This is a genomic window from Methylobacterium sp. 174MFSha1.1, assembly GCF_900116815.1.
Lineage (GTDB): Bacteria > Pseudomonadota > Alphaproteobacteria > Rhizobiales > Beijerinckiaceae > Methylobacterium.
The window spans coordinates 1-113,739 of record NZ_FPCB01000018.1 but is presented as its reverse complement, the minus strand read 5'-3'; the positions used below and the strand labels follow the sequence as shown (position 1 = coordinate 113,739).

Genomic DNA, 113,739 nt, shown 5'->3' with positions numbered 1-113,739 from the left:
GGCGCGCCAGATCGAGCAGGGCGCGCCCGCCGACCTCTTCGCCTCGGCCGACCTCGAATGGATGGATTACCTCGCCGCCCGCAAGCTGATCCGGCCCGAGACGAAGGTGAACCTGCTCGCCAACCGCCTGGTCGTAGTGGCGCCCAAGGACGCGACCGTGTCCGAGGCGGCGTTCACGGCGGAGTGGTTCACCCGGGCGCTCGGGCCGGACGGCCGGCTCGCCACCGGCGAGGTCAGTTCGGTTCCGATCGGCAAATACGCCAAGGCGGCGTTCGAGAAGCTCGGCCTGTGGGCGCAGGTGCAGTCGCGGCTGGCGCAAGCCGACAACGTGCGGGCGGCGCTCGCCCTGGTCTCCCGCGGCGAGGCGCCCCTCGGCGTGGTCTACGAGAGCGACGCCAAGTCGGATCCGGGCGTGAAGGTGGTGGGGGTGTTTCCGGCGGACAGCCATCCGCCGGTGGTCTACCCCTTCGCGGTGACGGCGGACGCCAAGGGCGAAGGCGGCGCGCGCTTCCTCGCCTATCTCCGGAGCAAGGCCGCCCGGCGCTTCTTCGAGGCGCAGGGCTTCACGATGATCGGGGAGGGGGCGTCGCAGTAGCACGCCCCGCCAGTCTTCACGCCAGCTGGAAGCCGCGGCAGGGCGTCCCGCCCGTCTCAGGCCAATTGAAAGCCGAAGGCGAGGGGGTCGCGCTCGTCGACCAGGATGGTGTTGTGCCCGATCACCCGGGCCCAGCCGCCGATGCTCGGGCGGATGGCGGGGCGCCCGCCCACCTCCGCGTCGCTCTCGACCCGGCCGTGGAACAGCGTGCCGATGATGCTCTCGTGCACGAAGTCGTCGCCGACGCGCAGCAGGCCCTTGGCGACCCGCTGCGCCATGCGGGCCGAGGTGCCGGTGCCGCAGGGCGACCGGTCGATGCCTTTGTCGCCGTAGAACACGGCGTTGCGGGCATGGGCCTCCGGGTGTTTCGGGCGGTCGGCCCACATCACGTGGCTCAGGCCCTGGATGCGCGGATCCTCCGGATGGACCGGGGCGACCGTCCGCTGCACCGCCTCGCGCACGCGCGGGCTCCAGGTCAGGATGTCAGCGGAGCTCATGCCGTCGAGGCCGGCCCAGCCGGGTTGCGGCTCGACGATGGCGTAGAAGTTGCCGCCGTAGGATACGTCGACGACGAGGGAGCCGAGGCCCGGCACCTCGACCCGGACGTCCGCGGCGTGCAGGTAGCTCGGGATGTTGTAGAGCCGGACCTCGTCGACGAAGCGGCCGTTGCGGCGATATTCGACCTCGACCTTGCCGGCCGGGACCTCAAGGGACAGGCGCCCCTCGACGCGCGGCACCACGAAGCCCTGCTCCAGCGCCACCGTGACGGTGCCGATCGTGCCGTGGCCGCACATCGGCAGGCAGCCCGACACCTCGATGAACAGCACCCCGAGCTCGCAATCCTCCCGCGACGGCGGATAGAGGATCGAGCCCGACATCGCGTCGTGGCCGCGCGGCTCGAACATCAGGGCCCGGCGCACCCAATCGTGCTCGGCGACGAAGATCTGCCGCTTCTCGCCCATCGGGACGTTGGGCAGGACCGGCGCCCCGCCGGCGACTACCCGCACCGGGTTGCCGCAGGTATGGGCGTCGACGCAGAGGAAGGTATGCGGGTGCATGGCGGGCAGGGTCTCCGGGAGATCGGGTCCGGGACTGAGGCTCCGCGCCCGGACGGCCCTTCGTCGCAGAAATCGCCGCGTCGTCATAGCGCGTGCCGCCTTCCGCGCAGTTCGCGAGTCGGTGGAGTGAGCCCGGCGCGCCGGCCACGCACGAGGACCGAAGTCTCATCCCGCACCCTCGCCGGGCCAGATGACGCACAGGGAGAAGCGTGACCCAGGGCAACCCGCGGGCCTTTCGCGACGTTCTCGGCATCATGGCGCGGCCCTTGAGCGGGCCCGCGCGGTTGCGGCCGAGAGAGAGGAGGTTGCCGATGATGGACAACATCGTCCAGGGGTTCACCCAGTTCCGCGAGCAGGTGTTTCCGAGCCAGCGCTCGGTCTATCAGCGCCTCGTCCATGACGGCCAGAAGCCGAAGGCGCTGGTGATCTCCTGCGCCGATTCCCGCGTCGTGCCGGAGCTGATCACCCAGGCGGGCCCCGGCGAGCTGTTCGTCACCCGCAACGTCGGCAACATCGTGCCGCCCTTCGCCACCATGATGGGCGGCGTGACCGCGGCGGTCGAGTACGCCGTGATGGCGCTCGGCGTGCGCGACATCGTGGTCTGCGGCCACTCGGATTGCGGCGCGATGAAGGGCCTGCTCACCCCGGGGCTGGCCGAGAAGATGCCGAGCGTCGCGGCGTGGCTGCGCCACGGCGAGGCGGCCCGCAAGATCGTCTGCGACGCCTATCCGGACGACATCGACGACAAGCGCCGCCTCCACGCCCTGGCGATGGAGAACGTTCTCGCCCAGCTCAACCACCTGCGCACCCATCCGGCGGTCGCGAGCGCGCTCGCCTCGGGTCAGCTCACCCTGCACGGCTGGCTGTTCGAGATCGAGACCGGGCACCTGCTGGTCTATGACGGCGAGGCCGGGCGCTTCGTGGTCCTGGCCGAGGAGGACGCGCTGCCGGTGGCCGAGGCCGCGAACGCGCCCCGGCTCGCCGCGGCGGGCGTCGCCAGCCCGGAGGTCCGGGCGGCCGAGTAGGGATGCAGATGGCGGATTGACAGGCGAGGGGCGGCGGGTGAGGACCCCCGGCATGGCCGAGACCCGACCCGACCGCTCCCGCGACGCCGCCTTCGCGTGGATCGCCGCCATCGCCACCCTGGCGACGATCCTCGTCGCGAATTTCGCGCCGGCCCGGGGGCCGGCGCCTTCAGCCGTCATCACCTCGCCGGCCGAGGATCCCGGCTGCCGCGAATGGACCGATTCCTGCCGCGTCTGCACCCGCGGCGCCGACGGAGTCCATTGCTCGACGCCGGGCTTCGCCTGCCAGCGCGAGGCCCTGCGCTGCACCGCCCGCTGAGCCGGCGGAGGGCGGGCCGCGCTTGACGCCGCCGCCGCGTCCTCTGTGAGAGCGTAGCGGGTCCGGCCGTGCCCCGCCCGCCCCTGCGGGGTGCCGCCGCATCGCTGCCATGCCCCGGCCCGCCTTGCGGGTGGCGGCCGCCTTCGGCACTGCTCGCGCTCGGCCGGCCTCCCTTCCCGCGTGCCGGCCTTTCGGGATGATCATGGCGAGCAGCGCGAGCGACGGGGCGAGACCCGTCGAGACAGGCCGGGCCGAAGCGGGCTGGGCCGGGCCCGGCTTCGTCGAGTTCGTGGCCCTGATGGCGCTGATGATGGGCCTGACCGCGGTCACCATCGACAGCTTCCTGCCGGCCTTCCCGGCGATCCAGCGCGACTTCGCGGTCCAGGATCCCAACCGCCTGCAATTGCTGGTCTACGTCTACATGCTGGGCTTCGGCACCGCCCAGCTCCTCTACGGCCCGGTCTCGGACGGGATCGGGCGGCGCCCGGCCCTGATCGTCGGCATCGGCATCTATCTCGCCGGCAGCGTGCTCGCGATGCTGGCGCCGAGCTTCGAGGTGCTGCTGCTGGCCCGCGCCATCCAGGGCGTCGGAGGCGCAGGGGGCCGCGTGCTCGCGGTGGCGATCGTGCGCGACCGCTACGAGGGCCGCGACATGGCCCGGGTGATGTCGTTCTGCATGATGGTCTTCCTCATCGTGCCGATCCTCGCCCCCTCGATGGGCGGCGCCGTGCTCGTTTTCGGCCACTGGCGCCTGATCTTCGGCATGATGCTGGCGCTCGCCCTCGTCACGCTCGCGTGGTTCGCCACGCGCCTGCCCGAGACCCTGCACCCGGCCTTCCGCCGCCCGGTCTCGGCCCGGGCGATCGGGTCGGGCATCGGCGTCACGGTGCGGACCCGCGCGTCGTTCGGATACGCGACCGCGCTCGGCCTCACCACCGGCTGCATCATGGGCTATGTCGGCTCGGCGCAGGCCGTCTTCGACACCGGCCTCTACCATCTCGGGCCGCTGTTCCCGGTCGCCTTCGCGCTGATCGCCGGCGCGATGGGCGTCGCGACGCTGATCAACGCGCGGCTGGTGCGTCGGCTCGGCATGCGGCGGCTGGCGCATGCGGGCACGCTCGGGCTGTTCCTCGCCGCCGGCCTCCAGCTCGCGCTGGTCCTCGCCTTCGCGGGCACGCCGCCGCTCTGGCTCCTGATCGTCACCCTGGCGGCCTGCCAGTTCCTGATGAGCTTCGCGATGCCGAACTTCAACGCCCTGGCGATGGAGCCGCTCGCGGCGATCGCCGGGACGGCGTCGTCGTTCATCGGCTTCTACACCACGCTGCTCGCGGCCTTCTGCGGCCTCCTCGTCGGCCAGTCCTTCGACGGCACCGTCACCCCGCTCGCCATCGGTTACTGCGCCTTAAGCGGCCTCGCCCTCGCGATGGTGCTGTGGACCGAGCGCGGCCGGCTGTTCGGGAGCGGAGCCCGGTAGAGCCGCCTTAACCGGTCCCGCGCCACCGTCCCGGCATCACTCAGCAGCGTTGCACGAGGCAACGCTGCTTCGTTTCCTGTTCTTGCATCATTTTCGCCGCCGAACCGGCGACCACTTCGGCACCGGCCGTTCCGGGCGGCGGAATGATGCATAGGAGGTGGTTCGGGATGGCTGCGCGCAACGACGGAATCCTGCTCGCCGGGCGGCTGCTCCTGGCCTCGTCGCTGCTGCCCGCGGCGATCGGGCGGGCGCTCAACCCATCGGGCTTCGCGCTGACGCTCGCCGGCACCGGCATGCCCTACCCGAACGCGGTCGCGACCGCCTCGGTGGTGATCGGCCTCTTCGGGCCGCTGCTCCTCGCGCTCGGCCTCGTGCCGCGCCTCGTCGGCCTCGGCCTCGCCCTCCACGCGGTGGTGGCGGGGCTGCTGCTGCACCGGTTCTGGGAGTTCTCCGGCGCCGTCGCCCGGGTCGAGCAGGAGTTGTTCCTGGCCCAGCTCGGTCTAGCCGCCGGCTTCGTGCTCTACGCCGTCACCGGTCCGGGCCGCTGGAGCTGGCAGGGCTGGTGGCACGGGGCCGAGCGCGGCGCGATGCCGGACGGCAAGGCGGCCAGGGAGAAGGCCGCGAAGGAGCCTGCCAGGGAGTCCGCGGCGAAGCCCGCCCGCAAGCGCGCCGCCGCTCCCCGCGGACCCCGCCCGGCGAAAGCCGCGGCCTGAGCCTTCGGCCCGGAGGTCGGCCGCGTCAGGCCGACATCCGCTGCTCGCCGGCGCGGCGCGCATTGACGTAGCGGCTGGAGACATCGCAGGCGACCCCGATCAGCCGGGCGCGCCCGTCGGGCGCCGTCACCAGGCTGCCGCGGGCGGAGATCCAGCGCACGTGGCCCTCGGAATCGGCGATGCGGTACTGCGCGTCGTAGGTGCCCTCGCCGCGCAGGGCCGGTTCGAGGCTGGCGAGGACGGCCGGCAGGTCCTCCGGCAGGACCATCGCCAGGAACTCGTCGAGCGGTCCGCTCGTCTGGCCCATCAGGTTCTCGCCGAATTCCGAGCAGGTGACCTCCCGGGTCGCCGGATCGACGTCCCAGGTCATCATCTCGGCCGCCGCGACGGCGAGGCGCAGCCGCTCCTCGCTGGTGCGCAGGGCCTCGGCGGCGCGGACCTGCTCGTCGATGTCGGCCATGGTGCCGACCCACTCGCGGATCGCCCCCTCGGTGCTCTCGAGCGGCACGGCGCGGCCGAGCATCCAGCGATACTGGCCGTTGCGGTGGCGCAACCGGTAGGTCGCGTCGAGGGGGGTCCCGCTCTGGCAGCAGGCCCGCCACAGGGCCTCGACGCCGGCCCGGTCGGCCGGATGCAGGGTGGAGAGCCAGCCGAAGCCCTGGAGCTCGGTGTCGCACAGGCCGGTCCGTGCGCTCAGGCCGAAGGTCTGGATCAGCTGGCCGTCGGGGCTCGAGCGCCATTCCACCGCCGCGCTCGCCTCGACGAGGGCGCGGTAGCGCTGCTCGCTCTCGTGCGCGCCCCCCACGGCCGGGCTCGTCGCCGGGCCGGCGGGCGCGGGCGATCCCGCGGCCGGCAGGATCTGCCGGAAGCTCGGCTCGTAGCGGCCCAGCGGCAGGTCGATGCGCACTTCGAGCGGGCAGGCGGGATCGGCGTAGATCTGCTGCAGGACCTGCCGCAGGCGCCGGGCCTCGACTCGCACGATGGCGTCCGTCGCCGGGTCGAAGCTGGTCGAGCGGCCGAGGGCGTCGGTCGCGATGGTGTAGGATTTCAGCAGGCTGCCGCGCCCGGCCAGGCTCTCGCGCACCACGTAGGCGAGGAAGGCCGAGAGCTGCGGCGATTTCCTGAGCGGCGGCAGGTTCAGCAGGGCGTCCAGGGCAGCGTGGATGTTCTCGGTCCCGATCGCTTCCCGATCCATCGCTCGTACCCACCGTGCCCCGCCCCGCGGCCGATCGGGATTCTCCCGCGATGCGCCCGCGCTCCGTTGCGCCACGATCGATGGTCAATCGATGATGCGAGCGCTTCCCGCCGGCCGATCCGCCACACCATAAGCTGATAAAGCAGCCAATCCCAGTGTCAAGACGTGAACGGTTCCAAGGTCATGACCTAGGGTCAGCATCAGTCAGCAAACTGCCCACCCTCGGCCCGGCGATGACAGGCGGCCGGGTTGGATTCGTTTACCACGCCGCATTGTACGCAGGGGAACGAGGAGAGCGGTACGGTGGAAGTATTGCACGATATTTCCGTCGCGGGGTTTCCGTCGCGATTGCCGAGCGACGCGGCCGCGCGCCGTTCGCCCGGCCGGAAGCCTCAATCGGCCAGAAGCCGCGCGCCCACCACTGCCGCCGCAGCCCGGTTCTGCACTCCGAGGCTGCGCAGGAGCGCCGCCATGTGGACCTTGACGGTGCCCTCGCCGAGCTGGAGGCGCCGGGCGATCTCCTTGTTCGAGCGTCCCTCGACCAGGAGCGCCAGCACGTCGCGCTGGCGCGGCGTCAGGTCGGGGATGCGCGGCTGGCGCCCGTCCTGGCGCCCGTCGGGACGCCAGTCCGGCCGGCCGTCGAAGGCGGGGCCGCGCGATTCGAGCGCCGGGCGCGGGCCGGCGCCGTCCAGCACCGCCAGGGAGGCCGGCACGAAGATCTGCCCGTCGAGGATCATGCCCACCGCCCGGGTCAGCTCGGCCGAGCCGATGCCCTTCGGCACGTAGCCGTGGACGCCGACCTCGAGGGCCGTGAGGATCTTGTTGCGTTCGGTCGAGGCCGAGACCACCGCCACCTTCACCGCCGGGAAGCACTCGCGCACCGCGCTCAGGCTCCCGGGCCCCTCCATGCCGGGCATCGCGAGATCGAACAGCGCCAGGGTCACGGCCCCCCGGCGCGTCGAGAGCTGGTCGAGGGCGGCATCGAGGGACCCGGTCTCGACGACCTCGGCGAAGCCGAAGCTGCGGGTGAGGATCGCCACCACGGCGAGGCGGAAGAAATCGTCGTCATCCGCGATCAAGGCGACTGGCGGAGTCGGTTGGGTCATACCGTGGCGTCTCTGGAAACGGTCCGTGCGGACATCATCCTAGAGCAAGTCGGGGGCGCGTGGGTACCCTCCCGGCACGGAACAACTGGCAATATCAACGACCTATCGCATCGTTCGGCCCGAACCGGGAGTTGCCGCAAGACCATGCCGGATATCCGGCGGCCGGTTTCCCGCGCGGCAGGGCAGGGAAGAGCACGACAGGATCCGGGTTGCGGCCTGCGGCGCGTCACCGCATCGTCGTCGGGGGATTCTACGCCAAGGGATGCATGGCCGAGGGATGCATGCGTCGAGGCGAGGACCGGGGCAAGGATCCAGGCACGGGACCGTTCGGGGAGAGGGAGCGCGATGCGCAGGCTGGCATCGTCGGGCGGCAGACGAGGGCGCGGGAGCGGAGGATGGGGCGCGGCGGCCGGCGGCGTCCCCTCCCTCGTCGCCGGCTTCATGGCAGCGGTCATGGCGTTCTCGGCGCCCGCTGCCGCGGCGGAGCGCACCCGGCTCGTCACCTACACCGCCCTCGAGCCCGAGCAGCTCGACCCGATCCGCCGGGCGATCGAGGTGGCGGTGCCGGAGGTCGAGATCGTCTGGCAGCGCGCCTCGACCGGGATCATCACCGACCGCGTGCTCGCCGAGCGCGCGGCGCCGCAAGCCGACCTCCTCCTCGGCATCGCGGCCACCAGCCTGCTGCAATTCGAGGCCGCCGGCCTGCTCGATCCGTACCGGCCCGCCGGCGTCGAGGCGCTGCGGCCGTTCTTCCGCGATCCGAACCCGCCCTACAGCTGGACCGGCATGGACGCCTATCTGGGCGTCGTCTGCTTCAACACCGAGGTGGCGGGCCGGGACCGGATCACGCGCCCGAGCTTCTGGCGCGACCTGCTCGGCCCCGCCCTGAAGGGGCGGGTCGTGATGCCGGACCCGGCGGCCTCCGGCACCGGCTACCTCCTGGTCGCCGGCTGGCTCCAGACCCTCGGGGAGGAGGCGGGCTGGGCCTACATGGACGCGCTGAACGAGAACGTCGCCGCCTACCTGCCGACCGGCTCGGGCCCGTGCGAGGAGGCCGCCGCGGGCCGCGCCGCCGCCGGCCTCTCCCTCGACATGCGGGCCGCCGCCGAGAAGGCGGCGGGCGCCCCCCTCGACATCGTGGTGCCGGTCGACGGCACCGGCTGGGAGGCGGAGGGCTTCGCGGTCGTGGCCGGCCGGCCGAACCGGGCGCTCGCCCGGCGGGTGGCGGACTGGGCCGCGAGCCGCGAGGCCAACGCGCTTTACGCCCGCAGCTTCGCCATCGTGGCCTATCCGGGCGTCTCCAGCCCGGGCCCGCTCTACCCGCCCCACGCCGAGGCGCGGATGATCCGCAACGACCTCGAGTGGATGGCGCGCAACCGGTCCCGCATCCTGGCCGAGTGGCACCGCCGTTACGGCGCCAAGGTCCGCCGGCCCTGATCCACCGACGCCGATCCGCGAGGGCGGATCCGGCGTCCGATCGCCTTTCTTTTTCCGCTCCGCCGTAGCAGACCCCCTCGGGTGGCGGATCTCCCCTCGCGGGGCCGCGAGCAGGGAAGCGGATGTATCACGCGGGCAAGGACGGCTGGCTCTTCCTCACCGGGGGCACCAACGAGGTCGCGGACCAGTACCGCCGGATCCGCCCGATGGACCGGGTGCTGCGCCTGTGGCGCCGGCAGATCCACCGGCGCATCCGCCGCTGCGAGAGCCTCGGCAGCCGCTACCTGCACCTGGTGGTGCCCGAGAAGCTCAGCATCTACGAGGACCGCTTCGACGGCCTGACCCTCGACCCGCGTCTCGGGCCGGCCCGCCGCCTCGGCACCCTGATGCGCTGGTCCTGGCCGGGGCGCCGGGCCTGGATCGACCTCGTCGGACCGATGCGGGCCCGGCGGGACGAGAATCTGCACTACCGGACCGACACGCACTGGAACATCCACGGCTGCCTGCTCGCCTACCGGCTGTTCTGCCGGGCCTGCGGCGCCACCGCGCGCACGGACTTCCTGGCGCGGCCGTTCGACGAGTTCGACGCCGTGCTCGACATCGGCAACAAGCTCGACGCGCCGCCCCTCGAGACCGTGCGCAACTACCGGCTCTTCCGCGATGCCGAGCGGGTCGGCGGCGGCCGCCTCATCGACGCCCACGCCGCCGCCGGCCGCCTCGGCGAGCTGCATAGCGGCGCCCACGCGGTCTACCGCAACGCCTCCCCGGAGGCCGATCCCCGCACCCTGGTGCTGTTCGGCGATTCCTGCGCCAACTTCTCCGAGAACGGTCTGACGGCCATGCTGGCGGAGACCTTTCGCGAGGTCCACTTCATCTGGTCGTCGAACCTCGACTGGGGCTACGTCGAGCGGATCCTGCCCGACCTCGTGCTCTGCGAGCAGGTCGAGCGCTTCCTGCCGCGGGTGCCGGAGGACGATTTCGACCTCGCCTCCGCCGAGGCGGAGCGGCTGGCGGCTCTGGGGGTGGTGGCGTAGCGGCGCGGGGAACCGCAGAAACCTGGCGCGACCCCGTCTCCGCCGCCTGTACGCGCCCGGCGCGGCACACCAATATGGATCGTGCCTGAAGCGTCCCCGGATACGAGGGGCCGAGCACCCTTCGATCGGAAGCGAGGAGACGGAACAGGATCCTGGATGCCAGGGATGCTATCGCAAACGGGAAACGCTGGATCCCGCAGAGGCCGCTTGATTGTCTCGACAGTCTTGACACCCTCCGGGTCATTCCGGGGCCGCGAAGCGGAGCCCGGAATCCAGAGCCGCGGAGAGTTCAGGATCAAGCTGAGGATGTTCTGCTTCAGTCTGCACCACCTGAGTGTCTGGATTCCGGGCTCCGCTTCGCGGCCCCGGAATGACCCGCAGCATGATGAATCGGTAGAGGCCAAACGAAAGAGCGGGGAGTCCCCGCCCCCTGCCGAGATCGCTGTGGCGAAGCGAGAGGAGATCCGGAAAAGAACGGGCTTGCACGAGGCGCCGGATCGGCCGAGCACGCCCGCGAGCCATCGTCCCTTACCGTATCCAGGCGCGAGCCGCCTGCCACCTTCCGGCTTGACGAGAAACTTGCATATGCCACTAATCACGCAGCGCCGGATCCGCCGGCCGCACTGACTTGAACGAGGAGTGCCGCCCGATGGACGCGCGCACCCACCGCCTGCTCCACGCCCCGATCGGGCCGACGCTCCTGCGCCTCGCCGCACCGAACGTCGTCGTGATGCTGGTCCAGGCCCTGGTCGGGCTGATCGAGACCGCCTTCGTCGCCGGGCTCGGTACCGACGCGCTCGCCGGCATGGCGCTGGTCTTCCCGGTCCTGATGCTGGTGCAGATGATCTCCGCCGGCGCGATGGGCGGCGGCATCCTGTCGGCGGTGGCCCGCGCGCTCGGGGCCGGGCGGCGGGCGGAGGCCGACCGGCTGCCGTGGTACGCCGCCGCCATCGCCCTCGTCCTCGGTCTCCTCACGACGATTCTCGACCTCGCCTTCGGGCCGGCGCTCTACCGGGCGATGGGTGGGGAGGGCGCCTCGCTCCAGGCGGCCACGACCTATGGCGGCGTGGTCTTCTGCGGCGCGGTGCTGGTCTGGCTGTTCAACGCGCTCGCGGCGGTGATCCGCGGCACCGGCAACATGGCGCTGCCGGCGATCGTCATCAGCGTCGGCGCCGCCGTGCTGGTGCCGCTCTCTCCCGCCCTGATCTACGGGGTCGGACCGATCCCCGGCCTCGGCATCGTCGGCGGCGGCGTCGCGGTGCTGGCCTACTACGCCGCCGGCTCGGTGGTGTTCGCCCACCACCTCTGGGCCGGGCGCGGCCTGCTGCGACCGAGCTCCCGCCCGCCGCGCCTCGCCTGGGCGCCGCTGCGCGACATCCTGCGGATCGGCGCCGTCTCGTCGATCGTCAGCGCCACCACCAACGTCACCATCGCCGCCGCCACCGCCTTCGCGGGTGCCGCCGGCCCGGCGGCGGTGGCGGGGTACGGCACGGGCGCGCGGCTCGAATACCTGCTGGTGCCCCTAGTCTTCGGCCTCGGCGCCCCGATTGGCGCGATGGTCGGCACCTGCATCGGCGCCGGCGATCGGGCCCGCGCCCTCAAGGTGGCCTGGACCGGGGCGGCGATCGCCGGGGGCCTGACGGAAGCCATCGGCCTTGCCGCCGCCTTCTGGCCGCTGCCGTTCCTGAGCCTGTTCGGCCACGACCCGCAGATGCTCGCCACCGGCAGCCGCTACCTCCACCTCGTCGGGCCGTTCTACGGCTTCGCCGGGATCGGGCTCGCCCTCTACTTCGCCTCGCAAGGGGCCGGCCGGGTCGGCTGGCCGCTCGTGGCGGGGCTCGCCCGCATGGCTGTGTCGATCGGCGGCGGCGTCCTGGCTCTGCGCCTCGGCCTCGGGCTCGACGGGGTCTTCCTCGCGCTCGGCCTCGGCCTCGCCGCCCTCGGGCTCATCAATGCCGGCGCGGTCGCGGCCGGGGCATGGTTTCGCGGGGAGCGGGCGCCGACGCCCGCCCTCGTCGCAGCGGGAGGGGAGTAGGATGACGCGGGAGCTGTTCCTCGACGACCTGATGCCGGGCCAGGTCTACGGCTCGGGCGAGACGACCGTGACCGAGGCCGACATCGTCCGCTTCGCCGGGGACTTCGACCCGCAGCCCTTCCACCTCGACGCCGAGCGGGCCAAGGCGACGTTCTTCGGCGGCCTCGCGGCGAGCGGCTGGCACACCGCGGCGCTCACCATGCGACTCCTCGTCGACAGCGAGATGCGGCTCGCCGGCGGCATCATCGGTGCCGGCATGGACGAGTTGCGTTGGCCCAGGCCCCTGCGCCCGGGCGACACGATCCGGCTCGAGAGCGAGGTGATCGAGGTGCGCCCCTCCCGCTCGCGGCCGAGCCAGGGGCTGGCGAAGGTGCGCACCACGACGTTGAACCAGCACGGCGAGGCGGTGCAGGTGCTGGTGGCGAATTTGCTGGTGGTGCGGCGGCCGGAGGGGTGAGGAGCTGACCGGCAGTGTTACGCATCATCCCACCCACGACCTCATCCTGAGGTGCCGGCCGATCGAAGATCGGTTGGCCTCGAAGGAGGCCTCCAGGGATCGCGGAGAGTTCTGGAAGCCTCCTTCGAGGCTCACTTCGTTCGCACCTCAGAGCCTGTTTGAGTTGGCCGACCGCATTGAAACCCTCGATGTCATCCCGGGGCCGCGGAGCGGAACCCGGGATCCATAACCGCTGACGATGCAGAAGACGTCGGAACGCGTTCCGCTTCACCCTGCACCGTCAGCGGCTATGGATCCCGGGTTCTCGTCTTCGACGGGCCCCGAGATGACGTCGAGAGATGTCGGCCTGTATGCAGATCGTTCGGCGCAACGGCTCGAACAGGCTCTCAGGACGAGGTAGTGAATGGGATAAACCTTGATCTGTCGCGCAGGTTTCGGCGCGACCTCTGCTAGCCCGCCGCCCGCACCCGCGCCGGATTGCCGACCGCGACGCCCCCCGCCGGCACGTCGCGGGTGACCACGCTGCCGGCCCCGATGATCGCGTCGTCGCCGATCGTCACGCCGGGCAGGATCATCGCGCCGCCGCCGATCCAGACATTCGCCCCGATCATGACCGGCCGGCCGAATTCGAGCATCTGCTTGCGCTCAGCCGGATCGCGCGGGTGGTCGGCGGTGAGGATCTGCACGCCCGGCCCGATCTGCGTCATGTCGCCGATCGTCACCTGCACCACGTCGAGGATGCAGCAGTTGAAGTTGAGAAAGACGCCGCGGCCGAGGCTGATGTTGTAGCCGTAGTCGCAGAAGAAGGGCGGGCGGATGTTGCAGCCCTCGCCGACCCGGGCGAAAGCCTCCGCCATCAGCGCCTGCCGCTCGGGCTGGCTCAACGTGTTGCTGGCGTTGTAGCGGTCCATCCACGCCGAGATGCGCCGGTTGTCGGCCGCGAGCTCCGGATCGTCGGCGATGTAGAGCTCGCCGGCGAGCATCTTCTGCTTCTGGCTCGTCATGGTCCCTCGCTGTCGGTTGGCATTCGGCCGCGATGCGTACATATGTACATATCGCGGCCGAATGCCAACCCGCTCGTGAGACCCGCTTGCCCGCCCCGACCCGTCGCTACGATCCCGACCGCCGCGCCCGCATCCTGCGGGCGGCCCTCGACACGATCGCCGCGCACGGCGTCGCCGGCACGACCCACCGGCGGATCGCCGCGGCGGCCGACGTGCCGCTCGGCTCGATGACCTATCATTTCGCGAGCCTCGACGACCTGCTGACCGAGGCCTTCACGCTCCTCGCCGACGACGTGTCGGCCCGGTTCACCGAGCGGCTGGCGGCAGCCGGAACCCGCACGGAAGCCTGCGAGGCGGTGGTCGACCTCGTCGTCGACGACGGCTGGGCCACGCCCCGCAACCTGCTCCTGAGCTACGAGCTCTACGCCTACGCCGCCCGGGTTCCGACCCTCAGGCGTGTGATGCAGGGCTGGATGGGCAAGAGCCGCGCGGCTCTGGAGCAGCACTTCTCGCCCGCGACCGCGCGGGCCCTCGACGCGATGATCGAGGGCCTGTCGATCCACCGCTCGGTCGATCTCGCGCCGGCCGGCCGCGACGAGGTCCGGGCGATCGTCGCCCGCCTGACCGCGCCCCCGCTTCCTTGAAAAGCGGCGCGGCGCCCCGCATATCCGCCCGCGACGATTTGTTCCCAACGGAGAACCGACACGTGAGCGAGACTGTGGAGCGGCATTCCTTCGGCGCCGAGGTCGGGCGCCTCCTGGACCTCGTGGTCCACGCCCTCTACTCCGAGCGCGAGATCTTCCTCCGCGAGCTCGTCGCCAACGCCGCCGACGCGGTCGACCGGCGCCGGTTCGGGGCGCTGACCGATTCCGCCCTGGCGCTGCCGGCGGACGCCAAGGTGCGGATCAACCCCGACAAGGCGGCCCGGACCCTGACCATCTCGGATCCCGGGATCGGTATGGGCAAGGACGAGCTGGCGCAGAACCTCGGCACCATCGCGCGCTCGGGCACCCGGGCCTTCAGCCAGTCGCTCGCCGACGCCAAGCCCGAGGAGCGCCCGAGCCTGATCGGCCAGTTCGGCGTCGGCTTCTACTCGGCCTTCATGGTGGCGGACCGGGTCGAGGTCACCTCGCGCAAGGCCGGCTCGGACGAGGCCTGGACCTGGGCCTCGGAGGGGCAGGGCGAGTACACCCTGGCGCCCGCGACCAAGCCCGAGCCCGGCACCGACATCGTGCTCCACATGAAGGCCGATGCCGAGGAGTACCTGGAGCCGCTGCGCCTCGAGACCATCGTGCGCAAGTGGGCCGACCACATCACCGTGCCGGTGACGCTCCTGCGCGACGGCGAGGAGGTGCCGGGCACCAAGGGCACGGCGCTCTGGCGCAAGCCGAAGTCCGAGGTGACCGAGGAGGAGTACACCGAGTTCTACCGCCAGGTCGCGCACGCCTTCGACAAGCCCTGGGCGACCCTGCACTGGCGGGCGGAAGGCCAGCTCGAATTCACCGCGCTCCTGTTCGTGCCGGGCATGAAGCCCTTCATGGCGGTCGAGGAGGAGCGCGAGAGCAAGGTGCGCCTGCACGTGCGCCGGATGTTCATCACCGACGAGGCCGGGCTGCTGCCGTCCTGGCTGCGCTTCGTCAAGGGCGTGGTCGACACCGAGGACCTGCCGCTCAACGTCTCGCGCGAGATGCTGCAGGCCACGCCGGTGCTGGCCCGCATCCGCCGCGCGGTGACCGGCAAGGTGCTGTCCGAGCTGAAGACCCGCGCGAAGGACGCGGAGAGCTACGCCACCTTCTGGCAGGCCTTCGGGCCGGTGCTGAAGGAGGGGCTGTGGGAGGATGCCGAGCACCGCCAGGACATCGCCAGCCTGCTGCGCTTCCGCTCCTCGACCGTCGAGGGCTGGACCTCGCTCGCCGACTACGTCTCGCGGATGAAGCCGAACCAGGAGGCGATCTACATCCTGGTCGGCGACGACACCGAGGCGCTGAAGCGCTCGGCCCAGATCGAAGGCTTCTCCGCCCGCGGCCTCGAAGTGCTGCTGCTCTCCGACCACGTCGACGCGTTCTGGCCCGAGCGGATGGACACGTTCGAGGGCAAGCCGATCCGCAGCATCACGCAGGGCGGCGACGACCTCTCGGCCTTCGAGCCGGAGGTCTCCGAGGGCGACGCCCCGGCCGACCTCGCCGACCTGCTGCCGAAGCTGAAGGAGGCGCTCAAGGACGACGTCTCCGACGTCAAGGCGAGCCAGCGCCTCGTCGACAGCGCGGTCCTGCTCTCGGCCCCGGCCTTCGGGCCCGACCTTCAGATGCAGCGCCTCCTGCGCCGCGCCGGCCGCGGTGCCGGCGGCGGCATGGGCGGCCAGCCGGTGCTGGAGCTGAACCCGCGCCACCCACTGATCCGCCGCATCGCAGAACGTGCGGCGGCGGGCGAGGATGTGGGGGAGGCGGCCCAGACGCTGGTCGACCTCGCCCATGTCCAGGGCGGCGATCCGCCGCGCGATCCGGTCGCCTTCGCCCGGCGCGTGGCGTCGGCTCTGGCGCAGGGGTGAGACCGGCCAATTGCGAAGTGGGAGGGGGCGGGGAGCCTCCTCTCTCGGAATTCAGGTGATTGAGACTCTGAAGGAATCCAAACCAACAGGGTCATTCCGGGGCCGCGCAGCGGAGCCCGGAGTGCCAGAGGCACGCCCAGAACCGCGGATGGTTCAGAATAAATCTTGGACCGCCCCGCCTTCTTCTGAGCCACTTGAGTTTCTGGATTCCGGGCTCCGCTGCGCGGCCCCGGAATGACCCTGTGTGTTTCAATAGCGTTGAAATAGAATGAAGGAGTTGCTGATCTAAACCCAGGCAACGGCTTCTCCTCTCGCACGACACACGGCCGTGGCGTGAGACTCGCCGAATCGTCTCTCCTACCTGCGACCTCCTCCCACCCCGACCCGAGCGCCCTGGCCTATTGGGGCATTCCGGCACCCGGGCGAAGCGGTTATCCTTCGCTTGCAAGTACTGCCTGGACACCAGTCCCACCAGGATGGCCCCGTCACCATGACCGGACGCATCCCGGACGGCAGGAGATGCACCCGCACCAGCATTGTCCCCGACTAACCCGTCGACGAGCGGGACGAGGGGAGCCCCCAACCTTCTGGTATGGTGTCTTCCGCAAAGGAATTCCGAACAATCGCCAGGGAGGAACCCCGATGAGCTTCACTCTCGTCCAGCAAGCCACGCCGCGCCTGCATCGCTCCGAGCTGGCGGTGCCGGGCTCGAACCCGACCTTCATGGAAAAATCGGCGAAATCCACCGCCGACGTGATCTTTCTCGACCTCGAGGATGCGGTGGCGCCCGACGACAAGGAGCAGGCGCGCAAGAACATCGTCCAGGCCCTCAACGACATCGATTGGGGGAAAAAGACGATGATGATCCGCATCAATGGCCTCGACACCCACTACATGTACCGCGACGTGATCGACATCGTGGAGGCCTGCCCGCGCCTCGACATGATCCTGATCCCGAAGGTCGGCGTCCCACAGGACGTCTACGCCATCGACGTGCTGGTGACGCAGATCGAGCAGGCCAAACGGCGCGACAAGAAGATCGGCTTCGAGGTGCTGATCGAGACGGCGCTCGGCATGGCCAATGTCGAGGCGATCGCCCAGTCCTCGAAGCGCCTGGAGGCGATGTCCTTCGGCGTCGCCGACTACGCCGCCTCCCTGCGCGCCCGCTCGACCGTGATCGGCGGCGTCAACCCGGACTACTCGGTGCTCACCGACAAGGACGAGGCCGGCGGGCGCCAGACCCACTGGCAGGATCCGTGGCTGTTCGCCCAGAACCGGATGCTGGTCGCCTGCCGCGCCTACGGCCTGCGGCCGATCGACGGGCCGTTCGGCGATTTCTCCGATCCAGACGGCTACCGCTCGGCGGCCCGGCGCTGCGCGGCCCTCGGCTTCGAGGGCAAGTGGGCGATCCACCCCTCGCAGATCGATCTCGCCAATGAGGTCTTCACCCCGAGCGAGGCCGAGGTGACCAAGGCGCGACGGATCCTGGCGGCGATGGAGGAGGCGGCCAAGGCCGGCCGAGGCGCCGTCTCCCTCGACGGCCGGCTCATCGACATCGCGTCGATCCGCATGGCCGAGGCGCTGATCGGCAAGGCGGACGCCATGGCCCGCGCTTGAGAGCCTTCTCCGGCGGCATCGATCGCATAAAGCCGGCCGACATCTCTCAACGTCATCCCGGGGCTCGCCAAAGGCGAGAACCCGGGATCCATAAACGCTGGGGCTGCCAGACCGAGCGGGACCGCTTCCGCCTCTTCCTGACGTATCGGCGTTTATGGATCCCGGGTTCCGCTGCGCGGCCCCGGGATGACGGGGAGGGGATGATTACCCGCGCTGGCGGGAGGGCAGGCCTGCCCGCCGCGCAGAAACGACGCACGGTCCTCGCATACTGCAGAAACAGTCGAATGTCATACGCCTGAAGCATGCTGGTCCGCGCAACCGCTTCGGCGGGTCGGACATTTGTCTTCGGGCCGGCTCCGGACTTGTGGAAGCGCGCGACCGATGAGATCAGAACAGGGCGCTGGACGACAAAAGCGCCGGCGCGGTGGATGGCTGCTGGCCCTCGTGATCGTGGCGGGGGCGGGCGGCGCCTATGCGTGGCAGACCCGCCATCAGCCTGAGAGCGCGAAGCCCGCTGTGCGGGCGCCGGCCCCGGTGCCGGTGACCTTCGCCCAGGTCGAGCAAGGCCCGTTCGCGGTGGTGCTCGGCAGCCTCGGCACGGTCCAGGCCTACAACACCGTGCAGGTGCGCAGCCGGGTCGACGGCGAAATCCTGAAGATCGGCTTTCGCGAGGGCCAGGTGGTGAAGAAGGGCGACCTGCTGGCCCAGGTCGATCCGCGCCAGTACCAGGCCGCCCTCGACCAGGCCAAGGCGAAGAAGGCCCAGGATGAGGCCAACGTGAAGAACGCCAAGGCCGATCTCGAGCGCTACACCAAGCTCGGCGACTACGCCTCGCGCCAGCAGACCGACACCCAGGCCGCCACGGTGAACCAGCTCACCGCCCAGATCGCCGCCGACCAGGCGGCGATCGACAACGCGGCGACACAACTCTCCTACGCGACGATCCAGGCGCCGATCGACGGCGTCACCGGCTTCCGCCAGATCGACGTCGGCAACATCGTAAACGCCGCGCAACAGACCGCGATCGTCACCATCACCCAGGTCGAGCCGATCTTCGTCGTCTACACCGCGCCCGAGGAGCAATTGCGCGAGGTGACGAAGGCGCTCGCCGCCGGTCCGGTGCCGGTCGAGGCCTGGAGCACCGACGGGTTGACCCGGCTGTCGGAGGGCCGCCTCGACCTCGTCAACAACCAGGTCGACACCGCGACCGGCACGGTGCGGCTCAAGGCCTCCTTCGCCAACAAGGACCATGCCCTGTGGCCGGGCCTGTCGGTCTCGACGAAGATGCGCACCGGCACGATCCCCGACGCCGTCACGGTGCCGGACGACGCGGTGCAGCACGGGCCGAAGGGGCTCTACGCCTTCGTGGTCGACAACCAGAGACACGCTCACATGCAGGCGATCGGCGTCGGCCGCTCCACCGACGGGCGCACCCAGGTGACGAAGGGGCTGACTCCCGGCCAGACTGTGATCTGGCGCGGCCAGTCGCGGGTGCAGGAGGGAGCATTGGTCGCCGAGGCCAAGCCGGCGGCAGCCGAGGGCAAGCCGGCAGCCCAGGAAGCGCGCCAAGCGGACAACGCCGCCCTGGCTTCGAGCGAGGCGCGCTGACATGCAGTTCGGATCCGGACAGGAGAATGCCGCGCGGACCGGCATCTCCGGCTACTTCATCCGCTTTCCCGTCGCGACCTCGCTCATCATGGCGGGGATCCTCTTCATCGGCATCGTCGCCTACCCGCTGCTCGGCGTGGCGCCGCTGCCGCAGGTCGACTTCCCGACGATCCAGGTGACGGCGCAGCTGCCCGGCGGCAGCCCGGAGACGATGGCCTCCTCGGTGGCCCAGCCGCTGGAGCGCCAGTTCGCACAGATCCCGGGCGTGAGCCAGATGACCTCGACGAGCGCCCTCGGCATCTCGTCGATCACGGTGCAGTTCGACCTCAACCGCAACATCGACGCGGCCTCGAACGACATCCAGGCGGCGATCAACGCCGCCGGCGGGCAATTGCCCAAAACCCTGCCGAGCCCGCCGACCTACCGCAAGGTGAACCCGGCCGATTCGCCGATCCTGCTGCTCTCGGTCACCTCCGACACCCTGCCGCTGATCGAGGTCGACGACGCCGCCGACGTGCAATTGGCGCAGCGCATCAGCCAGGTCTCGGGCGTCGGCCAGGTGCTGATCGGCGGCCAGCAGAAGCCGGCGGTGCGGGTGCAGATCGACCCGGCGAAGCTCGTCGCCAAGGACCTGTCGCTCGAGGACGTGCGCACCCAGCTCTCGATCACCACGGTCAACAGCCCGAAGGGCAGCTTCGACGGCGCGACCCGCAGCTACACCGTCTACGCCAACGACCAGCTGACGCTCGCCAAGGACTGGAACGACGTCATCATCGCCTACCGCAACGGCGCCCCCTTGCGGGTGCGCGACATCGGCACGGCGGTGGCTGGGCCGGAAGACACCAAGCAGGCGGCCTGGGCCAACGGCCAGCGCGGCGTGTTCCTGGTGATCTTCAAGCAGCCCGGCGCCAACGTCATCGAGACGGTGGACCGGATCAAGGCCGAATTGCCGCGCATCACCGCCTCGCTGCCGGCGGGCGTGAAGGTCCAGACGCTCAGCGACCGCACCCAGACCATCCGCGCCTCGGTCGAGGACGTGCAGTTCACGCTGCTGATCACCATCGCGCTCGTCGTCGCGGTGATCTTCGTGTTCCTGCGGTCGGTCTGGGCGACCATCATCCCGAGCGTGACGGTGCCGCTGGCCTTGCTCGGCGCCTGCGCGCTGATGTGGATGGCCGGCTACACCCTCGACAACCTGTCCTTGATGGCGCTCACCATCGCGGTCGGCTTCGTCGTCGACGACGCGATCGTGGTGCTGGAGAACATCGCCCGCTACGTCGAGGAGGGGATGAAACCGATGCAGGCGGCGCTCAAGGGCGCCGGCGAGATCGGCTTCACCATCGTGTCGATCTCGGTCTCGCTGATCGCGGTGCTGATCCCGCTGCTGTTGATGGGCGGCATCATCGGCCGGCTGTTCCGCGAGTTCGCGGTCGTGCTGTCGATGACGATCGGCGTCTCGGCTTTCGTGTCGCTGTCGCTGACCCCGATGATGGCGTCGCGCTTCCTCAAGGAGCACAACGCCGAGCATCACGGAAAACTCTACCGCTGGAGCGAGCGCGTCTTCGACGGCATGCTGCACGCCTACGAGTCGGCGCTCGACGTGGCGCTCCGCCACCACGTCGTCACCTTCCTGACCTTCCTCGGCACGGTGGCGCTCACCGGCTACCTGTTCGTGATCATCCCGAAGGGCTTCTTCCCGCAGCAGGATACCGGCCTGATTCAGGGCATCACCGAGGGCGGGCAGGACATCTCGTTCTCCGCCATGGAGGACCGCCAGCGCGCGGTCGGCGCGGTGATCCAGGCCGATCCGGACGTGGCGAGCGTCGCGATGTCGATCGGCGGCAGCGGCCAGGCGCTCAATTCCGGCCGGATGTTCATCACGCTGAAACCGCGGGACGATCGCGAGGCGAACGCCTTCCAGATCATCGACCGGCTGCGGCCGAAGCTCGCGCAACTGGAAGGCGTGAAGGTCTTCCTCCAGGCCGCGCAGGACGTGCGGACGGGGGGACGCTCCTCGCGCACCCAGTTCGAGTACACGCTCCAGGACCCGAACCTCGACGAATTGAACACCTGGTCGCCCCGCCTCCTCGACAAGCTCAAGACCCTGCCGGAATTGCGCGACGTCGCCACCGACCAGCAGACCAGCGGCACGACGCTGACCCTGTCGATCAACCGCGACGCCGCCTCGCGCTTCGGCATCACGCCGCAACTGATCGACGACACGCTCTACGACGCGATCGGCCAGCGCCAGGTGGCGCAGTACTTCACCCAGCTCAACAGCTACCACGTGGTGATGGAGATCCTGCCGGCGCTCCAGGGCAACCCGGATTCGTTGCGCAACATCTACGTGAAGTCGCCGACCACCGGCGGGCAGGTGCCGCTCGCCGCCTTCGCCACCTGGACCACCGAGCCGGTGCGCCCGCTCTCGATCAGCCACCAGGGCCAGTTCCCCTCGGTGACGATCAGCTTCAACCTCGCCCCCAACGTCGCCCTCGGCCAGGCGACGAATGCGATCGACAAAGCCGCCAAGGAGATCGGCGTGCCGGCGACGCTCGCCACCGGCTTCCAGGGCACCGCGCAGGCGTTCCAGCAATCGCTCTCGACGGTGCCGCTCCTGATCGCCGCCGCGCTCGTGGTGGTCTACCTGATCCTCGGCATCCTCTACGAGAGCTACATCCACCCGCTGACGATCCTCTCGACCCTGCCCTCGGCCGGCGTCGGCGCGCTCGCGATGCTCTTGTGGTTCGGCTACGATTTCAGCCTGATCGCGCTGATCGGCATCATCCTGCTGATCGGCATCGTGAAGAAGAACGGCATCATGCTGGTCGACTTCGCGATCGTCGCCGAGCGCCACGAGGGCATCGGGCCGGAGGAGGCGATCCGCAAGGCGGCCCTGCTGCGCTTCCGCCCGATCCTGATGACCACGATGGCGGCGCTGCTCGGCGGCATCCCGCTGATGTTCGGCACCGGCACCGGCTCGGAGATCCGCCAGCCGCTCGGCTACGCCATGGTCGGCGGCCTCGCGGTGAGCCAGGTGCTGACGCTGTTCACCACGCCGGTGATCTACATCTACCTCGACAAGCTCGCGACCTTCCTGTCCGGCGGCTCGCACGGGCCGCACGGCGAGGAGGACGCGCCGGAGGAGGAGGCGCCGCCGCGCTTACGCGAGGCGGCGGAGTAGGGGCGCAAGTCCCTCATCCGGGCGGCGCCATCGGAGGTTCGCCGCCCGCGGCCCGATGCGTCGAGACCGGCAGCGCCATGGTGCAGTGGACGCCGTCCGCCCGCAGCGCGTAGGTCGTCTCGGCGCCGAGCTGGTAGGGGAGCACCCGCTCGATCAGCTCGCGGCCGGATCCGTTTTCCCGCGGGGTGGCCGGCATCGCGACGTGGCGCTCGCGCCAGTCGACGTGGAGCCAGGGCTCGGGGCGGCGCGCCACGCGCCAGCGGATCTCGAGCCGCCCGCCTGCTTGTGAGAACGCCCCGTACTTGATCGCGTTGGTGGCGAGCTCGTGCAGGGCGAGCGCGAAGGTCTGCACCGTGGAGGAGCGCAAGGCGACGCCCGTCGGCCCGTCCAGGGTGACGCGGCCGGCATCGCCGTTCAGAGCCGCCAGCTCGATGCGCAGCAATTCGTCGAAGGTGACGCGCTCCCCCTCAGCCAGGCGCGACAGCAGGTCCTGGACGCGGGCGAGGGCGGCCAGGCGGTCGCTGAAGCGGGTGCTGAAATCGGCGAGGTCGGTCGAGCGCGCCATGATCTTGTCGGCGAGGGCGCGGAGCACGCCGAGGAGGTTGCGGGTCCGGTGCTGCAGCTCGGCGACCAGGGCCTGCTGGCGCTCCTGAAGGACGCACAGGTCCTGGATGTCGATGGCCGCGCCGAACCAGTGCGTGATGGCTCCGTCCAGGCCACGGATCGGCACGTGCCGCACCAGGTGCCAGCGATAGGCGCCGTCGGTCCGGCGGATGCGCTGCTGGCGCTCGACCGGCGTGCCTGTCGCGTAGGCGTGGGCAAAGGCCGCCCGGGTCGCCTCGACGTCGTCGGGATGGATCGCGTCGAGCCAGCCGTCATCCTGGATATCGGAGCGGTCCTGACCGGTATAGGACCGCCAGCGGTGGTTGATGGCGGTGTTGTTGCCGTCCGCATCGCACCACCACAGCATGGCCGGGACGAGCTCGACCGTCAGCCGCAGGCGCTCCTCGCTGTCGCGCAGAGCCCGCTCGGCCTCCTCGCGCCGCCGGTCGGTGAGGATGCGCCCGGTCGTTTCGGTGGCGATGTTGAGGATGCCGCCAACCGACCCGTCCGCCAGCAGGATCGGATCGAAGCTGAAGCTGAACCAGGCATCCTCGATCCGGCCGGCGCGGTCGAGCGGGAGGCGGCGGTCCCGGACCTGGGCGGCACCTTGGCCGGCGAGAACGCCCGCGAGCATCGGCCCGATCTCGGCCCAGATTTCCGGAAACACCTCGCGCGCCGGCCGGCCGAGGGCGATTTCGTGCTTCGCGCCGACGAGCCGGCGCCACGCGTCGTTGAAGACGAGGGCGAAATCGGGGCCCCAGTAGAGGCCGATCGGGGTCGCCGCCGGGAGAATGAGGTCGATGGCGGCGCGCAGAGGCGGCGGCCAAGCCTCGACCGGCCCGAGCGGCGTCGCGGACCAGTGGTGGTCCCGGATGCGCCGGGCCATCTCGCTGTCGCCGGACGGCCAGGTCATGACGGCATCACCGCGACGGTCCGATCATGACGACACGTCCTTCCGCCCCGCTCACTCCGCCGGACAATGGGTCCTCTCGTCGACCGTGGTACGACGGTCGTCGGGCGACGCTTACGATCCCCGGCCGGGCAACCCGCGTCCAGGCCGCGATATCGGGATTCCGTGTCAGGCTTCCACCGGAGCGAGCCCACTCCGGGGCAGGGACCTGCTCCACAGGACCTGGCTCTCACATGAGGCCCGACGCGATGCGCGGCGTCAGGCCACCGCCGCCCGCTTCTGCAGGCTCAGCAGCATGTTGGCGATCTGGCGCACCTGCAATTCGCTGTCCTGCAGTTCCTTCTTGCGGGCGCCGCCATAGGCGAACTCGTCGTGATCGATGCCCGGGACCGGCAGGCCGGTCTCCTCGAAATGTTGCTCGAGGCGGGTGAGGAGCTGCCCCCAGACGCCGAGGCGCGACCAGCGGATGAAGGTCTGGGCTGCCATCCACCACGGGCCGTAATGGTCGGGAACGGCGCGCCAGTTGGTATCGTGCCAGTGGCGCCAGAGTATCGCTTCGATGGTCCGTTTGAGATCGTGAGGCTGCGTCTTGCCGCGAGGCCGGCAGCCTTCGAGCAAGGGCACGAGTACCGCCCACTGCGCCTCCGTCAGCATAAACATCCCCTCGCTCCTGGTTCCGCCAGGAATCATATTACCAAGGGTAATCTGCCACTTCAATCGGGCCGCCGACCTTCGGTCGAGTTTTGTCGACTCTCGGCAACATGGGAAGCGGCAAGGATCGTTTGTGTTCGAACATGCCCGCGGAGGGCCGTTGCATCATATTACTTTATAGAATAGATATTTCGGTATGTAACTACTTGTAAATCAACAAAGGGTTGGCCCAAGCATAGCGCGGATGGATATGCCTGCCGAGGAAGCCGATCGCGCCGCAAAGCTACCGCTGATGACGCCCTATCAGCGGTCGGCGCCGCTCCTGCGGGGCGGGTTTATTTTTTCAAAGCCGGCGAACGACGAAAGTTGCCGGCTCGTGGGGTTATGTTCTTACAGACAACTCTCGCCGCATCGCAGCATGCCGAACGCTTCGCAGCGTTTGTTAGATCTTGAAAGAGGCCGCGGCACAAACCATGCGACGTCTGACGATGCCTCGGGATCGCTGCAACGCGACATTCATCGCACGGTCGAGAGGCAGGAATGCAACGCAATCGCGAGGGAGCACACCGGCTCGACCCCGGCAGAGCGGTGCGGCCGAGCCAGAGAAGAACAGTGCCACTTGCGTCGCGCCCGGCCGATTGCTTCGGGTTGCCACGGCCTGATCGCTGTCGCGCCTCTGAAGTACGGTCCGACCAGACGGGCACCGCGTCGCCCAAGGAAACACCGCAACGATCAACCATCGGCGGCACCATTCGATCGCAGCGCGATCGGGGGGATCGCGTAGGGCGCGAATCACCCGTGTGCGGACCCGGCGCGATGCGGGTCGGCGCGGCGACGCGACGACCGCCGGCGCCCCGCTCAGAATCCGAAACGGCTGAGCCCGGGATGGTCGTCCGGCCGACCGCCCAGGGGCCGGTGGGAGCGGCTGTCGGCCTCCGCGACGGGCTGCTCGTCGAGCCTGGAATGGCGGATGCCCATCACGTCCTCTGCGAGGCGGACCTTGAGAGCAGCGCGCTCCTCGTCGAAGGGCGGCTGCGGCGGGCGGGACGCCGGCGTTTTCCTCGCTCGGAGGCTGCGGAGGGACGGAAGCGGCGCCGACAGGCGCCCCACGTCGATGCCGCGCGCGCTACTCCTTGTGCGCGAACAGGTAGGTGCCGCTCGCCAGCTCCATGTTCTTCTGATCTCCGAGCTGCGTCACGTAGGGCTCCTGGAGGAGCGAGAGCGGGTCGGCGGTGAAGTCGGAGAGGCGGCGCGACAGGAAGCGCTTGCGCACGTCCGGCGGCAGGCCGGCGGCCCAGGACTGGATGATCCAGGTCAGGCTCCAGATCGGCAATAGCGAGGCCGGGACGTATTGGTGGTCGATGGCGAGCTTGTCGGAGAACAGGTTGCGCAGGCCCTCGCCTGTCATGTTGTAGTAATGGTGCGGGTAGCCGTGCAGCGGCTGCAGGAACGGCACCGCGCAGACCAGCCGCCCGCCGGGCTTGAGCACCCGGGCGATCTCGCGGGCGCAGGCGAAGGGATCGCGGACGTGCTCCAGTACCGCGATCGAGATCACCCCGTCGAAGCTGGCATCGCGGAACGGCAGCACCTCGCCGATGCCGAGCACGTCGGTCGTGTCGTAATCGGCGATCTCGAGGTTGACGACGTTGGCGTAGTAGCGGTCGCGCCGGCCGGCGCCGCAATCGAGGATCAGGCCGTCGGGGTGAGCCGCGATCAGCTCCTGGACGTGGCCGTCATAGGCGTTCTGCGAGACGTTCGGGCTGTCCTCGGCGCCCGACAGGGCGCGCAGCTCGTCGCTCAGGTAGTCGTACTTCTCGCCGACGCGGCGATGGGACAGGTCGTCCCGCATCAGCGGCGCCAGCCGCGCGAGCTTGTCCGCCCGCATCGCGTCCAGCCCCTCGGGCAGGCGGCTCTGGCGCCGGCCCTGGCGAAGACCGTGACGCTCGAAATGCGCCCGGCCGCTGGCGAGCCGCCCCTCGCGCACGGCAAGGTGGAGGTCCGGGTTGGCCGCGAGGTAGTCGGCCTCGCGGAAGGTCGCCGCCGTCACCGGCTCGACCATGTCGAGATAGGATGCCACGGGCGGCTCTACAGGCCGCGCAGGAAGCCGGCGAAGCGCATCAGCCCCTCCGGCCAGGGCCCGTGCCCGCTCTCGGAATTCAGGTGTCCCGACTCGCCCGCATCGACGAGCTCGGCCCCCCAGGCGGCGGCGAAGTCTTCGGCGCGGTCGTACGCCGTGTAGGGGTCGGTGCGGCTCGTCACCAGGACCGACCGGAAGGGCAGGCGCGCGCGGGGGATCGGCGCGAAGGCGCGCAAACCCGCCGGCGTGTCCGGCCGCTCGACGTCCGGCAGCGCGACCAGGAAGGCGCCGGCGACGCTGCCCGGGGGCAGGTAGGGCGCCGCCTGCACGCAGGAGATCACGCCCAGGCTGTGGGCGACCAGCACCGCCGGCCGGCTCGCGGCCTGCACCGCCGCGATCACCGCGTCGCGCCAGGCCTCCGGCTCGGGGTGGTCCCAGCTCTCCTGGTGCACCCGGCGGGCGGTCGAGAGCCGCTCCTGCCAGCGGCTCTGCCAGTGGTCGGGCCCGGAATTGGTGTAGCCCGGGACGACGAGGATGTCGCAATCGGCCGATCTCATGCCGCACCGTTACAGCCGGGAGGCGAGGGCGTCGAGACCCCTTACTCCGCCGCGACCGCGGCCGGCGCCATGCCGAGGAGGCCGGGGCCGACATGCAGCGCCAGCCCGGTCGAGGCGAGGTTCTTGAGCTTGGCCTCGACCTCGATGTCGCACCAGGCGAGGTGGCGGGCGACCAGGTCGTTGAGCGCCCGGTTCCACATCATGTCGGAATGCGCGGCGAGGTCGCGGCCGTTGAGGCCCGCCCCGGTGAGCGCGGCGAAGTCCGGCAGGGCGTCGGCGTCGTGGCCGGGCAGCACGTCCTCGCGCGAGACGCTGACATGGCCGACCGGGCGCACCCCGCGCCAGGATTCGATCACCCGGGCGATGCGTGGATCGTCCGGCTCGATGTAGTCGCCGCGGCTCTGGATCCAGTGGTGGTGCAGGTCGAGCACCACCGGCACCCGGTCGGCGAGGCGCAGGACCTCGTCGAGGCCGAAGGCCGATTCGTCGTTCTCGACCGTGACGAGGTCGCGGGCGACCTGCGAGACGCGCGACAGGTTCTCGCGGAACGCGTCGACCCCGGGGTCGCGGGCGCCGACATGGATGTTGACGTGGGCGCCGTGCGGGTGCCAGCCGCCGCCATAGCCCATCATCGCCATCACCTCGGCGTGGTAGTCGAGCTCGGCGATGCCGTTTTCGAGCGCCGCCGGGTTGCGGCTCGCCAGGATGCAGAACGGGCCCGGATGCATGCTGAGCCGGACCCCGCCCGCCCGCGCCGCCTCGCCGACCGCCGCGAGCCCCGCCTCGATGGCGCGGCGGAAGTCCGGGTCGGCGTAGAGGTCGCGCACCTCCGGGTGGGTGTAGCCCGGCAGGATCGAGCTCGCGAGGCGGAGCAGCCGCTCCAGCGGCGGCCGCGCCGCCACCCAGGCGACCTGGCGCCCCATCGCCGCGAGGTTGTGCGTCACCACCGCGACGAGCTTCTCGCGCGCCGCGGAAGGATCGAGCTTGCGCAGATGCGCGATCGTCACCGTGGTGACGTTCATCACCATCGCGGCGTCCTTCGCCGCCTTCAGGGTCTTGTGCCGGCCGGGCGGCTCGTCCGGAATGAACTTGCAGCAGAAGCCGAGGCGGGGGGAGGAAGCGGCGGAGATCATGGCCGACAACGCGGCGCGAGCCGGCGCGGGTCCACGCGATACCGATGGGACGTAGGGGACCACCCAAGAAAAAGGCCGGCCCCGAGGGGCCGGCCCGTCGCGTCCGGTCGTGCCGGGATCAGTGCGTCTGCCGGCCCGGCTCGCCGGTCCCGGTCGGGTTCTGGCCCGGCTGGTTCTTGCGCAGCTCGTCCGAGGCGGCGTTGGCGGCCGCGACCGCGGCGTCCTGGGCCTGGTCGAGGGCGGTCTCGACGAACTGGCGGCCGCGCTCGGTCGCCTCGCGGGCGTAGCGCAGGCCCTGGTCGCGGACCTCGTCGGCGTAGGGGCCGACCGTCCGGTCCTCCTGGCGGGTGCGCGGCAGCAGCGCGCCCAGCAGCATGCCGGCGGCGAGGCCGACGACGCCGACCAGCACCGGGTTCTCGGTGACGAAGCGCTCGACGGCGTTCTGGCCCTGCGCCAGCCGCTCGCTGCCGCGGTCGCGCAGGTCGGCGTAGCGCTGCGAGCCGGTCTCGATCCGGTCGCTGGCCCAGTCGCGGGCGCGGTCCAGGGTCTCCGCGCTGCGGCCGCCGACGGCGCCGTAGGCCTGGCTCGCCTGGGCGTAGGCGCGGTCGACCGCCTCGTTGGCGCCCTGCCGCAGCCGGTCGGCCGCAGCGTCGGCCTTGGCGCGCAGCTGGTCGGCGGTCTGGCTGATCCGCTCGCCGATAACCGAGGCGGTGTCGCTCACGCGCTCGGAGGCCCCGGCGGCAGCGTCCTTCAGGGTGTCCTTCACCGTGTGGCCGGCGTCGTGCGCCGCGGATTGCGCGGCGTCGAGGTTCTGGCGGACGGTGTCGTGGTCCTGGTGCAGGTTGCGCTCGGGCCCGGTGGCGGGGGTGTGGGCCGAGGGCGCGCCCGGATTGGCCGGGTTGATGGTGTGCTCTGCCATGACTCGGATACTCCCTGGCAGGCCTGGCGACGGCGGGGCTTGAGCCGTCGGAGCCTGCGACCAATCGAAGGTTCGAGAGGGGCGCCGGCCCCTGGGACCGGCGCCGCCTTACATCCGCATGCCGCTGGCGACGCGGTCTGCGGCCGGGTGGGCGGTCGGCCGGTCGGGGTCGTAGACCCGGGCGGTCCCGGTGTTCAGCACCGGCACGGCCTCCGCCCCGTTCATCGTGGCGTCGAGGTGCTGACGGCGCTGCGTATCCCGGGCGACGCGGTGGATCAGCCAGCCCACCCCGGCGACGATCAGCATGACCGGGACGGGGTTGCGCCGCACCGCCGCCAGCGCCCCGTCGTAGAGGCCGCTCATCGACGGGTTCTGGCGCACCGTGCCGAGCATCTCGTCGACGATGCTGGCCGGCGAGAGCCGGCCCTGGATCTGGTCGATGGTCCGGTCGAGCCGGGCCCGGGTCTCCTCGATGTCGTGCTCGAGCTCGTTGATCGACTGGGTCATCCCGACACCCTCTCGGACAGGACCCTCGCATCCTGGCGCACCTGGCGCGTCGTGCGGGTCGGCGTCAGCGTGGACAGGGACATGGCGCTGCGACCCCACAGGGCGAGCCCGATGCCGATGGCCAGGAACACCGCCCCGACGATCAGGGCGGCGAGCGCCTCGGACTGCACCACCGTGGCGAGCCATTTCACCAGGGCGTCGGTGAGCACCAGGAGGGCGACGACGGCGAAGACCGCCGCCCCCACCATCATGCCGAGCCCGAGGAACAGCGACCTCAGGTTGTTCGACATCTCGGTGCGGAAGAGGGCGATCTCCTTGCGGGCGAGGTCGGTGGTCTCGCGCAGGGCATCGCCGAGGAGCCCCTGGATGCTCCCGGGGGCTCCGGTGCCGCCGATCGGGCGGCCGTCAGTGGAATCGGCCATCGCGGCTCCTCCCGTCAGGCGGAGTAGCGCGGGCCGGACGCGCCGGTCCGGTAGGGATCGGGCCGGGCGGTCTCCGGCTCGCTGTGGGCGCCCGGCACGTCCCGGTGGCGCGCGGCGTAGGGATCGTAGGAGGTGCCGCGCGCCCGGTCCGCTCCGATTTCGGGTCCGCGCGCGAAGGCCTCGCGGCCGTCGAGGACGTGGGCCGGGTGGGCCGAGGCGCGGATGAATCGGGCGGCGAGGAAGCCGGTCAGGAAGGTCGCCACCGCGACGGCCGCCGGCCGGCGCCGGGCGACCGACTCGATCTCGCCGTAGAAATCCTCGAAGCTGCGCTCGCGGATCGAGCCGGAGAGCTGCTCCAGGCCGTCGGCGGCGCTGTCGAAGAACGCCTTCACGTTCGGCTGCTGGTCGAGCTTGCCGCCGGAATCGCGTAGGGCCTGGGCGAGGTCGGAGACCGACTGGGCGGCGTCGCCCTTGCGCCGGTCGACGTAGCCGTGGACCTGCTCGCGCGCCGACTCGACCAGGCTGAAGCCGCGCTCCATCGCGACGTCGCCGAGCTGGCGCACGTCCGACCGCAGGTTGTTCCAATCCGCCGGGCGCTCCTCACCGGTCCGGTGCTGTCCGTTCTCGTAACCCGCGCTCATCAGGCAACTCCGTTCTCGGTGGCGCGGCCGGCAGGCCGGACCGGCCACCGCGCCGACCACATGCGACGATATTGCGGGTAACAGCAGCCAAGGCGCCCGGTTCCGGCCTCATCCAAGGAGGAATCGCGGCGGGATTCCTGTGGAGCGCCGGGCACAGCCCGGACGGGTACGAACCCCGCCCGATTCGCCGAAAGGGTTGACCATTTCGTGCGGATCGCGCTTGCTGCCGGTGCGTTTCGTCTCCCGGGGGCGGATGGACGAAGGCGACGTTCCCGCCCCACCGGGCCTCCCTCCGACCGGCACGCGGTCGGAAAGGGGGTCAGGGTCTACAATTTTGCCGCATTTCCTCGACGAACAAGGTGCCCACGTCGTCGGAAAATGCTCTAGGTCCGTGCAGCCGGAGTCCATGCCCGCCGTGTCACGCCTCATCATCGTGTCGAATCGCGTCGCCGTCCCGGAATCGGGCTCCAAGGCGGTCGCGGCCGGCGGGCTCGCCGTCGCCCTCAAGGAGGCGTTCACCGCCTACAAGGGGCTGTGGTTCGGCTGGAGCGGCAAGATCACCGACAACCCGTCCTCCGAGCCGGTCATCGCCGACCGGGGGAGGGTGCAGTATGCGGTGATGGATCTCTCGCCCCAGGACCACCGCGAGTATTACAGCGGCTTCGCCAACCGGGCGCTCTGGCCGATCATGCATTACCGCCTCGGCCTGGCGGCGTTCTCCCGGGCCGACTATGCCGGCTACCAGCGCGTCAACCGGATCTTCGCCCAGGCGCTCGCCGGGCTGATCGAGCCCGGCGACCTGATCTGGGTCCACGACTACCACCTGATCCCGCTCGCCTCCGAGCTCCGGGGCCTCGGGGTCTCGAACCCGATCGGCTATTTCCACCACATCCCGTGGCCGTCGGGCGAGGTGTTCAACACCCTGCCGGCCTCGACCGAGCTCCTGCGCGCGGTCTCCGACTACGACCTGATCGGCCTCCAGACCGACAGCGACGTCCACAACCTGTCGCGCAACCTCGTCGACGAGCTGCGGGCGATCCCCCTCGGCGGCGGCTCGCTGATGGTCGACGGGCGCCGCACCCGCATCCGCAGCTTCCCGATCGGCATCGACGTCGACGGCTTCCGCCAGGCGGCCGAGCGCGCCGGCATGAACCGCACCGTGCGCGACACGGTGGCGGGCCTGCGCACCCGCAAGCTCCTCATCGGCGTCGACCGGCTCGACTACTCGAAGGGCGTGCCCGAGCGCATGGAGGCGGTCGAGCGCTTCTTCGCCTCGAATCCCGACCAGCGCGGCAACGTCGTCTTCTTGCAGATCGCCCCGAAGTCGCGCACCGAGGTGCCGGAATACGAGCAGCTCAGTCGCGACGTGAACGAGGTGCTCGGCAACATCAACGGGTCGCTGGGCGAGCCGTCCTGGACGCCGATCCAGTACGTCACCAAGGCCTATCCCCGCGCCGTGCTGGCCGGGCTCTACCGCGCGGCGCGGGTCGGCGTCGTCACGCCGATGCGCGACGGCATGAACCTCGTCGCCAAGGAATACGTCGCCGCCCAGAGCGAGGACGATCCGGGCGTGCTGGTCCTGTCGAAATTCGCCGGCGCGGCCCGGCAGCTGCCCGAGGCTTTGCTGGTCAATCCCTACGACCGGTTCGAGGTGGCGGAAGCGATCCGCGCCGCCCTCTACATGCCCAAGGCCGAGCGCGTCGAGCGCTGGAAGCCGATGTTCGAGCGCATGGCGCGCGAGGACGTGGATTGGTGGGCGAGGAGCTATCTCGGCGAGCTGGAGGGTTTCCGCACGGTCGAGCGCGAGCCGCCGGCGGCGGCGGAGGCGCGGTAGAGAATTCGGCTCATGGGGGTCGTGCGCGTGAACCCGCACCCTCTACGCAGGTCTGTCCGGGGAAGTCAGGAGGCATGCCCGTGTCTCCTGCGACGCTTGGTCGATGGGTGTCCTGGATCGAGCAAGGCGCGGACCTCGGCCCTTGTCTGCGGCTCGAACAAGCCCTGTCGCAGCAGGTCGACCAGGCGCTGGATCGGAACGCGGTCAGTGGCGGCGCAGCTGCGAGAAGGTGATCATCGCCGCGACCAGTTGCCGGCGCACAGCCTCCACGCTGCTGCCCAGGAAGCGACGGATCGCCAGGTGCCGCTTGACTCGGCGAAGATCAGCGCCAGCGGGTGATCCCAGGGGAAGAAGCACTTGGCGTCGGCGTCGGCGCCAGGGCGGGCGGCCCTCCGGGCATCTGCTGGCGATCGAGCCCTTCCAGCACCTGGGCGAAGCGGGTATCGCTGGGGTACATGTCCTGCCTGGATGTTCGTGTCTCGACAACCGGACGCTTCCCGGATCACCTCCGGCGTGGCAGGGCATGCACCCACAGCAGATTGTTCCCCGGACGGCCCTGCGCCCGTGGAGAGAGGAACACCCGCGCCTTCTCTCGATATTCTTGGGCCTGTGCGGGGATCCCGGCGCTGCCCTACACCACTCGCAACAGCACGTGCTTCTTGCGCCCGAAGGACAGCTTCACCACGCCCTCCGGGGTGACGTCGCCGGCGCCGATCACCGCGCGCTCGTCGGTGACGGGCGCGTCGTTGACCTTGAGCCCGCCGCTCTTCACCTGCCGCCGGGCCTCGCTGGTCGAGGGCACCAGCGCCGCGTGATCCGGCCCGAAGGCCGAGAGCACGCCGAGCCCCGCCTCGATCGCCGCGCGCGACACCTCGACGGTGGGCAGGCTCTGCGCCAGCGCCCCCTCCTCGAAGGTGCGCCGCGCCGTCTCGGCGGCTCCTTCCGCCGCCTCGCGGCCGTGCAGCAGGGCGCAGGCCTCGGTGGCGAGCACCTTCTTGGCCTCGTTGATCTCCTGGCCGCCGAGGCCCTCGAGCCGCGCCACCTCGTCGAGGGGCATCAGGGTGAACAGGCGCAGGAAGCGGCCGACATCCGCGTCCTCGGTGTTGCGCCAGAACTGCCAGTAATCGTACGGGCTCAGCATGTCCGGGTTGAGCCAGACCGCGCCGGACGCCGTCTTGCCCATCTTGGCGCCGGACGCCGTGGTCATCAGCGGGCAGGTCAGGGCGTGGAGCTGGGGCGTGCCGAGGCGCCGGCCGAGGTCGATGCCGGTGACGATGTTGCCCCACTGGTCCGAGCCGCCCATCTGCAGCGTCACGCCGTAGCGGCGGTTCAGCTCGACGAAGTCGTAGGCCTGCAGGATCATGTAGTTGAATTCCAGGAACGACAGCTCCTGGTCGCGCTCCAGCCGCAGCCGCACGCTGTCCATCGACAGCATCCGATTGACCGAGAAGTGCCGGCCGATCTCGCGCAGCATCTCGATGTAGTTGAGCGTCGTCAGCCACTCGGCGTTGTCGGCCATGAGCGCGGCGTTGGACGCGGCCTTGAAATCGAGGAAGCGCGAGAAGGTCTTGCCGATCTCGGTCTTGTTGGCCTCGATCTGGTCGAGGGTCAGGATCTTGCGGCTCTCGTCGCGGCCCGACGGATCGCCGACCCGCGTGGTGCCGCCGCCCATCAGCGCCACCGGCTTGCCGCCGGTCGCCTGGAGCCAGTGCAGCATCATGATCGAGAGCAGGTGGCCGATATGCAGCGACGGCGCCGTGCAATCGTAGCCGACATAGGCCGTCAGCCGGCCCTCGCGGGCGGCCTCGTCCACGCCCGCGAAATCGGAGCATTGGTGGACGTAGCCGCGCTCCAGGAGGACGCGGAGGAAGTCGGAACGCGGCGCGAAGTCGGTGGGCGCGGCCATGGAACTCTCGATCGGTCTCGTGATGGCAATCTGCCTGGGGCGGCGGCGCGACAGCGCGGCGCCGCCATGCTAGCTCCGTCGGATTCGGAACGGGTCGGTCCATAGCAAAGCCGGCCCCGAAAGGCACGGGGGCTAATCGGAATGGCGATGCGGCGCGCGATCGGGCTGATGAGCGGCACCTCCCTCGACGGCGTCGACGTCGCGCTGATCGAGACCGACGGCGAGACGATCCGGGTCGAGCGCAGCCACAACGGCTACCTCGAACCGCTGGGGCCGACGGGCTACCGCGCCTATTCCGACGACGACCGGGCGCTGCTGCGCCAGGCGCTCATCGACGCCGAGGCCGTGACCGAGCGCAGCGAGCGCCCGGGCTGCCTGGGACAGGCCGAGGACCTGGTGACGCGCCTCCACGCCGAGGCAGTCGAGAACTTCTTGGCCGAGAACGGCTTGAGCGCCGCCGACATCGACGTGATCGGCTTCCACGGCCAGACCGTGGTGCACCGGCCCGACCAGAAGATGAGCGTGCAGATCGGCGACGGCCAGGCGCTGAGCCGCCGCCTCGGCATCAAGGTCGTGTCGGACCTGCGCAACGCCGACATCGAGGCGGGCGGGCAGGGGGCGCCGCTGGTGCCGGTCTTCCACCGTGCGCTCGCCCAGGCCTCGGGCTTCGCCGACAGCCTCGGCATCCTCAATATCGGAGGGGTCGCCAACGCCACCCTGATCGCCCGCGACGGGAAAATCCTCGCCTTCGATACCGGCCCCGGCAACGCGCTCATCGACGACTGGATGCGCGAGCGCACCGGCCACGCGCTGGACGACAACGGCCGCACGGCGGCTCGCGGCCGGCCCGACGAGCCGCTGCTGGCCTGGCTCTTGATCCACCCGTTCTTCTCGCGCCGGCCGCCGAAGTCGCTCGACCGGAACTGGTTCTCGCACAAGCTCGCCGGCCAGCTCTCGACCGAGGACGGCGCCGCGACGCTCACCGCCTTCACCGCCCGGGCGGTCGCCCGCGCCCTCGACCACGCCTCCGACCCGCCGACCCGCTGGATCGTCGCCGGCGGCGGGGCCCGCAACGGCGAGTTGCTGCGCCAGCTCAACTATTACCTGCGTGCCGAGATCACGACGGCGGACGCGATCGGCTGGTCTTCCGCCTTCCTGGAAGCCCAGGCCTTCGCCTACCTCGCGGTGCGCTCGGTGGAGGGTCTGCCGATCACCTTCCCGTCGACGACCGGCGTGAGCCAGGCGATCACCGGCGGGGTGCTGGCGCGGCCGGAGGGGTAGGGGAGCCCGCCCTCAACGCGACGGCACCCATTGCCGCGACAGCGCGTAGAGCCGGTGCCCGAACGACCACGTGCGCAGGAAGCGACGGGCGTAGCGCAGAGGATCGTCGGCGAGGCGGCAATGGCGCCGTAAGGTGTCGCGCGCGGCGTCCGCATCGCCGCTGTCGAGGAGCTGGCGGGCGTATTCGAGCATCAGGAAGTTGCGGTAGCGCCCGGCGGAGCGCACGAGGTGGCGCGGCACCGTGCCGTGGCGCAGGAGCGCGGTGAGCGTCCGGTCGAAGGGCGGCGGCAGCGGGCGGCGGCGCATCTGCCCGGCGAGCGCGCTGGTCGGATGGCCGTCGCGGTACACCGCCGTCGGCTCGGCGACGTAGCGGAACGGGCCCTCGAAGGCGAGGCGGCACCAGGTGTCGGTGTCCTCGCCCATCACGGCGCCGACTGGAAACAGGCCGGCCCGGATCAGCGCGGCCCGCTCCACCAGGAGGCTGCTCGGATGCACCGCGTAGGGGTAGGTCGCGAGCACGAAGGCGAAGGGATCGTCGACGCGCTGGTCGGGCACATCGGCCTTCATCACCGGCGCGGAGCGGCTGGCCAGCAGGTGGTTGGCGAAGACCGCCACCGCATCCCCCCGGGAGGCCGCCGCCATCAGGTTCTCGAGGTGCCGGCCGGCCCAGAGGTCGTCGGCGTCGAGGAAGGCGATCCAGTCGCCCCGGGCCGCGGCGACGCCCCGGTTGCGCGCCGCCGACGCGCCGCCATTGGCCTGGCGGATCAGGCGGATCCGGCTGTCCGTGAACGCCGCGACGACGTCGCCGCCGCCATCGGTCGAGCCGTCGTCGACGACGATCAGCTCGAATAGCGGGTAGGTCTGCCGGAGCACCGCCTCGATCGTCTGGCCGATCACGTCCGCCTTCTGGAACAGCGGGATCACCACGGAGACGGCGGGAAGAGGGTAGGAGGCCATGGGCGGGAGTCCCGGCTGGGGCGCGGGAGGCCGCGCCGTGTCCGGCTCCTGATTAGCAGGCGGGCTCCCGCCAGAGAGCCGCGCCTTCCGGCCACCGGCCACCGGCCGTCAGGGGAAGAGGAGCTACGGCGAAGGGTGGAGGCGGCACCGGCCGCGACTCGCCCGGCGAGTCCCATCACGGAGGGCGGCCTATCGACGTCGGACCGCCGCGCCGGCCTTCAAGATCGACGCCCGCGCGTTGGGATTCTGGGACAAGAGATTGGGACGCAGCGGCGTTTCCCGGGTCCGGCATCCATGTTTGAACTAACGCCGTCGCCCACCCTGCAACGGCACACGGACTATGTCGAAGAGAAGCGTCTCCCCGATCCCGGCTTGGCTGCGCCGTCGCGGCTATTCCCCGCGCGCGAAGCTGGCGATCGCCTCCGCGGTCGAGCGCTCGGCCCGCCGGCGCGACGCCGCCGCGGAGCCGGAGAGCCGCTGCCAGATCATTCCCTTCCCCATCCGCACGCGGCCGCCGGTCCGGCGCGACGCGCTCGGCGCTGCGTGAGGCGGACAGGTCGGGGTTTTTCGCGCCCGGGATCCGTCGCGATGCCGTCCGGCTCTTGAAGCCCTCGGCGTCCGTCCGGGCTCCGCTGCGCGGCCCCGGACGGACGCTGTGGGTTTAAAATCGGTCGAGAATGATCAGGCCGGCTTCGGAAACTCGGCGGTCCGGATTCCAGGCTCCGTCTCCAAAGACCCGGACCAACGCCGCGGACGGGAAAACCCCGTCCAAGCGGCCACCCGCCGCGCCCGCCCTACACAGCGTCCGGACGCTCGATCGGGGCGACGAAGCGCCCGAGCGACAGGCCGAGCCGCTTCGTGACGACCGGGCGCACAGCCTGCCAGGCGCGCGGGCCCATCGCCAGCTTGGCGGCCTGCAGCCACCACAGCCGGGTGCGGCGGACCGCCGGGCTGAGGCCGGCGGCATGTGCCATCATGTGGCGGGCGCCCGCGGCGTCGCCCCGGTCAAAGGGCTGGCTGGCGTGCCGCACCGCCGCCATGGCGAGCCCGAGGCGCATCGGCGCCTCCATGTCGGCGACCCGCGCGGCCTCGGGATAGCCGAAGACGGTGTCGAACATCAGCTTGCGCTGGTCGATGTCGCGCAGCATCTGCTCGTAGTAGAACGACGACATGTTGCTGCCGTGCTGGCGCCAGACGCCCTGCGGCCGGTCGATCCGGGCGACCGAACCGTGCAGGGCGAGCCGCAGCCACATCTCCTGGTCGCCCGAATGGGTCAGCTCCGCCTTGTAGCCGCCGACCCGGTGCTGGATCGCGGTGCGCACCACGGCGGTCGAGGTGTGGATCGGGTTGATGAAGCGGTTGAGCGCGAAGAACTGCCGCGTGTCGTAGACCGTGTGGGCGGCCTCGCGATCGGCCGGCGGCATCTCCGGGCGGGGCTTGTCCTCCTCGACGCTGAGATAGGGGCCGTAGACCAGGCTCAGCTCCGGCCGCGCCTGCATCAGGTGCGCGGCCCGCGACAAGGCCCCGGGCGTGACGAAATCGTCCGCCGAGAGCAGGAGCAGACACTCCGCCCGCGCCCAGGCCAGGCCCTCGTTGTAGGTCGCGATGTGGCCGTGGTTGGTCGCGTGCCGGACGTATTCCACCCGGGAATCGGCCCGGCACAGGGCGCTCGCCACCTCGGGCGTGTGGTCGGGCGAGGCGTCGTCGAGGATCAGGACGCGGACGTCGCAATCCTCGGTGGCGAGGACGCTGCCGACGCTCTCGGCGAGGAAATCCGCGTAGCGATAGCAGGGAATGATGACGTCGACGCTCGGCATGTCCGACCCTTCGGCATGGCCGACCCTGGCTGGCCGGTCCCGGTTGCACGTCTCGGCTGCGCGCGTGTCGCGGGAGGTCAGCCGGCGCGGGGCGACCGCACCCTGCGGTCCTCCACGCTGCAGTGTCTCTCGCGAGACTCCCGGTCGCCGGCGTCGCGCGCTGTGGCGGCGTCGGTGCGGCGGGAGTCTCGTGAGGTGCACTCAGCCGTCATCAGACCATGGGTCGGGGGCGGAGCAACCTTGTCGAGTCGGAGGAGCCCGACCGCATTTCGGGGGCGGCGCTTACGCCGATCGGCGGGTCCGGTCGGATGGTCCGCCCTCGTCCCCTCACCGGCCCGGATGCACGAATAGGTCGTCGAACTCGCCGGGCTCGTAGTGGCGGCCGGTGATGTCGGTGATCACGATCCACTCGTGGCCGTCCGCCGCGAGTTCGTCCGCCTTCTCCAAGGCCGCCTCCGGTGAGGAGCGCTGGTACGAAAGGTGCCCGTCCGGGGTGTGGGCCGTCACGACGAGATGCATGGCTCTCCTTGCTTGCGCGAACACCCATACTACAGGAACATGCCTCGCGGGGCGAGTCGGGCCGTCCGCGCGCGCGAGGCGGGTCGGGTGGGCCCGCGTGAGGCCGCCGTGTCGCCCGTGGCGACCGGATCGCGGCCGAGCGTCCTGCCCCACCGTCACGGAGCGGCCTCACTCCGGCGCTAGCACGGCCGGACCGTCGCCGCTCCCCTGGAGGCCCGAAGATGCCCGTCCTGTTCGCCGCAGCCTCGTGCCTCGCCCTCGGGATCGCCCTGGTGGTGCTCCTCGGGCTCAGCGCCTGAGCGAAGTCATACGAAATCCGATTGATTGCTTCAGGCGATCCCGTCGGATCGCTTTCGCAATGCGGATTTCGGCTTCGCTCAGTCGCCGCGCGGGCTGGTGATACGAATTCCGGAAGGGATCTTCCGGAATTCGTATCAGAGCAGCGCCCGCGCCGCCTGGGACACCTTGCGGATCGAGCCGTCGACCTCGTCGGCCGAACCCGTGATCCGCTCCATGTTCCGCCGCACCGAGGCGATGCTGTGGGCGGCGTTCTGCATGTTGGCCGACATGTCGCGGGTCACCGCGGCCTGCTGGGTGATGGCGGTCGAGACCCCGACCGAGATCTCGCTGACGGTGCCGATCGCCGTGACGATCGCCGCGATCGCCGTGACCGCCTCGGAGGTCGCGCCCTGCACGGCGTCGATCTGCGTGCCGATCTCCTGCGTCGCCCGGGCCGACTGGCCGGCCAGCGCCTTGACCTCGGCGGCGACCACCGCGAAGCCGCGCCCGGCCTGACCGGCCCGGGCCGCCTCGATGGTGGCGTTGAGCGCGAGGAGGTTGGTCTGGTCGGCGATGGAGCGGATCAGCGACACCGCCTCGCCGATCCGGTCGGCGGCCTGGGTCAGGCTCGCCACGATGCCGCCCGCATCCTGCGCCTTCCGCACCGCCGCGTCGGAGGCGGCGCGGGCATCCTCGGCGTGGCGGCTGAGCTCGGCGATCGAGGCGGCGAATTCCTCGGTGCCGGCGGCCACCGCCTCGACGTTGCCGGAGGTCTGGGCCGTCTGCTCGCTGGTGGCGCGGGCCTGGGCCGAGACCTCCGAGACCGCGACCGTGATCGCCGCGATGTCCGCCTCGATCGTCCGCTGGCCGACGCTCCGGCGCTGGCGGTCGAGCACCTGCTGGGTGATGTCGGTGGCGAACTTCACCACCGCGCAGGGCTTGCCGTCGAGGCCGAGCACCGGGTGGTAGGCGCCGAAGATCCACACGTCGCGGCCGCCCTTGGCGACGCGGTGGAACTCGCCGGCCTGATGGCGGCCGGCGGCCAGCCCCCGCCAGAACGCCGCGTAAGCAGCGCTCGTCCGCTCGGCCTCGGCGACGAACAGGCCGTGATGGCGCCCCACCACCTCGTCCTGGGCATATCCCATCGCGTCGAGGAAGATGGCGTTGGCCTCGGTGATGATCCCGTCGGGCGTGAAGTGGATCACCGCCTGCGAGCGGTCGAGGGCCTCGATCTGTCCGAGCAGGTAGGCGTCGCGCTCCTTGCGGGCGGTGATGTCGGAGGCGAGCTTCACGATCCGCACCACGCGGCCGCGCCGGTCGAGCACCGGATTGTAGGAGGCCTGGATCCAGATCGAGCGCCCGTCCTTGGCGATCCGGCGGAATTCCCTTGTCTCGAACCGGCCCTCCCGCAGGCCTTGCCAGAACGCCGCGTAGTCCGGGCCGTCGCGCTCGCCCGGCGGCATCAGCAGGCTGTGATGCCGGCCCTGGAGCTCGGCCAGGGTGTAGCCGGTCAGTTCCAGGAAGCAGGCATTCGCGTCCAGGATCATCCCGGCCGGGTCGAACTCGATCCGGCCCTGCGACCGGTCGACGGCCGCGAGCAGGGCGGCATGGCTCGATTGGAGGAAGGACAAGGGGTCGGTCTCTCGCAGCACGTACCGGAGACCGTGCTCCCGAATTCTTATTCAATAATGAAGAAAAACGGCATTTTTCTTAAAGATATGATGTGAAAATAAGCCTACTTCCTAGCGGAATTTTTGATCGATGCAAAGACTAACGAAGCAAGACCATCTGTCGTTTCGGGGTATTGTCACAGGGTCCGGCGGGCGGCGCGCCATGCTCGAGAGCGGATATCGCGTGCTGGCGGAGATGGAGCAGCGGCGGCACCGGCCAAGCGTGGCATGAAGGCCCTGTCGCGATTTGCCGCGTCACCCGCGGACGCGCCGCCGCGGCAAGCGAAAATCATGGATCGAGCTAATAAGTTGGGCACGATATTATGGAAGGCGGTTGATCGGCCTCGGACCGTGTGTCCGGGGCTCCGCTCGGTCGGCGCGGGGACGGGCCGCCCTCCCGTGAGGGAGGGCCCGCCGGTCGTCAGCCCTTGCGCTGCGCCTTCATGTAGCTGCTGATCGCGGCTTGGCAGTCCGGCGACAGCTTGGACTTGTTGTGGCGGAAGCAGGCCTGCACCTCGGGCCCGTCCGGCGAGAGGTTGCCGCAATAGGTCAGGTAATCGCCGGTGCAGTACTGCTTCAGCACTGCGCGATCGACCATCGCCGATTGGGCGTGGGCCGGCTGGGCGAGGGCGGCGCCGGTGGTCAGGACGAGGATGAGGGTGGAGCGCAGGAGCACGACGTCTCTCCGGGAGGGTGAGGGGAAGGCGGGGATCGGGGGGAAGGCGGCAGCCTGCCCGACGATCCCGGCCGCAATAGGGTACCTTGGCCGTGCGCGCACGCCTCACGACCGAAAAAAGGCCGCGCCGACGCGTCCGCTGCGGTCGAATCCGAGATGTGACCATCGGCGAAAGCCGCGACCGGCGCCGGGACGCCCGTCTCGACTGTCGCACGAGCGGCTCGACCCGTCCCGGACCGCACCGCTTCCAAGACGAGGCGGCGCCGGGACTGGACGGACCGAGTATCGTCTTCGCCGCAGACTATTTCCAGAAGATTTCTTCCGGAGTCCGAATCACGCCGGATGGCGACGCAGGATCGCGGGACGTCGGGATCCACTTCGCCGCGACGACCCGTGGAGCGAGAGCCGGAGCGCCGCTCAGAGGCGGCTGAGGCGCACGCGGGCGACGCCCGCGATCCCGATCGCCCGGGCGGAGGCCTGGGACAGGTCGATCACCCGGCCGCCGACGAAGGGACCGCGATCGTTGATGCGCACCACGACCGAGCGGCCGTTCGACGTGTTGGTGACCCGGACCCGGGTGCCGAAGGGAAGGCGGCGGTGAGCCGCCGTGAAGGCGTGCGTGTTGAAGCGCTCGCCATTCGCAGTGCGCCGGCCCTGAAATCCGGGTCCGTACCAGGAGGCACGGCCGGACTGGGCTTCGGCGGGCGTGCTGGCTTGTAACGTCACTCCGACGGCGCCCGCTGCTGCGAGGCCGAGGATCGCCAGCTTTGCCTTCGAAACCATTTCGCATTCCCGTTTTGTTGCTTGACGCGGTGCAACATAAAACCGAAGAAGGCGACATTATGGAGCAGTGAAAATAAAGATATTCTAGCGTATACTCGGAGATGTTTGTTTCTTCGTTAAGCACGGTTTACATCGGTTAACTGTTTTCGCAAGGAAGGCCCGCGATCGGCGGTGCCGCGCCGCCTGCCATCGTACGGCCAAGGTCCGGAGAAGTCGGCCTGCGGGGATCAGGGGTTCCGCCCCGCCTCGCGCAGGGCGATGCGGATCAGGTCGGCGAGGGTGCGGGCGCCGAGCTTGCGGCGCAGCTGCGTGCAGGCATTGGCGATGGTCTTGTAGCTGAGCCCCAGCTCCTCGGCGATCGCCCCGTGCGAGCGCCCGGCGCCGAGGCGGGCCAGGATCTGCCGCTCGCGCGGGGTGAGGGGAGGGGCGGCCGGCGCCTCGCGCCGCAGGCGGTCGACCTCGGCGGCGAGCGAGGGCGCGACGTAGGTGCCGCCGTCCCGCACGCGCTCGAAGGCGAGGTGCAGCTCCGACGAGGCGGTGTCCTTCAGCACGTAGCCGGCCGCCCCGCTCTCCAGGGCCCGGACCGCAATCTCCGGGTCGTCGTGCATGCTGAAGACCAGGATGCGGGTGTCCGGGGCCACCGCGCGGATCCGGCGGATCAACGCCAGGCCGCTGAGCGAGGCGCCCTGGAAGGTCAGGTCGGCGACCACGAGGTCGGGCCGGTGGCGGCGGAAGCGGCGATAGCCCGCGGCGATGCCGGTGGCCTCGTGCACGGTCCCGACGCCGGCATCCTCCAGCACCCGGCGGCAGCCCTGCAGCACGATCGGGTGGTCGTCGACGACGAGCACGTCCATGGCTTTGCCCTCCGGGTGGGAGCCCGCGGGACGGAAACCCGCGGGCCGTCGCGCCTCAGTTGGTCGGCTGGCCGGCCGCCACCTTGGCGGTCCAGTCGTCGAAGGCCACGACCGTCTGGCGCTGCTCGCCCAGGGACTCGATCCCGAGGGTGACGACGTCGCCGGATTTCAGGAAGCGGGCCGGCTTCATGCCCATGCCGACGCCGGGCGGCGTGCCGGTGGTGATGACGTCGCCGGGCTCGAGCAGCATGAAGTGCGACAGGTAGGAGACGATCTGCCGGCAGTCGAAGATCATCGTGCGGGTCGAGCCGGTCTGCATCCGCTCGCCGTTCACGTCGAGCCACATGCCGAGATTCTGCACGTCGGCGATCTCGTCCGGGGTGACGAGCCAGGGGCCGAGGGGACCGAAGGTCGGGCAGCCCTTGCCCTTGGTCCAGGTGCCGCCGCGCTCGAGCTGGAACTCGCGCTCGGACACGTCGTGGCAGACGCAGTAGCCCGCGACGTAGTCCAGCGCCTCGTTGGCGTGGACGTAGGACGCGCGCTTGCCGATCACGATGGCGAGCTCGACCTCCCAGTCGGTCTTGGCCGAGCCCTTGGGCAGGATGACGTCGTCGTTCGGGCCGACGATGCAGGACGGCGCCTTGTTGAACAGGATCGGCTCGGCCGGGATCGGCGAACCGGTCTCGGCGGCATGGTCGGCGTAGTTGAGGCCGATGGCGATGAAGTTGCGCACATGGCCGACGCACGGCCCCAGCCGCGTGCCGGCCGGCACCTCGGGCAGGGTCGCGGGGTCGATGCCGCGCAGGGTCTGGAGGGTGTCGGCGGCGAGGAACGGGCCGGCGACGTCGCGGATCACCCCGGACAGGTCGCGGATCGCGCCGCCTCCGTCGACGAGGCCCGGCTTCTCCGCCCCGTTCTCGCCCCAGCGTACAAGCTTCATTGGTCGTCTCCCCAAAGCATTCTTCGACGAAGTGGAAACCGGTTCGTCGCAGACAATGCCACACAGTCAAAGATCTGGAGCCGAAGACCGAGGGCGCTGCCGATCGCAACGCGATCGGGCCGTGCTCCAGATCCACGCAGGCCGGGACATTGGCGCCGGCGCCGGGCCGCCGCAAGCCGGCGAGCCCGCCCGGAGGCGGCTTCGCCCGTTGCAGTTTCGTCACATCTGGGGCGAAACCGTGTCGGCGCGGCGGGCGGGGCCGTTCGATTCCATCTTTGCCTCTACAGGAAAGCGCCCGGTATGAAGATCGAATTCCCAATCTCGACTGCGATGATGCGATCTTGAGCAAGAATTGCGCGCTCTTACTCGTTTTGGTCTGATAGATCCTGGCCCCGCCCCCGGGATTGCCTGAAAGCTGCCTGCTGCCGCATCATCCCGCCCAAGCTGTGGGCGTCCATAGAGCCGCGCGGCACGGAACTTCGGGGTCTGGGGTAACGTCATGACGGGTTCGAGGAGGGCGGCGCTGCTGGCCGGCGCATCGCTGATGCTGCTGGCGGGGGCCAACGGGTCGGCGCAGGCGGCGGCGTTCGGGCTGCGCGAGCAGAGCGCCCAGGCGATGGGCCTCGCCTTCGCGGGCGCGGCGGCCGGCTCCGGCGGCCTGTCGTCGATGTTCTGGAACCCGGCCGTCGTCACGATGAAGCCGGGCTGGAACTCGGACTTCAACGCCACCCTGGTGGCGCCCTCGGCCACCATCACGCCCACGACCGGCACTTTCCCGCCGCTGATCGGGCTCGGCAATTCGGGCGATATTGGCCAGGCGGCGGTGCTGCCGGCGACCTACACGAACTACCAGCTCAGCGACCGGCTGTTCATCGGCCTCTCCGGCGCCGCGCCGTTCGGTCTCATCACCAAGCCGAACCCGGTCTGGGCCGGCCAGACCTACAGCCGGTCGTCGAAGATCTTCTCGCTGAACTTCAACCCGGTGATCGGCTACAAGGTCAATGACTGGCTGTCGATCGCGGCCGGGCCGGTGCTCGAATACTTCAAGCTGACGCTCCGCCAGGCCACCGGCATCACCCCAGGCGCGAACACGGCGTTCCTCAAGGGCGACGACTGGGGCTGGGGCTTCACCGCCGGTGTGGTGGCGCGCCTCTCGGAGGGCACCACGGTCGGCGTCGGCTACCGCTCCTCGATCAACCACCAGATCGAGGGCTCGGCCTTCGGCATCGGCCAGGTCCGCGCCTCGCTCAACACCCCCGAGAAGGTCTCGGTGGGCCTGACCCAGGCGATCACCCAGGACTTCCGCCTGAATTTCGGCTTCGAGTGGGACAACTGGACCCGGATCGGCTCGCCGGCGATCGTCTCGCTGGCGCTCGGCCGGCCGGTGACGGCGTTGCCGCTGAACTACAAGAACGGGTTCTACTACTCGGTCGGCGCCGAGTACGACTTCACCCCGCAATGGACCGGCCGCCTCGGCTTCGCCTACGAGCAGTCGCCGATCGACCTCTCGAACCGCTCGACCCGCCTGCCCGACGGCGACCGCTACTTCGCCTCGGTCGGCGCCAGCTATCGCTACAGCGAGAAGATCCAGTTCGACGTCTCCTACCAGCACCTGTTCTCGGTCGGCGGCCGCAACCGGATCGCGATCGTGCCGGGCGAGCCGCTCTACACCGCGCCGCTCGCCTTCCTGGCGACTTCGGATGCCAGCGCCGACATCGTCTCGGTCGGCCTGAAGTACCGCTGGGACAACCCCCCGGCCCCGGCGCCGATCCCGGTGCCGCTGGTGCGGAAGTACTGAGGGGAAGGCGCCCTTCGAGGGGCAGTGGACTGCCCCTCTCGATGGCGCTTCCACATTGCAGGTCATTCCGGGGCCGCGCAACGGAGCCCGGAATGACATATCGAATGGGTTTCCGACTGCTGAGCGGTTCAAGCGCGTCGCCAGAATCCGATGGGCGACCATGATGACTCTCCCGCCGACCCCAATCCCCGACAATCGCAAGCTCGTCATCAACGAAACCGCCAAGCTGTTTGCGAACAATCTCGACCGAGCATCGACAGCGTGTTTCACAGTCGGCGCAGCTACGCCTGTAACCGGCTGGCTCTTCGGAGTGAGCGGCCTGAACCAGGTCCCGTGGTGGTTTCTGGCAGTCATCGTCTCCTGTTGGCTTGGGGGCTCCGCGCTCCTACATTACCTGGCACGACGCGCTCTCAGAGGGCTCATCCCATGAACGAGTACGCGGTCCTCGCCCTGATCGTCCCCTTCGTCGCGGTCGGCGTCGCCTACGTCGCGGTCCGGGTCCAGGAGCGGCAGATAGCCCGCCTGAGACGGGACCTGGAGGACGAAGCTGAGCAGGCGCGGCGCGCAGCTCTCGGCTAGGGTCGAAAGCCGGTCGTCCTGGTGATGGGAGAGGTTGGTCGCGACCCGATTTGGACGACCCTGTGCCGACATCGACAATCGCGGCAGCCATGACCCACGAACTCTACCGCGTGATACGCCTGCTCGAACGGGAGCGGATACACTACCGTCTGGATCGCCACCGCGACGACAGCATCATGGTTACGGCCACCTTGGTCGGCGAGCGGATTGAGATCGATGTGTTCGAGGACGGACACATCGAATACTCCCGCTTCCGCGGAAGCGAGGATGTGGAGGATGATGTCGCCTTGCTCGAAGCGCTGTTTCGCGAGGAGAGCAAGGAGTAATAGTATGATCTTCAGCACCGCTCTGGAAAAGAGCCCCCGGGACACCGCCCCGGGGGCTTTTCGTCATCTCACGCCTTCTCGAGCACGTAGGTCCCCGGCGCCGCGCCGAGCGACGGCAGCACACCGCCGCCGGGCTGGCGCGCCGGCACACGCTCGGAATTCTGGTACTCGAGCCAGGAGAGCCAGTACGGCCACCACGAGCCCTTGTGCTCGGTCGCGGCCGAGATCCAGTCCTGGAGCGAGCCGTAGGCGGGACCGCCGGTCCAGTACCCGTATTTGGGCTTGGCCGGCGGGTTGACGACGCCGGCGATGTGGCCCGACCCCGCCAAGACGTAGTCGACGGAGCCGCCGAAGGCGCGGCAGCCCTCGAAGACCGAGAGGGCCGGGGCGATGTGGTCCTCCCGCGTCGCCAGGTTGAAGACCGGGATCGTCACCTTGCCGAGGTCGAGGCGCACGTTGCCGAGCATCATCTCGCCGCGCGACAGCTTGTTGTCGAGGTAGCAGTTGCGCAGGTAGAACGAGTGGTTGGCGGCTGGCATCCGGGTCGCGTCGGAGTTCCAGTACAAGAGGTCGAAGGGCAGCGGCGCCTTGCCCTTCAGGTAGTTGTTGACGACGTAGGGCCAGATCAGGTCGTTCGGCCGCAGCATGTTGAAGGCGTTGGCCATCTTGGCGCCTTCGAGGTAGCCGCGGCTCTGCATGCCGGATTCGATGGAGCGGATCTGCGCCTCGTCGACGAAGACCTTCAGGTCGCCGGCATGGGTGAAGTCGACCTGGGTGGTCAGGAAGGTGGCGCTGGCGATGCGGTCGTCGCCGACCGCCGCCATGTAGGCCAGGCTCACGGCGAGCAGCGTGCCGCCGACGCAGTAGCCCACCGCCGAGACCTGGCGCTCGCCGGTCGCCTTCTCGATCGCCTCCAGTGCCGCGAAGATGCCCTCGCGCATGTAGCTCTCGAAATCCTTGCTGGCGTGGCGCGCGTCCGGATTGACCCAGGAGATCACGAACACCGTCAGGCCCTGGCTCACCGCCCAGCCGATGTAGCTCTTGTCCTTGTTCAGGTCGAGGATGTAGTACTTGTTGATCCACGGCGGTACGATCAGCAGCGGGCGCTTGAGCACTGTGTCGGTCTGCGGCGCGTACTGGATCAGCTCGATCAGGTCGTTGCGAAACACCACCTCGCCGGGAGTGTTCGCCATGTTGACGCCGACCTTGAACTGGCCCTGGTCGGTCTGGCGCACGCGCAACTCGCCGCCGCCGGCCTCGACGTCCTCGGCCAGCATCTTCATGCCGCGCACGAGGTTGGCGCCGTTCTCGCGGAACGTCTCGCGGATCAGTTCCGGATTGGTGGCGAGGAAGTTCGACGGCGACATCGCGCCGGAGATCTGCCGGACGTAGAACTGCGCCTTGGCGCGGGTATGCGGATCGAGCCCCTCGGCCTCGTCGACCAGCACCTCGGCCCAGCGGGTGGTGATCAGGTAGCCCTGCTTCAGGAAGTCGAAGACCGGGTTCGTCGTCCATTCCGGCGCGGCGAAGCGCTTGTCCTTGGGATCGGGCAGGGCGACGGGGGTGACCGTCGTCTCGCCCTGCATCCGCTGCAGCGTCGAGCCCCACAGGGCCAGGAACTGGCCGCCGATCAGCGACTGGGCCTCCAGCGCCTTCTGCGGATCGGTGAACCACTTCTCGGCCACGGTGCCGAGCGTGCGCACCACCTCGGTCACCGATTCGGCGAGCGCCGTGCTCGGCTTGCCCTCCTCGAGGGGCTTGGCGTAGGCGGCGAGCGCCCGGCTGAACTGCTCGGTCATCAGGCCCGCATTGCGCGACAGGGCCTCCACATCCGCAACCGGCGCCGTACTCCTCTCAGACGTCACGCGCGTTCTCCTCCCTCATGTCGACGGTCCGCCGCAGCAAGCCGCCTTTCCGACAAAATATCGTCGCAAACCGCCGGTTCCGCCAGATGACCGGACCGGGTTTCCGCACTGCCACGGTGCCCTCGCGCAAGGTTTCCCAAACGTCATGCCCGCGTTCCCCGCTCTTTCGCCCGTCGCCGCCCGTACCGCAATCCTCTTGGCGATCCTCCCGGCCTGCCTCTCCGCCGGCGGCTGCGTCCTCGACGGGGCCGGCATCCGCGACGCCGCGAAATCCGCCGGGTTCGGCCCCAAGGAGGTCGCGGCGCCCGACTTCGTGAAGGAGACCCGCCGCGGGGGCGGCGAGTTCCTGCCGGTGGGCGTCTCGGCCCCGCCTCGCGAAACCCGCGCCAAGTCGGCCGCCGGGGTGAAGCAGCTCGAGGCCGAGCTCGATGCCAGCCGCCAGCGCAACGAGGCCAAGGGCCGCGACGCCGCCAAGGTCGGCGGCGCCGTCAAGCCGCCGGCTCCGCCCAAAGTTCCGCCGGCCGAGTGACGCAACGCCGAGCACGCGAACTTCCTCTTCTCCCGAAACCCCTCTAGACAGCGTGTGTGACACGCGCGTCGCAGCGGCGGCGCCGATCCAGGACCCGGCCATGACCGATTTTCATCGCATCAAGCGACTGCCCCCCTACGTCTTCGAGCAGGTCAACCGGATCAAGGCCGCCGCCCGCGCCAACGGCGCCGACATCATCGATCTCGGCATGGGCAACCCGGACCTCGAGGCGCCCCGCCACGTGATCGAGAAGCTGGTGGAGACCGCCGGCAAGCCGCGCACCGACCGCTACTCGGCCTCGAAGGGCATCGCTGGCCTGCGCCGCGCCCAGGCGCACTACTACCAGCGCCGCTTCGGCGTCGCGCTCAACCCCGACACCCAGGTCGTGGCGACGCTGGGCTCGAAGGAGGGCTTCGCCAACATGGCGCAGGCCATCACGGCGCCCGGCGACGTGGTGCTGGTGCCCAACCCCAGCTACCCGATCCACGCCTTCGGCTTCCTGATGGCGGGCGGCGTGATCCGCTCGGTCCCGGCCGAGCCGACCCCGGCCTTCTTCCCGGCGGCCGAGCGGGCGATGCAGCACTCGATCCCGAAGCCCGTGGCGCTCGTCGTCTGCTACCCGTCGAACCCGACGGCCTACGTCGCCTCCCTCGATTTCTACCGCGACCTCGTGGCCTTCGCGAAGAAGCACGAGCTGATCCTGCTCTCCGACCTCGCCTACGCCGAGGTCTACTTCGACGACGCCAACCCGCCGCCCTCGGTGCTGCAGGTGCCGGGCGCGATCGACGTCGCGGTCGAGTTCACCTCCCTGTCCAAGACCTTCTCGATGGCCGGCTGGCGGATGGGCTTCGCGGTCGGCAACGAGCGGCTGCTCGCGGCGCTGACCCGGGTGAAGTCCTACCTCGATTACGGCGCCTTCACGCCGATCCAGGTCGCCGCCACCGCCGCGCTCAACGGCCCGGAGGATTGCATCCACGAGATGCGCGCCACCTATCGCCGCCGCCGCGACGCGATGGTCGACGCGTTCCAGAAGACCGGCTGGGACATCCCGGTGCCCTCCGCCTCGATGTTCGCCTGGGTGCCGATCCCGGAGCGCTTCCGGAGCCTCGGCAGCCTCGAATTCTCGAAGCTGCTGGTCGAGAAGGCCGACGTCGCGGTGGCGCCGGGCATCGGCTTCGGCGAGCACGGCGACGATTACGTGCGCATCGCGCTGGTCGAGAACGAGCAGCGCATCCGCCAGGCCGCGCGCAACATCCGCCGCTTCTTCGACAACGCCGACCGCACGCTGCACAACGTCGTGCCGATGCAGAAAGTCGGCTGAGGTCGGAACTTGTGGCCGGGGGGCGACAGGGCGGCGCAAACGCGCCCCCGGTGGCCCCCCGCGCCCGGCCCCGGGTTGATCCGGGGGCCGCCCCGCATCAGGGTACGGTCAAGTTTCGCTCCACCCTGGGTATCCGATGCGTCGCTCGCTGAAGCTCGTCGTTCTCGCCGCCGCGGCCGCCCTGCCGGCCGCCTGCGCGCCGAACCCGATCATCGCCCGCGACCCCGTCCCGGCCCCGAGCCCCGACATCGCCTATCGCTGCTCCTCGACCCCCGCGCTCCTCAACGGCTACTGGGCCGAGTGCGAGCGGGTGCGGCGCGAGCGCGAGGTCGTGGTCCGCACCAAGGGCTGATCACGGGGCCGGTTCGGGCCCCGACCCAGGACAGCACGCCGCGCCCCGGAACCGGGCGCCGCTCCCCGCGCGTTGACCGGCATCCGTCACCGGAGGATGCCCCGCGTGGTTCGTCATCGTCTCTCGTCGCTCGCTGCCCTGGCCTGCCTCGCGGGCCCCGTCGCATCCGGCCCGGCCCTGGCGCAGTCGCCGCTCGCGGTGCGGGTGCGCCCGCCGGCCGTAGAGCCGGACATCTACAACCGCGGCGCAGCAAGCGGCCCCACCGTCCTGCAGGTCTCGCCCGACCTGGTCGCCGGCCCGCTGCCGGTCGGCCGCACCGGTCTTGTGGCGATCCGCGCCGTGCCGGTCGCCGCCGTCACCAATGGCGGTGCCTTCGGGCCGACCGGATACGGCTACTACAATGACAGCGTGAGCGAGGGCCCGCTCAACCGCCCGCACCGCATGGCCGACTACGTCCTCGGCAGCCGGGCCTACTGACCCCACATTCGGAAAGGACACGTCCATGCGCGCACGCTTCCTCGCGGCGGGTCTCCTCGCCGGATTCGCCACCCTCGCCGCAGCCGTGCCGGCCGCCGCCCAGAGCGTCGGCTACGTCACCGGCTTCCCGGGCCGGGACCCGGCCGGCGACGACGAGATCGGCTGGGGCCCGGCCTACCGGCCCGAGACCAGCTTCTCGCAGCCCGGCACCCCGCCGACCCCCGGCGACTTCGCCGGTGCGGCCTACCGCGCCCGGACCGGGCACGGTCCCTACGACGCGGTCCAGGCCCCGATGCGGCCGGTCCGCGGCTACCAGTACGGAGCGCCGGGCGACGGCTACGCGCCGGCGGGCTATTACGGCGAGCCCGGCATCGCGCCGCGGCCGCGGGTGGTGCGGGTGAAGCACCGGCATCACGCCAGGGCGAAGATGCATCGGGCCTCTCGGCAGGTGATGCGCTGAGGACTCGCTTCAACGCTCCTCTGCGAGAACACTTCTTGCGAGGTTCAAATCCGTTCGCGTTGAGCGACGGGGCTGCCACCCTCCGTGTCATCCCGGGGCCGCGCAGCGGAACCCGGGATCCATAGCCGCCGATGCCGGAGGATGAAGCGGTTCGCGTCCCGCCTGATCCTGCATCGTCAGCGGTTACGGATCCCGGGTTCTCGACTTCGTCGAGCCCCGGGATGACCCTGTGGGATGGGAGCGTTGCGCGCACTCAGCCGATGTCGGTGTCCTGATCCGGAATCACCGCCCCTCACGCAAACCCCTCCAGCACGATCTTCCCCTTCGCCCGCCCGCTCTCGAGGAGCGCGTGCGCCCGGCGCAGGTTCGCGGCGTTGATCGTCCCGAAATGGTCGGCGAGGGTGGTGCGCAGCTGCCCCGCCTCGACCAGCCGCGCTACCTCGTCCAGCAGCTCGCCCTGCGCCGCGATGTCGACGGTGCCGAACATCGGCCGGGTGAACATGAACTCCCAATGCAGCGACAGGCTCTTGCGCTTGAGGAGCGACACGTCGAGCGTCGCCGGATCGTCGATCAGCGCGAGCCGTCCCTGCGGCGCCATCAACTCGACGAGGGCCGGCAGGTGCGTGTCGGTGTGGGTGGTCGAGAAGACGACGCCCGGGGCGCCGAGGCCGAGACCGGCCACGGCTTGCGCCAGCGACGCGCCGTGATCGACGACGTGATGGGCGCCGAGCTCCCGGCTCCAGGCCTGGGTCTCCGGCCGCGAGGCCGTGGTGATAACGGTGAGGTCGGTGAGCTGGCGCGCGAGCTGCGTCGCGATCGAGCCGACGCCGCCGGCCCCGCCGACGATCAGCACCGCTTTCGCAGCCCCCGGCACCGGCTTGCGGACGTCGAGCCGATCGAACAGCGTCTCCCAGGCGGTGATCGCCGTGAGCGGCAGCGCCGCGGCCTCGGCGAAGGAGAGCGAGGCGGGCTTGCGGCCGACGATGCGCTCGTCGACGAGGTGGAACTCGGCATTGGTGCCGGGGCGCTCCAGGGCGCCGGCGTAGAACACTGCGTCGCCGGGCTTGAACCGCGTCGCCTCCGGGCCGGCGGCGACGACGATGCCGGCAGCGTCCCAGCCCAGCACCTTCCAGCTGCCGGCCTCCGACGCGGCGCGGCGGCGCACCTTGGTGTCGACCGGGTTCACCGACACCGCCCGGACCTCGACCAGGAGGTCGCGGCCCGTGGGCTCGGGGCGCGGGAGGGTGATGTCCTGAAGGGCGGCTTCGTCCTCGATCGGCAGGGAGGTCTGGTAACCGACGGCGCGCATGGGCAGGCTCCTTGATGACTGGAGCGGAGATGACCGCTACCCTCGAACCGCGCAAGAACGCACATGAAGCGCCCATAGTGTCGAAAAGGATACCGTGATGGCCCGCACCCGGCACCGCAGCCTGGATTGCAGCCCGGGCTGCGCCGTCGAGGCGACGCTGCAGCTGATCGACGGCAAGTGGAAGGGCGTGATCCTCTACCACCTGCTGGCCGAGGCGCCGGCGCCGGAGGATTCGCTCCGGTTCAACGCCCTGCGCCGCCGGATGCCGAACGTGACCCAGCGCATGCTGACCAACCAGCTGCGCGAGCTGGAGGCGGACGGGTTCATCCACCGCACGGTCTATGCCGAGGTGCCGCCGCGGGTGGAGTACCGGCTGACCGAGCGCGGCCGCAGCCTCGAACCGGTGATCCGGGCGCTCAAGGCCTGGGGCGACGCGCACGCGGCGCCGGCCGTCTCGACGGCGGACGCCGCCTGACCCGTCAGCGCGACAGGCTGCGGAAGGTGCAGACCCGGCCGCGATCCTCGTAGCCCGCCGGGCACTGCGCCACGCAGGCGCCGGCCGCGAATTTGAGGGGAGGGCGGCAGTAATACTCGTCCTGCTGCGCCCGGACCGGCGGCGGCCGCAAGAGGCTCGCCAGGATCGTCACGGCGGCGGTCAGGATGATCCCGAGGGCGACGAGGCGCAGCACGGATCCGCACTCCTGCTGTATGTGCACTGCACTGTATCATATGGAACAGAGCCAGGCACGAACAGTGCTGTGCCCGGATCGTGCATCCGGCGACGGGCCTGGGGATGGCGCCGTGCGGCATCCTGGCTTCGCCGGCCTGCGCGCTTGACCCGCCCCGGCAGACGTGGCCCCACTCCATCACGTCGTTCCGGCCACGCTGTTGGCCCCCTCGAAGCACGGACCCCGCATCTCGCGCAGGGAAAGGACAGGATTGCAGACGATGGCGGAGCTCAGCCGTCCGGACCTCGAATACCGCCTGAAGCAGCAGAAGATCCTGTCCGAGTTCGGCGTCGAAGCCCTGCGCGCCGACGATCTCGGCCGGCTCCTGCAGCGCGCGACCGAGCTCTGCGCCGAGGGGATGTCGGCGCAGTTCTGCAAGGCGCTGGAATACAAGCCGGGGCAGGACACCCTGCTGGTCATCGCGGGCATCGGCTGGGGGCCGAACGTCGTCGGCCACGCCCTCGTCGGGGCCGACCTCGCCTCGCCGGCGGGCTACGCCCTCAAGACCGGGCAGCCGGTGATCTCCAACCACCTCGAGAACGAGCGCCGCTTCCGCACCCCGCAGCTGATGGCTGACCACGGGGTGCGCCGGGCGCTCAACGTGCTGATCCGCAACCGCGAGGGCGATTTCGGCGTGCTGGAGGTCGACGACACCCGCGAGGGCCAGTTCGACGAGACCGACATCGCCTTCATGCAGGGCTTCGCCAACCTGCTCGGCGGCGCCATCGAGCGCCAGCGCGCCGAAGCCCGGCTACAGGCCGCCCTCGACCGGCAGGAGCTGCTGACCCGCGAGATGAGCCACCGGGTCAAGAACAGCCTCGCCACCGTCGCGGGCCTGCTCTCGCTCCAGGCCCGCACCACCGAGAGCCAGCAGGCCCGCGACGCCCTGGCGGATGCCCGCTCGCGGGTCGAGGCGGTGGCGCAGGTCCACGACCAGCTCTGGCGCCAGCCCGACCTCGCGGCGGTGGAGCTGTCGGGCTTCCTCGGCTCCCTGTGCGAGAAGCTGCGCGAGAGCGCGCCCGGCCACGCGATCACCTGCACGGCGCCGGCCATGCCGATCCCGGCCGACCTCGCGATCCCGCTCGGACTGTTCGTCAACGAGCTCGTCACCAACGCGGTGAAGTATGCCTATCCGGGCGCCCACGGCCCGGTGCGGGTCGAGGCGGTGCCGGCGGGCGAGGGCAAGGTCCGCCTCAGCGTCTCCGATGACGGCGTCGGTCTCCCCGAGGGGTTCGACACGGCGGCGGCGCGCCGCAGCCTCGGCATGCGGGTGATCCACGGGCTTGCCCGCCAGCTCGGCGGCGACCTCGCGGTGTCGGGCACGAAGGGCGCGTGCTTCGCCCTGACGCTGGATCTCGCCGCGCCGTAACCGTTGCGTACTGATTTTTCCGGGGCCGTCAGGTCGAGCCGCTTCCCACGGCTGCGCGTCTTGCACTAGGCTCCGGCAGCGCTGCCGCTGACGCGGCGCGACGGGGACCGGAGCACCGGCCTCGAACAAGCCCGGGCACCAGATCCGGGCCGATCGTCAAGGGCAGGAAACGATGGGCGAGTTCTCTCGCGGCGGGCCGACCCGCCGCCGCATCCTGGCATCCGGCGCCGCCGCGGCCGGCCTCGGTCTGGTCGGCGGGGGATTGTCCGGCATTCGGCCGGCCTTCGCGGCCGTGGACTGGAAGCGCCACGCCGGCACCACCCTCGAGGTCAACCTGATCAAGGGGCCCCGCGGCGACCTGCTCCAGCGCCACGCCGCCGAGTTCACGGCGCTGACCGGGATCAAGGTCAATTCCGAGGTCATCCCCGAGCAGCAGCAGCGCCAGAAGATCGTCATCGAGCTGACCTCCGGCCGGCCGAGCTTCGACGTGGTGCACCTGAGCTACCACGTGCAGAAGCGCCAGTTCGACAAGGCCGGCTGGCTCGCCGACCTGTCCGGCTACCTCAAGGACCCGAACCTGACCGACCCGGCCTTGCGCGAGGCGGATTTCAGCGCCGCGGGCCTGCAATACGCCAAGACGCCGAAGGGCGAGATGCGCTCGCTGCCGATGTCGGTCGACTACTTCATCCTGTACTGGAACAAGGAACTTTTTCAGAAGAAGAACGTCGCCTACCCCGAGACCTTCGACGACATGATGCGGGCGGCCGAGACGCTGACCGATCCGAAGGCCGGCACCTACGGCTTCGTCGGCCGCGGCCTGCGCAACGCCAACATGGCGCTGTGGGGCGCGTTCTTCCTGGCTTACGGCGGCCGCTTCCTCGACGACAAGGGCAACCTGCTGATCGACGGCCCGGAGGCGGTCGAGGCGACGAAGCTCTACCAGCGCCTGCTCACCAAGACCGCTCCCCCCGGCGTCGTCGGCTTCAACTGGATGGAGTCGATGGCGGCCTTCACGCAGGGGCGAGCGGCGATGTGGCTCGACGGCGTCGGCTGGGCGCCGCCGCTGGAGGATCCCAACGCCTCGCGCGTCGTCGGCAAGGTCGGCTACGCGGTCGTGCCGAAGGGCCCGAAGGACCACGCCTCGGCCACCTACGGCGACGGCATCGGCGTGACCGCGGCGAGCACCAAGAAGGAGGCGGGCTACCTCTACTGCCAGTGGGCCGTCTCGAAGATCATGGGCGGCCGCCTGCTCCAGGCCGGCGGCGGCGTGCCGTTCCGCGATTCGATCCTCAGCGACGCCGAGGTGCAGCAGGGCGTGAAGATGCCGCGCGAGTGGCTTGATTCGGTGATCGGCTCGTCGAAGATCAGCAAGCTCGGCCTCCCCGTCGTGGTGCCGGTGGCGGAGTTCCGCGACATCGTCGGCTCCGCCGTCACCGCCACCCTGTCGGGAGCCGACCCGGCGACGGAGCTGAAGAAGGCGGCCGAGCAGTACCGGCCGATCCTCGAGCGCAGCGAGAAGGCCTGATGGCCCGGGCCGGCCTCGCGCCATCGTCCGTCGTGCCGGCGTCCGAAGAGGCGCCGGCGGCCCGCTGGCGCCCGCCGGGCTACTGGCCCTTCGTGGTGCCGGCCCTGGTCGTTGTCGTCGGGGTGATCGTCTTCCCCTGGGCCTTCACCCTGTGGATGAGCCTGCACGAGTGGAAGGTCGGGGCGGACCCGGCCTTCGTCGGCCTCTCCAACTACGCGCGGCTGCCCACCGATCCGCGCTTCCTCGACGCGGTGTGGCAGACGCTGGTCTACACCGCGCTCTCGGTGGTGCTGCCCCTGATCCTCGGTACGCTCGCGGCCTGCGTGTTCCACGCCAAGTTTCCCTTGCGTGGCTTCCTGCGCGGCGTGTTCATCCTGCCGATGATGGCGACGCCCGTCGCCATCGCGCTCGTCTGGACCATGATGTTCCATCCCCAGCTCGGGGTGCTGAACTACCTGCTCTCCCTCGTCGGCATCCCGCCGCAGCTCTGGGTGTTCCACCCCGCGACCGTGATCCCGTCGCTGGTGCTGGTCGAGACCTGGCAGTGGACGCCGCTCGTGATGCTGATCGTGCTCGGCGGCCTCGCGGCGCTGCCGACCGAGCCCTACGAGAGCGCGCAGATCGACGGCGCCTCGCTCTGGCAGGTGTTTCGCCACATCACCCTGCCGCTGGTAGCGCCGTTCCTGTTCGTCGCCGCGATGATCCGGATGATCGACGCGGTGAAGAGCTTCGACATCATCTTCGCGATCACGCAAGGGGGACCGGGGACCGCCTCGGAGACGATCAACATCTATCTCTACAGCGTCGCCTTCGCCTATTACGACGTGGGCTACGGCTCGGCGATCGCGGTGGTGTTCTTCCTCCTCATCATCGCGCTCGCCGCCGCCCTGCTGGTGGTCCGCAAGCGCACGCAAGGGGCGGTCGAATGAACGGGCGCTGGCTCCTCAAGCAGGCCGCCCTGCTCTTTGCCGTCCTGGTGATCGTCTCGCCGGTGATCCTGTTCTTCGTCTGGATGCTGTCGCTCTCGGTCAAGTACGAGATCGACAACGCGGCCTATCCGCCGATCCTGATCCCCGAGCGCTTCGCCTGGAAGAACTACCTCGACGTGCTCGAATCGAACCGGTTCTCGACCTACTTCCTGAACAGCCTGCTGGTGACGGGTACGGCGACCGGGCTCGCCCTTCTCGTCGGGGTGCCGGCCGGCTACGGCATCGCCCGGATGAAGGCCGCCAAGGCGGCGGTGGTGATCCTGGTCGCCCGCATCACGCCGGGCCTGTCCTACCTGATCCCGCTCTTCCTGCTGTTCCAGTGGCTCGGGCTCCTCGGCACGCTGTGGCCGCAGATCATCATCCACCTCGTCGTCACGGTGCCGATCGTGATCTGGATCATGATCGGCTACTTCGAGACCACGCCGCTGGAGCTGGAGGAGGCCGCGTATATCGATGGCGCGAGCCGCTGGCAGGTCTTCCGCTACGTCGCGCTGCCGATCGCCAAGCCCGGCATCGCGGTGGCGATGATCCTGGCGGTGATCTTCTCCTGGAACAACTTCGTCTTCGGCATCGTGCTCGCCGGGCGCGAGACCCGCACCCTGCCGGTCGCGGTCTACAACATGATTTCGTTCGACCAGCTGAGCTGGGGGCCGCTGGCGGCGGCCGCGCTGATCGTGACGCTGCCGGTCCTGGTGCTGACGGTGTTCGCGCAGCGCCAGATCGTGGCTGGATTGACGGCGGGGGCGGTGAAGGGGGGGTGAGGGGGCGGGCTCGTTCCGCGACCCCGATTTTCGCTAACGTCGGACGGACGTTCAAACCCTCGGCGTCATCCCGGGGCTCGCCGTAGGCGAGAACCCGGGATCCATAACCGCTGACGCTGCCGAACGAGGCGGCTCGCGCTTCGCTTCATCCTTCCGCGTCGGCGGTTATGGGATCCCGGGTTCCGCTGCGCGGCCCCGGGATGACGCGGAGGGTGTATTACTGTGGTCGGTCACTCGACTCGGGCTGCCAGTGACTTCGAACTTCCCCCTCAATGATACGGATCCGCCGCATCCCGCAGGCCGTCCCCGAGGAAGTTGAAGGCCAGCACTACGATCACCACCGGCAGGATCGGCGCCAGCAGCCACGGGTGAAGCTGCACCGCCGCGAGGTTCTGCGCCTCGTTCAGGAGCACGCCCCAGCTCGTCACCGGCGGCCGCAGGCCTAAGCCTAGGAACGACAGGGCCGTTTCGCCGAGGATCATCGAGGGGATCGACAGGGTCGCCGAAGCGATCAGGTGGCTCATGAAGTTCGGGATCAGGTGCCGGGCGATGATCCGGGTCTTCGAGGCGCCCATCAGCTCGGCGGCGCGGACGTAATCCTCCTCGCGGAGCGCCAGCAGCTTCGAGCGCACGGCGCGGGCGAGGCCCGGCCAGTCGAGCAGCCCGAGGATCAGCGTGATGCCGAAGAAGACCAGGATCGGGCTCCAGTTCGGCGGCAACGCCGCCGAGAGGGCGAGCCAGAGCGGCAATTCGGGGAGCGAGCGCAGGATCTCGATCATCCTCTGGATGATGTTGTCGACCCAGCCGCCGAGATAGCCGGCGAGCCCGCCGAAGAAGAGCCCGAGCGCGAACGACACCGCGATGCCGACGAGGCCGACGGTGAGCGAGATCCGGGTGCCGGTGATGATCCGCGAGAGCAGGTCGCGTCCGAGCCGGTCGGTGCCGAGCAGGAACATCGTCCCGTCCTTCGGCGGGCAGACCACGTGCCAGTCGGTGTCGATCATGCCCCAGAAGGAATAACCCTCGTCGCGGCAGAAGAAGCGGAGCGGCTGCACCTTCGTCCGGTCCGTCGTGTAGTCGCGGTGGAAGGTCTCGATGTTGAAGGTGAAGTGGTAGGGGTGGGTGTAGGGCCCAATGAGGCGGCCCTCGTGGAAGAGGTGGATCGATTGCGGCGGCGCGTAGAGGTAGTCGCCGTGGCGCTTGGCCGGGTTGTAGGGCGCGATCACCTCGACGAAGGGGATCAGCGCGTAGAACACGATCAGGATCAGCCCCGCCGCCACCGCGACCCGGTGCTTGCGGAACTTCCACCAGGTCAGGCGCCAGGACGAGGCGCGATCGACGGCGCTGCTCTCCGCCCCCACCGGCTCGGTGCGGCCGGGATCGAAGGGGGCGGCATCGACGAAGTGCTGCGGCCGGTCGCGCAACTCGAGACTCATCGACCGTCCCCTCCGAGGCGGATGCGCGGATCGAGCCAGGCGAGCAGCAGGTCGGAGATCAGCATGCCGATCACCGTGAGCATCGCCACGAACATCAGGATGAAGCCGGCCAGGAACTGGTCCTGGCTCTTCAGCGCGGCGAGCAGGATCGGCCCGACGGTCGGAAGACTCAGCACCAGCGACACCAGCACCGAGCCCGAGATGAGATGGGGCAGCAGGTTGCCGATATCGGCGATGAACGGGTTGAGCGACATCCGGAACGGATACTTGATCAGCGCCCGGGTCGGCGGCAGGCCCTTGGCGCGGGCGGTGACGACGTATTGCTTGCCGAGTTCGTCGAGGAGGTTGGCGCGCATCCGCCGGATCATTGCGGCGGTGCCCCCGAGACCGATCACCAGCGTCGGCACGACGAGGTGGGCGAGCAGCGAGCGGATCTTGTCCCAGGTCCAGGGCAGGCCCGAATAGGCGCTGTCGTAGAGCCCGCCGATCGACACCTCGAACCAGCGGTTGGCGTAGAACAGCATCACCAGCGCCAGCAGGAAGGACGGGGTGGCGAGCCCGATATAGCCGATGAAGGTCGCGACGTAGTCGCCGATCGAGTATTGCCGCGTCGCCGAGTAGATCGCGATCGGGATCGACACCAGGTGGACGAAGATCACCACCGCCAGGTTGACGACGAGGGTGAGCCAGAGCGCGTCGCCCACCACCTCGCGCACCGGGCGGTCATACTCGAACGACCAGCCCCAATTGCCCTGGATCAACCCGTTGAAGGCGCCCTCCGGGTTGGGCCACAGGCCGATCCAGCGCAGGTACTGCTCCCAGACCGGCCGGTCGAGGCCGTATTGCTGCATCAGGAACTGCGCCTTGGCGACCGAGGCCGCCTCGCCCTGCGAGCGCAATTCGGCGATCTGGTTGGTCAGGAAGTCGCCCGGCGGCAGCTTGATGATGACGAAGACGAGGGCGGAGATGATGAGCAGCGTGACCGCCATGGTCAGGAGGCGGCGGGCGAGATAGCGGATCACCGCGACGCCTCCTTCGGGTTCGGCCCCCAGTAGAACTGGTCCATCCGGTAAATTCCGATCAGGGCCGTCGGTTTCCAGCTATAGGTCTGCTTGTCGGGCACGTTGAGGAGCCGGGTCTTGGCGACCACCGGCTGCAGCGCCCCGGAGACGGTGCCGATCACCCACTGGTTCTCGGCCCGGTTCTTCAGCATCTCGGCCCAGATCTTGGCCTGCTCGCCATTGTCGGCGGTCGCCATCCAGCGGGCGTTGAGGTCGATGAGCACCTTCGCCTCGGGGATGTCGCAGGCCTCGCCTTCCTTGCCCCGCGTCTCGACGTACTGGCCCCATTTCGGCCAGGCATAGGTGTCCTGGTGGACCGGGGCGAGTTCGTCGGGGGACATCTCGGCGGTCGGCATCGCGAGGTCGAGGCCCTGCGCCGCCACCATCACGGCGGCGCCCGAATAGGCGCGGTTGCGCAGGACCGTGCGGTCCTGCGGCTTGACGAACAGCTTGACGCCGACCTCGCGCCAGAACTCGGAGATCAGCGTCAGCCCGTCGGTGAGCATGCTGCTCTCGCCGTCGGTCTCGACCACGATCTCCAGCTCGCGCCCGTCGGGCAGCAGGCGGATGCCGGCGCCGTTGCGCTGGGTCAGCCCGACCGCGTCGAGGAGGCGGGAGGCCTCGGCCGGGTCGTAGCCGGCGTTGAGGGTGCGGTACTCGGGCTTGTAGAGCGGGCTCTTCTCCACGACGGTGTCGTTGCCCTCGGTGCCGAGCCCGAACAGCAGCGCGTTGTTGAGGGTGCGCCGGTCGATGGCGAGCGAGAGCGCGCGGCGGTAGCGCAGGTCGCGGTTGAGCTGGCGCCAGACCGGGTCGGTGACGGTCAGGTTCGGGTAGAGCGCCAGTTCCGAGCCGCGGGCGGTCGGCCAGAGATGGGTGCGGTAGCCCTTGGCGCGCTCGCCCTCGCGCAGGATCGGGATGTCCTCCATGTTGAGGCCGCGGAACAGCAGGTCGGCCTCGCCGGCATTGGCCTTGGCGGCCAGCAGCCCGCCGGCCGCCACGTCCATGTTGACCTTGTCGATGTAGGGCAGTTGCTGCCCGTTGCTGTCGACCCGGTGGTAATAGGGGTTGCGCACGAAGACGAAGCGGGCCGCCGGCGCGATGGTGGTGACGCGCCAGGGCTGGAGGGTCGGCAGGTCGGGGTTGGTCTGCTCGAACATCGCGTCGAGCCGGTTGTGGAGCGCCGCCCAGCCCTTGACCTTGGCCTGCTTCACCAGCGGATCGATCTCGGCCTTCGGCGTATACTTGGCGTTGAACTTCTTCAGGTAATGCGCCGGCCGGTAGATGAAGGGATCGCGCGGCGAGGCCAGCTCCGGCAGGAAGCGCGGATTCGGCTTGTCCCAGGTGAAGCGGACATGCAGCGGGTCGATCAGCTCGAAGCGCGGCGGCTGCCCGTCGACCATCATGAATTCCGGCGGGCCGGAGGGGCTCAGCTCCTTGTTGAGGGCGACGTCCTCCCACCAGTAGCGGATGTCCTCCGCCGTGAAGGGCTGGCCGTCGGACCAGCGATGGCCCTCGCGCAAGGTGAAGGTGTAGACCCGGTCGCCGTCGTTCTCGAATTTTTGCAGGATATCGGGCTGCAAAGCCAGCTTCTCGTCGTATCCGACGAGGCGGGTGTAGGCATAGGTCGAGATGTAGCGGATGTCCCGGGCCTTCGAGACCAGGGTGACGATGTCGCCACCGGGCTTGCCGGTCTGGCGTCCCTGGGCGGCGGGGTCGACGATGAGGGGTTGCTTGGGCAGGCGGTCGGTGGGTTCCGCGGAGAAGGCGGGGGACGCGAGCAGCGGCAGCAGGACGGACAGAAGCCCGACGCGCCGCCAACCCTCCCCCCTCTGCGGGGGAGGGTGGCCCGGCCGTGAGGCCGGGTCGGGAGAGGGGACGACGCTTCCGGATAAACCTGAGCCGTTCTGAAAGGCGCCACCTGGAACAGCGTCGCGGTCCCCTCTCCCGGCCTGCTCTGCAGGCCACCCTCCCCCGCGGAGGGGGGAGGGGTTAACCGCTGCGCCCGTGAGAAACCGTCCGAGCCGAACCGTCATGTCCCGTCCCTCCCGTGCAGGCGCACCCAGGTGAGGCGGGTGGGCGAGTAGCCGGTCGCGGCGTGCAGGTCGTCGAAGGCGTGCGTGGCGGCGATGGCGCCGCGGGCGGCCTTCGCCTCCGGGTCGTCGGGCCGGTAGACGAATTCCCGTCCGTTGCGGCGCCAGCGCACCGGCTCGCCGGAGCGGGGCGCGGTCAGCATCGCGATGGTCGGGAAGGCCGGGCCCCCGTGGGCGTGGAGCCGGTGCGCCGCGGCGTCGTCGTCGAAGATCAGCCGGGTCAGGCCGCGCTCGCGCGCCTCCAGCACCCGCCGGGCCTGGCTGATATGGTCGTCGAAGAAGCCGACCGCCCTGTCCGCCTCGAGAAGCGGCAGGCGCGCCGCCGACCAGTCGCCGGCATGGTAATGGGCGCGTGCATCGCGGTAGCGCAGCCCCGAGAGGTCGGGATCGAAGCAGAAGATCTCGGCCTGCGGGCAGGCCTGGCGCATCACCCAGGTGGTCAAGCCCCGGAACACCCCCGACTCGACGATCACCTCAGGCGAGAGCGCCCGCATCAGCACGTAGAGCTGCAGCGCGCCGTTGAAGCCGTTGCCGCCACGCTTCTGCGCCACCGGGGCCGCGGCGATCAGGTCCCAGAAGGTCGCGACGGCGGGCGCGGCACCGCCCGGCAGGCTCAGGCCGGATTCCGCGAGGTCGTGGTCGAGGCGCGCGGCGGCGCCCGCGATCAGCGCGTCGGTCTCTGGCCCGGAGAGCGGGCGGTGGTTCCAGTCGGAGACGGCCGGGACGAGGTCGTAGCCGAGCCGGTCGAACAGCCGGCCGAGGAAGCGGCGGCGCAGCCGCTCGACGAAGGGGTGGGGACGGAGGGCGGCGCCGTGGGACATCGGAGTCTCTGAAAGGGTCAGGCGGCTTGCCGGAGCACCGGCCCGGCGACCCGGACGAAATGCCCGGGCTCGATCTCGGTCATGGTGCCGGCCGCGCCGCCGGTGAGGCGGTAGGGCTCGGGCCAGCTCGCCGGGTCGGAGAAGCGGTCGCTCATCAGGAGCTTCAGGTCGAGGGGATGGTCGAGGTCGGGCTCGGGCACCGCGGCGAGCAGCGCCCTCGTGTAGGGGTGGGCCGGGTTCTTGAACAGGGCGGCCTTCGGCGCCTCCTCGACGATGTAGCCCCGGCACATCACCGCGATCGTGTCGGCGATGTAGTCGACCACCGCGAGGTTGTGGGACACGAACAGGTAGGAGACGCCGAGGCTGGCCTGCAGGTCCTTGAGCAGGTTGAGCACCTGGGCCTGGACCGAGACGTCGAGGGCCGAGACTGGCTCGTCGCAGAGCAGCACCCGCGGCTTCAGGGCCAGCGCCCGGGCGATGCCGAGGCGCTGGCGCTGGCCGCCCGAGAAGGCGTGCGGGTAGCGCCGCAGGGACGACTGGTCGAGCCCGACCATGTCGAGCAGTTCCTTCGCCCGCTCGTAGCGCTCGTCGGACGACCCGACGCCGTGGATGCGCAGGGGCTCGGTCAGGAGCTCGTAGACCGTCATCCGCGGGTTGAGCGACGAGAACGGGTCCTGGAACACGAACTGCACCGCGCGGCGAAAATCCTTCAGCTCCCGGTCCTCGAGGGCGAAGACGTCGCGGGGGCCGCGCCCCGAGCCGTCGTCGAAGGTGACTGTCCCGGAATCGGGGCGCAGGGCTCGCATCACCACCTTCGACAGGGTGGTCTTGCCGCAGCCCGATTCGCCGACGAGGCCGAGCGTCCGGCCCGGATGCAGCTGAAGCGAGACGCCGTTGACGGCGTTGATGGTGCGGGTCTTCCCCTTGAACCAGCCCGAGCGCAGGGTGAAGGACTTGCGCACCCCCTCGATCGCGAGGAGCGGCCCGGCCGGATCGGGCCGGTGCGGCTCGCCGGCCTTGCGGGCGAGCACGGCGCTCTTGACCTCGCGGATCGGGGTCAGGCGCTCGCCGGGCGCCATGTGGAAGCGCGGCACGGCCCGCATCAGGGCCTTGAGGTAGGGGTGGCCGGGGCGGCGGAAGATCTCCTCGCGCGTGCCCGCCTCCATCACCCGGCCGCGATACATCACCACCACGTCGTCGGCCATGTTGGCGACGACGCCGAGATCGTGGGTGATGAGCAGCATCGCCATGCCGGTCTCGGCCTGGAGGTCGCGCATCAGCTCCAGGATCTGGGCCTGGGTGGTGACGTCGAGGGCCGTCGTCGGCTCGTCGGCGATGAGGAGGGCGGGGCGGGTGATCAGCGCCATCGCGATCATCGCGCGCTGGCGCAGGCCCCCCGACAATTCGAACGGGTAGGTGACGAGGGCCCGCTTCGGATCCGGGAAGCCGACCCGCTCGAACACCTCGATCGCCCGGGCCCTGGCTTGCTCGGCCGAGACGTCGGCGTGGAGCCGCAACGCTTCGGTGACCTGGTCGCCGACGGTGTGGAGCGGCGACAGCGAGGTCATCGGCTCCTGGAAGATCATCGCGATCCGCCCGCCGCGCAAACTCTGCATCCGGGAGGAATCGGCCTTGAGGGCCGCGATGTCGACGGACGGGTCGGCGAAGCGGATCTGGCCGCCGCTGATCCGGGCGACCTTGGGCAGGATCTGCAGGATCGCCTGCGCGGTGACCGACTTGCCCGAGCCCGACTCGCCGACGAGGGCGACGGTGCGGCCGGCCGGCACGTCGAGGGACAGGCCGTCGACCGCCCGGAACGAGCCGGAATCGGTCGTGAAGTCGACCGTGAGGTCGCGGATCGACAGGAGCGGTGCCGTCATCCTGGTGCCGTGCGGTCCTCTCGGGGGGAGCGTCCCCGGATCTTCACGGGAAGATAGGGTCCGTTTGTGACACGGGCGACGCCGCGGGCGCAAACAAAGCGGCGCCGCGCGATATTCTCGATGCCGGATCTTTCGCCGCATGGGCGGCGAGGTGATCGAGCAGGCGCTCGCAGAAGTCCCAAGTCGCCGCGTCCTGCACGAGGTGGTGGGTGAGGAGCCCGACCGGGCCGCCCTCGGCCACCGCCCGGGCGGCGCGGGCGACGACGGCACCCGGATCGGCGAGCCCGCCGCCGGCGCGCCAAGCGACCGGGTCGATCGTCGCGTGGGCCTGGGCGAGGCCTGCGACCGGGGGCAGGGGATGGGCCGCCGAGACGCCCCGGTAGCCGAGGGCCGGCAGGATCCCGGGCAGGTCGGGGGCGAGGCGGTTCCAGGGCGGCACCAGTACCGGCAGGAGGCGGGGGCCGAGGCGCGCCTTCGCGAGGGCCAGGGCCTCCGCGGCGTCGGCCTGCAACGCCGTGAGGGGGCGGTGCGGGCCGAGCTCCGCCTTCTTTGCGTCGAGCGGCGCGTGGTCGGCGTGGGCGAGGCCGTGGACGAGGAGATCGATCCCCGCCGCGTCCGCGACGCGCGCGGCCAGCGATGGCTCGGCCCGAGCGGGAATCGCCGCGAGCGCCACCGGCCAGCCGGTCCGGGCCGCGAGGGCGAGCAGGCGGTCGAGGGCGGGGGTGTGGGCGACCGCGTCGTCGTCACGCCACCAGAGGGTGGTGGTGCGGCCTTCGTCCGCGGCGCAGGCGAGGGCGTTGGTGAGGGGCGTAAAATCGAAAGGGGCGACGAGCACGGCGGGACTTCCATTCACCGACCGCGATTCAGCGTGCGCGGATTCTTCCTCTCCCCGCGGGCGACAGGGCTGTCCGGGGAAAAGAAACGCCGCAGATTTTTCCCCTCCCCCCTCTGCGGGGGAGGGTGGCGAGTGGAGCGAGCCGGGAGAGGGGGCGCCGCTTCCGGAGAGGTCGCGCGCGCGATGCAGGGCGCACCCTGGATCAGCGTCGCGCTGCCCCTCTCCCGCCCGGCTCCGCCGGGCACCCTCCCCCGCAGAGGGGGGAGGGGAAACCCGCGCTGTTTCTTTTCCCCGGACAGCCCTGACGCCTGCGGGGAGAGGGGCGTTCCGCGCTTCATCCTGTGATGACGGCGTGTGCTCAGGTCGGTCAGCTCCTCGCAGCATCGCCTCCACGATCGCCACGCTCCGTAGCGCCCCGTCCCGTGCGATGGCGTGCCCGACGCCCGGCGGCGGGGCGGCCAGGACCGCCGCCGCGAGGCGTTCGGCCGTGAGGTCGCTCTCCGGCAGCACCCGGGCGAGGCCGTGGGCGGCCAGGGTCTCGGCCCGCAGGCGCTGCTCGGTCTCGTGGCCGGCCTCGAACGGCACCAGCAGGGCCGGGCAGCCGCCCTGCAGGAGGTCGAGCACCGTGTTGTAGCCGGCCTGGCTCACCGAGAGCGCGGCCCGCGCGAGCAGCGCGCGGAAATCCGGCCGCGCCCGCTCGACGACCGCGTTTCCGGGCGCCGCCGCCGCGAGGGCCGCGAAGGCCGGCTCCGGCACGGCGCGGCCGACGAGGATGCGCCAGGAGAGGCCGGGGGTGAGGGAAGCCGCCGCGACCGCCGCCTCCTGCAACGGCAGGCCCGCGGCGCTGGACCCGCCCGAGACCACGATTCCGGCGCGGGGACCATCCGGTGCGGGGATCGCCTCGGCCTCGTCGACGTAGCCGGTGTAGCGGAGGAGCCGCGCCACACCCTCGTCGACCGGCCAGGATGCGTCGAGGGGCAGGAAGGCGGGATCGCCGTGGACCAGCACGGCGTCGTAGGTGTGGAGGCGCGCGTGGGTGGCGGCGATCCGCTCCGGGCGGCTCGGGGTCGCGAGGATGTCGCGGATCGAAGCGAGGAGCAGCGGGCGCGGCGAGGCCGCCCGCACGGCCTCGGTCAGCGCCTCGAATTCCGGCGCCAGCACCCGGCGGCCGAAGGGATAGAGCTCGGTGATCACCGCATCCGGCGAAGCCTCCGAGAAGGCGGCGAGGAGCGCATCGCGGCGGGCCGCCAGGCGCTCCGCCGTCACCGGCGCGCCCTCCGGGTCGAGGAGCGCCGTGAAGGCGGTGCCGGTTATCCGCACCGGCGGCAGCTGCACCAGGCGGATGCCGTCGAGGCGGGGCAGGGCCGCCGGGAGGCCGCCGGAGACGAGCGTCACGGCGTGACCGGCGCCCGCGAAGGCCCGGGCCAGGGCCGCCGCCCGGGTGAGATGCCCGGCGCCGAGCAGATGGGTGACGGCGATCAGGATCCGGCTCATGCGCGCTCCCCCAGGAGCGGGGCGAGCGCGGCGCGCAGGCGGGCCGCCGCCCCGTCGAGGCCCCGCTCCGTACGGGCGAAGGCCAGCGCCGCGATCCGCATCGCCGCGAGGCGGTCCGGCGCCGCGGCGAGGTCGTTGATCGCGGCGGCGAGCGCCGCAGCGTCGCCCGGCGGGGTGACCCGGCCGGTCACGCCGTCCTGGACCACGTCCGCCACGCCGCCGTAGCCGCCGGCCGCCACCGGGCAGCCATGGGCCTGCGCTTCCAGCAACGCCATGCCGTAGGCCTCGTTGACGGCCGGCCAGACCAGCAGGTCGGCGGCACCGTAGAGGGCCGAGAGGCCGGTGGCGTCGACGGCGCCGTGGCGGCGCACCCGGTCGCCGAAGGGCGCGAGCAGGGCCGCCACTTCGTCCGCGGCCGGGCCGTCGCCGGCGACGTCGAGGGTCCAGGGCCGGTTGCCGAGCTGCATCAGCGCTTCCGCGAGGAGGCGGTACGAGGCGAGCTTGTCGCCCTCCCGCATCATCGCGACGGCGAGGAGGCGCAGGGGGCCGGGCGTCCGCTCGGCACCGGCCAGCGGCCACTCCGTCGGGTCGAGGAACGGCGGCAGGTCGGCGAGCACTTGGGGCCCCGGCCGCGCCGCCTCCAAAGCCGGCCGGTCGCGGCGGTTCATGACGAGGATCAGATCCGCCGCGTCGAGGGCCGCCTCGGCCCCGACATGGCCGAGGGCGTGCGGCCCGGACGCGCGCCGGGGCGCCCGCGAGCCCTCCGCCACCACGTAAGGAATGCCCAGCGCCCGCGACACCGCCGGGCCGATCCAGTCCGGCGCCTTGTAGTAGACGTGGTAGGTGAACCAGAGCGCCGGCGGATCGGCCCGGTAGGCCGCGATCAGGCGCTCGGCCTCCGCCAGCGATGCGGCGCGCAAAGCCGGATGCCGCGACCCGTCGGGATCGCGGGTGCGCAACGTGCTGGCGACCTCCGGGGCGAACCCGGCGACGGCCAGCGCCAGCAGCAGCAGCCGCGCCATGGTGCGCTCGCCGGACGGGACCGGGTGGTCGATGGCCTTGAGGGGCGCGTAGAAGGCGACCCGGCTCATCGCCCGGCCGCACGCCTGAGCAGGCGCGCCACGGTCTCGAACCCCGCCTCGGCGCCGAACTCCGCCCGCAGGCGGGCGAGCGCCGCCACCGCGAGGCGGGTCCGCTCGGCGGGATCGCGGGCGAGCAGGTTGACGGCGTTCGAGAGCCCCCCCCAATCCCCCGGCGGCACCAGCCGGCCCTCGATGCCATCGCGAAGAAATTCCGGGATGCCGGCGAAGTCGGTGGCGACGACGGCGAGGCCCTGCGAGGCCGCCTCCATGATCACGTTGGGCAGCCCGTCGCGGTCGCCCGACGGGGCGCGCTTGGCCGGCAGCACGAACAGGTCGGCCTCGCGCAGGAGCGCCACCACCTCGGGCTGGGGCTTCGCGCCGAGAAACACCACCTTCTGCGACAGGCCCAAAGCCGCGGCCTTCGCGCGCAACGCCGCCAGCGCCTCGCCGCCGCCGACATGGGCGAGGCGCCAGTGCAGGTCGGGGGGAAGGGCGGCCAGCGCGTCGAGGAGGTCGTCGAAGCCCTTCTTCGCCACCGCCCGGCCGACGGTGACGATCCTCAAGGGGTCGGCCGGGTCCGACCCGTCCCGCGCCGGGCGGGATTCCGGGGGGGCGGGAAACCGCGACAGGTCGAGGCCGTGATAGACGAGCGTGACCCGCCCCGGATCGCCGCAGACCTCGCGCAGGCGTGCCGCGCCCGCCGCCGTGCAGGTGACCGCGAAGGTGAGCCGCGCGTCGGTCAGCTTCTCGGAGAGCTCCCAGTCCGGCGTGGTCCAGATGTCCTTGGCGTGTGCGGACGCGCTCCAGCTCCGCCCGGAGAGGAGCGCCGCGTAGCGCGCCACCGAAGCCGGGGTGTGCAGGTAATGGACGTGGATGTGGCCGATCTCCGCCGGCAGCTCGCGGGCGAGCACCAGGGCCTGGCCGAGGCGCCGGCCGCGATTGGGCGTGCGGTCGCGGGCGAGGTCGCGCCAGGCGAGGCGGATGAGCGGGACGAGGCCCGGCCGGCGCAGGGCGGAGAGGGCCCCGCGCAGCACCCGGAGCGGCGCTTGGTAGAGGTATTCCGGCAGGTAGGCCACGGGCGCGCGGATCTGCCGGTGCATGGGGTGCACCGCGCCGTCATGCGGCTGGCGCAGCGACCAGATCGCAAGGTCGAGCCCCCGCGCCTCGAGCCCCAGGAGTTCCTGGGCGATGAAGGTCTCGGACAGGCGCGGGTAGCCCTTGACGAGGACGGCGATGCGGAGCGGGGGCATGAGAGGGGAGGCTTACTCGGCGGCCACGCACGTCGCGTCCGCGGCGGCGGCGAGGCGGCGGATCGCCGGCAGGCCGTCGAGGAGGCCGGGAATCGGCCGGGACGAGGGGGTGGGACGGTGGGGCAGGGCGTCGAGCGCCGCGGCCATGCGGGCGGTGTCGTCGTCCGCCCCGGGCTCGATGACGCCGACGAGGCCGAGCCGGGCGGCGGCGCGGGCACGGATCAGCTGCTCGCGCCGCGGCCGCACCCGCGGCAGGATCAGGGCCGGGCGGTCGAAGGACAGGATCTCGCAGAAGGTGTTGTAGCCGCCCATCGCCACCACGCCGGCGGCGCGGCGCATCAGCCGCTCCAGCCGCGCGTCGAAATCGAGGGAGGCCAGGCGCGGATGCGCGGCGATGCGGGCGCGGAAGCGCTCCTGCTCGGCGGCCGGGAAGAACGGGCCGAACACCACCAGCGCCCGGTGCTGCAACCTGTGCGCCTCGTAGGCGCGCACCACCGCCTCGACCAGCTCGACCCCGTCGCCGCCCCCGCCCGGGGTGACGAGGAGGAACGGCTCCTCCGCCGCCTCGTCGGGCCCGCCCGCATCGGGGGCCTCCCGGCGCAGATACCCGGTATAGGTCAGGCGGTCCCCGATGCCGGCGGGCAGCGTCAGCCCGTCGAGGGGGGCGTAGATCGCTTCCAGGCCGTAGACCCAGAGCGAATCGTAGAGCGGCAGCACCGCGAGCGCGCCCTTGCGCTCCCATTCGGGCGCCAGCAGGTCCGGCGCGTCGAGCACGTCGCGCAGGCCCAGCACCAGCCGGCAGCCCCGGGCCTTGAGGCGGTGGAGCGTCGGCAGCACCTCGCCGTGGAAGCCGGCCGGCTCCTTGTCGACGAGGAAGAGGTCAGGGTCGAAGCGGTCGGCGACGTGGCGGATCAGGGCGGCGCGGGTCGCCACCACCTCGGCGAGGCCGTGGCCGGGGCCCAGGCTCTGGTACTCGCCGCTGGCGAGCTTGGTCACGCCGGGCAGGCGCCGGCAGCTCACCCCGGGGGCGAACCGGAAGGCGTGGCTCACCGGCGAGCCCGACAGGATCACCACCCGCCGCTCCGGCGCCCCTGCCACCAGGGCATGCGCGATCGCCCGCGCCCGGCGCAGGTGGCCGAGCCCGAACGTGTCGTGCGAGTAGATCAGCACCCGCTGCGGGGACCCGCCGGGCACGGGCGAGACGAAGCTCATCCTGCGGACATCTCGGTCCGGGGGGACATCTCGGTCCGGTGAAACAGGGAGGCCCGTGCGGACACGGCGGGCCGGGTGCGGCTCAACGGTATCGGCATCGGGTTGCGGACCTCCCGGGCGCGGGACCCCAGACTAGCGCATCCGCCCCCGGCCCGGCTACCCGGGTGGCGCCGTTATGGCTACGCTTGTGGCGCCGCCGCACCGCCGGGCGGGTTGGTGGGGCATTTGCAAGGGCGGCGCGGCCGCTCCCCGGTCGCACGCGTCCGGGGCTGTGAGACGGTTCCAAGGAGTCCCCGATGCCCGAATGCCTCGTCTTCCGCGTGCCGACCCGGCACCCCGCCGACGTCTCGGGCCTCGACGTCCTGATCGAATCCGGCGCGGTCTGCGCCGACGAGATCGTGGCGGTGTTCGGCAAGACCGAGGGCAACGGCTGCGTCAACGACTTCACCCGGCCGCTCGCCGTGATGGCGCTGGAGGCGGCGCTCGGCGCCCGGCTCGGGGTTGCGCCCGCCGCGATCGGCGCCCGGGTCGCCCTGGTGATGTCGGGCGGCACCGAGGGCGGGCTCTCGCCCCACTTCCTCGTCCTCGCCCGGCGCGAGGGGCCGGCGGGGACGGGCCGGGCCCTCGCGGTCGGGACCGCCTTCACGGAGGATTTTTCCCCTGAGGAGATCGGCCGGATGGCGCAGGTGCGCGCCACCGCGGCGGCCGTGCGCCGCGCCATGGCGGCGGCGGGGCTCGACGCGGTCGAGGACGTGCATTTCGTGCAGGTGAAGTGCCCGCTCCTCACCAGCGCCCGCATTCAGGAGGCGGCCGCCCGGGGCGCGGGCGTCGCGACCCACGACACCTACGCCTCGATGGGCCTCTCCCGCGGCGCCTCGGCGCTGGGGATCGGGCTGGCGCTCGGCGAGATTCCGGAGACGACGCTCGACGATGCGGTGATCGGCACCCGCACCGACCTCTATTCCGGCCGAGCCAGCGCCTCGGCGGGGATCGAGCTGATGCGCAACGAGGTCATCGTGCTCGGCAACGCCCCGGGCTGGAGCGGCCCCTTGCGCATCGCCCACCGGGTGATGCGCGACGGCATCGACCTTCCGGCGATCCAGGGCGCCCTCGCCGATCTCGGCTTTCCCGCCGCCGGCCAGCTCCCGCCGGAGGCCGCCGCCCGGGTCGTCGCCCTGCTGGCCAAGGCCGAGCCCTCGGGCGACGGGCTGATCCGCGGGCAGCGCCACATCATGAACGACGACAGCGACATCAACGCCACCCGCCACGCTCGCGCCCTGGTCGGCGGCGTGGCCGCGGCGGCGATCGGCCGGACCGACCTGTTCGTGTCGGGCGGGGCGGAGCACCAGGGGCCGGACGGGGGCGGGCCGGTGGCGGTGATCGGGCGGGTGGGAGTGTAGTCCCGGCCCGGCATCTCTCGGCGTCATCCCGGGGCGAGACTTAGGGAGACACTCGACGACGTGGAAGGTCGAGAGGAGTGGTCGGCCAAGTGACGGTCCTGATAACCCTCCGCGTCATCCCGGGGCCGCGCAGCGGAACCCGGGATCCATAACCGCTGCGGGTTCAGGATGGAGCGGAACGCGTTCCGGCTTTTTCTGCGCCGTTAGCGGTTATGGATCCCGGGTTCTCGCCTGCGGCGAGCCCCGGGATGACGCAGAGAGACATCGGCCTATCAGTCAGATTGACGAAGGAGGTCGATCAAAAAGGTCTCGAGTCTCTGCATTCCGAGTTCCGCTGCCTCGGGACGAGGCGGAAGATATCGAGTATGGCGAGACAATCAAACAAGCACTCGGTCTCTCGGACAGCACCGCTCACCCCGGCGGCACCACATCGATCTGGATCCCACTGTAATACGCCGCCAGATTGGCGATATCGGCATCCGACAGATCCTGCGCCGCCACCGACATCACCTCGTTCTTCCGCGTTCCGTTGCGGAACTCGGTCAGCGCCTTGACGAGATAGGGCTCGACCTGGCCGGCGAGGTTGGGGGCGTCGGGCAGCTTCGAGAGACCGTCGAGGCCGTGGCAGGCCTGGCAGCCCACCGCCTTGGCCCGGCCGGCCTTGGCGTCGCCGGCCGCCGTGGGCACGGTCGCGGCGAGAAGGAGCAGGAGGGCAAGCGCGCGGGTCATGAACGTCTCCTGAGAGAGGGGAGGGGGTGGCCCTTCGGCCGCCCCCTCCTCGAGAAAAACCTACTTCTCGTAGGAGATGCGGTAGATCGCGCCCGCGGTGTCGTCGGAGACGAGCAGCGAGCCGTCGGGCAGGGTCGCGACGTCGACCGGGCGGCCGAGATACTCGCCGCCCTCGGTCAGCCAGCCCTCGGCGAAGGGCTCGGGCTTGCCGGCGGTGCCGTCCTTGTTGACCGGCACGAACATCACCCGGGCGCCGATCGGCGTGGTGCGGTTCCACGAGCCGTGCTCGGCGGTGAAGATGCCCCCGCGGTACTTCTCGGGGAACGACTTGCCCTTGTAGACGATCATGCCGAGATCGGCGGCGTGGGGCGGCAGCTCCGCCTTCGGCGGCACCACGTCGGCCGGGATCTTGTCGTCCTTGTACTCGACGGTGCGCACAGTGCCGCCGCCGTAATACGGGAAGCCGAAATTCTGGCCCGGCTTGGTGATCTGGTTCAGCTCGCCCGGCGGCTGGTCGTCGCCCATGCCGTCGACCTGGTTGTCGGTGAACCACAGGGTCTTGTCGGGCGCGAAGTCCATGCCGACCGAGTTGCGGATGCCGGTGGCGTAGACCTCGCGGTTCTTGCCGTCGGCGTCCATGCGGATGATGCCGCCGATGCCGGTCTTGGCGTAGAGGTCGGACTTCTCCTTCGGCGGCACGTTGTAGGGCTGGCCGAGCGAGACGTAGAGCTTGCCGTCGGGCCCGATGCGGCAGATCCGGGCGGTGTGGTTGTAGCTCTCCTCGGCGGGCGGGATCAGCTCGCCCTGCTTGACCACGACGACCGCCGGGCCGTCCGTGCCCTCGTAGAAGAACTCGGCGGCCGGGAAGGCCAGCACCCGGTTCTGCTCGACGATGGTGAGCACCCCGTCGCGGGAGAAGCAGACGGCGTTCGGGATCTTGAAGTCGACGCCCGGCGCGTAGACCTTCACCTCGTCGGCGACCCGGTCCTTGTCGCGGTCGGTGACGGTGTAGACCTTGGACTTGCGGGTGCCGACCCAGACCACGCCGGCATTCGGGCCGACCGCCATGGCGCGGGCATCCGGCACAACGGCGTAGAGCTCGATCTTGAAGCCGTCCGGCACCTTGATCTTCTGCAGGGTGCGGTTGATCGCGTCGGCGCGCCGGCCGGTCTGCGGGATCGGCAGCGGCTCGGCGACGCCGGTCTGCTTGAAGCTGCCGAGCTTCTCCAGGTTGTCGACCTTGGCCTTGGTGTCGCCAGCGGTCGTGTCCTGCGCGAAGGCGGCGCCCGCCAAGGATACGCCCACGAAGGACACGCTCGCGGCGAGGGCCGCCATCAGGAAGGGCTTCATCGGGGTCTCCTCGCGTATCGGCCGGTTCAGGCGTGGCCGAGCTTGTTGCCCGCCATGTATGCCGGCAGCTCTGACAAGCGGCAAGCACAGCAGGACGCCTCGGCCGATCACGCCGCCGTGATCGGCCGCGCCAAGATCACCCGCGCCAAGATCGGCCGCGCAAGGATCAGCCGCGCAAGGCGGGCGGCACGACCCGGTCGAAACCCGTCACCGCCTCGTAGGCCGCCGCGATGGCGAGCAACTCGGCCTCGGCGTGGTTCGGGGCGATGAGCTGGATGCCCATCGGCAGCCCGGCCGGGTTGAAGCCGACCGGCAGGCTGATCACCGGGCAGCCCGACAGCGTGCCCGGCACCACCACCTCCATCCAGCGGTGATAGGTGTCCATCGGGCGACCATCGATGCTGCGCGGCCAGGTCTCGCCGGCGTCGAATGGGAAGACCTGGGCGGTCGGAAGGGCCAGGACGTCGAAGCGCTCGAACAGCCCGCGCACGCAGTGGTACCAGGCGGTGCGGGTGACGCTGGCGGCGTGCACGTCGAAGGCCGAGAGCGTCTGGCCCTGCTCGACCTCCCAGACCGCCTCCGGCTTCATCAGCGCGCGCTTCTCCGGATCGCGCCAATGGGCCGCGAGGGTGGCGCCGGTGGTCCACTGGCGCATCACCCGCCAGGCGCGCCAGATCGCCTCCGGATCGAAGGCGGGGAGCACCGGCTCGACCGCGGCGCCCTGGGCGGAGAACACGGAAAGGCCGGCCTCGCACAGGTCGAGCACGCCGGGCTCGAACGGCAGATGACCGCCGAAATCGCCGATCCAGCCGATGCGCAGGCCCTTCAGCTCCCGCGGCAGGACGGAGGCGAACATCGCCGGATCCTGGCGGATCGCGTTCGGGGTGCGGGGATCGTACCCGGCCTGGACCGAGAGCAGCAGGCCGAGATCGGCGGTGCAGCGCGCCATCGGCCCGTTGACGCCGAGCTGGGGCAGGAAAACCTCGTCGGTGTGGCCCGGCACCCGGCCGGCGGCGGGGCGCAGGCCCAGCACGTTGTTCCAGGCGGCCGGGTTGCGCAGCGAGCCGCCATGGTCGCTGCCGTCGGCGAGCGGCACCATGCGCATAGCGAGCGCCACCGCCGCCCCGCCGCTCGAGCCGCCGCCGGCCTTCGCCGGATCGTAGGCGTTGCGGGTCGTGCCGAAGACAGGGTTATAGCTGTGCGAGCCGAGGCCGAATTCCGGCACGTTGGTCTTGCCGATCAGGATCGCGCCCGCCGCCCTGAGCCGCGCGACATGGAGCGCGTCGGTCGCCGGCACGGTGTCGCGAAACAGCGGGGATCCTTGCGTGCTGCGGATCCCGGCCGTGGCCGAGAGGTCCTTCACCGCGTGCGGCAGGCCGTGGAGCGGCCCGCGCGGGCCGTTCGCCGCCAGATCCCGGTCGGCCGCCTCGGCCTCGGCCAGCAGCGCGTCCGGATCGCGCAGGGAGACGACCGCGTTCACCGCCGGGTTGTGACGGGCGATCTGGTCGAGATGGGCCTGCATCACCTCCCGGGCCGAGACGGCCCGGTCGCGGATCGCCCGCGCGAGGTCGGTGGCACGCATCGTCACGAGATCGGAGGAGGGGGGCATCGGGTGGTCCTGGAGCGGCGGTGCGGCAGCTTCGCCCGGGGCCGGGGGCGCGACAAGCGCGGCCGGTGCAGGGGTCTGCGTCGTTTCGCGCGATGGTTCGGCGCCGCAGCGCCCGGACTGCATTCGCCATTGGCGCGGGACGACGATCGGACCTCCCCGGGGCGGGCGCGGGCGACCCGACCGTGCACCCTCGTTCTGCACTGCGGCAACCCCGCGACCCTGACCCAGAGGAACCGCGCCCGGTCCGCCCGGTTGTCCGGCGCCTCGCGGCTGCACGTTCGAGCCGTCGCGATAATCCCGCCTTCAAGACGAAACGGACGATTCGATGACCCCTCAGTTCTGGCTCTGGCTGGGCTTCGCCGGCATGAGCGTCGGCGCCGCCCTCATCCTGTTCATCGGCAAGAGCCGCACGAGGGCCGAGGAGACCGATACGATCATCCACGGTCTGGTGCCGATCATCGCCGCCTGCTCGTACCTCGCCATGGCCACCGGCCAGGGCAGCATCGCGCTGCCGGCCGGCCCGGATGCCGGCACGGCGACCCGGGCGTTCTACTTCGCCCGCTACATCGACTGGTCGTTCACCACGCCGCTCCTGCTGCTCGGCCTCGCCAACACCGCGATGCATAGCGGGATGCGCCGGCCGGCGATCGTGTGGGGCATGATCGGCTCCGACCTGATCATGATCGTCACCGCCTTCGTGTTCGGCCTCTCCCAGGTGACGTGGCTGAAATGGACCTGGTTCGCGATCTCCTGCGGCGCCTTCCTGGCGGTCTATTACGGGATCTTCGTCCAGCTGCGGCAGGAGAACGCCCGCGAGCGCGACGACATCCGCGCCACCTTCCTGCGCAACGCCGTCTTCCTGTCGGTGGTCTGGCTCGCCTATCCGGTGGTGCTGCTGTTCGGCGACGACGGGCTCGGCCTGCTCGGGCCGGCGCTCGGCCTCGGGATCATCGCGGTGCTCGATCTCACGGCGAAGGTCGTCTACGGCCTGATGGCAACGGTGCAGACCGCCAAGCGCGTCGATCGCGACATCGCCCAGGGCATCGGGGCGTCGCCGGCCCGGCCTCACCTCGCGGCGGCGGAGTAGGGCGGTGGCGCGCCGGCCCATTCCGATCCCGGCGCCGGCCGGCGCGCGGATGCTCGACGACGCGACCGCGACGCTGCCCCGGGGCGCGGCCGCGTGCCTCATCCCAGCGGCGTCCCTCCTCCTCGCGGCGACCGCCCTCATGCCCCGGGAAACCGGGTGGGCCATGGTGCTCGCCCTCGTCATCGGTCTGGGCGTGCCGCACGGCGCCCTCGACGGCGAGGTGGCGAAGCCCTTCCTGGCGCCGCGCTTCGGCCGGGCCTGGTTTCTCGTCTTCGCCGCGCCCTATCTCGCGCTCACCGCCGCGGTGCTGATCGTCTGGCGGCTCGCGCCGGACCTCACCCTCGCGGCGTTCCTCGGCCTGTCGGTGCTGCATTTCGGCCGCGAGGATGCCGGGCCCGGCCGGCCGGTCGAGGCCCTGGTGCGCGGCGGCCTGCCGATCGCGCTGCCGGCCCTGATGCAGCCGGGCGAGACCGCCCGGATCTTCGCGGTCGTGACCAGTACGGCGATGCCGGTGCTGCCGGGCTGGTGGACCGTCGTCGCCTGGGCCTGGCTCGGCCTCGCGCTCGCCTGGCTCGTCCTGCGGCGGCCCCCGCCGGGGCTGCTCGCCGAACTCGCGGCTCTCAGCCTCGCCTTCCGGGTCCTGCCGCCGCTCAGCGCCTTCGGGCTCTACTTCGTCTGCCTGCACGCGCCGCGCCACATGCGGGCGCTCGCCGCCGATCCGGTGCGGGCGCCGGCGGTCGACGGGATGGGCCGGGCGGTCGTGCTCGCGCTGCCGGTCTTCGGCCTCACGCTGCTGATCGGCCTGCTGCTGTGGCCGACCTATCCCCAGGCGGACGGGACCGAGCGCCTGCTCGCGCTGACGCTCCAGCTCCTCGCGGCCCTGACCCTGCCCCACCTCCTGCTGGACCGGTGGGTCGAGGGCCGGGCCTAAGCTCGCCGCCTCAATCGACCCCGAACAGCCGCTCCAGGAAGTTCTTGTCCTCCCGCGTCGGCCCGCCGCGCTGCGGCGCCGGCTGGCGCGCCGGGGGCTGGCCGCCGCCGACGAGGGTGTCGATCAGGCCGCCGAGCGTCTGCGGCTCGGCCGGGGCCGCCGCCGCCGCGACGGCGGTGCCGCTGCTGCGGCGCCAGCGGGCGGCGCCGGGAAGCGGCACCGGCTTGTCGCCGCGCAAGGCCGCGGTCATGACGCGGTTCCAGATCTCGATCGGCAGGTTGCCGCCCGAGACCTTCTTCGTCGCCTCGCCGTCGTCGTTGCCGAGCCAGACGCCGGTGACGAGGGTGCCGGAGAAGCCGACCGCCCAGGCATCGCGAAAATCCTGGGTGGTGCCGGTCTTGCCGCCGAGGTCCCAGCCGGGGATGTCACCCTTCTTCGCCGTGCCGCTGACGAAGACCTCGTGCAGCATGCCGTTCATCATGCCGACCGCGTTGGCGTCGATCACCCGGCCGAGGCCGCTAGGCGCGCGCTTGTAGATGGTGCGGCCGTCGACGGACTTCACGCTGGCGATCACGTAGGGGATCACCCCCATGCCGCCATTGGCGAAGGCCGCGTAGGCGCCCACCAATTCGAGCGGCGTGACCTCGGAGGTGCCGAGCGCCAGCGAGGCATTGGCCTGGAGCGGGGAGGTGATGCCGAGGCGTTGCGCCGTCTGCACCACCGCCTTGGGGCCGACCTCCTGGCCGAGCCGCACTGCCACGGTGTTGAGCGAGTGGGCCAGCGCATCGCGTAAGGTGACCGGGCCGCTATAGGTGCGCGAGTAGTTCTCCGGGCTCCAGCCCTTGATGTTCACTGGCGAATCGTCCCGCACCGTGTCGGGGGTCAGGCCGCGCTCGATCGCCGCCAGGTAGACGAAGGGTTTGAAGGCCGAGCCGGGCTGGCGCTTGGCCGTGGTGGCGCGGTTGAACTGGCTCTGGGCGTAGTCGCGCCCGCCGATCAGCGCCCGGATCGCCCCGTCCGGCCGCATCGACACCACGGCGCCCTGCGCGACGTTGTAGCGCCCGCCCTTCTGGTTCAGCTCGTCGACCAGCGCCCGCTCGGCGATGCCCTGGAGCGCCGGATCGACGGTGGTCTGCACCGCGACGTCGGTCTCGATCTTGCCGACATAGTCGTCGAGCACGTCCATCACGAGGTCGGCGACGTAGTTGGCCGAGCCGCCGCCCTTCGCCCGCGCGGGCTTCGCCGGCTGGGCCAGGGCCGTCTGCACATCGGCGGGCTTGGCGAAGCCCAGCTCCTGCATCGCCGCCAGCACCTGGGCGGCCCGGGCCTGCGCCGCGGGCAGGTTGCGGTTGGGCGCCAGCCGCGACGGCGCCTGGACGAGGCCGCCGAGCATCGCGGCCTCGGCCAGCGTCACGTCCTTCGCGGGCTTGGCGAAGTAGCGCTGCGCCGCCGCCTCGACGCCGTAGGCGCCGGCGCCGAAATAGACCCGGTTGAGGTAGAGTTCGAGGATCTCGTCCTTGGAGTACTTGTGCTCCAGCCACAGGGCCAGGATCGCCTCCTGGATCTTGCGCGAGGCGGTGCGCTCCTGGGTGAGAAAGAGGTTCTTGGCGAGCTGCTGGGTCAGGGTCGAGCCGCCCTGGGCCACGCCGCGGCGGGTCAGGTTCTGGCCGATGGCGCGGGCGATGCCGACCGGGTCGATGCCGAGATGGCCGTAGAAGCGCCGGTCCTCGATCGCCACGAAGGCGCGCGGCAGGTAGGGCGGCAATTCGCGGATGCTCACCGTGCGCCCACCGGTCTCGCCGCGATTGGCGAGCAGCGAGCCGTCGGCGGCCAGGATCGCGATGTTGGGCGGGCGCTTGGGCACCGCGAGCTGGTCGATCGGCGGCAGCTGCGAGGCGTGATAGGCGACGATGCCGGCGACCGCCACCAGGCCCCACAGGCCGAGGACCATGGTGCCGTAGACCAGGGTGCCGAGGAACGAGCGCCGGCGGCGCCGCGGCGCGGCCGCCGCGCGGCTGGCGCGCTTCGGGGCAGGCTTCGAGGCAGCCTTGGCCGCCGGTCTGGAGGTCCCCTTCGCCACGCCGCCTCCCGCCCGGTCGCCGCGCGAGAGGCGCAGGTCGAGGGCCGCCGGGTCGGCGGGCCCGTCCGCTTCGAATCGCGGCTCGACCCGACCCTTGCGCTCGCGTCCCTTCGCCATCCCGCCGCGTTCCCCTTCACGCCCCGGACAATCCCAGCCCACGCAGGGTGTCGCTGGCCTGCGCGGGGTGTCGCCGGCCCACGCGGGGGTACTCAAGAGACGCTAAATGAGGCGGGTTTAAGGGCCGTTAACCGAAATTTTGTCGAACGATCGTCGTGACTTAGCGCTGTGGCCGCGGGGCTGCGGCAAGCCGTGCCGGAACGGCGCATCCTTGGCCGCGTTGCGGTCGCTCTAACAAGGAGCCGACATGCTGCACCTTCTGGTGGCCGACGGGAACGACCGGGCCGGCCGCGAGACGCATCTCACGGTCTGCGACAAGACCTCGGCCGAGACCTATGCGGGCATCCTGCGGGCGCTAGCCCCCGACGCCCGCTGCCATCTCGTCGCCCCGGCCGATGCGGATGCGGTGCTGCCCCGGGCCTTGTCCGAGTGCGACGCCCTGGTTCTCACCGGCTCGACCCTGCACGTGGAGGAGGGCGGTCCCGCGGTGACGCGGCAATGCGACCTGGTGAAGGCGGCCCTGGAGGCCGGCCTCCCGGTCTTCGGCTCGTGCTGGGGCGTGCAGGTGGCCGCGACGATCGCCGGGGGCCGCGCCGCCCGCAACCCGCGCGGTCCGGAATACGGGCTCGCCCGCTTTATCGGCCGGACGCAGGCCGGGGAGGGGCACCCGCTGCTCGCCGGCCGGCCGGCGGCCTGGGACGCGCCGGCGATCCACGACGACGCCGTCATCGACCCGCCGCCGGGGGCCCGCGTCCTCGCCGGCAACGACCGCCTCGACGTCCAGGCGATCGAGATCCGCCTCGGCGAGGGGGTGTTCTGGGGCACGCAGTACCATCCCGAGCTCGACCTCGACGAGGTCGCGGCGATGCTGCGGCTCTCCACGCAAGGCGTGGTCGAGGCGGGCCTGTGCCGGGACGAGGCGTCACTCCACGCCTACGCCGATGCCTTCCGCGACCTGCACCACGATCCGGAGGGACGCCCCGACCTCGCCTGGCGCCTCGGCGTCGCCGCCGAGGTGCTGGTCCCTGAGCGCCGCCGGCGCGAGATCCGGAATTTCCTCGATCACCTGGTGCGGCCGGCGGCGGAGAGGCGGCGCTGACGCCGCCTCAGGTCGTGCGGGCCGCCGCGAGGCGGGGTGCCGGGCCGGGCCGCTCCTCGCCGACGAGGTGGAAGGCGGCCGGGCGGCGGAACAGGAACCGGGCCGGGGTGTGGCGCACCAGCCGCTCGATCCCGAGGGGCAAAGCCACCGCGGTCGCGGTGACGAGAAGCGAGACGAGGCCGATATCCTCGATGATCCCGCTCTTCACGAGCACGGTGCGCAGGGCCGCCATCGGCAGGAAGAAGGCGAGGTAGATCACGATCGAGCGCTCGCCGCAGGCCCGGAGCATCGCCGTGACCGGGCCGCCGGCCCGGGTCAGCAGGGCGGCCGTCGCCACGATGGCGAGCGCCCCGGCAGCGCCGAGCACGAGGCTCACCCCCGGCAGGCTCGCCAGGTTCGGGCGCGAGGGAAAGCCGGTCGGCGTGAAGACCAGGGCGCCCTCGATCAGCGCCCAGCCGGCGAGGGCGGCGAGGGCCAGGCCGGACCGCGCCCGCACCCAGTCGGCCAGCCCGAAGATGCGGGCCGCGAAGAGATAGCCGGCGACGAAGTAGACGAAGCGGTCGCAGAACTCGTCGATCAGGGTCGAGCCGGTGTGGATGGGGGCGAGCTGCAGCAGCGCGGCGCCGATCAGCAGCACCGGGCCGGGCACCCGGCGCAGGAGCTTCACGGCGACCGAGAACACCGCCAGCAGGTAGATGAACCACAGGGTCGAGTACGGCTCGATCAACCCGTGGGCGAGGTGCGCGAGGAAGGCGCCCGGGCCAGCGCCGTCGGTGATCTGGCCGTATTTCACCGCCGATTGCAGCACCATCCACAGCAGGTAGAAATACGTGAAGTGGACGATGCGCCGGTCGGCGAAGAGGCGCCAGTCGCGGTCCACCACGCGGCCGAGGAACAGGCCGGAGAGCAGGAAGAAGTCGGGGATCCGGAACGGTTTGGCGAACTCGACGACGTGGTGCATGAAGCCCTCGCCCCCCATCGCCTCGCCGGTCCCGAGGGTGGAGTGCATCATCACCACCAGGATGATGCAGATGCCTTTCGCGACGTCGACCCAGGCGAGGCGCCCGGCCTCCGGCGCGGCGCGCGGGCGCACCGGATCGTCCGGCCGGACCGAGAGGGCGGGTTCGGTGTTGGGGCGGGCGGACATCGGCGTCTCCACGAGGATGGCCCGAGGCTCGCAGGGAGACGTAAAGATCGGCGCACGGTCGGCGGGTCGAATCGTGCCGGGATTCGCAACGATCGATTTACTGTCCTGAGTAGCTTCCACCCGGCGTGCTCTGACGCTTGTTGGCCCTCTCGACGATGTTGAAGTCCTCTGAGTCATTCCGGGGCCGCGCAGCGGAGCCCGGAATGACGACGGAGCTTGCACCGCCCGTCGCGGGAAGCGGACGCGTTCTCATCTGCCAGAAATGGCCGCTACCGATAACTCCGCTTCGAGTCCCGCCGCGTCCTGGTCATGCGCGTCGCGGTGTGGAAGTCGTCCGGCTTGGTGCGGATCCAGTCGAGGAAGCGGGCGATCTCCGGCTCGGCCCGCAGGCTCTCGACGTCGCTGAGGCGGCGCGCCAGCTCTGCCTCGCTGTGGCGGGCATGGATCGCCGAGTGGCAGATCTGGTGCAGCTGCACCGTCTCGCCGTGGGTGCCGCCCTTCAGCTTCGGGGTCAGGTGATGCTTGCTCTGGCGGGCGTCGCGCGGGATCGGCCGCTCGCAGAGCGGGCAGACCACCGGTTCGCGCGTGGCCGGGCCGTGGGTGGAGGGGTCGTCGTCGCGCCAGCGCCGGTCACGGCGTCCCAAGGCAAGCTCCCGAGCGGTGAGGATTGTCCTCCGTATCTGGGTCGCGGCGTCCGTGCGTTTCAAGACAGGGGCCGGGATGCCGCAGCACCCCCTCGCGGCCCCCGATTGACAAACCCCGTTCCCCACCCGACAGTCCCCCCGTTACCGAGGGGAGCCCCGCCATCTGGGGCTGAGATTGGACGAGCGTGCGTCCTGACCCTTGAACCTGATCCGGTTCGTACCGGCGGAGGGACGGGAACCTGCCATGACCGACGTGACCCGTGCGTCCTCGCGCCTCGAGGCCGGATCGTCTCCCCGGGAGAGATCCATGAACGCACCCATCCTCGCCGCAGGATCGCCGACGCGCGTCACCACCGGGCCGGTCACCGGCTCGGCGAAGGCCTATGCCTCGCCGAGGGACCGTCCCGACCTCCGCGTGCCCTACCGCGCCATCGCGCTCTCCGATCCCGGCGAGGCCCCGGTGCGGGTCTACGACCCCTCCGGCCCCTACACCGAGACGGATGCGCGCATTGACCTTGCGGCCGGGCTGCCCGAGATCCGCAAGTCCTGGATCGAAGGCCGCGGCTACGCGCCGGTCGCCCCCCGGGCGGTGCGGCCGGAGGACAACGGATTCGCGAGCGAGGACAGGCTGGTGGCGCCGTGCCCGGCCGCCCGCACCATCCGCCGGGGCGCTCCCGGCGAGCGCGTCACGCAATATGAGTTCGCCCGCGCCGGGATCGTCACCGAGGAGATGATCTACGTAGCCCATCGGGAGAACCTGTGCCGCGAGGCGATGCTGGCGGGGGCCGAGGGGAAGCTCGCCGACGGCGAGAGCTTCGGGGCAGCGATCCCGCCCTTCATCACGCCGGACTTCGTGCGCGACGAGGTGGCGCGCGGGCGGGCGATCATCCCGGCCAATATCAACCACACCGAACTCGAGCCGATGGCGATCGGCCGCAACTTCCTCGTCAAGGTCAACGCCAATATCGGCAACTCGGCCGTGACCTCCTCGGCGGCGGACGAGGTCGAGAAGATGGTGTGGGCGATCCGCTGGGGCGCCGACACGGTGATGGACCTGTCGACCGGACGCAACATCCACAACATCCGCGGCTGGATCCTGCGCAACGCCCCCGTCCCGATCGGCACGGTGCCGATCTACCAGGCGCTGGAGAAGGTCGGCGGCGACCCGCTCAAGCTCGACTGGGAGGTGTTCAAGGACACCCTGATCGAGCAGGCCGAGCAGGGGGTGGACTACTTCACCATCCATGCCGGCCTCCGCCTCGCGCACGTGCCGCTCACGGCGCGCCGCGTCACCGGCATCGTCTCGCGCGGCGGCTCGATCATGGCGCGCTGGTGCCTCGCCGGGCACCGGGAATCGTTTCTCTACGAGCGGTTCGAGGAGATCTGCGACATCTGCCGGGCCTACGACGTGTCGTTCTCGCTCGGCGACGGCCTGCGTCCGGGCTCGATCGCGGACGCCAACGACGCGGCGCAATTCGCCGAGCTGGAGACCCTGGGCGAACTCACCAAGGTCGCCCATGCCAAGGGCTGCCAGGTGATGATCGAGGGCCCCGGCCACGTGCCGATGCACAAGATCAAGGTCAACATGGAGAAGCAGCTGGCCGAGTGCGGCGAGGCGCCGTTCTACACCCTCGGCCCGCTCACCACCGACGTGGCGCCGGGCTACGACCACATCACGTCGGGCATCGGCGCGGCGATGATTGGCTGGTTCGGGACCGCGATGCTCTGCTACGTGACGCCCAAGGAGCATCTCGGCCTGCCGAACCGCGACGACGTCAAGACCGGCGTCATCACCTACCGGATCGCCGCGCATGCCGCCGACCTCGCCAAGGGCCACCCGGCCGCGCAACTGCGCGACGACGCCCTGTCCCGGGCCCGGTTCGACTTCCGCTGGGAGGACCAGTTCAACCTCTCCCTCGATCCGGACACCGCGCGCGCCTACCACGACGAGACCCTGCCGAAGGACGCCCACAAGGTTGCGCATTTCTGCTCGATGTGCGGCCCGAAATTCTGCTCGATGAAGATCACCCAGGACCTGCGCGCCGAGGTGCTGGCGATGGAGGCGGCGAGCGCCGTGGTCAACGAGGCCACACCGCTCGGCGAAGCGGCCCGGGCGGCCGGCATGGCCCAAAAATCGGCGGAATTCTTAGGCGCTGGCGGGAGGCTCTACGTCGAGCCCGGCGAGTAGGACCCCATTTCATGCTGATGCAGGCCCAAGCAGCCCCGCCGGGGCCTGCCCCGACACTCGCGCCGGGACGGTCGCGTCCCGGCTCCATCGTGCGCCGCCTCGTCGTCTTCGCCCTCGGCCTGGCGGTGCCGATCCTGATCTTCGGCGGCGTGGTGTTGTGGCAGTTCGCCGGCGCCGCCCGCGAGCGCCTGGAGGCCGACGCGCTCGGCCGCGCCCGGATGGAGGCGGCGGCGGTCGACCGCGAGGTCGCGAGCCTGATCGCGACGCTCGAGGCCCTGAGCCTGTCGAACGCGCTCCAGCGCGGCGACGTCACGGCCTTCCGCGAGCAGATGCAGGAACTCTATCGCCGCAGCGGGCTGCCGGCGACCCTGCGCGACCCCGACGGGCGGCGGCTGATCGACCTCGGCGCCGAGCCGATGGCGGAACGCCTCGACGCGGCGGATGCGAGCGCGCTGAACGGCCGCCCGGCGGTCTCGGGCGTGATCGACGGTCGCTTCCGGGTGACGGTGCCGGTGGTGCGCCGGGGTGGCGACGCGGTGCTCTACCTCCTGTCCTTCTCCCTGCCAACCTCGCGGATCCGCGACGTGCTCGCCTCCGGCGGCGTGCCGAAGGCCTGGGTGCTGACGGTGATCGACCGCGACCAGAGGGTGCTCACCCGCACCCGGGCGCCGGAGCGCTTCACCGGCACGCAGGCCCCCGACGAGCTGCGCGCGGCCAACGGCCCGGAGGGCAGCTGGCGCGGCACCTCGCTCGAGGGCGACCCGTTCTTCGTCGCCTATGCGCGAGCCGGCGTGCCGGACTGGCGCGTCGCCGTGGGCGTGCCGGAGGAGGCGCTGGCGGCGCCGGTCCGGGCGTCGCTCGTCTGGTTCGCCGGGCTCGGCGGGATGCTGGCAGCCGTCGCGGCGCTCCTCGCTTTCGCCTTCGCCCGCGGCATCGCGGCGCCGCTCCAGGCCCTGCGCGACCAGGCGGAGGCGCTCGGCCTCGGCCGCGCGACGCCCGTGCTCGCGGGCGTGCCGGCGGAGGTCGCCGCGGTGAGCGCCGAGATCGCGGGCGCCGCCCAGCGCCAGCGCGAGCGGGCGGCCGAGCGTGCCAAGGCCGCCGCGGCCCTGCGCGCCGAGACCCAGCGCCTCGAGGTGCTGAACCGCCTCGGCACGGCCCTGTCGAGCGAGCTCGACCGCCAGCGCCTCGGCGACACGGTGGTGGAGGCCGCCACCCACCTGACGGGGGCGGCCTACGGCGCCCTGTTCGAGCGGGTGCCGGAGGGTCCCGAGGGCCCCGAGCACTGGCAGCTCCTCAGCCTCACCGGTGCGCCGCGGGAGGCCTTCACCCGGTTCGGCCTGCCGCGGGCGACCACCCTGTTCAGCGAGACCTTCGCCGCCGGCGGGGTGGTGCTGAGCGAGGATGTGACGGCGGATCCGCGCTACGGCAGCCACGGCGGCATGCCGAAGGGCCACCTGCCGGTGCGTAGCTACCTCGCAGTGCCGGTGGTCTCCGGCACCGGCGCCACCCTCGGCGCGCTGCTGTTCGGCCATCCCGAGCCGCACCGCTTCGGCGCCCGCGAGGCGGCGCTGGTCGAGGGCCTGGCCGGCCAGGCGGCGGTGGCGATGGACAATGCCCGCCTGTTCGCCTCGGTGCGGCGCGAGCAGGACCGGTTCGAGGCCGCCGTCCAGGCGGTGCGCGGCGTGCTCTGGACCAACGACGCCACCGGCCGGATGAGCGGCGACCAACCGGCCTGGGCCGCGCTCACCGGCCAGACTCCGGAGCAATATGCCGGCTACGGCTGGGCCGAGGCGGTGCATCCGGACGACCGGGCCGCCAGCGTCGAGGGCTGGAACCAGGCGGTGGCCGAGCGCCGCCGCTACACCCACGAGCACCGGGTGCGCCGCCACGACGGGGTGTTTCGCACCTTCGCGATCCAGGCGGTGCCGGTGCTCGATTCCGACGGCACGATCCGCGAATGGGTCGGCGTGCATTCCGACATCTCCGAGCAGCGCGCCGCCGAGACGGCGCTCCGCGAATCGAACGAGGAGATCCAGCGCTACGCCTACATCGTCAGCCACGACCTCAGGGCGCCGCTCGTCAACATCATGGGGTTCACGAGCGAGATCGAGGCGAGCCAGGACGACATCCGGGCCGCGCTCGCCGGCCGGCCGGACGCGGAACGGATCGATGCCGACCTCTCGGAATCGGTGAGCTTCATCAAGGCCGCGATCACCAAGATGGACGGCCTGATCAACGCGATCCTGAAGCTGTCGCGGGAGGGGCGGCGCACCTTCCAGCCCGAGCCTCTGGCGATGACCGCCCTGGTCCGGGAACTCGCCGACGCCCAGCGCCACCAGGCCGACACGGCGGGTGCGGTGATCGAGATCGGCGACCTGCCGGAGATCGTCGCCGACCGGGTCGCGGTCGGGCAGATCTTCGGCAACCTGATCGACAACGCGATCAAGTACCGGGCGAAGGACCGGCCGCCGCGGATCGCGGTCACGGGCGCGGTCTCGGACGGGCTCGCGGAGTTCCAGGTGACCGACAACGGCCGCGGCATCGACCCCCGCGACCACGGCCGGGTGTTCGAGCTCTTCCGCCGCTCCGGCGTGCAGGACCGGCCGGGGGAGGGGATCGGGCTCGCCCATGTCCGCACCCTGGTGCGGGCGCTCGGCGGGCGCATCGACCTGTCCTCCGCGTTCGGGACCGGCACCACCTTCCGCGTGACGCTGCCGTTGCGTCAGGGTTGAGGGAGTGCAACGCCAGGTTAACCTGGTCCCGGCGTTTTCTACGCCAGCCGCGTGTCCAAGCCCGAGGGAAATGGTCTAGAGAGAGGATCATGGGAGCCTGTCTCCCGCGGTCGGCGCAGGTGCGCTCAGCAAGGAAGAGGCGTCCCGGTCCAGCCGGGCTCTGCGCCACGGGGAGTTGTCAGGTGCCGGCCGTACACATCGTGATGATCGAGGATGACGAGGGCCACGCCCGGCTGATCGAGCGGAACATCCGCCGGGCCGGCGTCAACAACGTCATCGAGTCGTTCCGGGACGGGACCTCGGCGCTCGCCGCCCTGTTCGGGCCCGACGGCAGCGGCGAGATCAATGCCGGCCGGCCGCTGCTGATCCTGCTCGACCTCAACCTGCCGGACATGACCGGCATCGACATCCTGCAGAAGGTGAAGTCGAACCCCCACCTGCGCCGCTCGCCGGTGGTGATCCTCACCACCACCGACGACCAGCGCGAGATCCAGCGCTGCTACGACCTCGGCTGCAACGTCTACATCACCAAGCCGGTGAACTACGAGGGCTTCGCCAACGCGATCCGCCAGCTCGGCCTGTTCTTCTCGGTGATGCAGGTTCCGGAAAGCGCGTGACCGTGACCGAACCGGTCCGCCTGCTCTACATCGACGACGATCCCGGGCTGGCGCGGCTGGTCACCCGCACCCTGGCGGGGCGCGGCTGCGAGGTGGTGCACGCCCCCGACGGCGAGGCCGGCCTCGCGCTGATCGCGAGGGAGCGCTTCGACGTGGTCGCCCTCGACCACCACATGCCGATGGAGACCGGCCTCGACATCCTGCCGCGCATCCGCGCACTGCCCGAGGCGCCGCCGGTGATCTACGTCACCGGCTCGGAGGACAGCCGCGTCGCCGTGGCGGCACTGAAGGCCGGCGCCGTCGACTACGTCTGGAAGGACCTCCAGGGTCATTTTCGCGAATTGCTCGCCGAGGCGGTGGCGACCGCGGTGCTCCAGGACCGCACGCGGCGCGAGAAGGAGCGCGCCGAGGCCGAGGTGCGCGAGGCCCGCGACCGGGCCGAGCTCCTGCTGCGCGAGGTCAATCACCGGGTGGCCAACAGCCTCGCCCTGGTGGCGGCGCTCGTGCGGATGCAGGCCAACACCGTCACCGACGCCTCCGCCCGCGCGGCGCTGGAGGAGACCCAGACCCGCATCACCGCGATCGCCGGCATCCACCGGCGCCTCTACACCTCCGACGACGTGCGGGTGGTGGCGGTCGACGCCTACCTGGCGACCCTGGTCGAGGACCTCGACGGGGCGATGAACGCCACCGGCCAGCGCCACCGCCTCCTCCTCGACGCCGAGCCGGTCGAGGTCGCGACCGACAAGGCGGTCTCCCTCGGGGTGATCGTCACCGAACTCGTCACCAACGCCTACAAGTACGCCTATCCCGAGGGCGTCACCGGCGAGATCCGCATCACCGCGCGCCGCGACGGCGATACCTTGCGCCTCACGGTCGCCGATGACGGCGTCGGCTGGCAGGGCAGCGGCCTCCCGCGCGGCACGGGGCTCGGCTCGCGCATCGTGCGCGCCATGGCGTCGAACCTGCGGGCGCAGATCGACTACGCCCAGGCCGAGAGGGGCACGGCGGCGAGCATCGATATCGCGCTCTAGAATGCTGCCGGTCGCGGATGCAAGATCGTGTTGCGCTGGCTGTGTTGTTCAGGCTCCCCCTTTCCCGGACGACTGAAACGAAGTGGAAGGAGATCCGGGATCCAGCGTAAGGACTTGCCGCGAAGCGGCTCTAACTGCTGTAACGTTGCAAAGATTGAGCCGCTTCGCGGCAATTCTCCCCTGGATCCCGGATCTCCTTCCGCTGACGCTCCAGTCGTCCGGGAGAGGGGCGAGGCCGGGACATGAGCGGGACGCGCTGCGGTTGCGTGCTTCCGGCCTGCCCAGCCTTCAGTTTCACCCGATCCGCTTAACCCCCCCGCAAGCCCCACCCGCTACACGAGGAAGCTCGCGCGGCGCGGACGGAGCAGCGGGATGGCGGCCGGGGCTTCGATCGGCGAGGCGGAGGCGGGCGGGAGCGCCGGCACCGCGCTCGCGGTGTTCGGCGTGCGGATCGCGGCCGCCGCCTGCGCCTTCGTGGCCCAGGTGCTGATGGCCCGGCTGATGGGGGCCGAGGAATACGGGATCTTCGCCACGATCTGGGTCTGGACCGCTCTGCTCGGCCACGCCTCGACCTGGGGCCTGTCGCAGGCCGCCTGCCGCTTCCTGCCGACCTATCGCGCGCAAGGGGCCGCCGGGCCGGAGCGTGGATTCATGGCCTTCGGGGCGGTGTTCTCGCTGGCCGCCGCCGCTCTCCTGGCGGGGTGCGGCGCGGCCCTGCTCTGGCTCGTCCCCGGCCTCGTCTCCGGTGACTATTCCGGAGCGCTCCTCGTGGCGGCCCTGGTGCTGCCGCTCTTCGCGCTCCAGGATTTCTGCGAGGGCGTGGCGCGAGGCCGCAACTGGACCCTGCTCGCGGTCGTGCCGCCCTACCTCCTGCGCCAGGGTCTGATCATGGCGTCGATGCTGGCGGCGGTCGGGTTCGGCGCGCCGGCCGAGGCCGCGATCGCCGTCGCCTGCACGCTCGCCGCCACCGCCCTGTCGCTCGCCTGGCAGGCCGCGATCCTGCTGCGGCGCCTGGGGCCCGAGCGGCACGCCGCCCGCGCCCTCTACCCTTATCGCGACTGGCTGCGGGCGGCCCTGCCGATGGCGCTGATCGACCTCGCCGGCTCAGGGTTCAACTTCGTCGACGTGCTGGTCCTCGGCTTCCTCTTGCCGCCGGCGGAGGTCGGCGCCTATTTCGCCGCGACGCGGCTGCTGCAATTCGTCGTCTTCGTCCAGTACGCCGCCTCCTCGGTCACCGCGCAGCGTTTCGCCGAGGCGCAGGCGCGGGGCGACCGGGCGGGGCTCGAGACCCTGGTCCGGCGCTGGTCGCGGCTGACGCTGCTCGCTACCCTGGCGACCGGGCTTGCCGTCGTGGCGGCGGGGCCGCTGCTGCTCGGCCTGTTCGGGCCGCATTTCCGCGAGGCCCTGCCGCTCCTCGCCCTCCTCGTCGCCGGCCACGGCCTCGCCGCCGCCTGCGGGCCGGCCGAGGACCTCCTGACCATGCTGGGGGCCGAGCGCGCCTGCGCCGCCGTCACGGTCGCGCTCCTCGCCGCGGCGATCCTCCTCACCCTGGCGCTGGTGCCGCCGCTGGGGCTGACCGGCGCGGCGCTCGCCGCCGCCCTCGTGACCGCCGGGCGGGGCATCGTCCTGGCTGTCCTCGCCCGTCGCCGCCTCGGTCTCCTCACGCCGGCCTTCGCCCGATGAACGCGCACGCGCTTCCGTTCCCGACGCTCGCCGCCGCTCCGGCCTGCGAGGTCACGACGCTCGCGGCCTTGATCCGCGAACCGGCGGCCTGGGACGCCCTCGTCGCCCGCGCCGCCGGGCCGACGCCCGATTACGCGCGCCGCGTGCTGGAGGCGCATCGCGACCACGGGCTGGCCCCGGCGGATCTGCCCTGCCTCACGGTGCGCGCCGGCCCGGACCTGCTGGCGCTGCTGCCCTACCGGATCGGGCGCGGGCCCCTCGGCCTCGGCCGGGTCGCCCGGCCCTTCGCGTCGCCCTACCTCACCGTGACCGCACCCCTGGTGGTCTCGGGGTCCGCGGGCGCCCCGGCCCTGGATTGCCTCGTCGCCGGCATGCGCGCCCTCGGGCTGGCCTGGTGGTGGCCGCTCCTGCCGGCGGACGCGGCGCTTCTCGCCGCGCTCACCCGCCACGATTGGGGCCGCGCCGAGGTCTCGGGCTTCGCGCGCCCGGTGCTCGACCGGCGCGCGAGCCACGACGCCTTCCTGAAGGAGCATCCCCACAAGGGCCGGCTCAAGGACCTGCGCCGCCGCCGCCGGCGCCTCGACGAGGCCGGGAGCGTCACGTTCGAGGCGGTCGGGCCGGACGGCGATCTCGCCGACGCGGTCGCGGCCTTCCTCGACCTGGAGCGGCGCGGCTGGAAGGGGCGGGCCGGCACCGCGCTCGCGTGCCGGGCGGAGACCGCGGGTTTCGCCCGGGACCTCTTCCGGGCCGGGGACGGACCGGTGACGGCGCGGGCCGACCTCCTGCGCCTCGACGGGCGGGTGGTCGCCGCGAGCCTCGCGCTGGTCTGCGGCGGCACCGCGACCCTGCTCAAGACCGCCTACGACGAGGACCTGCGCGCCCTCGCCCCGGGCGTGCTGCTGGAAGCCGAGATCGTGCGGACCCTGCACGAGACCCGTTTCGCCGATCGACTCGATTCGGCGACGCTGGCAAGCGCGGTGCTCGACGACCTCTACCCCGAGCGCACCCGCGTCGCCGAGATCGTGGTCGCGCCGCCGGGCGGGCCGTCGCCGGAGCGGATCGCCGCCCGGGCCCGCCGGCAGCACGCCGGCAAGGCATGGCTCAAGGCCCGGCTGATGCACGTGCGCGGGCGCTGACCTTCACACCCTGGGCGGTTGATCGAAACTTCGCCTCTGAGGGCAAGCCCATCGAGAAAGCGATACGTTTACGATGAGTTGACCATCAGGGTCGAGGTGACGCCGCCAGCCCGTGCGGGAGAGGGGTCGTGGCGATCGTCGATCGAGCAGGGTGGCCCGGTTGCCGCAACGACCCTGAGCCGCAGAGCTGCTCGGCTCGACGCTGAGTGCTCGGTCGTGAACCCGCGCCGCCCTCCCGCGGAATCGTCGATTTTCGGCTCCCTCTCCCGCTCGGAAGAGCCGTGAGGCGTTCAATCCTCAATCCGTCTATGCGCGGCCGATCGGACGCCGTTCAAGTTCAGCGCCGCGCAGGATCCGCGCGTCTGGCCGCATCGGAGCCGGTAGGGTAGGGGTGGGCGCCACTCCCGCCCCCATCACCGCATGCCACTCAGCCCCCTCGTCGCCGTTCCCCTCGCCGCTCTCCTCTCGTCCGGATTGATCATCGCGTTGCGGCCGCTGCTCCAGCGCTACGCCCTCGCGCGTCCGAATGCCCGCTCCAGCCACCGGATTCCGACGCCGCAGGGCGGCGGCATCGCGGTGGTCGCGGCGGCGCTGGCAGCGATGGTCCTGCTGGGAGGCGTGCCCGGGGCCGAGGTTGCGGCGCTCGCGACGGGAGCGGTCGTCCTAGGCGCCGTCGGCGCCGTCGACGACCTCCGGCCGCTCCCGGTGCGGGTGCGCCTGCCGCTCCAGGCGGTTTGCGTGGTATTGGTCCTCACCGCCGCGGGCGGACAGCTGGTGCCCGGCCTCCCGCTCTGGCTCGAGCGCGGGCTGGCGGTCCTGGCCGGGCTGTGGTTCGTCAACCTCACGAATTTCATGGACGGGCTCGACTGGATGACGGTGGCCGAGATGGTGCCGGTGCTTGGCGCGCTCCTGGTCTTCGGCCTCGCCGGCCGTCTGCCGACGGACGCGACCCTGGCGGCGGCGGCGCTGCTGGGCGGACTCCTCGGCTTCGCGCCGTTCAACCGGCCGGTGGCGAAGCTCTTCCTCGGCGATGTCGGCTCGCTGCCGATTGGGCTGGTCGTCGCCTGGCTGCTCTACCGGCTGGCCGGCGAGGGCGGGCTCGCCGCCGCGATCCTGCTGCCGCTCTACTACCTCGCCGACGCGACCCTGACCCTCGGCCGCCGGGCGCTCGCCGGCGAGCCGGTCTGGCAGGCGCATCGCAGCCATTTCTACCAGCGCGCCACGACCAACGGCCGCTCCGTGCCCTTCGTGGTCGGGGCGGTCCTCGTCCTCAACCTCGCCCTGGCGCTCCTCGCCGCCGCGACCCTGGCGGTGCCGGGCTGGACGACGGCGCTCCTCGCCCTGGCGCTGGGTGCCGGGCTCGTCGCCGGCCTGCTCCGGCTCTTCGCCCTGCCCGCCATCCGGAACGCCGCCGCATGACCGCTCCCCTCGTCGCCCTCACCGGCTCGACCGGCTTTATCGGCCGCCACCTCCTGGCGGCCCTCGCCGCCCGGGGCTACCGGGTGCGGGTGTTGCTGCGCCGGCCGGTGGACTTGCCGCCGGGCATCAGCGGCGCGGTGGTGGGCGACATCGCCCGGCCGCAGAACATGGCGGCTGCCCTGTCGGGCGCCGACGCGGTGGTGCACTCGGCCGGCCTCGCCCACGCGATGTCGGGCGCGCCGGAGGACGATTACCGGACCTTCAACACCGAGGCGACCCGCGGCCTCGCTCAAGCCGCGGCGCGGGCCCGGGTGCGCCGCTTCGTGTTCCTGTCCTCGATCCGGGCCCAATCCGGCCCTTCCGCCGCCGGCACCCTCACCGAGGCCGACGCCCCGGCACCGACCGACGCCTACGGCCGCTCGAAGCTCGCCGCCGAGGAGGCGCTGGCGGACATCGACATCGATCACGTCTCTTTGCGGCCGGTGCTGGTCTACGGGCCGGGCCAGAAGGGCAACATGGCGGCGCTGATGCGGCTCGCCGCCGCGCCGTACCCGCTCCCTCTCGGGGGGCTCGCCGGGCGGCGCTCCCTGGTCTCGGTCGCATCCCTGAGCGATGCCGTCGACACGGTCCTGCGGGCGCCCGGCCCCTTGCGCCGGCCGCTGATCGTGGCCGAGGCCGAGCCCCTGCGGGTGCCGGAGATGATCGCGGCCTTGCGCACCGGCCTCGGCCGCCGGCCGGGCCTGGTGCCGGTGCCGCAGGGCCTCCTCGATGCGGCCCTGGCGCTGACCGGGCGGGGCGAGTTGCGCGAGCGCCTGAGCGGCTCCCTCGTCGCCCGGGCGGCGGGGCTGGAGGCGCTGGGATGGACCGCGCCGGTCGAGACCCGGAGCGGCCTTGCAGCCCTGGCCCAGGCTGGCGGCTGACGATCGGGCGTCGCGCCTAATCCCGGAACAGGCCGACGATCAGCGCGCCGAGACTCCAGATCCCGCGCGCGACCCCCACGGTCATCTCGACGAGGTCCGGCAGATCCCACCAGGACCAGCTTTCCTTGTCCGCCCGGTCATCCTCTCGCCGATCCTCGGTCGCCTGCTCATCCGCCACGGCTCGCCACTCCGATCAGGACCCATGCCTCGAACGGGTCACGGCGGCCGACCGGCCGCCGTGAGAGTGGACCGATCGCCGCGGCGGGATCAATCCTCGGCGTCGTCCTCGTCGGGCTGGCGGATGCCGTACCGGTTCTCGAGGTTGACGGTGGTGCGCGGTGCGGGATCGCGCGGCGCCGCGTCGCGCGCGCCTTCCGGCCCGAAGGAGCGGGGCGGGCGGGCGGGGCGGTCGCCCTGGTCGCGGCCGATGCGCGGGATCAGCTGCACGATGTCGACGAAGTCGTCCGCCTGGCGACGTAGCTCGTCGGCGACCATCGGCGGCTGGGTCTGCACTGTCGAGACCACGGTCACCCGCACGCCGCGGCGCTGCATCGCCGCCACCAGAGGCCGGAAATCGCCGTCGCCGGAGAACAGCACCATGTGGTCGATATAGGGGCTGAGCTCCATGGCATCGATCGTCAGCTCGATATCCATGTTGCCCTTGATCTTGCGGCGGCCGCTCGAGTCGGTGAATTCCTTCACCGGCTTGGTCACGACGCGATAGCCGTTGTAGTCGAGCCAGTCGATCAGCGGGCGGATCGAGGAATATTCCTGATCCTCGACCAGTGCCGTGTAATAGAAGGCGCGGACGAGGTTCTCGCGGGCGCGAAAATCAGCGAGGAGCTTGCGATAATCGATGTCGAAGCCGAGAGCTTTGGTGGTAGCATAGATGTTGGCGCCGTCGATAAAAAGGGCGCTGCGGGGGGGGTTGGGCATCATTTATCCTTGGACGTGCAGTACGGCCGCACGGAAAGAATCACTTGCGAAAAAAGCCGCCATGAGCAAAGCAACTGCCCCCTGAGTATCCAGGCGGGGGCAATCAGCGCGGGTGCCGCACACCGCATAGCGACCGCAATGGTCGCAGCTAAGTCTGCGCTGCCGCGCCTGTCAAGCGGCGGCGCGGCAGCGCGGTGGGGACGGATCAGGGAGCGTCAGGCGCCCGGCAGGGCCCGGCTGCCGGGTTTCACCGCGGGGATCGCGGCGAGTTCCGGCGGCAGCTGGTCGGCGGGGTAGTTCGGGATGTCGAGGGTGACGAGGGCGACGAGCGGCAGGCCGAGATCGGCCTTGCCCCCGGAGCGGTCGATCAGGCAGGCCGCGCCCACCACCTCGCCGGGCTCCTCCGTCAGGGCCGCGAGGCACTCGCGCGAGGACAGGCCGGTGGTGACGATGTCCTCGACCATCACCGCGCGGGCGCCCTTCGGGATCTGGAAGCCCCGGCGCAGGGTGAAGGGCTTGCCCGGGTCGCGCTCGACGAAGATCGCCTTGGCGCCGAGCGCCCGGGCGGTCTCGTAGCCCGGCACGATGCCGCCGACCGCCGGCGAGACGACGTAGTCGATCCGGCCGTACCGGTCCGTGATCCGCTCGGCCAGGGCGGCGCAGACCCGCGCGGTGCGGACCGGATCGGTGAAGATCGCCATCTTCTGCAGGAACACCGCGCTGTGCAGCCCGGAGGAGAGCACGAAATGGCCCTCCAGCAGGGCGCCGGCGGAGCGGAATTCGGCGAGGACGTCGTCGGAGGTCATGGCACCTTCAGTGGTTGTTCGAGCGCATTTTCCGACGAAGTGGATACCGGTTCGTCGAAGAAGATGCGGGACAATCAAAAACCTGGACACCTCCCGACCGCAGCGCGATCGTGAGGTGCTCCAGCGCGTCACTGAGCCGGGGCTTGTGGCAGCGCCCCGGCCCCGGCGCAATACCGCCTTACCCGTTCACCCGGTCGACACGGCTCACTACGCGCTTGGCCCGCAATTCCGACACGATGGCGTTGAGGTGCTTCAGGTCCCAGACCGCCAGATCGATGGTGACGTCGGTGAAGTCCTGCGTCCGGCGCTTCATCGAGATGTTGTCGATGTTGCCGTCGTGGTCGGCGATCACCTGGGCGATCTGGGCGAAGCTGCCGGGCTCGTTGATCGATTGCAGGGCCAGCCGCGCCGGGAAGCGCTGGTTCGAGGCACCGTCCACGTCCCAGCGCACGTCGAGCCAGCGGTCGGGCTCGTTGTCGAAGGCGGCGAGCGCCGGCGACTGGATCGGGTAGATGGTCACGCCCTCGCCCGGCGTCAGGATGCCGACGATCCGGTCGCCCGGCACCGCGCCGCCGTCGGGGGCGAAGCGCACCAGGAGGTCGCGGTCGAGGCCGCGGATCGGGATCGCGCCCTCCTCCGCCCCGTCGGCGGCGCCGTCCTTGGCGGGGCCCTCCTTGCCGGGAGCCTTGCCCGGCCAGGTCAGGCGCACCGTCTGGTCCTTGTCGAGGGACAGGCGGCCGGCGCCGTTGACGTGCGGCCGGGGCTGGCCCGGGCCGGCCTGGGCCGCGGCGGCGCCCCGGCGCTCGTCCTTGTAGTCGGGATAGACCGCCTTCACGACGTCGCCGGAGAACATCTCGCCCCGTCCCACCGCCGCGAACACGTCCTCTGTCGATTGGCGGGCGAGCCGCGGGAGGGCGCCGCGGAGCTTCTCGTCGGAGAAGTTCTTGCCTGCGCGTTCGAAGGCGCGGTCGAGGATCTGGCGGCCGAGGCCCGCATATTGCCGGCGCACCGCCGAGCGGGTGGCCCGCCGGATCGCGGCGCGGGCCTTGCCGGTGACGACAAGGGATTCCCAGGCCGCCGGCGGGATCTGGCCGTCGGCCCGGGCGATCTCGACCTCGTCGCCGTTCTGCAACTCGGTGAGGAGCGGGGCAATGCGGCCGTTGATCTTGGCGCCGACCGCGGTGTTGCCGACATCGGTATGGACCGCGTAGGCGAAATCGATCGGCGTCGCGCCCCGCGGCAGGGCGATCAGCCGGCCCTTCGGGGTGAAGCAGAAGACCTGATCCTGGAACAGTTCGAGCTTGGTGTGCTCGAGGAACTCCTCCGGGCTGTCGCCCTCGGCGAGGAGCTCGATGGTGCGGCGCAGCCACTGGTAGGCGCCGCTCTCGGTCGCGAGGTGCGGCGCGCCGTCCTTGTAGAGCGCATGCGCTGCGATGCCGTATTCGCCGATCTCGTCCATCTCGGTGGTGCGGATCTGGAGCTCGACCCGCTGGCTCTTCGGCCCGATCACCGTGGTGTGGATCGAGCGGTAATCGTTCTGCTTCGGGGTCGAGATATAGTCCTTGTAGCGCCCGGGCACCATCGGCCAGGTGGTGTGGACGACGCCCAGCGCCCGGTAGCAGGTGTCGACCTCGTCGACGATGACCCGGAAGCCGAAGATGTCGGAGAGCTGCTCGAACGCGACCGACTTGCGCTCCATCTTGCTCCAGATCGAGTAGGGCCGCTTCTGCCGTCCCTTGACGGTGGCGGCGATGCCGGCATGCGCCAGCTTGGCGACGAGGTCGCGCTCGATGCTCTCGACCAGCCGCTCGGACTTGGCCGAGAGGTCGGAGAGGCGCTTGGCGATCGTCGCGTAGACGTCGGGCTTGAGGTTGACGAAGGAGAGGTCCTCCAGCTCCTCGCGCAACTCCTGCATGCCCATGCGGCTGGCGAGCGGCGCGTAGATGTCGAGGGTCTCCTGGGCGATGCGGGCGCGCTTCTCCGCCGGCATGTGCTGCAGGGTGCGCATGTTGTGCAGCCGGTCGGCGAGCTTGACCAGCAGCACCCGGACGTCGGCGGCGATCGCGAGCAGGAGCTTGCGGAAGTTCTCGCCCTGCGCGGCGCGCTTCGAGACGAGGTCCAAGCGCTTGATCTTGGTCAGCCCGTCGACGAGCTTGCCGATCTCGGGGGTGAAGACCCGGTTGATCTCGTCCAGCGTCGCGGCGGTGTCCTCGACGGTGTCGTGCAGCACCGCCGCCACGATGGTGGCGTCGTCGAGCCGGAGATCCGTGAGGATGGCCGCCACCTCGAGCGGGTGGGCGAAGAAGGGATCCCCCGAGGCGCGCTTCTGCGTGCCGTGCGCCCGCATCGCGTAGACGTAGGCCCGGTTCAGCAGCCCCTCGTCGGCGCCGGGATTGTAGGCCTTGACCCGCTCGACGAGCTCGTACTGGCGCATCATCCGCCGTTGGTCTCCTTGCGCACGAAATCGCCGGCTTCGCGGCCGGCGCGGGGGCGTCGCGGCGTGCCGAGTGATCCGGTTGCGCTGAACGCCGACGACGCTTGTGGAGGTCCGACCGTCAATATCGAGCCGAACGGGCGGCCGCGCCAGCCCCTAAACGCCGCGGCAGCGCCGCTTCCGTGCCGCAGCGCGAAATAGGCCACGAAAAAACCCGGCCTCGCGGCCGGGTCTCGCCGGTCGGGCGACCGGATTCGAATCGGATTGGATCTTTGGGGGGAGGGCGCGACCGCCCTCCCGGGGAGGCTCAATCGCCTTCCTCTTCCGTCTCGGTCGGGGGCGCGAGGTTCTCGAGGCCGCGCAGCAGGTCCTCCTCGCTCATCCGGTCGAACGTGATGTCGTCGCCGTCGCCCGAGCCCTGCGGCGCCACCGCGGCGGCGGCGGGCGAGCTGGAGAGCAGCGGCACCGTCTCGGCCTCCGGCTCGTCGACCTCGACGTATTTCTGCAGCGAGTGGATCAGCTGCTCCTTGAGATCGTCCGGCGTGATGGTCTCGTCGGCGATCTCGCGCAGGGCCACGACCGGGTTCTTGTCGCGGTCGCGGTCGATGGTGAGCGGGGCGCCGGAGGAGAGAAGGCGGGCGCGGTGGCCGGCCAGGAGCACCAGCTCGAAGCGGTTCTCGACCTTGTCGATGCAGTCCTCAACGGTGACGCGAGCCATGCGCGACCCCTTCCTTGGTCAAACGAAAATCTCGGAGTAGCGGCCTCCCTACACGAGATGCCGTTTTGCAACAAGCATGCGGTGGCGGCGCGCGTGTCCCGCATCGGCAAGGCTTAATGTTTCTGGATGATTGCGCGACGGCGGGCGGGCCCTCATGTCCCGCCGGGCGGCCCGGTGCCACGGGCCGACAGGTCGGGCGGAGCCGCGGATGAAGGAGACGACCCGATGACGAACCGTCTGAGCCGGCGCCACCTGCTCGGCTGCGGCTGCACGCTTGGCGCCGCCATCGCCGCCACTGCGGTGCTCCCGCCGGGCCTCGCCCGCGCCGCGGCGCCGTCGACGAAGCGCACCACCCTGAATCCCGACCAGGCGCTCGAGGCGATGAAGGAGGGCAACCGGCTGTTCAAGACCGACAGCCCGGTGCGGTCGGTGCAGGGCCGCGAGCGGCGCATCGAGATCGCGCTCGGCCAGACGCCGTTCTGCGTCCTCGTCAGCTGCTCGGATTCCCGCGTCTCGCCCGAGATCCTGTTCGGCCGCGGCCTGGGCGAATTGTTCATCGTGCGCAACGCCGGCAACACCGTCGACACGACGGCGCTCGGCTCGATCGAGTACGCGGTGGCCAAGCTCGGCGTGCCGCTGGTCCTGGTGATGGGCCACAGCCGCTGCGGCGCCGTCGAGGCGGCGGTGGACGTGGTGACGAACAACACGGTCTATCCCGGCGCCATCGGCCAGATGATCGAGCCGATCGTCCCGGCGGTGCTGGGCGTGCGCGGCAAACCCGGCGACCTCGTCGAGAACGCCGTGCGGGCGAATGTCAGCCGGGTGGTGCGGCGCCTGCGCACCGCCTCCGAGCCGGAACTGCTGACGCCGCTCGCCGAGAAGAAGCTCCGGATCGTCGGCGCCGCCTACAGCCTCGATACCGGCGAGGTCGATTTCTTCGACGAGGCCTGACACCGGAGGAACCTGACCCGACGGCGCAGGCCGGCGAAGACCCTGCGAATTTTGCGCGCCGGCCACGCTTGACTATGGCCGGCGCCTCTGCGACTGGCGCCGCCCAATCGCTGCGTCCCGCAGCCGCATGCCGCGGCTCGCGAGCCGCCAGTCGCAGCTCTCAAGGGCAGGAAGCACCCCGCACGTGTCGCGCGCCTTCATCTTTCCGGGCCAGGGCAGCCAGGCCGTCGGCATGGGCTCCGCCCTGGCCCAGGATCACGCCGCCGCCCGCGCGGTCTTCGCCGAGGTCGACGAGGCCTTGGGCCAGAACCTCTCGCGCCTGATGTTCGAAGGCCCGGCCGAGGAGCTGACCCTCACGGCGAACGCCCAGCCGGCCCTGATGGCGTCCAGCATCGCCGTCCTGCGGGTTCTGGAAACCGAGTACGGCCTCGATCTGTCCCGCGACGTCGCCTTCGTCGCCGGCCACTCGCTGGGCGAGTACAGCGCGCTCGCCGCCGCCGGCTCCCTGTCGCTCTCCGACGCCGCGCGCCTGCTGCGCCTGCGCGGCGAGGCGATGCAGAAGGCGGTGCCGGTGGGCTCGGGCGCCATGGCGGCGCTTCTCGGCCTCGACGTCGAGGCGGCGTCCGCGGTCGCCGCCGAGGCGCGCCAGGGCGAGGCAGGACAATCCGAAGTCTGTGATGTCGCCAACGACAACGGCGCCGGCCAGGTGGTGGTCTCCGGGACCCGCGCCGCGGTCGAGCGGGCGGTGGCGCTGGCGCAGGGGCGCGGAGCCAAGCGCGCGGTGATGCTGAACGTCTCGGCGCCCTTCCATTGCAGCCTGATGGCGCCGGCCGCCGAGGCGATGCGCGCGGCGCTCGACGCCGTCGACCTTCGTCCCGCCAGGGTCCCGGTGATGGCGAACGTGCTCGCCGCCCCCATGAGCGAGCCGGCGGCGATCCGCGACGCGCTCGTCGCGCAGGTCACCGGCACGGTGCGCTGGCGCGAATGCGTCGCCGCGATGGCGGCGTCCGGCGTCGACGCCTTCTACGAGATCGGCACCGGCAAGGTGCTGTCGGGCCTCGTCAAGCGCATCGCCGCGGGAACCTCCGCCACGCCGGTCGGCACCCCGGCCGAGGTCGCGGCCTTCACGCTCTGAGAAAGTGACCAGCATGTTCGACCTCAGCGGCCGCAAGGCCCTCGTCACCGGCGCCACCGGCGGCCTCGGCGGCGCCATCGCCCGGGCCCTGCACGCCCAGGGCGCCCACGTGGCGGTCTCCGGCACGCGGCGCGAGGCCCTGGAGGCGCTCGCGGCCGAGCTCGGCGAGCGCGTCCACGTCCTGGAGGCCAACCTCTCCGACACCGCGGCCGTCGAGGCCCTGGTCCCGGCCGCGGAGGCCGCGCTCGGCGGGCTCGACGTGCTCGTCAACAATGCCGGCATCACCCGCGACAACCTCTTCCTGCGCATGAAGGACGAGGAGTGGGACAGCGTGATCGCCGTGAACCTGACGGCGGCCTTCCGGCTGTCGCGGGCGGCGGTGAAGGGCATGATGAAGCGCCGCTACGGCCGCATCGTCAATGTCGGCTCGGTGATCGGCGCGACCGGCAATGCCGGCCAGGGCAACTACGCGGCGGCCAAGGCCGGCCTCGTCGGCCTCACCAAGGCGCTCGCCGCCGAGGTGGCGAGCCGCAAGATCACCGTCAACTGCATCGCGCCGGGCTTCATCACCTCGCCGATGACCGACGTGCTGAACGACAAGCAGCGCGAGGGCATCCTCGCCACGGTGCCGATGGGCCGCCTCGGCGAGGGCGCCGAGATCGCCGCGGCGGCCGTGTACCTCGCCTCCGACGAGGCGGCCTACGTCACCGGGCACACCTTGCACGTCAACGGCGGCATGGCGATGTTCTAGTGGCGCTGCGCCGCATTCCCCAGGCGGGGGTCACGGTTTCTTAACCGGAGGTGAAGCGGCCCTCGCCAGGGCTAAATCCCTGTGTTAAGCACCCGCCGGCCGTGCAAGGGGATTGACGGACCGGCCGTCCGCGGCTTTTCCACGACATGCGCGACCGGCACGCCCGGCCGCATCACGAACTCTCCCCGGGGCTCCGCCCGCACGCGGCGGCTCCGAACAGTTCCACGAGCAGTAACTTAAGGACCTACACGATGAGCGATATCGCGGACCGGGTGAAGAAGATCGTCGTCGATCACCTGGGCGTCGAGCCCGAGAAGGTGACCCCGAACGCGAACTTCATCGACGATCTGGGCGCCGACAGCCTCGACACCGTCGAGCTGGTGATGGCGTTCGAGGAGGAGTTCAACGTCGAGATCCCGGACGACGCCGCCGAGACGATCCAGACGGTCGGCGACGCGATCAAGTTCCTCGAGAAGAACGCCGGCTGATCGCCGCAATCCTCCGCTAACAGGATAAACGCTTCCGTCATGGGATCGGGTCGGGATAACGCGATGCGTCGAGTCGTCGTCACGGGCCTCGGAATGGTGTCGCCGCTGGGCAGCAGCGTCGACGTCACGTGGAGCCGCCTCATCGAGGGGCAAAGCGGTGCCGCCCGCGTCGAGGCCTTCGACGTGTCGGATCTGGCGTGCAAGATCGCCTGCTCGATCCCCCTCGGCGACGGCAGCGACGGCACCTTCAATCCCGATCGCTGGATGGAAGCCAAGGAGCAGCGCAAGGTCGACCCCTTCATCGTCTACGCGATGGCGGCGGCCGGCCAGGCGCTCGACGACGCCGACTGGCACCCGACCTCGCACGAGGATCAGTGCGCCACCGGCGTCCTCATCGGCTCCGGCATCGGCGGCATCGGCGGCATCTACGATGCCTCGGTGACGCTGTTCGAGAAGGGGCCGCGGCGGATCTCGCCGTTCTTCATCCCGGGCCGGATCATCAACCTGGCCTCCGGCCAGGTATCGATCGCCCACGGTCTCAAGGGCCCGAACCACGCCGTGGTGACGGCCTGCTCCACCGGCGCCCACGCGATCGGCGACGCGGCGCGCCTCGTCGCGCTCGGCGACGCCGACGTGATGCTGGCCGGCGGCGCCGAATCGCCGATCAACCGGCTCTCGCTCGCGGGCTTCGCCGCCTGCCGGGCGCTCTCCACCGGCTTCAACGACGAGCCGCAGCGCGCCTCCCGCCCCTACGACCGCGACCGCGACGGGTTCGTGATGGGCGAGGGCGCCGGCGTGGTGGTGCTCGAGGAGTACGAGCACGCCAAGGCCCGCGGCGCCAAGATCTACGCCGAGGTGATCGGCTACGGCCTCTCGGGCGACGCCTACCACATCACCTCGCCCTCGCCGGACGGCGACGGCGCCTATCGCTGCATGAGCGCGGCGGTGAAGCGCGCCGGCATCGCCCCCTCCGAGATCGACTACATCAACGCCCACGGCACCTCGACCCCGCTCGGCGACGAGCTGGAGCTGAAGGCCGTCGAGCGCCTGCTCGGCAACGCCACCGACGTGGCGATGTCCTCGACCAAGTCCGCCACCGGGCACCTGCTCGGCGCCGCCGGCGCGATCGAGGCGATCTTCTCCGTGCTCGCCATCCGCGACGGCGTCGTGCCGCCGACCCTCAACCTCGACAATCCCTCCGTCGAGACTGCGATCGACCTCGTGCCGCACAAGGCGCAGAAGCGGAAGGTCGACATCGCCCTGTCGAACTCCTTCGGCTTCGGCGGCACCAACGCGTCGCTGATCCTGCGTCGGGTATAGGCGGCCCGCAGCGGCCGACCGCCCCCCGGACAACGCCGATCGATCGAGAAAGCCCCTCCTGCCCGCGCGGAGGGGCTTTCTCGCATGTGGCCTCCGGCACGCACCGGCTCCATTTCGCCATAAAACTTGCTAGGGTCTCGGTCGCTCTTCCGCCCATCGGGCCGGCACGCGCGTCCACCGGCCGGCTCCGCGGACGCGCCACGACAGGACCGCCATGTTTCGCAGATCGAAGACGCAGGACCCGGCGCCGAGCGCGCCGGAGCCGGTCAGCCAGCCGAACCGGCTCGCCCCGCGCAGCCCGAGCGAGGCCATCAAGCCCACCGCGGCCCCGCCGCCGCCCGAGAAACCCGTGCGCGAGCGCGGCGGCCTGCTCTCGGCGGTGAGCGGCTTCCTGACCCTGTTCGTCATCCTCGGCCTCGGCGCCATCCTGGGCCTCGTGGTGCTGGAGCGCCAGACCAACGAGGCCGGCCCGCTCCAGGCCGACAAGGTCGTGGTGGTGCCCCGCTCCAGCGTCGGCGAGATGGCCGACCTGCTCCAGCGCGAGGGCGTGATCGCCCATCCGATGCTGTTCGAGCTCACCGCCCGGTTCGGCCGGAAGGCCGCGCTCAAGGCCGGCGAATACAACTTCAAGGCCCATGCCAGCGTCGACGACGTCCTCGACGTGCTGGTCCAGGGCCGCCCGGTGCAGCACGCCATCACCATTCCGGAGGGCCTGACGAGCGAGCAGATCGTCGCCCGCCTCAACGACAACGACATCCTGACCGGCGACATCAACGAAACCCCGCCGGAGGGCTCGCTCCTGCCCGAGACCTACAAGTTCGAGCGCGGCGATTCCCGCCAGAAGATCCTCAACCTGATGCGCACCAAGCAGCGCGAGGTGCTGAACCAGATCTGGGCCCGCCGCTCGCCCGACGTGCCGGTGCGCACGCCGCAGGAGATGGTCACCCTCGCCTCGATCGTCGAGAAGGAGACCGGCCGGGCCGACGAGCGCCCGCGGGTCGCCGGCGTGTTCGTCAACCGGCTGCAGAAGCGGATGCGGCTGCAATCCGATCCGACCATCGTGTACGGCCTCGTCGGCGGGCGCGGCACCCTCGGGCGCGGCATCCTGCGCTCCGAGATCGACCGGGTGACGCCCTACAACACCTACGCGATCGAGGGACTCCCGCCGGGCCCGATCGCCAATCCGGGCCGCGCGGCCCTCGAGGCGGTGGCCAACCCCTCGCGGACGAAGGACCTGTTCTTCGTCGCCGACGGCACCGGCGGCCACGTCTTCGCCGAGACCCTGGACGCCCATAACCGCAACGTCGCCCGCTGGCGCCAGGTCGAGAAGGCGAAGGCCGCGGCCGATCCGGCCTCGCAGGTCGGCGTCGACAAGGTCGAGCCGCCGCCGCAGGCCGATCCCTCCGCTCTGCCCCCGCGCACCGCGCTGCCCGGCGCGCCGATGGCCTATGACGGCGGGGAGGCGAACCCGGGCACCCGCTCGCGCGCCTTCGACGCCTCGGAGGGGACCGCCCGCGATCCCCTGCGCAACAAGACCTTCGACCTGAACTCGCCGAAGACCGTTCCGGTCCTGTCCCAGCCCAGGACCGGGCCCGGGGCGCGGTAACCCGCAAGCCTGCCCCAGCCCCTGTTCCGCCGCGGGTCTTCGCTGAACCCCCGGCTCCTCCTGTAAAATCTGTCCAGAGCGCCCCGATGCCCATCGCCAGCATGACCGGCTTCGCCCGCGAAGCCGGAACCACCGGTCCCGCGCACTGGGCCTGGGAGCTCAAGAGCGTCAACGGCCGCGGGCTGGAGATCCGGGTGCGGGTCCCGGCCGGCCTCGACGCCGTCGGCGAGGAGGCCCGGGCCCTGGTGCAGAAGCGCCTCGGCCGCGGCACCTGCCACCTCACCCTCACCCTGTCGCGGGCGGAGGCCGCGCCGCGGGTGCGCATCAACGAGGCGCTGCTCGCCTCGCTCGCCGAGGCCGTGACCCGGGTGCCGATGCCGCTCGGCATCACGCTCCCCTCCGTCGACGGCCTCATGGGGATTCGGGGCGTGGTCGAGGTCGAGGAGGAGGCGGCCGACGACGAGGCGTTGCGGCGCGACCTCGCGGCCGCCGCCCTCCGGCTGGTCGAGGCCCTGGCGGAGGGCCGCCGTGCGGAGGGGCGGGCGCTCGCCGGCATCGTCGGCGGCCAGCTCGCCGCCATGGCCGACCTCGTCGAGGCGGCGGAGGCCTGCCCGGCCCGCCGGCCGGAGGCCGTCAAGGCGCGCCTCGCGGCGCAGGTCGCGAGCCTGATGGAGGCCGGCAGCTTCGATCCGGCGCGCCTGCACCAGGAAGCGGTGCTGCTCGCGGCGCGGGCCGACGTGCGCGAGGAGATCGACCGCCTGCGCGCCCATCTCGCCGCCGCCCGCGAGCTCCTCGCCGCCGGCGGTGCCGTCGGGCGCCGGCTCGACTTCCTGGCCCAGGAGCTCGGCCGCGAGGCCAACACGCTCTGTGCCAAGGCCAACGACGTGTCGCTCTCCCGCATCGGCCTCGACCTCAAGGCGGTGGTGGAGCAGTTCCGCGAGCAGGTCCAGAACGTCGAGTAGCGGAGATTTGTCCCCGCCCCGTCGCCGCTTCCCGGTTGCGCCCCCGCCGGACGGGCGGCATTGGAGGGGATCCCGGGCGAGAGTCCCGGGCGAGGGCCGCGGGACGGGACCTCGGCGGCGAGCCGGTTCCGCTCCGGCGAAAGGGTGAAGCAACGCGATGGTGTCGACCATGGGCTCCGAACTCCTGACCACACCGGTGGCGCGCCGGGGCCTCGTGCTGATCCTCTCCTCGCCCTCGGGGGCCGGCAAGACCACGCTCACCCGGGCGCTGGCCCAGCGGCCCGAATGGGGCCTCGAACTGTCCGTCTCGGTCACCACCCGGGCGCGCCGGCCGTCCGAGATCGACGGCCAGCACTACCGCTTCATCGACCGCGACGCCTTCGAGCGCCTGCGCGAGCGCGATGACCTGCTCGAATGGGCCGAGGTGCACGGCAACTATTACGGCACCCCCCGGGGCCCGGTGGAGAAGGCGCTCGCGGCCGGCCGCGACATGATCTTCGACATCGACTACCAGGGCACCCGGCAGGTGCGCGGCAAACTCCGTGACGACGTCGTCACCATCTTCATCCTGCCGCCCAGCTTACGTGAGCTCCGCCGCCGGCTGGAGCGCCGCGCCGAGGATTCCGCCGAGACGATCGAGCGCCGCCTGCTCAACGCCCGCACCGAGATCGAGCGCTGGTCGGAATACGACTACGTACTGGTCAACGACGACCTCGACCGCTCGTTCAAGACCCTGGAGGCCATCCTCGCCGCCGAGCACCTGCGCCGCGAGCGCCAGGTCGGCCTCGCCGGCTTCGTCGGCGGCCTGCTGGCGGAGGGGGAAGGGCCGAAGGCCTGACGCACGGGAACGAATCGCTCGCGATCGAAGTTGCCGGGTGGTCCCACCCGTGACGTCGCGCTCCTGCCGCGCCGGGCAGCCCGAGGAAGTGAGCGATGCGTGAGCTGGCCTGCGACGTGGCGGTCATCGGGGCCGGCACGGCGGGAATCGCGGCGCAGGCCGCGGCCGCCAAGGCGGGCGCCCGCGCGGTGCTGATCGAGCGCGGTCCCGGCGGCACCACCTGCGCCCGGGTCGGATGCATGCCCTCGAAACTCCTGATCGAGGCTGCCCGCGCCGCGCACGACGCGCGCAATGCCTCGCCGTTCGGTGTCACGACCGGCGAGGTCCGGGTCGACGGCGCGGCCGTGATGCGGCGGGTGCGCGCCTTGCGCGACGACTTCGTCGCCTCGGTTTTCGCGGGGCTCGACCGCATCCCGCAGGACCTGCGCATCGCCGGCACCGCCCGATTCATCGATTCCACCACCCTCCTCGTCGACGACCATACCCGCATCACCGCCGGCGCCGTGGTGATCGCCACCGGCTCGACCCCGAGCCTGCCGCCGCCCCTGCGGCCGGTCGCAGACCGCGTCCTCACCACCGACACCCTGTTCGAGATCGAGTCGCTCCCCGAGACCCTCGCGATCCTGGGCGCAGGGCCAGTCGGGCTCGAACTGGCGCAAGCCATGGCCCGCCTCGGCGTTCGGGTGACCCTGCTCGATCCCGCCGGCGCCGTCGGCGGCGCCCGCGATCCGAAGGTTGCGGCCTGCGCCGCCGAGTTGATCGGCGCCGAGTTCGATCTCCGCCTCGGCGCCACCGTCGAGACGGCCGAAGCCGCCGGCGACGGAGTGCGGCTGACCTGGCGCCAGGAACCAGGCGGGCAAGAGACAGGCGGGCAAGAGAGCGGCACCTTCGCGCGCGTGCTCGCCGCCGCCGGGCGTCCGCCCAACCTCGACGCCCTCGACCTCAGCGCCGCCGGGATCGCCCGCGACGAGGACGGCCTGCCGGACTTCAACCCGCGTACCCTCCAGTGCGGCACCGCTCCGATCTTCATCGCCGGCGACGCCAACCAGGAGCATCCGGTGCTCCATGAGGCCCAGCGCCAGGGCTGGATCGCCGGCGGCAACGCCGCGCGCTTCCCCCAGGTCGAGGCGCCGCCGCCCTGGCCGGCCTTCGCGCTGGTCTTCACCGACCCGCAGGTCGCGGCGGTCGGCCGGGCCTTCGACGCGGAGGCGGCGCGCGACTGGATCATCGGCGAGACGTCCTTCGCCGATCAGGGCCGTGCCCGGGCGATGGACCGGGCCGCCGGCCTGATCCGGGTCTATGCCGAGCCCGATGGCCGGCTCGTCGGCGCCGCGATGATCGGACCCGGGATCGAGCACCTCGCCCACCTGACGGCGATCGCCGTCCAGGAGGGCTGGAATGCCGCGACCTTCCTCGACCGGCCCTTCTACCATCCGACCCTGGAAGAAGGGCTGCAGAGCGCCGTCAGGGCGATCACCCAGCGGACCGGCGGTACACGGTGACGAAACGTCAGCGCATCCCCGGAGCAATCACCCGTTGCGGTTCCGTTCAGGGTTGGTAGTCGTTAAGGTGCGGGACCTGTCGCCGGAGGCGCCGCCCTCCCGGGCCATCGATTCGCCGGATACACCGTGACCTTGCCCGACCAAACGATGGCCCCGACGATCGATCTCGACGCCCTCGCGCCGCTCGACCTCGACCGCCTGCGCCAAGGCGTGATCCAGATCGACGGCCGCGGTGTCATCCATCTCTACAACCGGTCCGAGAGCCAGTTCTCCGGCCGCGCGCCCGAGCGGATGATCGGCCGCAACTTCTTCACCGACGTCGCCCCCTGCACCCACCTGCCGCATTTCTACGGACGCTTCCGCGAGGGCGTGCGCCGGGGCCGGCTCGACCATACCTTCTCCTTCGTCTACGGCTTCGACCCGCGGCCGATGCAGGTCCGGATCACTTTGCGCCAAGCCGCGGCGCCAGACCGCTACTGGATCATCACCGAGCCGCTGGAACCGCTGGAGCACGGGCACAGCCGGGAGGCGGTGCTGGCGGCGGTCAACCAGCGGGTGCGGGCCGAGCCGGTCGATCCGCGCCTGTGCGAGCAGGAGCCGATCCACATTCCCGGGGCGATCCAGCCCCACGCCGTCCTGATCGCGGCGGATCCCGAGACCCTGACCGTGGTCGCCTGCAGCGGCAACGTCCGCGACGTGCTGGACCGGGATCCCCTCGGCCTCGACCTCGCGGCCCTGCTCGGGACCGGGCTCGCCGACCGCATCCGCGAGAGCCTTCAGGGCGACGGCGTGGATCCTGGGCGCCTCGTGCGCCAGCGGGTCGGGCTGCCCGGTGCCGACGGCCTGCCGGTCGAGCTCTCGGCCCACCGCAACGGCGACCGGATCATCGTCGAGTTCGAGCTGGCGCCGGCCCATCCGGAGGATTTCCGTTCGGCGAGCCAGCTCGACACCGAACTCGCCATCAGCCGCCTGCGCGGCGCGGCCACGCTGGAGGACGCCGCCGCCGTCGCGGCCCGCGAGACCCGGGCGCTGACCGGCTTCGACTGCGTCCTGGTCTACCGCTTCGATCCGGACTGGAACGGCGCGGCCATCGCCGAGGACAAGGACCCGGCCTGGAATCGCAGCCTCTTCGGCCTGCACTTCCCGGCCTCCGACATCCCGGCCCAGGCTCGCGCCCTCTACACCCGCGCGAAGAGCCGCTTCGTCATCGACCGCGACTACGTGCCGGTGCCCCTGGTGGCGACGCCCGCCTCCGCCAACGCGCCCATCGACCTCACCTTCGCCCAGGCGCGCAGCCTGTCGCCGATCCACCTCGAGTACCAGCGCAACCTCGGGGTGAACGGGTCGATGTCGATCTCGATCCTGGTCGAGGGGCGGCTCTGGGGCCTGATGATCGGCCATCACCGCCGGCCGCACTACGTCACGCCCGAGACCCGCGCCGCCGCCACCGTGCTCGCCGACGCCTTCGCGATGCGGGTCTACGAGCTGGAGAGCCGCCGCCTGTGGCAGGAGCAGCAGGCCCATCTGGCGCTGGAGAGCGAGCTGGTGCGCGAACTCGCCCGCTCCGACGATTTCGTCAGCGCGCTGACCGAGAACGCCCACACTTTGCTCGACCTGTTCGAGGCCCGCGGCGCCGCGACCGTGTCGGACGGCGCGGTTCGCCAACTCGGCCAGACCCCGCCGCCCGGCGCGATCCTGGCGATCGCCGCCTGGCTGCGCGCCACCCTGCCGGCGGACCGCGCCAGCTACGCCACGGCGGAATTCGCCGCCGCCCACCCGCCGAGCGCGCCGTACGCCGAATCGGCCAGCGGCCTGCTGGCCGTTTTCGTCGATTCCGAGCGGCGCCACCTGCTCCTGTGGTTCCGGCCCGAGATGCCGAGCACCGTCACCTGGGGCGGCGACCCGCGCAAGCCGGTGCTCGCCGGCAGCGGACCGGTGGCGGTGCTGCCCCGGCGCTCGTTCGAGCGCTGGGTCGAGGAGCGCCGCGGTGTCTCCGAGCCGTTCGCGCCCTGGCAGGTCGGCATCGCCGAGGCCCTGGCCCAGGCGGTCGAGGGCGTGGTCCTGCGCCAGAGCCGCAAGATCACCGAGCTGACGGGTCTCCTCGCCGACAAGGAGCGCCTGCTCACCCAGAAGGATCTGCTCACCCGCGAGATCGACCATCGGGTCAAGAACTCGCTCCAGATCGTCTCGGCCTTCCTGCAGATGCAGCGCCGCCAGGTGACCGATCCGGCCTCGCAGGCGGCCTTCGCCGAGACCGCGGCCCGGGTGATGAGCGTGGCGCGGGTCCATGACAGCCTCTACCAGGCCGAGAGCGTCGAGGAGGTCGATCTCGGCCAGACGATCGAGAATCTCTGCGCCGACCTCGCCGGCATGGCGGGGGAGGGGCACGCGGTCGATCTCGAGGCCGAGCCCGGCCTGATGGTCCCCTACCGCAAGGCGGTGGCGCTCTCGCTCATCGCGACCGAGCTCATCACCAACGCCTTCAAGTACGCCTTCGCGGAGGCCGGCGGCCGCGTCGCGGTCTGCGTGTCGGCTGAGACCGAGGGGCGGATCCGGCTCTCCGTCTGCGACGACGGACGAGGCCTGCCGATCGATTGGCCCGACGCTCCGGCCCGGGGCACCGGCCTCGGCATGAAGCTCGTCCGGGCGATGCTCGACCAGATCAACGCCCGGCTCGAAGTCGAGAACCGCCCCGGCGCCTGCTTCACGGTCACCGCGTGAGCGACATCCTGGTGCGCCTGCGCGCGGAAACGCAGTCCGCGCACGAGGCGATCGAGCGCGATCTGGCCTGGGAGACCCGTGTCACGACCCGGGACGGCTACCGCGCTCTGCTCGCCCGGTTCTGGGGCTTTCACGCCGAACTCGAGCCGGCCCTCGCGGCGGTTCTCCAAGACGACGCCTTCCTCGATCCGCGCCGGCGGCTCGCGCATCTCGCCGCCGACCTGCGGTTCCTCGGCCTCGGCGACGCGGCGATCGCGGCGCTGCCGCGCCCGCATCTCGCCCTGCCGCGCGACCGGGACGAGGCTTTCGGAGCCCTCTACGTCCTCGAAGGCTCGACCCTCGGCGGTCAGGTGATTGCCAGGCATATCGGGCGCCAGCTCGGGCTCACGGCGGAGGAAGGCTGCCGCTACTACGCGGCCCACGGCCGCGAGACCGGCGCGATGTGGAAGGCCTTCCGCCAGCGGCTCGCCGAGGAGGCCGCGCGCGGCCGGCCGGAGACCATCGTCGCGGCAGCGACCGGGACCTTCGACGCCATGCGGCACTGGCTCTGCGCCGCGCCCGTCCCGATCTCGGACGGGGAGGGGAGGGCCCCTGTCGCGAAAGTTTCGCAGAGGGGTTGACGGGTCCGGGAGTGGCCCGTATACCCCAGCCCATCGGCGCCGGCCGCTCCCGCGGACCGGTCGCTGAAACGTCTTCGAGACAGTCTGGGCCGGCAAGCCTGACCTTGGTCAGGTGCTGGTCCTGTTGTTGCCGATGAT

98 protein-coding genes and 1 riboswitch (1 of these 99 only partly in view) are annotated in these 113,739 nt (G+C 71.0%); of the genes, 53 read left to right on the top strand and 45 right to left on the bottom strand.

Translation table 11 applies throughout. From position 1 onward, the window contains the following. Positions 1-595: the 3' portion of a molybdate ABC transporter substrate-binding protein gene (gene modA, locus BM430_RS16895; protein WP_093568408.1), read on the top strand. The gene continues 188 nt to the left of window position 1, outside the view; the window shows 595 of its 783 coding nt (coding positions 189-783); its start codon lies beyond the left edge, outside the window; it ends in the stop codon at positions 593-595. Positions 596-651: 56 nt separating this feature from the next. Here modA and BM430_RS16890 read toward each other — a convergent pair whose 3' ends face one another. After that, entirely contained in the window at positions 652-1,653 is a 1,002-nt protein-coding gene (locus tag BM430_RS16890; protein ID WP_093568407.1) for a 4-hydroxyproline epimerase, read from the bottom strand. 314 nt (positions 1,654-1,967) lie between these two features. Here BM430_RS16890 and BM430_RS16885 point away from each other — a divergent pair, with 314 nt between their 5' ends. From BM430_RS16885 to BM430_RS16870, 4 genes are all read left to right on the top strand, one after another. Further along, entirely contained in the window at positions 1,968-2,678 is a 711-nt protein-coding gene (locus BM430_RS16885) for a carbonic anhydrase (protein ID WP_093568459.1), read from the top strand. A gap of 52 nt (positions 2,679-2,730) precedes the next feature. Then, positions 2,731-2,997 (top strand): hypothetical protein, encoded by a 267-nt coding sequence (locus BM430_RS16880; protein ID WP_093568406.1) that lies wholly within the window; start codon positions 2,731-2,733, stop codon positions 2,995-2,997. A 202-nt stretch (positions 2,998-3,199) separates the two neighbouring features. Further along, a complete protein-coding gene (locus BM430_RS16875) occupies positions 3,200-4,471 on the top strand; it encodes a multidrug effflux MFS transporter (RefSeq protein WP_093568405.1) in 1,272 nt (423 codons plus the stop codon). A gap of 167 nt (positions 4,472-4,638) precedes the next feature. Further along, positions 4,639-5,184, top strand: coding sequence for a DoxX family protein (locus BM430_RS16870; protein ID WP_093568404.1), 546 nt, complete (start codon positions 4,639-4,641; stop codon positions 5,182-5,184). Positions 5,185-5,209: 25 nt separating this feature from the next. Here BM430_RS16870 and BM430_RS16865 read toward each other — a convergent pair whose 3' ends face one another. Together BM430_RS16865 and BM430_RS16860 are read right to left on the bottom strand one after the other, a co-directional pair. After that, positions 5,210-6,379 carry a PAS domain-containing protein gene (locus tag BM430_RS16865; protein WP_093568403.1) on the bottom strand — a complete coding sequence of 390 codons (1,170 nt, stop codon included), beginning with the start codon at positions 6,377-6,379 and terminating at the stop codon, positions 5,210-5,212. A gap of 392 nt (positions 6,380-6,771) precedes the next feature. Further along, the gene (locus BM430_RS16860; RefSeq protein ID WP_093568402.1) at positions 6,772-7,485 is read right to left on the bottom strand and encodes a response regulator; all 714 of its coding nucleotides are present in this window, start codon (positions 7,483-7,485) and stop codon (positions 6,772-6,774) included. 345 nt (positions 7,486-7,830) lie between these two features. Between BM430_RS16860 and BM430_RS16855 the strand changes: the two genes are divergently transcribed. From BM430_RS16855 to BM430_RS16840, 4 genes are all read left to right on the top strand, one after another. After that, positions 7,831-8,922, top strand: coding sequence for an extracellular solute-binding protein (locus BM430_RS16855; protein ID WP_244539519.1), 1,092 nt, complete (start codon positions 7,831-7,833; stop codon positions 8,920-8,922). 122 nt (positions 8,923-9,044) lie between these two features. Further along, positions 9,045-9,956, top strand: coding sequence for an alginate O-acetyltransferase AlgX-related protein (locus BM430_RS16850; protein ID WP_093568401.1), 912 nt, complete (start codon positions 9,045-9,047; stop codon positions 9,954-9,956). A gap of 649 nt (positions 9,957-10,605) precedes the next feature. Further along, complete coding sequence (locus BM430_RS16845) at positions 10,606-11,991, top strand: MATE family efflux transporter (protein ID WP_093568400.1); 1,386 nt, start codon at positions 10,606-10,608, stop codon at positions 11,989-11,991. A 1-nt stretch (position 11,992) separates the two neighbouring features. After that, entirely contained in the window at positions 11,993-12,448 is a 456-nt protein-coding gene (locus tag BM430_RS16840; protein ID WP_093568399.1) for a MaoC family dehydratase, read from the top strand. A gap of 449 nt (positions 12,449-12,897) precedes the next feature. Here BM430_RS16840 and BM430_RS16835 read toward each other — a convergent pair whose 3' ends face one another. Continuing rightward, complete coding sequence (locus BM430_RS16835; protein WP_093568398.1) at positions 12,898-13,452, bottom strand: sugar O-acetyltransferase; 555 nt, start codon at positions 13,450-13,452, stop codon at positions 12,898-12,900. Positions 13,453-13,538: 86 nt separating this feature from the next. Here BM430_RS16835 and BM430_RS16830 point away from each other — a divergent pair, with 86 nt between their 5' ends. From BM430_RS16830 to BM430_RS16810, 5 genes are all read left to right on the top strand, one after another. After that, positions 13,539-14,096: a TetR/AcrR family transcriptional regulator gene (locus BM430_RS16830; protein WP_093568397.1), complete on the top strand. Its 558-nt coding sequence runs from the start codon at positions 13,539-13,541 to the stop codon at positions 14,094-14,096. 62 nt (positions 14,097-14,158) lie between these two features. Then, entirely contained in the window at positions 14,159-16,000 is a 1,842-nt protein-coding gene (gene htpG, locus BM430_RS16825; RefSeq protein WP_093568396.1) for a molecular chaperone HtpG, read from the top strand. A 642-nt stretch (positions 16,001-16,642) separates the two neighbouring features. Continuing rightward, complete coding sequence (locus BM430_RS16820) at positions 16,643-17,617, top strand: HpcH/HpaI aldolase/citrate lyase family protein (RefSeq protein ID WP_093568395.1); 975 nt, start codon at positions 16,643-16,645, stop codon at positions 17,615-17,617. Between the two features lie 381 nt (positions 17,618-17,998). Beyond that, positions 17,999-19,225: an efflux RND transporter periplasmic adaptor subunit gene (locus BM430_RS16815; RefSeq protein WP_093568394.1), complete on the top strand. Its 1,227-nt coding sequence runs from the start codon at positions 17,999-18,001 to the stop codon at positions 19,223-19,225. A gap of 1 nt (position 19,226) precedes the next feature. Next, on the top strand, positions 19,227-22,406 hold the full coding sequence (locus tag BM430_RS16810) for a multidrug efflux RND transporter permease subunit (protein WP_093568393.1): 3,180 nt from the start codon (positions 19,227-19,229) through the stop codon (positions 22,404-22,406). A 13-nt stretch (positions 22,407-22,419) separates the two neighbouring features. On the opposite strand, the gene BM430_RS16805 is transcribed toward BM430_RS16810, so the two are convergent. The 9 genes from BM430_RS16805 to BM430_RS16760 form a co-directional block, all read right to left on the bottom strand. Next, a complete protein-coding gene (locus BM430_RS16805) occupies positions 22,420-23,922 on the bottom strand; it encodes a sensor histidine kinase (protein WP_093568392.1) in 1,503 nt (500 codons plus the stop codon). A 255-nt stretch (positions 23,923-24,177) separates the two neighbouring features. Beyond that, the gene (locus tag BM430_RS16800) at positions 24,178-24,579 is read right to left on the bottom strand and encodes a transposase (protein ID WP_177303081.1); all 402 of its coding nucleotides are present in this window, start codon (positions 24,577-24,579) and stop codon (positions 24,178-24,180) included. 1,117 nt (positions 24,580-25,696) lie between these two features. Then, positions 25,697-26,647 carry a class I SAM-dependent methyltransferase gene (locus tag BM430_RS16790; RefSeq protein WP_093568389.1) on the bottom strand — a complete coding sequence of 317 codons (951 nt, stop codon included), beginning with the start codon at positions 26,645-26,647 and terminating at the stop codon, positions 25,697-25,699. An 8-nt stretch (positions 26,648-26,655) separates the two neighbouring features. Next, positions 26,656-27,204 (bottom strand): RBBP9/YdeN family alpha/beta hydrolase, encoded by a 549-nt coding sequence (locus tag BM430_RS16785; RefSeq protein WP_093568388.1) that lies wholly within the window; start codon positions 27,202-27,204, stop codon positions 26,656-26,658. A 41-nt stretch (positions 27,205-27,245) separates the two neighbouring features. Then, entirely contained in the window at positions 27,246-28,337 is a 1,092-nt protein-coding gene (locus BM430_RS16780) for an apurinic/apyrimidinic endonuclease family protein (protein ID WP_093568387.1), read from the bottom strand. Positions 28,338-28,455: 118 nt separating this feature from the next. Next, positions 28,456-29,256 carry a hypothetical protein gene (locus BM430_RS16775; protein ID WP_093568386.1) on the bottom strand — a complete coding sequence of 267 codons (801 nt, stop codon included), beginning with the start codon at positions 29,254-29,256 and terminating at the stop codon, positions 28,456-28,458. A gap of 108 nt (positions 29,257-29,364) precedes the next feature. Continuing rightward, complete coding sequence (locus BM430_RS16770) at positions 29,365-29,763, bottom strand: DUF3618 domain-containing protein (RefSeq protein WP_093568385.1); 399 nt, start codon at positions 29,761-29,763, stop codon at positions 29,365-29,367. Next, complete coding sequence (locus tag BM430_RS16765; RefSeq protein ID WP_093568384.1) at positions 29,760-30,185, bottom strand: phage holin family protein; 426 nt, start codon at positions 30,183-30,185, stop codon at positions 29,760-29,762. Before BM430_RS16765 ends, BM430_RS16770 begins: the two co-directional genes overlap by 4 nt. 14 nt (positions 30,186-30,199) lie before the next feature. Further along, entirely contained in the window at positions 30,200-30,826 is a 627-nt protein-coding gene (locus tag BM430_RS16760; RefSeq protein WP_244539518.1) for a vWA domain-containing protein, read from the bottom strand. A gap of 415 nt (positions 30,827-31,241) precedes the next feature. Here BM430_RS16760 and BM430_RS16755 point away from each other — a divergent pair, with 415 nt between their 5' ends. Then, the gene (locus tag BM430_RS16755) at positions 31,242-32,660 is read left to right on the top strand and encodes an alpha,alpha-trehalose-phosphate synthase (UDP-forming) (RefSeq protein WP_093568457.1); all 1,419 of its coding nucleotides are present in this window, start codon (positions 31,242-31,244) and stop codon (positions 32,658-32,660) included. Positions 32,661-33,291: 631 nt separating this feature from the next. On the opposite strand, the gene tyrS is transcribed toward BM430_RS16755, so the two are convergent. After that, entirely contained in the window at positions 33,292-34,566 is a 1,275-nt protein-coding gene (gene tyrS, locus BM430_RS16750; protein ID WP_093568383.1) for a tyrosine--tRNA ligase, read from the bottom strand. A gap of 141 nt (positions 34,567-34,707) precedes the next feature. Between tyrS and BM430_RS16745 the strand changes: the two genes are divergently transcribed. Next, entirely contained in the window at positions 34,708-35,847 is a 1,140-nt protein-coding gene (locus tag BM430_RS16745; protein ID WP_177303080.1) for an anhydro-N-acetylmuramic acid kinase, read from the top strand. Between the two features lie 12 nt (positions 35,848-35,859). On the opposite strand, the gene BM430_RS16740 is transcribed toward BM430_RS16745, so the two are convergent. Further along, on the bottom strand, positions 35,860-36,804 hold the full coding sequence (locus tag BM430_RS16740) for a glycosyltransferase family 2 protein (protein WP_093568382.1): 945 nt from the start codon (positions 36,802-36,804) through the stop codon (positions 35,860-35,862). A gap of 340 nt (positions 36,805-37,144) precedes the next feature. On the opposite strand from BM430_RS16740, the gene BM430_RS16735 reads away from it, so the two are divergent. After that, positions 37,145-37,351: a hypothetical protein gene (locus BM430_RS16735; RefSeq protein WP_093568381.1), complete on the top strand. Its 207-nt coding sequence runs from the start codon at positions 37,145-37,147 to the stop codon at positions 37,349-37,351. 247 nt (positions 37,352-37,598) lie between these two features. Here the strand turns inward: BM430_RS16735 and BM430_RS16730 are convergent, their stop codons facing one another. The 7 genes from BM430_RS16730 to BM430_RS16700 all read right to left on the bottom strand — a co-directional run bounded on the left by BM430_RS16730 (position 37,599) and on the right by BM430_RS16700 (position 44,342). Beyond that, positions 37,599-38,621 (bottom strand): glycosyltransferase family 2 protein, encoded by a 1,023-nt coding sequence (locus BM430_RS16730; protein WP_093568380.1) that lies wholly within the window; start codon positions 38,619-38,621, stop codon positions 37,599-37,601. Between the two features lie 327 nt (positions 38,622-38,948). Further along, complete coding sequence (locus tag BM430_RS16725) at positions 38,949-39,140, bottom strand: hypothetical protein (protein WP_093568379.1); 192 nt, start codon at positions 39,138-39,140, stop codon at positions 38,949-38,951. Between the two features lie 434 nt (positions 39,141-39,574). Beyond that, the gene (locus tag BM430_RS16720; protein ID WP_093568378.1) at positions 39,575-41,050 is read right to left on the bottom strand and encodes a methyl-accepting chemotaxis protein; all 1,476 of its coding nucleotides are present in this window, start codon (positions 41,048-41,050) and stop codon (positions 39,575-39,577) included. 460 nt (positions 41,051-41,510) lie between these two features. Next, the gene (locus BM430_RS16715) at positions 41,511-41,765 is read right to left on the bottom strand and encodes a hypothetical protein (RefSeq protein ID WP_093568377.1); all 255 of its coding nucleotides are present in this window, start codon (positions 41,763-41,765) and stop codon (positions 41,511-41,513) included. 417 nt (positions 41,766-42,182) lie between these two features. Beyond that, positions 42,183-42,548: a septal ring lytic transglycosylase RlpA family protein gene (locus BM430_RS16710; protein WP_093568376.1), complete on the bottom strand. Its 366-nt coding sequence runs from the start codon at positions 42,546-42,548 to the stop codon at positions 42,183-42,185. Between the two features lie 227 nt (positions 42,549-42,775). Further along, positions 42,776-43,402, bottom strand: a complete 627-nt coding sequence (locus BM430_RS16705) for a response regulator (RefSeq protein ID WP_093568375.1) — start codon at positions 43,400-43,402, stop codon at positions 42,776-42,778. Positions 43,403-43,457: 55 nt separating this feature from the next. Beyond that, on the bottom strand, positions 43,458-44,342 hold the full coding sequence (locus BM430_RS16700) for a fumarylacetoacetate hydrolase family protein (protein WP_093568374.1): 885 nt from the start codon (positions 44,340-44,342) through the stop codon (positions 43,458-43,460). A 499-nt stretch (positions 44,343-44,841) separates the two neighbouring features. Between BM430_RS16700 and BM430_RS16695 the strand changes: the two genes are divergently transcribed. From BM430_RS16695 to BM430_RS16685, 3 genes are all read left to right on the top strand, one after another. After that, on the top strand, positions 44,842-46,140 hold the full coding sequence (locus BM430_RS16695; protein ID WP_093568373.1) for an OmpP1/FadL family transporter: 1,299 nt from the start codon (positions 44,842-44,844) through the stop codon (positions 46,138-46,140). A 426-nt stretch (positions 46,141-46,566) separates the two neighbouring features. After that, positions 46,567-46,719: a hypothetical protein gene (locus tag BM430_RS34775; RefSeq protein ID WP_177303079.1), complete on the top strand. Its 153-nt coding sequence runs from the start codon at positions 46,567-46,569 to the stop codon at positions 46,717-46,719. A gap of 89 nt (positions 46,720-46,808) precedes the next feature. Next, positions 46,809-47,045, top strand: a complete 237-nt coding sequence (locus BM430_RS16685) for a hypothetical protein (RefSeq protein WP_093568371.1) — start codon at positions 46,809-46,811, stop codon at positions 47,043-47,045. 68 nt (positions 47,046-47,113) lie between these two features. Here the strand turns inward: BM430_RS16685 and phaC are convergent, their stop codons facing one another. Then, positions 47,114-48,844 carry a class I poly(R)-hydroxyalkanoic acid synthase gene (phaC, locus tag BM430_RS16680; RefSeq protein ID WP_177303084.1) on the bottom strand — a complete coding sequence of 577 codons (1,731 nt, stop codon included), beginning with the start codon at positions 48,842-48,844 and terminating at the stop codon, positions 47,114-47,116. A 211-nt stretch (positions 48,845-49,055) separates the two neighbouring features. Here phaC and BM430_RS16675 point away from each other — a divergent pair, with 211 nt between their 5' ends. The 5 genes from BM430_RS16675 (at position 49,056) to BM430_RS35300 (ending at position 52,049) form a co-directional block, all read left to right on the top strand. Continuing rightward, positions 49,056-49,439 (top strand): hypothetical protein, encoded by a 384-nt coding sequence (locus BM430_RS16675; protein ID WP_093568369.1) that lies wholly within the window; start codon positions 49,056-49,058, stop codon positions 49,437-49,439. Between the two features lie 100 nt (positions 49,440-49,539). Beyond that, the gene (locus BM430_RS16670; protein WP_093568368.1) at positions 49,540-50,760 is read left to right on the top strand and encodes an LL-diaminopimelate aminotransferase; all 1,221 of its coding nucleotides are present in this window, start codon (positions 49,540-49,542) and stop codon (positions 50,758-50,760) included. A gap of 136 nt (positions 50,761-50,896) precedes the next feature. Further along, complete coding sequence (locus BM430_RS16665) at positions 50,897-51,112, top strand: hypothetical protein (RefSeq protein WP_093568367.1); 216 nt, start codon at positions 50,897-50,899, stop codon at positions 51,110-51,112. 105 nt (positions 51,113-51,217) lie between these two features. Beyond that, a complete protein-coding gene (locus tag BM430_RS16660) occupies positions 51,218-51,589 on the top strand; it encodes a hypothetical protein (RefSeq protein WP_244539517.1) in 372 nt (123 codons plus the stop codon). A 25-nt stretch (positions 51,590-51,614) separates the two neighbouring features. Further along, on the top strand, positions 51,615-52,049 hold the full coding sequence (locus BM430_RS35300; protein WP_244539516.1) for a hypothetical protein: 435 nt from the start codon (positions 51,615-51,617) through the stop codon (positions 52,047-52,049). A 292-nt stretch (positions 52,050-52,341) separates the two neighbouring features. Here the strand turns inward: BM430_RS35300 and BM430_RS16650 are convergent, their stop codons facing one another. Next, the gene (locus tag BM430_RS16650; protein ID WP_093568365.1) at positions 52,342-53,358 is read right to left on the bottom strand and encodes a zinc-binding alcohol dehydrogenase family protein; all 1,017 of its coding nucleotides are present in this window, start codon (positions 53,356-53,358) and stop codon (positions 52,342-52,344) included. Between the two features lie 97 nt (positions 53,359-53,455). Here BM430_RS16650 and BM430_RS16645 point away from each other — a divergent pair, with 97 nt between their 5' ends. Further along, positions 53,456-53,833 (top strand): winged helix-turn-helix transcriptional regulator, encoded by a 378-nt coding sequence (locus BM430_RS16645; protein ID WP_093568364.1) that lies wholly within the window; start codon positions 53,456-53,458, stop codon positions 53,831-53,833. A 4-nt stretch (positions 53,834-53,837) separates the two neighbouring features. On the opposite strand, the gene BM430_RS16640 is transcribed toward BM430_RS16645, so the two are convergent. Then, positions 53,838-54,047 carry a hypothetical protein gene (locus BM430_RS16640; RefSeq protein WP_093568363.1) on the bottom strand — a complete coding sequence of 70 codons (210 nt, stop codon included), beginning with the start codon at positions 54,045-54,047 and terminating at the stop codon, positions 53,838-53,840. A gap of 259 nt (positions 54,048-54,306) precedes the next feature. Between BM430_RS16640 and BM430_RS16635 the strand changes: the two genes are divergently transcribed. The 4 genes from BM430_RS16635 to BM430_RS16620 all read left to right on the top strand — a co-directional run bounded on the left by BM430_RS16635 (position 54,307) and on the right by BM430_RS16620 (position 58,730). Further along, positions 54,307-55,455 carry a sensor histidine kinase gene (locus BM430_RS16635; RefSeq protein ID WP_093568362.1) on the top strand — a complete coding sequence of 383 codons (1,149 nt, stop codon included), beginning with the start codon at positions 54,307-54,309 and terminating at the stop codon, positions 55,453-55,455. A 172-nt stretch (positions 55,456-55,627) separates the two neighbouring features. Beyond that, on the top strand, positions 55,628-56,980 hold the full coding sequence (locus BM430_RS16630) for an ABC transporter substrate-binding protein (RefSeq protein WP_093568361.1): 1,353 nt from the start codon (positions 55,628-55,630) through the stop codon (positions 56,978-56,980). Next, a complete protein-coding gene (locus BM430_RS16625) occupies positions 56,980-57,909 on the top strand; it encodes a carbohydrate ABC transporter permease (protein ID WP_093568360.1) in 930 nt (309 codons plus the stop codon). The genes BM430_RS16630 and BM430_RS16625 overlap by 1 nt, the downstream gene beginning before the upstream one ends. Continuing rightward, positions 57,906-58,730, top strand: a complete 825-nt coding sequence (locus BM430_RS16620) for a carbohydrate ABC transporter permease (RefSeq protein ID WP_093568359.1) — start codon at positions 57,906-57,908, stop codon at positions 58,728-58,730. Before BM430_RS16625 ends, BM430_RS16620 begins: the two co-directional genes overlap by 4 nt. A 269-nt stretch (positions 58,731-58,999) precedes the next feature. Here BM430_RS16620 and BM430_RS16615 read toward each other — a convergent pair whose 3' ends face one another. The 9 genes from BM430_RS16615 to BM430_RS16575 are packed head-to-tail and all read right to left on the bottom strand — an operon-like array spanning position 59,000 to position 71,891. Continuing rightward, positions 59,000-60,166, bottom strand: a complete 1,167-nt coding sequence (locus BM430_RS16615; protein ID WP_093568358.1) for an ABC transporter permease — start codon at positions 60,164-60,166, stop codon at positions 59,000-59,002. After that, complete coding sequence (locus BM430_RS16610; RefSeq protein ID WP_093568357.1) at positions 60,163-61,188, bottom strand: ABC transporter permease; 1,026 nt, start codon at positions 61,186-61,188, stop codon at positions 60,163-60,165. The genes BM430_RS16615 and BM430_RS16610 overlap by 4 nt, the downstream gene beginning before the upstream one ends. Then, entirely contained in the window at positions 61,185-63,260 is a 2,076-nt protein-coding gene (locus BM430_RS16605) for an ABC transporter substrate-binding protein (RefSeq protein ID WP_244539515.1), read from the bottom strand. The genes BM430_RS16610 and BM430_RS16605 overlap by 4 nt, the downstream gene beginning before the upstream one ends. Further along, the gene (locus BM430_RS16600) at positions 63,257-64,138 is read right to left on the bottom strand and encodes a hypothetical protein (RefSeq protein WP_093568356.1); all 882 of its coding nucleotides are present in this window, start codon (positions 64,136-64,138) and stop codon (positions 63,257-63,259) included. The genes BM430_RS16605 and BM430_RS16600 overlap by 4 nt, the downstream gene beginning before the upstream one ends. 17 nt (positions 64,139-64,155) lie before the next feature. Beyond that, the gene (locus tag BM430_RS16595) at positions 64,156-66,018 is read right to left on the bottom strand and encodes an ABC transporter ATP-binding protein (RefSeq protein ID WP_093568355.1); all 1,863 of its coding nucleotides are present in this window, start codon (positions 66,016-66,018) and stop codon (positions 64,156-64,158) included. A 43-nt stretch (positions 66,019-66,061) separates the two neighbouring features. Continuing rightward, positions 66,062-68,347, bottom strand: coding sequence for a glycosyltransferase (locus tag BM430_RS35295; RefSeq protein ID WP_244539514.1), 2,286 nt, complete (start codon positions 68,345-68,347; stop codon positions 66,062-66,064). Next, positions 68,344-69,438 carry a glycosyltransferase family 4 protein gene (locus tag BM430_RS16585; protein ID WP_093568354.1) on the bottom strand — a complete coding sequence of 365 codons (1,095 nt, stop codon included), beginning with the start codon at positions 69,436-69,438 and terminating at the stop codon, positions 68,344-68,346. Before BM430_RS16585 ends, BM430_RS35295 begins: the two co-directional genes overlap by 4 nt. Then, positions 69,435-70,679: a glycosyltransferase gene (locus tag BM430_RS16580; RefSeq protein WP_093568353.1), complete on the bottom strand. Its 1,245-nt coding sequence runs from the start codon at positions 70,677-70,679 to the stop codon at positions 69,435-69,437. Before BM430_RS16580 ends, BM430_RS16585 begins: the two co-directional genes overlap by 4 nt. 12 nt (positions 70,680-70,691) lie before the next feature. Then, positions 70,692-71,891, bottom strand: a complete 1,200-nt coding sequence (locus tag BM430_RS16575; protein ID WP_093568352.1) for a glycosyltransferase family protein — start codon at positions 71,889-71,891, stop codon at positions 70,692-70,694. Between the two features lie 296 nt (positions 71,892-72,187). Between BM430_RS16575 and BM430_RS16570 the strand changes: the two genes are divergently transcribed. Further along, a complete protein-coding gene (locus tag BM430_RS16570; RefSeq protein ID WP_093568351.1) occupies positions 72,188-73,291 on the top strand; it encodes a cyanuric acid amidohydrolase in 1,104 nt (367 codons plus the stop codon). Between the two features lie 411 nt (positions 73,292-73,702). Here the strand turns inward: BM430_RS16570 and BM430_RS16565 are convergent, their stop codons facing one another. The 3 genes from BM430_RS16565 to BM430_RS16555 form a co-directional block, all read right to left on the bottom strand. Next, complete coding sequence (locus BM430_RS16565) at positions 73,703-74,020, bottom strand: c-type cytochrome (protein ID WP_093568350.1); 318 nt, start codon at positions 74,018-74,020, stop codon at positions 73,703-73,705. A gap of 60 nt (positions 74,021-74,080) precedes the next feature. Further along, entirely contained in the window at positions 74,081-75,370 is a 1,290-nt protein-coding gene (locus BM430_RS16560; RefSeq protein WP_093568349.1) for a PQQ-dependent sugar dehydrogenase, read from the bottom strand. A gap of 166 nt (positions 75,371-75,536) precedes the next feature. Then, positions 75,537-76,979, bottom strand: a complete 1,443-nt coding sequence (locus BM430_RS16555; RefSeq protein ID WP_093568348.1) for an amidase — start codon at positions 76,977-76,979, stop codon at positions 75,537-75,539. A 325-nt stretch (positions 76,980-77,304) separates the two neighbouring features. On the opposite strand from BM430_RS16555, the gene BM430_RS16550 reads away from it, so the two are divergent. Both BM430_RS16550 and BM430_RS16545 read left to right on the top strand, forming a co-directional pair. Beyond that, positions 77,305-78,066, top strand: coding sequence for a bacteriorhodopsin (locus BM430_RS16550; protein ID WP_093568347.1), 762 nt, complete (start codon positions 77,305-77,307; stop codon positions 78,064-78,066). 4 nt (positions 78,067-78,070) lie between these two features. Beyond that, the gene (locus tag BM430_RS16545; RefSeq protein WP_244539513.1) at positions 78,071-78,997 is read left to right on the top strand and encodes a Brp/Blh family beta-carotene 15,15'-dioxygenase; all 927 of its coding nucleotides are present in this window, start codon (positions 78,071-78,073) and stop codon (positions 78,995-78,997) included. 10 nt (positions 78,998-79,007) lie between these two features. On the opposite strand, the gene BM430_RS16540 is transcribed toward BM430_RS16545, so the two are convergent. Further along, positions 79,008-81,194, bottom strand: coding sequence for a transglycosylase domain-containing protein (locus BM430_RS16540; protein WP_093568346.1), 2,187 nt, complete (start codon positions 81,192-81,194; stop codon positions 79,008-79,010). Positions 81,195-81,441: 247 nt separating this feature from the next. Between BM430_RS16540 and BM430_RS16535 the strand changes: the two genes are divergently transcribed. After that, positions 81,442-82,293 (top strand): type 1 glutamine amidotransferase, encoded by an 852-nt coding sequence (locus tag BM430_RS16535; protein WP_093568345.1) that lies wholly within the window; start codon positions 81,442-81,444, stop codon positions 82,291-82,293. 7 nt (positions 82,294-82,300) lie between these two features. On the opposite strand, the gene BM430_RS16530 is transcribed toward BM430_RS16535, so the two are convergent. Then, positions 82,301-83,440 carry an acyltransferase family protein gene (locus BM430_RS16530; RefSeq protein WP_093568344.1) on the bottom strand — a complete coding sequence of 380 codons (1,140 nt, stop codon included), beginning with the start codon at positions 83,438-83,440 and terminating at the stop codon, positions 82,301-82,303. A gap of 269 nt (positions 83,441-83,709) precedes the next feature. Next, positions 83,710-84,084: a restriction endonuclease gene (locus BM430_RS16525; protein WP_093568343.1), complete on the bottom strand. Its 375-nt coding sequence runs from the start codon at positions 84,082-84,084 to the stop codon at positions 83,710-83,712. 137 nt (positions 84,085-84,221) lie between these two features. Then, positions 84,222-84,333, top strand: a riboswitch (TPP riboswitch). A gap of 58 nt (positions 84,334-84,391) precedes the next feature. On the opposite strand from BM430_RS16525, the gene thiC reads away from it, so the two are divergent. The 8 genes from thiC to BM430_RS16485 all read left to right on the top strand — a co-directional run bounded on the left by thiC (position 84,392) and on the right by BM430_RS16485 (position 95,813). Beyond that, on the top strand, positions 84,392-86,272 hold the full coding sequence (thiC, locus tag BM430_RS16520; protein ID WP_093568342.1) for a phosphomethylpyrimidine synthase ThiC: 1,881 nt from the start codon (positions 84,392-84,394) through the stop codon (positions 86,270-86,272). An 11-nt stretch (positions 86,273-86,283) separates the two neighbouring features. Continuing rightward, the gene (locus tag BM430_RS16515; protein WP_244539512.1) at positions 86,284-89,004 is read left to right on the top strand and encodes an ATP-binding protein; all 2,721 of its coding nucleotides are present in this window, start codon (positions 86,284-86,286) and stop codon (positions 89,002-89,004) included. A gap of 203 nt (positions 89,005-89,207) precedes the next feature. Beyond that, entirely contained in the window at positions 89,208-89,621 is a 414-nt protein-coding gene (locus tag BM430_RS16510; RefSeq protein ID WP_064503883.1) for a response regulator, read from the top strand. A gap of 2 nt (positions 89,622-89,623) precedes the next feature. Beyond that, a complete protein-coding gene (locus tag BM430_RS16505; protein WP_244539511.1) occupies positions 89,624-90,655 on the top strand; it encodes a sensor histidine kinase in 1,032 nt (343 codons plus the stop codon). 372 nt (positions 90,656-91,027) lie between these two features. Beyond that, on the top strand, positions 91,028-92,338 hold the full coding sequence (locus BM430_RS16500; RefSeq protein WP_093568340.1) for a lipopolysaccharide biosynthesis protein: 1,311 nt from the start codon (positions 91,028-91,030) through the stop codon (positions 92,336-92,338). Then, positions 92,335-93,474 carry a GNAT family N-acetyltransferase gene (locus BM430_RS16495; protein WP_093568339.1) on the top strand — a complete coding sequence of 380 codons (1,140 nt, stop codon included), beginning with the start codon at positions 92,335-92,337 and terminating at the stop codon, positions 93,472-93,474. The genes BM430_RS16500 and BM430_RS16495 overlap by 4 nt, the downstream gene beginning before the upstream one ends. A gap of 420 nt (positions 93,475-93,894) precedes the next feature. Further along, entirely contained in the window at positions 93,895-94,893 is a 999-nt protein-coding gene (locus BM430_RS16490; RefSeq protein WP_093568338.1) for an MraY family glycosyltransferase, read from the top strand. Then, on the top strand, positions 94,890-95,813 hold the full coding sequence (locus tag BM430_RS16485; RefSeq protein WP_093568337.1) for an NAD-dependent epimerase/dehydratase family protein: 924 nt from the start codon (positions 94,890-94,892) through the stop codon (positions 95,811-95,813). Before BM430_RS16490 ends, BM430_RS16485 begins: the two co-directional genes overlap by 4 nt. A 16-nt stretch (positions 95,814-95,829) precedes the next feature. Here BM430_RS16485 and BM430_RS34770 read toward each other — a convergent pair whose 3' ends face one another. From BM430_RS34770 to rpoZ, 5 genes are all read right to left on the bottom strand, one after another. Beyond that, complete coding sequence (locus tag BM430_RS34770) at positions 95,830-95,991, bottom strand: hypothetical protein (RefSeq protein WP_177303078.1); 162 nt, start codon at positions 95,989-95,991, stop codon at positions 95,830-95,832. 89 nt (positions 95,992-96,080) lie between these two features. Continuing rightward, on the bottom strand, positions 96,081-96,749 hold the full coding sequence (locus tag BM430_RS16480; RefSeq protein ID WP_093568452.1) for a LabA-like NYN domain-containing protein: 669 nt from the start codon (positions 96,747-96,749) through the stop codon (positions 96,081-96,083). 215 nt (positions 96,750-96,964) lie between these two features. Beyond that, positions 96,965-97,555 carry an orotate phosphoribosyltransferase gene (gene pyrE / locus BM430_RS16475; protein ID WP_093568336.1) on the bottom strand — a complete coding sequence of 197 codons (591 nt, stop codon included), beginning with the start codon at positions 97,553-97,555 and terminating at the stop codon, positions 96,965-96,967. Positions 97,556-97,733: 178 nt separating this feature from the next. Further along, positions 97,734-99,992: a RelA/SpoT family protein gene (locus tag BM430_RS16470; RefSeq protein ID WP_093568335.1), complete on the bottom strand. Its 2,259-nt coding sequence runs from the start codon at positions 99,990-99,992 to the stop codon at positions 97,734-97,736. Positions 99,993-100,296: 304 nt separating this feature from the next. Next, complete coding sequence (rpoZ, locus tag BM430_RS16465; RefSeq protein WP_093568334.1) at positions 100,297-100,707, bottom strand: DNA-directed RNA polymerase subunit omega; 411 nt, start codon at positions 100,705-100,707, stop codon at positions 100,297-100,299. A gap of 225 nt (positions 100,708-100,932) precedes the next feature. Between rpoZ and BM430_RS16460 the strand changes: the two genes are divergently transcribed. From BM430_RS16460 to BM430_RS16410, 11 genes are all read left to right on the top strand, one after another. Next, positions 100,933-101,658, top strand: coding sequence for a carbonic anhydrase (locus BM430_RS16460; RefSeq protein ID WP_093568333.1), 726 nt, complete (start codon positions 100,933-100,935; stop codon positions 101,656-101,658). Positions 101,659-101,842: 184 nt separating this feature from the next. Further along, a complete protein-coding gene (gene fabD, locus BM430_RS16455) occupies positions 101,843-102,793 on the top strand; it encodes an ACP S-malonyltransferase (protein ID WP_093568332.1) in 951 nt (316 codons plus the stop codon). A 13-nt stretch (positions 102,794-102,806) separates the two neighbouring features. Then, the gene (gene fabG / locus BM430_RS16450; RefSeq protein ID WP_093568331.1) at positions 102,807-103,544 is read left to right on the top strand and encodes a 3-oxoacyl-[acyl-carrier-protein] reductase; all 738 of its coding nucleotides are present in this window, start codon (positions 102,807-102,809) and stop codon (positions 103,542-103,544) included. 251 nt (positions 103,545-103,795) lie between these two features. Further along, entirely contained in the window at positions 103,796-104,032 is a 237-nt protein-coding gene (locus BM430_RS16445) for an acyl carrier protein (RefSeq protein ID WP_048430877.1), read from the top strand. Between the two features lie 63 nt (positions 104,033-104,095). Continuing rightward, positions 104,096-105,352: a beta-ketoacyl-ACP synthase II gene (gene fabF, locus BM430_RS16440; protein WP_093568330.1), complete on the top strand. Its 1,257-nt coding sequence runs from the start codon at positions 104,096-104,098 to the stop codon at positions 105,350-105,352. A 214-nt stretch (positions 105,353-105,566) separates the two neighbouring features. Next, positions 105,567-106,958 carry an endolytic transglycosylase MltG gene (mltG, locus tag BM430_RS16435; protein WP_093568329.1) on the top strand — a complete coding sequence of 464 codons (1,392 nt, stop codon included), beginning with the start codon at positions 105,567-105,569 and terminating at the stop codon, positions 106,956-106,958. An 86-nt stretch (positions 106,959-107,044) separates the two neighbouring features. Further along, positions 107,045-107,920: a YicC/YloC family endoribonuclease gene (locus BM430_RS16430; RefSeq protein ID WP_093568328.1), complete on the top strand. Its 876-nt coding sequence runs from the start codon at positions 107,045-107,047 to the stop codon at positions 107,918-107,920. A gap of 157 nt (positions 107,921-108,077) precedes the next feature. After that, the gene (gene gmk, locus BM430_RS16425) at positions 108,078-108,758 is read left to right on the top strand and encodes a guanylate kinase (protein ID WP_177303077.1); all 681 of its coding nucleotides are present in this window, start codon (positions 108,078-108,080) and stop codon (positions 108,756-108,758) included. Positions 108,759-108,853: 95 nt separating this feature from the next. Continuing rightward, positions 108,854-110,260: a dihydrolipoyl dehydrogenase gene (locus BM430_RS16420; RefSeq protein ID WP_093568327.1), complete on the top strand. Its 1,407-nt coding sequence runs from the start codon at positions 108,854-108,856 to the stop codon at positions 110,258-110,260. Between the two features lie 147 nt (positions 110,261-110,407). Next, entirely contained in the window at positions 110,408-112,981 is a 2,574-nt protein-coding gene (locus BM430_RS16415) for a histidine kinase dimerization/phosphoacceptor domain -containing protein (protein WP_093568326.1), read from the top strand. After that, positions 112,978-113,601 (top strand): biliverdin-producing heme oxygenase, encoded by a 624-nt coding sequence (locus BM430_RS16410; protein ID WP_093568325.1) that lies wholly within the window; start codon positions 112,978-112,980, stop codon positions 113,599-113,601. The genes BM430_RS16415 and BM430_RS16410 overlap by 4 nt, the downstream gene beginning before the upstream one ends. Positions 113,602-113,739 lie beyond the last annotated feature (138 nt).

What these genes read in the sequence shown, in the direction of transcription:
- gmk (WP_177303077.1), top strand. Translation starts at nt 108,078, where the DNA reads ATGGTGTCGACCATGGGCTCCGAACTCCTGACCACACCGGTGGCGCGC.
- BM430_RS16575 (WP_093568352.1), bottom strand. Translation starts at nt 71,891, where the DNA reads ATGAGCTTCGTCTCGCCCGTGCCCGGCGGGTCCCCGCAGCGGGTGCTG.
- BM430_RS16875 (WP_093568405.1), top strand. Translation starts at nt 3,200, where the DNA reads ATGGCGAGCAGCGCGAGCGACGGGGCGAGACCCGTCGAGACAGGCCGG.
- BM430_RS16710 (WP_093568376.1), bottom strand. Translation starts at nt 42,548, where the DNA reads ATGGTTTCGAAGGCAAAGCTGGCGATCCTCGGCCTCGCAGCAGCGGGC.
- BM430_RS16860 (WP_093568402.1), bottom strand. Translation starts at nt 7,485, where the DNA reads ATGACCCAACCGACTCCGCCAGTCGCCTTGATCGCGGATGACGACGAT.
- BM430_RS16420 (WP_093568327.1), top strand. Translation starts at nt 108,854, where the DNA reads ATGCGTGAGCTGGCCTGCGACGTGGCGGTCATCGGGGCCGGCACGGCG.
- BM430_RS16485 (WP_093568337.1), top strand. Translation starts at nt 94,890, where the DNA reads ATGACCGCTCCCCTCGTCGCCCTCACCGGCTCGACCGGCTTTATCGGC.
- fabG (WP_093568331.1), top strand. Translation starts at nt 102,807, where the DNA reads ATGTTCGACCTCAGCGGCCGCAAGGCCCTCGTCACCGGCGCCACCGGC.
- BM430_RS16555 (WP_093568348.1), bottom strand. Translation starts at nt 76,979, where the DNA reads ATGCCCCCCTCCTCCGATCTCGTGACGATGCGTGCCACCGACCTCGCG.
- BM430_RS16805 (WP_093568392.1), bottom strand. Translation starts at nt 23,922, where the DNA reads ATGACCTGGCCGTCCGGCGACAGCGAGATGGCCCGGCGCATCCGGGAC.
- BM430_RS16820 (WP_093568395.1), top strand. Translation starts at nt 16,643, where the DNA reads ATGAGCTTCACTCTCGTCCAGCAAGCCACGCCGCGCCTGCATCGCTCC.
- BM430_RS16735 (WP_093568381.1), top strand. Translation starts at nt 37,145, where the DNA reads ATGTCGAAGAGAAGCGTCTCCCCGATCCCGGCTTGGCTGCGCCGTCGC.
- BM430_RS35295 (WP_244539514.1), bottom strand. Translation starts at nt 68,347, where the DNA reads ATGAGCCGGATCCTGATCGCCGTCACCCATCTGCTCGGCGCCGGGCAT.
- BM430_RS16460 (WP_093568333.1), top strand. Translation starts at nt 100,933, where the DNA reads ATGACGAACCGTCTGAGCCGGCGCCACCTGCTCGGCTGCGGCTGCACG.
- BM430_RS16585 (WP_093568354.1), bottom strand. Translation starts at nt 69,438, where the DNA reads ATGAGCCGGGTCGCCTTCTACGCGCCCCTCAAGGCCATCGACCACCCG.
- BM430_RS16760 (WP_244539518.1), bottom strand. Translation starts at nt 30,826, where the DNA reads ATGAGCGCGGGTTACGAGAACGGACAGCACCGGACCGGTGAGGAGCGC.
- BM430_RS16665 (WP_093568367.1), top strand. Translation starts at nt 50,897, where the DNA reads ATGCGTCGCTCGCTGAAGCTCGTCGTTCTCGCCGCCGCGGCCGCCCTG.
- BM430_RS16725 (WP_093568379.1), bottom strand. Translation starts at nt 39,140, where the DNA reads ATGCATCTCGTCGTGACGGCCCACACCCCGGACGGGCACCTTTCGTAC.
- BM430_RS16415 (WP_093568326.1), top strand. Translation starts at nt 110,408, where the DNA reads ATGGCCCCGACGATCGATCTCGACGCCCTCGCGCCGCTCGACCTCGAC.
- BM430_RS16730 (WP_093568380.1), bottom strand. Translation starts at nt 38,621, where the DNA reads ATGCCGAGCGTCGACGTCATCATTCCCTGCTATCGCTACGCGGATTTC.
- BM430_RS16630 (WP_093568361.1), top strand. Translation starts at nt 55,628, where the DNA reads ATGGGCGAGTTCTCTCGCGGCGGGCCGACCCGCCGCCGCATCCTGGCA.
- BM430_RS16515 (WP_244539512.1), top strand. Translation starts at nt 86,284, where the DNA reads ATGCTGATGCAGGCCCAAGCAGCCCCGCCGGGGCCTGCCCCGACACTC.
- BM430_RS16445 (WP_048430877.1), top strand. Translation starts at nt 103,796, where the DNA reads ATGAGCGATATCGCGGACCGGGTGAAGAAGATCGTCGTCGATCACCTG.
- BM430_RS16550 (WP_093568347.1), top strand. Translation starts at nt 77,305, where the DNA reads ATGACCCCTCAGTTCTGGCTCTGGCTGGGCTTCGCCGGCATGAGCGTC.
- BM430_RS16780 (WP_093568387.1), bottom strand. Translation starts at nt 28,337, where the DNA reads ATGATCTCCGCCGCTTCCTCCCCCCGCCTCGGCTTCTGCTGCAAGTTC.
- BM430_RS16890 (WP_093568407.1), bottom strand. Translation starts at nt 1,653, where the DNA reads ATGCACCCGCATACCTTCCTCTGCGTCGACGCCCATACCTGCGGCAAC.
- BM430_RS16695 (WP_093568373.1), top strand. Translation starts at nt 44,842, where the DNA reads ATGACGGGTTCGAGGAGGGCGGCGCTGCTGGCCGGCGCATCGCTGATG.
- BM430_RS16840 (WP_093568399.1), top strand. Translation starts at nt 11,993, where the DNA reads ATGACGCGGGAGCTGTTCCTCGACGACCTGATGCCGGGCCAGGTCTAC.
- BM430_RS16560 (WP_093568349.1), bottom strand. Translation starts at nt 75,370, where the DNA reads ATGAAGCCCTTCCTGATGGCGGCCCTCGCCGCGAGCGTGTCCTTCGTG.
- fabF (WP_093568330.1), top strand. Translation starts at nt 104,096, where the DNA reads ATGCGTCGAGTCGTCGTCACGGGCCTCGGAATGGTGTCGCCGCTGGGC.
- BM430_RS16675 (WP_093568369.1), top strand. Translation starts at nt 49,056, where the DNA reads ATGCCCGCGTTCCCCGCTCTTTCGCCCGTCGCCGCCCGTACCGCAATC.
- BM430_RS16745 (WP_177303080.1), top strand. Translation starts at nt 34,708, where the DNA reads ATGGCGATGCGGCGCGCGATCGGGCTGATGAGCGGCACCTCCCTCGAC.
- BM430_RS16510 (WP_064503883.1), top strand. Translation starts at nt 89,208, where the DNA reads ATGATCGAGGATGACGAGGGCCACGCCCGGCTGATCGAGCGGAACATC.
- BM430_RS16490 (WP_093568338.1), top strand. Translation starts at nt 93,895, where the DNA reads ATGCCACTCAGCCCCCTCGTCGCCGTTCCCCTCGCCGCTCTCCTCTCG.
- BM430_RS16625 (WP_093568360.1), top strand. Translation starts at nt 56,980, where the DNA reads ATGGCCCGGGCCGGCCTCGCGCCATCGTCCGTCGTGCCGGCGTCCGAA.
- BM430_RS16670 (WP_093568368.1), top strand. Translation starts at nt 49,540, where the DNA reads ATGACCGATTTTCATCGCATCAAGCGACTGCCCCCCTACGTCTTCGAG.
- BM430_RS16885 (WP_093568459.1), top strand. Translation starts at nt 1,968, where the DNA reads ATGGACAACATCGTCCAGGGGTTCACCCAGTTCCGCGAGCAGGTGTTT.
- BM430_RS34775 (WP_177303079.1), top strand. Translation starts at nt 46,567, where the DNA reads ATGAACGAGTACGCGGTCCTCGCCCTGATCGTCCCCTTCGTCGCGGTC.
- rpoZ (WP_093568334.1), bottom strand. Translation starts at nt 100,707, where the DNA reads ATGGCTCGCGTCACCGTTGAGGACTGCATCGACAAGGTCGAGAACCGC.
- BM430_RS16540 (WP_093568346.1), bottom strand. Translation starts at nt 81,194, where the DNA reads ATGGCGAAGGGACGCGAGCGCAAGGGTCGGGTCGAGCCGCGATTCGAA.
- BM430_RS16870 (WP_093568404.1), top strand. Translation starts at nt 4,639, where the DNA reads ATGGCTGCGCGCAACGACGGAATCCTGCTCGCCGGGCGGCTGCTCCTG.
- BM430_RS16605 (WP_244539515.1), bottom strand. Translation starts at nt 63,260, where the DNA reads ATGACGGTTCGGCTCGGACGGTTTCTCACGGGCGCAGCGGTTAACCCC.
- BM430_RS16775 (WP_093568386.1), bottom strand. Translation starts at nt 29,256, where the DNA reads ATGGCAGAGCACACCATCAACCCGGCCAATCCGGGCGCGCCCTCGGCC.
- BM430_RS16835 (WP_093568398.1), bottom strand. Translation starts at nt 13,452, where the DNA reads ATGACGAGCCAGAAGCAGAAGATGCTCGCCGGCGAGCTCTACATCGCC.
- BM430_RS16535 (WP_093568345.1), top strand. Translation starts at nt 81,442, where the DNA reads ATGCTGCACCTTCTGGTGGCCGACGGGAACGACCGGGCCGGCCGCGAG.
- pyrE (WP_093568336.1), bottom strand. Translation starts at nt 97,555, where the DNA reads ATGACCTCCGACGACGTCCTCGCCGAATTCCGCTCCGCCGGCGCCCTG.
- BM430_RS16580 (WP_093568353.1), bottom strand. Translation starts at nt 70,679, where the DNA reads ATGCCCCCGCTCCGCATCGCCGTCCTCGTCAAGGGCTACCCGCGCCTG.
- BM430_RS16855 (WP_244539519.1), top strand. Translation starts at nt 7,831, where the DNA reads ATGCGCAGGCTGGCATCGTCGGGCGGCAGACGAGGGCGCGGGAGCGGA.
- BM430_RS16565 (WP_093568350.1), bottom strand. Translation starts at nt 74,020, where the DNA reads ATGACCCGCGCGCTTGCCCTCCTGCTCCTTCTCGCCGCGACCGTGCCC.
- BM430_RS16470 (WP_093568335.1), bottom strand. Translation starts at nt 99,992, where the DNA reads ATGATGCGCCAGTACGAGCTCGTCGAGCGGGTCAAGGCCTACAATCCC.
- BM430_RS16480 (WP_093568452.1), bottom strand. Translation starts at nt 96,749, where the DNA reads ATGCCCAACCCCCCCCGCAGCGCCCTTTTTATCGACGGCGCCAACATC.
- BM430_RS16785 (WP_093568388.1), bottom strand. Translation starts at nt 27,204, where the DNA reads ATGAGATCGGCCGATTGCGACATCCTCGTCGTCCCGGGCTACACCAAT.
- BM430_RS16845 (WP_093568400.1), top strand. Translation starts at nt 10,606, where the DNA reads ATGGACGCGCGCACCCACCGCCTGCTCCACGCCCCGATCGGGCCGACG.
- BM430_RS16800 (WP_177303081.1), bottom strand. Translation starts at nt 24,579, where the DNA reads ATGTTTATGCTGACGGAGGCGCAGTGGGCGGTACTCGTGCCCTTGCTC.
- BM430_RS16865 (WP_093568403.1), bottom strand. Translation starts at nt 6,379, where the DNA reads ATGGATCGGGAAGCGATCGGGACCGAGAACATCCACGCTGCCCTGGAC.
- BM430_RS16620 (WP_093568359.1), top strand. Translation starts at nt 57,906, where the DNA reads ATGAACGGGCGCTGGCTCCTCAAGCAGGCCGCCCTGCTCTTTGCCGTC.
- mltG (WP_093568329.1), top strand. Translation starts at nt 105,567, where the DNA reads ATGTTTCGCAGATCGAAGACGCAGGACCCGGCGCCGAGCGCGCCGGAG.
- BM430_RS16765 (WP_093568384.1), bottom strand. Translation starts at nt 30,185, where the DNA reads ATGGCCGATTCCACTGACGGCCGCCCGATCGGCGGCACCGGAGCCCCC.
- BM430_RS16810 (WP_093568393.1), top strand. Translation starts at nt 19,227, where the DNA reads ATGCAGTTCGGATCCGGACAGGAGAATGCCGCGCGGACCGGCATCTCC.
- BM430_RS35300 (WP_244539516.1), top strand. Translation starts at nt 51,615, where the DNA reads ATGCGCGCACGCTTCCTCGCGGCGGGTCTCCTCGCCGGATTCGCCACC.
- BM430_RS16850 (WP_093568401.1), top strand. Translation starts at nt 9,045, where the DNA reads ATGTATCACGCGGGCAAGGACGGCTGGCTCTTCCTCACCGGGGGCACC.
- phaC (WP_177303084.1), bottom strand. Translation starts at nt 48,844, where the DNA reads ATGACCGAGCAGTTCAGCCGGGCGCTCGCCGCCTACGCCAAGCCCCTC.
- BM430_RS16600 (WP_093568356.1), bottom strand. Translation starts at nt 64,138, where the DNA reads ATGTCCCACGGCGCCGCCCTCCGTCCCCACCCCTTCGTCGAGCGGCTG.
- BM430_RS16615 (WP_093568358.1), bottom strand. Translation starts at nt 60,166, where the DNA reads ATGAGTCTCGAGTTGCGCGACCGGCCGCAGCACTTCGTCGATGCCGCC.
- BM430_RS16635 (WP_093568362.1), top strand. Translation starts at nt 54,307, where the DNA reads ATGGCGGAGCTCAGCCGTCCGGACCTCGAATACCGCCTGAAGCAGCAG.
- BM430_RS16645 (WP_093568364.1), top strand. Translation starts at nt 53,456, where the DNA reads ATGGCCCGCACCCGGCACCGCAGCCTGGATTGCAGCCCGGGCTGCGCC.
- BM430_RS16815 (WP_093568394.1), top strand. Translation starts at nt 17,999, where the DNA reads ATGAGATCAGAACAGGGCGCTGGACGACAAAAGCGCCGGCGCGGTGGA.
- BM430_RS16685 (WP_093568371.1), top strand. Translation starts at nt 46,809, where the DNA reads ATGACCCACGAACTCTACCGCGTGATACGCCTGCTCGAACGGGAGCGG.
- BM430_RS16530 (WP_093568344.1), bottom strand. Translation starts at nt 83,440, where the DNA reads ATGTCCGCCCGCCCCAACACCGAACCCGCCCTCTCGGTCCGGCCGGAC.
- BM430_RS16705 (WP_093568375.1), bottom strand. Translation starts at nt 43,402, where the DNA reads ATGGACGTGCTCGTCGTCGACGACCACCCGATCGTGCTGCAGGGCTGC.
- BM430_RS16740 (WP_093568382.1), bottom strand. Translation starts at nt 36,804, where the DNA reads ATGGCCTCCTACCCTCTTCCCGCCGTCTCCGTGGTGATCCCGCTGTTC.
- BM430_RS16495 (WP_093568339.1), top strand. Translation starts at nt 92,335, where the DNA reads ATGAACGCGCACGCGCTTCCGTTCCCGACGCTCGCCGCCGCTCCGGCC.
- thiC (WP_093568342.1), top strand. Translation starts at nt 84,392, where the DNA reads ATGAACGCACCCATCCTCGCCGCAGGATCGCCGACGCGCGTCACCACC.
- BM430_RS16570 (WP_093568351.1), top strand. Translation starts at nt 72,188, where the DNA reads ATGCCCGAATGCCTCGTCTTCCGCGTGCCGACCCGGCACCCCGCCGAC.
- BM430_RS16650 (WP_093568365.1), bottom strand. Translation starts at nt 53,358, where the DNA reads ATGCGCGCCGTCGGTTACCAGACCTCCCTGCCGATCGAGGACGAAGCC.
- BM430_RS16880 (WP_093568406.1), top strand. Translation starts at nt 2,731, where the DNA reads ATGGCCGAGACCCGACCCGACCGCTCCCGCGACGCCGCCTTCGCGTGG.
- BM430_RS16770 (WP_093568385.1), bottom strand. Translation starts at nt 29,763, where the DNA reads ATGACCCAGTCGATCAACGAGCTCGAGCACGACATCGAGGAGACCCGG.
- BM430_RS16500 (WP_093568340.1), top strand. Translation starts at nt 91,028, where the DNA reads ATGGCGGCCGGGGCTTCGATCGGCGAGGCGGAGGCGGGCGGGAGCGCC.
- tyrS (WP_093568383.1), bottom strand. Translation starts at nt 34,566, where the DNA reads ATGGCCGCGCCCACCGACTTCGCGCCGCGTTCCGACTTCCTCCGCGTC.
- BM430_RS16595 (WP_093568355.1), bottom strand. Translation starts at nt 66,018, where the DNA reads ATGACGGCACCGCTCCTGTCGATCCGCGACCTCACGGTCGACTTCACG.
- BM430_RS16430 (WP_093568328.1), top strand. Translation starts at nt 107,045, where the DNA reads ATGCCCATCGCCAGCATGACCGGCTTCGCCCGCGAAGCCGGAACCACC.
- BM430_RS16700 (WP_093568374.1), bottom strand. Translation starts at nt 44,342, where the DNA reads ATGAAGCTTGTACGCTGGGGCGAGAACGGGGCGGAGAAGCCGGGCCTC.